This window comes from Streptomyces sp. G5(2025), from assembly GCF_049542075.1.
GTDB lineage: Bacteria > Actinomycetota > Actinomycetes > Streptomycetales > Streptomycetaceae > Streptomyces.
The window spans coordinates 2965416-3080364 of sequence record NZ_JBMUZT010000006.1 but is presented as its reverse complement, the minus strand read 5'-3'; the positions used below and the strand labels follow the sequence as shown (position 1 = coordinate 3080364).

The 114949-nt window shown below is 70.1% G+C and carries 93 protein-coding genes, 3 rRNA genes and 5 pseudogenes (2 of these 101 only partly in view); 59 read left to right on the top strand and 42 right to left on the bottom strand.

What is annotated here, in order from left to right:
• The 6 genes in view from ACOBQB_RS24710 to ACOBQB_RS24685 are tightly spaced (at most 55 nt apart) and all read right to left on the bottom strand, a layout consistent with a single transcriptional unit that may run on beyond the window.
• Positions 1 to 549: the 5' portion of a helix-turn-helix domain-containing protein gene (locus tag ACOBQB_RS24710; protein ID WP_423594333.1), read on the bottom strand. 309 nt of this gene lie to the left of the window's left edge; 549 of the gene's 858 nt are visible here — the first part of the coding sequence; it begins with the start codon at positions 547 to 549; its stop codon lies beyond the left edge, outside the window.
• Positions 533 to 1069 carry a DUF6879 family protein gene (locus ACOBQB_RS24705; RefSeq protein WP_423594331.1) on the bottom strand — a complete coding sequence of 179 codons (537 nt, stop codon included), beginning with the start codon at positions 1067 to 1069 and terminating at the stop codon, positions 533 to 535. The genes ACOBQB_RS24710 and ACOBQB_RS24705 overlap by 17 nt, the downstream gene beginning before the upstream one ends.
• Positions 1050 to 1310 (bottom strand): hypothetical protein, encoded by a 261-nt coding sequence (locus tag ACOBQB_RS24700; RefSeq protein ID WP_423594329.1) that lies wholly within the window; start codon positions 1308 to 1310, stop codon positions 1050 to 1052. Before ACOBQB_RS24700 ends, ACOBQB_RS24705 begins: the two co-directional genes overlap by 20 nt.
• Positions 1311 to 1365: 55 nt before the next feature.
• Positions 1366 to 1899 (bottom strand): DUF6879 family protein, encoded by a 534-nt coding sequence (locus tag ACOBQB_RS24695; protein WP_423594327.1) that lies wholly within the window; start codon positions 1897 to 1899, stop codon positions 1366 to 1368.
• Positions 1900 to 1906: 7 nt separating this feature from the next.
• A complete protein-coding gene (locus ACOBQB_RS24690) occupies positions 1907 to 2200 on the bottom strand; it encodes a DUF397 domain-containing protein (RefSeq protein WP_423594325.1) in 294 nt (97 codons plus the stop codon).
• A complete protein-coding gene (locus ACOBQB_RS24685; protein ID WP_423594323.1) occupies positions 2181 to 3032 on the bottom strand; it encodes a helix-turn-helix domain-containing protein in 852 nt (283 codons plus the stop codon). The genes ACOBQB_RS24690 and ACOBQB_RS24685 overlap by 20 nt, the downstream gene beginning before the upstream one ends.
• Before the next feature lie 116 nt (positions 3033 to 3148).
• Here ACOBQB_RS24685 and ACOBQB_RS24680 point away from each other — a divergent pair, with 116 nt between their 5' ends.
• Both ACOBQB_RS24680 and ACOBQB_RS24675 read left to right on the top strand, forming a co-directional pair.
• The gene (locus ACOBQB_RS24680; RefSeq protein WP_423594321.1) at positions 3149 to 3553 is read left to right on the top strand and encodes an ATP-binding protein; all 405 of its coding nucleotides are present in this window, start codon (positions 3149 to 3151) and stop codon (positions 3551 to 3553) included.
• A 54-nt stretch (positions 3554 to 3607) separates the two neighbouring features.
• Positions 3608 to 4306: an aspartate/glutamate racemase family protein gene (locus tag ACOBQB_RS24675; protein WP_423594319.1), complete on the top strand. Its 699-nt coding sequence runs from the start codon at positions 3608 to 3610 to the stop codon at positions 4304 to 4306.
• Positions 4307 to 4398: 92 nt separating this feature from the next.
• Here ACOBQB_RS24675 and ACOBQB_RS24670 read toward each other — a convergent pair whose 3' ends face one another.
• Entirely contained in the window at positions 4399 to 5340 is a 942-nt protein-coding gene (locus ACOBQB_RS24670; protein ID WP_423594317.1) for an RNA polymerase sigma factor SigF, read from the bottom strand.
• Positions 5341 to 5589: 249 nt separating this feature from the next.
• Between ACOBQB_RS24670 and ACOBQB_RS24665 the strand changes: the two genes are divergently transcribed.
• The 6 genes from ACOBQB_RS24665 to ACOBQB_RS24640 all read left to right on the top strand — a co-directional run bounded on the left by ACOBQB_RS24665 (position 5590) and on the right by ACOBQB_RS24640 (position 11225).
• Entirely contained in the window at positions 5590 to 5958 is a 369-nt protein-coding gene (locus ACOBQB_RS24665) for an STAS domain-containing protein (protein ID WP_423594315.1), read from the top strand.
• 257 nt (positions 5959 to 6215) lie between these two features.
• On the top strand, positions 6216 to 6725 hold the full coding sequence (locus ACOBQB_RS24660) for an ATP-binding protein (protein ID WP_423594313.1): 510 nt from the start codon (positions 6216 to 6218) through the stop codon (positions 6723 to 6725).
• Positions 6726 to 6965: 240 nt separating this feature from the next.
• The gene (locus tag ACOBQB_RS24655) at positions 6966 to 7727 is read left to right on the top strand and encodes an LPXTG cell wall anchor domain-containing protein (RefSeq protein ID WP_423594311.1); all 762 of its coding nucleotides are present in this window, start codon (positions 6966 to 6968) and stop codon (positions 7725 to 7727) included.
• Positions 7728 to 7774: 47 nt separating this feature from the next.
• The gene (locus ACOBQB_RS24650; RefSeq protein ID WP_423594309.1) at positions 7775 to 8737 is read left to right on the top strand and encodes a hypothetical protein; all 963 of its coding nucleotides are present in this window, start codon (positions 7775 to 7777) and stop codon (positions 8735 to 8737) included.
• On the top strand, positions 8734 to 9921 hold the full coding sequence (locus tag ACOBQB_RS24645) for a hypothetical protein (RefSeq protein WP_423594307.1): 1188 nt from the start codon (positions 8734 to 8736) through the stop codon (positions 9919 to 9921). Before ACOBQB_RS24650 ends, ACOBQB_RS24645 begins: the two co-directional genes overlap by 4 nt.
• Positions 9921 to 11225, top strand: coding sequence for a hypothetical protein (locus ACOBQB_RS24640; RefSeq protein ID WP_423598728.1), 1305 nt, complete (start codon positions 9921 to 9923; stop codon positions 11223 to 11225). Before ACOBQB_RS24645 ends, ACOBQB_RS24640 begins: the two co-directional genes overlap by 1 nt.
• A 542-nt stretch (positions 11226 to 11767) precedes the next feature.
• Here the strand turns inward: ACOBQB_RS24640 and ACOBQB_RS24635 are convergent.
• From ACOBQB_RS24635 to ACOBQB_RS24625, 3 genes and pseudogenes are all read right to left on the bottom strand, one after another.
• Positions 11768 to 12277 (bottom strand): alpha/beta hydrolase family protein, encoded by a 510-nt coding sequence (locus ACOBQB_RS24635; protein ID WP_423599015.1) that lies wholly within the window; start codon positions 12275 to 12277, stop codon positions 11768 to 11770.
• Positions 12278 to 12327: 50 nt separating this feature from the next.
• Positions 12328 to 12603 (bottom strand): annotated as a pseudogene (locus tag ACOBQB_RS24630) (alpha/beta hydrolase family protein); the annotation flags it as partial.
• A gap of 148 nt (positions 12604 to 12751) precedes the next feature.
• Positions 12752 to 14248 carry a peptide MFS transporter gene (locus ACOBQB_RS24625; RefSeq protein ID WP_423594305.1) on the bottom strand — a complete coding sequence of 499 codons (1497 nt, stop codon included), beginning with the start codon at positions 14246 to 14248 and terminating at the stop codon, positions 12752 to 12754.
• Between the two features lie 471 nt (positions 14249 to 14719).
• Between ACOBQB_RS24625 and ACOBQB_RS24620 the strand changes: the two genes are divergently transcribed.
• Together ACOBQB_RS24620 and ACOBQB_RS24615 are read left to right on the top strand one after the other, a co-directional pair.
• The gene (locus ACOBQB_RS24620; protein WP_127911041.1) at positions 14720 to 15397 is read left to right on the top strand and encodes a response regulator transcription factor; all 678 of its coding nucleotides are present in this window, start codon (positions 14720 to 14722) and stop codon (positions 15395 to 15397) included.
• A gap of 446 nt (positions 15398 to 15843) precedes the next feature.
• Positions 15844 to 17111 (top strand): annotated as a pseudogene (locus tag ACOBQB_RS24615) (ATP-binding protein).
• A gap of 3 nt (positions 17112 to 17114) precedes the next feature.
• Here the strand turns inward: ACOBQB_RS24615 and ACOBQB_RS24610 are convergent.
• On the bottom strand, positions 17115 to 17684 hold the full coding sequence (locus tag ACOBQB_RS24610) for a GtrA family protein (protein WP_423594302.1): 570 nt from the start codon (positions 17682 to 17684) through the stop codon (positions 17115 to 17117).
• Between the two features lie 227 nt (positions 17685 to 17911).
• Here ACOBQB_RS24610 and ACOBQB_RS24605 point away from each other — a divergent pair, with 227 nt between their 5' ends.
• From ACOBQB_RS24605 to ACOBQB_RS24595, 3 genes are read left to right on the top strand one after another with little or no spacing between them, the layout of a single operon-like run.
• Entirely contained in the window at positions 17912 to 19066 is a 1155-nt protein-coding gene (locus tag ACOBQB_RS24605; RefSeq protein WP_423594300.1) for a 5-(carboxyamino)imidazole ribonucleotide synthase, read from the top strand.
• Positions 19063 to 19596, top strand: coding sequence for a 5-(carboxyamino)imidazole ribonucleotide mutase (gene purE / locus ACOBQB_RS24600; protein WP_423594298.1), 534 nt, complete (start codon positions 19063 to 19065; stop codon positions 19594 to 19596). Before ACOBQB_RS24605 ends, purE begins: the two co-directional genes overlap by 4 nt.
• A 4-nt stretch (positions 19597 to 19600) precedes the next feature.
• Positions 19601 to 20785 carry a dipeptidase gene (locus ACOBQB_RS24595; RefSeq protein ID WP_423594296.1) on the top strand — a complete coding sequence of 395 codons (1185 nt, stop codon included), beginning with the start codon at positions 19601 to 19603 and terminating at the stop codon, positions 20783 to 20785.
• 26 nt (positions 20786 to 20811) lie between these two features.
• On the opposite strand, the gene ACOBQB_RS24590 is transcribed toward ACOBQB_RS24595, so the two are convergent.
• The gene (locus tag ACOBQB_RS24590; RefSeq protein WP_423594294.1) at positions 20812 to 21477 is read right to left on the bottom strand and encodes a dihydrofolate reductase family protein; all 666 of its coding nucleotides are present in this window, start codon (positions 21475 to 21477) and stop codon (positions 20812 to 20814) included.
• Between the two features lie 453 nt (positions 21478 to 21930).
• On the opposite strand from ACOBQB_RS24590, the gene ACOBQB_RS24585 reads away from it, so the two are divergent.
• The 6 genes from ACOBQB_RS24585 to ACOBQB_RS24560 all read left to right on the top strand — a co-directional run bounded on the left by ACOBQB_RS24585 (position 21931) and on the right by ACOBQB_RS24560 (position 24667).
• Entirely contained in the window at positions 21931 to 22140 is a 210-nt protein-coding gene (locus ACOBQB_RS24585) for a hypothetical protein (RefSeq protein ID WP_423594292.1), read from the top strand.
• A complete protein-coding gene (locus ACOBQB_RS24580; RefSeq protein WP_423594290.1) occupies positions 22124 to 22648 on the top strand; it encodes a DUF6879 family protein in 525 nt (174 codons plus the stop codon). The genes ACOBQB_RS24585 and ACOBQB_RS24580 overlap by 17 nt, the downstream gene beginning before the upstream one ends.
• Complete coding sequence (locus tag ACOBQB_RS24575) at positions 22638 to 23480, top strand: helix-turn-helix domain-containing protein (protein ID WP_423594288.1); 843 nt, start codon at positions 22638 to 22640, stop codon at positions 23478 to 23480. Before ACOBQB_RS24580 ends, ACOBQB_RS24575 begins: the two co-directional genes overlap by 11 nt.
• 38 nt (positions 23481 to 23518) lie before the next feature.
• Entirely contained in the window at positions 23519 to 23833 is a 315-nt protein-coding gene (locus ACOBQB_RS24570; RefSeq protein WP_423594286.1) for a hypothetical protein, read from the top strand.
• A gap of 37 nt (positions 23834 to 23870) precedes the next feature.
• Complete coding sequence (locus tag ACOBQB_RS24565) at positions 23871 to 24101, top strand: DUF397 domain-containing protein (protein ID WP_423594285.1); 231 nt, start codon at positions 23871 to 23873, stop codon at positions 24099 to 24101.
• 92 nt (positions 24102 to 24193) lie between these two features.
• On the top strand, positions 24194 to 24667 hold the full coding sequence (locus tag ACOBQB_RS24560) for a hypothetical protein (protein ID WP_423594283.1): 474 nt from the start codon (positions 24194 to 24196) through the stop codon (positions 24665 to 24667).
• Between the two features lie 299 nt (positions 24668 to 24966).
• Here the strand turns inward: ACOBQB_RS24560 and ACOBQB_RS24555 are convergent, their stop codons facing one another.
• From ACOBQB_RS24555 to ACOBQB_RS24540, 4 genes are all read right to left on the bottom strand, one after another.
• Positions 24967 to 25752, bottom strand: coding sequence for a hypothetical protein (locus ACOBQB_RS24555; protein ID WP_423594281.1), 786 nt, complete (start codon positions 25750 to 25752; stop codon positions 24967 to 24969).
• A 179-nt stretch (positions 25753 to 25931) separates the two neighbouring features.
• Positions 25932 to 26459 carry a hypothetical protein gene (locus ACOBQB_RS24550; RefSeq protein ID WP_423594280.1) on the bottom strand — a complete coding sequence of 176 codons (528 nt, stop codon included), beginning with the start codon at positions 26457 to 26459 and terminating at the stop codon, positions 25932 to 25934.
• Complete coding sequence (locus ACOBQB_RS24545; protein WP_423598726.1) at positions 26456 to 26614, bottom strand: helix-turn-helix domain-containing protein; 159 nt, start codon at positions 26612 to 26614, stop codon at positions 26456 to 26458. Before ACOBQB_RS24545 ends, ACOBQB_RS24550 begins: the two co-directional genes overlap by 4 nt.
• 84 nt (positions 26615 to 26698) lie before the next feature.
• Positions 26699 to 27250 carry a hypothetical protein gene (locus tag ACOBQB_RS24540; RefSeq protein WP_423594279.1) on the bottom strand — a complete coding sequence of 184 codons (552 nt, stop codon included), beginning with the start codon at positions 27248 to 27250 and terminating at the stop codon, positions 26699 to 26701.
• Positions 27251 to 27379: 129 nt separating this feature from the next.
• Here ACOBQB_RS24540 and ACOBQB_RS24535 point away from each other — a divergent pair, with 129 nt between their 5' ends.
• The gene (locus ACOBQB_RS24535) at positions 27380 to 28468 is read left to right on the top strand and encodes a tyrosine-type recombinase/integrase (protein WP_423594278.1); all 1089 of its coding nucleotides are present in this window, start codon (positions 27380 to 27382) and stop codon (positions 28466 to 28468) included.
• Positions 28469 to 28759: 291 nt separating this feature from the next.
• Here ACOBQB_RS24535 and ACOBQB_RS24530 read toward each other — a convergent pair whose 3' ends face one another.
• Positions 28760 to 29932 carry an acyl-CoA dehydrogenase family protein gene (locus ACOBQB_RS24530; protein ID WP_423594277.1) on the bottom strand — a complete coding sequence of 391 codons (1173 nt, stop codon included), beginning with the start codon at positions 29930 to 29932 and terminating at the stop codon, positions 28760 to 28762.
• A 187-nt stretch (positions 29933 to 30119) separates the two neighbouring features.
• Here ACOBQB_RS24530 and ACOBQB_RS24525 point away from each other — a divergent pair, with 187 nt between their 5' ends.
• Positions 30120 to 31463 (top strand): UDP-glucose dehydrogenase family protein, encoded by a 1344-nt coding sequence (locus ACOBQB_RS24525; RefSeq protein ID WP_423594276.1) that lies wholly within the window; start codon positions 30120 to 30122, stop codon positions 31461 to 31463.
• A 25-nt stretch (positions 31464 to 31488) separates the two neighbouring features.
• On the opposite strand, the gene ACOBQB_RS24520 is transcribed toward ACOBQB_RS24525, so the two are convergent.
• Positions 31489 to 32013, bottom strand: coding sequence for a CGNR zinc finger domain-containing protein (locus ACOBQB_RS24520; RefSeq protein WP_423594275.1), 525 nt, complete (start codon positions 32011 to 32013; stop codon positions 31489 to 31491).
• 90 nt (positions 32014 to 32103) lie between these two features.
• Here ACOBQB_RS24520 and ACOBQB_RS24515 point away from each other — a divergent pair, with 90 nt between their 5' ends.
• Both ACOBQB_RS24515 and ACOBQB_RS24510 read left to right on the top strand, forming a co-directional pair.
• Positions 32104 to 32466 (top strand): VOC family protein, encoded by a 363-nt coding sequence (locus tag ACOBQB_RS24515; protein WP_423594274.1) that lies wholly within the window; start codon positions 32104 to 32106, stop codon positions 32464 to 32466.
• Between the two features lie 43 nt (positions 32467 to 32509).
• On the top strand, positions 32510 to 32920 hold the full coding sequence (locus ACOBQB_RS24510; protein ID WP_423594273.1) for a VOC family protein: 411 nt from the start codon (positions 32510 to 32512) through the stop codon (positions 32918 to 32920).
• Positions 32921 to 32965: 45 nt separating this feature from the next.
• Here ACOBQB_RS24510 and ACOBQB_RS24505 read toward each other — a convergent pair whose 3' ends face one another.
• Both ACOBQB_RS24505 and ACOBQB_RS24500 read right to left on the bottom strand, forming a co-directional pair.
• Positions 32966 to 34108, bottom strand: a complete 1143-nt coding sequence (locus tag ACOBQB_RS24505; protein ID WP_423594272.1) for a dipeptidase — start codon at positions 34106 to 34108, stop codon at positions 32966 to 32968.
• 151 nt (positions 34109 to 34259) lie between these two features.
• The gene (locus ACOBQB_RS24500; protein ID WP_423594271.1) at positions 34260 to 35603 is read right to left on the bottom strand and encodes an LCP family protein; all 1344 of its coding nucleotides are present in this window, start codon (positions 35601 to 35603) and stop codon (positions 34260 to 34262) included.
• Positions 35604 to 35732: 129 nt separating this feature from the next.
• Here ACOBQB_RS24500 and ACOBQB_RS24495 point away from each other — a divergent pair, with 129 nt between their 5' ends.
• Positions 35733 to 36281 (top strand): acyl-CoA thioesterase, encoded by a 549-nt coding sequence (locus ACOBQB_RS24495; protein ID WP_423594270.1) that lies wholly within the window; start codon positions 35733 to 35735, stop codon positions 36279 to 36281.
• Between the two features lie 24 nt (positions 36282 to 36305).
• Here ACOBQB_RS24495 and ACOBQB_RS24490 read toward each other — a convergent pair whose 3' ends face one another.
• Positions 36306 to 37790 carry an LCP family protein gene (locus ACOBQB_RS24490; RefSeq protein ID WP_423594269.1) on the bottom strand — a complete coding sequence of 495 codons (1485 nt, stop codon included), beginning with the start codon at positions 37788 to 37790 and terminating at the stop codon, positions 36306 to 36308.
• Positions 37791 to 38005: 215 nt separating this feature from the next.
• On the opposite strand from ACOBQB_RS24490, the gene ACOBQB_RS24485 reads away from it, so the two are divergent.
• Positions 38006 to 39043, top strand: coding sequence for a glycosyltransferase family 2 protein (locus ACOBQB_RS24485; RefSeq protein ID WP_423594268.1), 1038 nt, complete (start codon positions 38006 to 38008; stop codon positions 39041 to 39043).
• Positions 39044 to 39105: 62 nt separating this feature from the next.
• Here ACOBQB_RS24485 and ACOBQB_RS24480 read toward each other — a convergent pair whose 3' ends face one another.
• The 4 genes from ACOBQB_RS24480 to ACOBQB_RS24465 form a co-directional block, all read right to left on the bottom strand.
• Positions 39106 to 40767, bottom strand: a complete 1662-nt coding sequence (locus ACOBQB_RS24480) for an LCP family protein (protein WP_423594267.1) — start codon at positions 40765 to 40767, stop codon at positions 39106 to 39108.
• A gap of 86 nt (positions 40768 to 40853) precedes the next feature.
• Entirely contained in the window at positions 40854 to 42602 is a 1749-nt protein-coding gene (locus tag ACOBQB_RS24475; protein ID WP_423594266.1) for an LCP family protein, read from the bottom strand.
• A gap of 226 nt (positions 42603 to 42828) precedes the next feature.
• A complete protein-coding gene (locus ACOBQB_RS24470; protein WP_423594265.1) occupies positions 42829 to 44067 on the bottom strand; it encodes an LCP family protein in 1239 nt (412 codons plus the stop codon).
• A gap of 692 nt (positions 44068 to 44759) precedes the next feature.
• On the bottom strand, positions 44760 to 45512 hold the full coding sequence (locus ACOBQB_RS24465) for a TIGR03089 family protein (RefSeq protein ID WP_423594264.1): 753 nt from the start codon (positions 45510 to 45512) through the stop codon (positions 44760 to 44762).
• Positions 45513 to 45650: 138 nt separating this feature from the next.
• On the opposite strand from ACOBQB_RS24465, the gene ACOBQB_RS24460 reads away from it, so the two are divergent.
• The 3 genes and pseudogenes from ACOBQB_RS24460 (at position 45651) to ACOBQB_RS24450 (ending at position 49252) form a co-directional block, all read left to right on the top strand.
• Positions 45651 to 47030, top strand: coding sequence for a peptidoglycan recognition protein family protein (locus tag ACOBQB_RS24460; protein WP_423594263.1), 1380 nt, complete (start codon positions 45651 to 45653; stop codon positions 47028 to 47030).
• 105 nt (positions 47031 to 47135) lie between these two features.
• Positions 47136 to 48218, top strand: coding sequence for a sugar phosphate nucleotidyltransferase (locus tag ACOBQB_RS24455; protein ID WP_423594262.1), 1083 nt, complete (start codon positions 47136 to 47138; stop codon positions 48216 to 48218).
• A 39-nt stretch (positions 48219 to 48257) separates the two neighbouring features.
• Positions 48258 to 49252: pseudogene (locus ACOBQB_RS24450) on the top strand (DNA-3-methyladenine glycosylase family protein).
• Between the two features lie 449 nt (positions 49253 to 49701).
• Here ACOBQB_RS24450 and ACOBQB_RS24445 read toward each other — a convergent pair.
• Genes ACOBQB_RS24445 through ACOBQB_RS24435 form a run of 3 tightly spaced genes read right to left on the bottom strand, consistent with a single transcriptional unit; the run spans position 49702 to position 52574 of the window.
• Positions 49702 to 51072, bottom strand: a complete 1371-nt coding sequence (locus tag ACOBQB_RS24445; protein WP_423594261.1) for a coenzyme F420-0:L-glutamate ligase — start codon at positions 51070 to 51072, stop codon at positions 49702 to 49704.
• On the bottom strand, positions 51069 to 52025 hold the full coding sequence (gene cofD / locus ACOBQB_RS24440; protein WP_423594260.1) for a 2-phospho-L-lactate transferase: 957 nt from the start codon (positions 52023 to 52025) through the stop codon (positions 51069 to 51071). The genes ACOBQB_RS24445 and cofD overlap by 4 nt, the downstream gene beginning before the upstream one ends.
• 33 nt (positions 52026 to 52058) lie before the next feature.
• Positions 52059 to 52574 carry a cysteine dioxygenase gene (locus tag ACOBQB_RS24435; RefSeq protein ID WP_423594259.1) on the bottom strand — a complete coding sequence of 172 codons (516 nt, stop codon included), beginning with the start codon at positions 52572 to 52574 and terminating at the stop codon, positions 52059 to 52061.
• 561 nt (positions 52575 to 53135) lie between these two features.
• Here ACOBQB_RS24435 and ACOBQB_RS24430 point away from each other — a divergent pair.
• The 3 genes from ACOBQB_RS24430 to ACOBQB_RS24420 all read left to right on the top strand — a co-directional run bounded on the left by ACOBQB_RS24430 (position 53136) and on the right by ACOBQB_RS24420 (position 58835).
• Positions 53136 to 53399 (top strand): WhiB family transcriptional regulator, encoded by a 264-nt coding sequence (locus ACOBQB_RS24430; RefSeq protein WP_016642094.1) that lies wholly within the window; start codon positions 53136 to 53138, stop codon positions 53397 to 53399.
• A 232-nt stretch (positions 53400 to 53631) separates the two neighbouring features.
• Entirely contained in the window at positions 53632 to 57339 is a 3708-nt protein-coding gene (locus ACOBQB_RS24425) for a glycosyltransferase (RefSeq protein WP_423594258.1), read from the top strand.
• Entirely contained in the window at positions 57336 to 58835 is a 1500-nt protein-coding gene (locus ACOBQB_RS24420; protein WP_423594257.1) for a DUF5719 family protein, read from the top strand. Before ACOBQB_RS24425 ends, ACOBQB_RS24420 begins: the two co-directional genes overlap by 4 nt.
• Before the next feature lie 30 nt (positions 58836 to 58865).
• Here ACOBQB_RS24420 and ACOBQB_RS24415 read toward each other — a convergent pair whose 3' ends face one another.
• The gene (locus tag ACOBQB_RS24415) at positions 58866 to 59330 is read right to left on the bottom strand and encodes a metallopeptidase family protein (RefSeq protein ID WP_423598724.1); all 465 of its coding nucleotides are present in this window, start codon (positions 59328 to 59330) and stop codon (positions 58866 to 58868) included.
• Positions 59331 to 59592: 262 nt separating this feature from the next.
• Between ACOBQB_RS24415 and ACOBQB_RS24410 the strand changes: the two genes are divergently transcribed.
• From ACOBQB_RS24410 to ACOBQB_RS24380, 7 genes are all read left to right on the top strand, one after another.
• Complete coding sequence (locus ACOBQB_RS24410) at positions 59593 to 60012, top strand: DUF3499 domain-containing protein (RefSeq protein WP_423594256.1); 420 nt, start codon at positions 59593 to 59595, stop codon at positions 60010 to 60012.
• Between the two features lie 143 nt (positions 60013 to 60155).
• Complete coding sequence (locus tag ACOBQB_RS24405) at positions 60156 to 61772, top strand: L-lactate permease (protein WP_423594255.1); 1617 nt, start codon at positions 60156 to 60158, stop codon at positions 61770 to 61772.
• 128 nt (positions 61773 to 61900) lie between these two features.
• Complete coding sequence (locus tag ACOBQB_RS24400) at positions 61901 to 63265, top strand: phosphomannomutase/phosphoglucomutase (RefSeq protein ID WP_423594254.1); 1365 nt, start codon at positions 61901 to 61903, stop codon at positions 63263 to 63265.
• Positions 63266 to 63478: 213 nt separating this feature from the next.
• On the top strand, positions 63479 to 63655 hold the full coding sequence (locus ACOBQB_RS24395) for a Trm112 family protein (RefSeq protein WP_127912062.1): 177 nt from the start codon (positions 63479 to 63481) through the stop codon (positions 63653 to 63655).
• A gap of 68 nt (positions 63656 to 63723) precedes the next feature.
• Positions 63724 to 64923, top strand: a complete 1200-nt coding sequence (locus tag ACOBQB_RS24390) for an SIS domain-containing protein (RefSeq protein WP_423594253.1) — start codon at positions 63724 to 63726, stop codon at positions 64921 to 64923.
• A 109-nt stretch (positions 64924 to 65032) separates the two neighbouring features.
• A complete protein-coding gene (gene manA, locus ACOBQB_RS24385; protein ID WP_423594252.1) occupies positions 65033 to 66184 on the top strand; it encodes a mannose-6-phosphate isomerase, class I in 1152 nt (383 codons plus the stop codon).
• Between the two features lie 132 nt (positions 66185 to 66316).
• Positions 66317 to 67285 carry a cation diffusion facilitator family transporter gene (locus tag ACOBQB_RS24380; RefSeq protein WP_423594251.1) on the top strand — a complete coding sequence of 323 codons (969 nt, stop codon included), beginning with the start codon at positions 66317 to 66319 and terminating at the stop codon, positions 67283 to 67285.
• Positions 67286 to 67711: 426 nt separating this feature from the next.
• Here the strand turns inward: ACOBQB_RS24380 and ACOBQB_RS24375 are convergent, their stop codons facing one another.
• The gene (locus ACOBQB_RS24375) at positions 67712 to 69838 is read right to left on the bottom strand and encodes a fructose-specific PTS transporter subunit EIIC (protein ID WP_423594250.1); all 2127 of its coding nucleotides are present in this window, start codon (positions 69836 to 69838) and stop codon (positions 67712 to 67714) included.
• 453 nt (positions 69839 to 70291) lie between these two features.
• Here ACOBQB_RS24375 and ahcY point away from each other — a divergent pair, with 453 nt between their 5' ends.
• A complete protein-coding gene (gene ahcY, locus ACOBQB_RS24370) occupies positions 70292 to 71749 on the top strand; it encodes an adenosylhomocysteinase (RefSeq protein ID WP_423594249.1) in 1458 nt (485 codons plus the stop codon).
• 87 nt (positions 71750 to 71836) lie between these two features.
• A complete protein-coding gene (locus tag ACOBQB_RS24365; RefSeq protein ID WP_423594248.1) occupies positions 71837 to 72451 on the top strand; it encodes a hypothetical protein in 615 nt (204 codons plus the stop codon).
• 34 nt (positions 72452 to 72485) lie between these two features.
• Here the strand turns inward: ACOBQB_RS24365 and ACOBQB_RS24360 are convergent.
• A pseudogene (locus tag ACOBQB_RS24360) lies at positions 72486 to 73483 on the bottom strand (RDD family protein).
• An 88-nt stretch (positions 73484 to 73571) separates the two neighbouring features.
• On the opposite strand from ACOBQB_RS24360, the gene ACOBQB_RS24355 reads away from it, so the two are divergent.
• The 4 genes from ACOBQB_RS24355 to rrf all read left to right on the top strand — a co-directional run bounded on the left by ACOBQB_RS24355 (position 73572) and on the right by rrf (position 80337).
• Positions 73572 to 74579, top strand: a complete 1008-nt coding sequence (locus ACOBQB_RS24355; protein WP_423594247.1) for a stage II sporulation protein M — start codon at positions 73572 to 73574, stop codon at positions 74577 to 74579.
• Positions 74580 to 75171: 592 nt separating this feature from the next.
• Positions 75172 to 76697, top strand: a 16S ribosomal RNA gene (locus tag ACOBQB_RS24350).
• 315 nt (positions 76698 to 77012) lie between these two features.
• Positions 77013 to 80133, top strand: a 23S ribosomal RNA gene (locus ACOBQB_RS24345).
• A gap of 87 nt (positions 80134 to 80220) precedes the next feature.
• Positions 80221 to 80337, top strand: a 5S ribosomal RNA gene (gene rrf / locus ACOBQB_RS24340).
• The 16S, 23S and 5S rRNA genes sit together here, the layout of an rRNA operon.
• Before the next feature lie 90 nt (positions 80338 to 80427).
• Here rrf and ACOBQB_RS24335 read toward each other — a convergent pair.
• The 5 genes and pseudogenes from ACOBQB_RS24335 to ACOBQB_RS24315 form a co-directional block, all read right to left on the bottom strand.
• Entirely contained in the window at positions 80428 to 81738 is a 1311-nt protein-coding gene (locus ACOBQB_RS24335) for a DUF58 domain-containing protein (protein ID WP_423594246.1), read from the bottom strand.
• Positions 81738 to 82759, bottom strand: a pseudogene (locus ACOBQB_RS24330) (AAA family ATPase). The gene ACOBQB_RS24335 and the pseudogene ACOBQB_RS24330 overlap by 1 nt, the downstream one beginning before the upstream one ends.
• Complete coding sequence (locus ACOBQB_RS24325) at positions 82759 to 83901, bottom strand: DUF4350 domain-containing protein (protein WP_423598722.1); 1143 nt, start codon at positions 83899 to 83901, stop codon at positions 82759 to 82761. The pseudogene ACOBQB_RS24330 and the gene ACOBQB_RS24325 overlap by 1 nt, the downstream one beginning before the upstream one ends.
• A gap of 110 nt (positions 83902 to 84011) precedes the next feature.
• Positions 84012 to 84722 (bottom strand): DUF4129 domain-containing protein, encoded by a 711-nt coding sequence (locus ACOBQB_RS24320; RefSeq protein WP_423598720.1) that lies wholly within the window; start codon positions 84720 to 84722, stop codon positions 84012 to 84014.
• 28 nt (positions 84723 to 84750) lie between these two features.
• On the bottom strand, positions 84751 to 86064 hold the full coding sequence (locus tag ACOBQB_RS24315) for a glycerophosphoryl diester phosphodiesterase membrane domain-containing protein (protein WP_423594245.1): 1314 nt from the start codon (positions 86062 to 86064) through the stop codon (positions 84751 to 84753).
• A gap of 140 nt (positions 86065 to 86204) precedes the next feature.
• Between ACOBQB_RS24315 and mtnA the strand changes: the two genes are divergently transcribed.
• From mtnA to ACOBQB_RS24280, 7 genes are all read left to right on the top strand, one after another.
• Positions 86205 to 87368: an S-methyl-5-thioribose-1-phosphate isomerase gene (gene mtnA / locus ACOBQB_RS24310; RefSeq protein WP_423594244.1), complete on the top strand. Its 1164-nt coding sequence runs from the start codon at positions 86205 to 86207 to the stop codon at positions 87366 to 87368.
• A 219-nt stretch (positions 87369 to 87587) separates the two neighbouring features.
• On the top strand, positions 87588 to 88277 hold the full coding sequence (gene mtrA, locus ACOBQB_RS24305) for a two-component system response regulator MtrA (RefSeq protein ID WP_189176211.1): 690 nt from the start codon (positions 87588 to 87590) through the stop codon (positions 88275 to 88277).
• A 1-nt stretch (position 88278) separates the two neighbouring features.
• A complete protein-coding gene (mtrB, locus tag ACOBQB_RS24300) occupies positions 88279 to 90456 on the top strand; it encodes an MtrAB system histidine kinase MtrB (RefSeq protein ID WP_423594243.1) in 2178 nt (725 codons plus the stop codon).
• A complete protein-coding gene (locus ACOBQB_RS24295) occupies positions 90446 to 92341 on the top strand; it encodes an LpqB family beta-propeller domain-containing protein (RefSeq protein ID WP_423594242.1) in 1896 nt (631 codons plus the stop codon). The genes mtrB and ACOBQB_RS24295 overlap by 11 nt, the downstream gene beginning before the upstream one ends.
• 85 nt (positions 92342 to 92426) lie before the next feature.
• Positions 92427 to 93338 (top strand): ComF family protein, encoded by a 912-nt coding sequence (locus ACOBQB_RS24290; protein ID WP_423594241.1) that lies wholly within the window; start codon positions 92427 to 92429, stop codon positions 93336 to 93338.
• Positions 93339 to 93645: 307 nt separating this feature from the next.
• Positions 93646 to 94338: a ribosome hibernation-promoting factor, HPF/YfiA family gene (gene hpf, locus ACOBQB_RS24285; RefSeq protein WP_423594240.1), complete on the top strand. Its 693-nt coding sequence runs from the start codon at positions 93646 to 93648 to the stop codon at positions 94336 to 94338.
• Positions 94339 to 94535: 197 nt separating this feature from the next.
• Positions 94536 to 95279 (top strand): response regulator, encoded by a 744-nt coding sequence (locus ACOBQB_RS24280; protein WP_223774957.1) that lies wholly within the window; start codon positions 94536 to 94538, stop codon positions 95277 to 95279.
• Here the strand turns inward: ACOBQB_RS24280 and ACOBQB_RS24275 are convergent.
• Positions 95272 to 96453, bottom strand: a complete 1182-nt coding sequence (locus ACOBQB_RS24275) for a winged helix-turn-helix domain-containing protein (protein ID WP_423594239.1) — start codon at positions 96451 to 96453, stop codon at positions 95272 to 95274. The two genes, ACOBQB_RS24280 and ACOBQB_RS24275, sit on opposite strands and share 8 nt — an antisense overlap.
• A 54-nt stretch (positions 96454 to 96507) precedes the next feature.
• A complete protein-coding gene (locus ACOBQB_RS24270; RefSeq protein WP_423594238.1) occupies positions 96508 to 97080 on the bottom strand; it encodes a GNAT family N-acetyltransferase in 573 nt (190 codons plus the stop codon).
• A gap of 237 nt (positions 97081 to 97317) precedes the next feature.
• Here ACOBQB_RS24270 and secA point away from each other — a divergent pair, with 237 nt between their 5' ends.
• On the top strand, positions 97318 to 100170 hold the full coding sequence (gene secA, locus ACOBQB_RS24265; protein WP_423594237.1) for a preprotein translocase subunit SecA: 2853 nt from the start codon (positions 97318 to 97320) through the stop codon (positions 100168 to 100170).
• Positions 100171 to 100360: 190 nt separating this feature from the next.
• Here the strand turns inward: secA and ACOBQB_RS24260 are convergent, their stop codons facing one another.
• Positions 100361 to 100828 carry an Rv3235 family protein gene (locus tag ACOBQB_RS24260; protein ID WP_423594236.1) on the bottom strand — a complete coding sequence of 156 codons (468 nt, stop codon included), beginning with the start codon at positions 100826 to 100828 and terminating at the stop codon, positions 100361 to 100363.
• 298 nt (positions 100829 to 101126) lie between these two features.
• On the opposite strand from ACOBQB_RS24260, the gene ACOBQB_RS24255 reads away from it, so the two are divergent.
• From ACOBQB_RS24255 to ACOBQB_RS24245, 3 genes are all read left to right on the top strand, one after another.
• Complete coding sequence (locus ACOBQB_RS24255) at positions 101127 to 101633, top strand: DUF6912 family protein (RefSeq protein WP_423594235.1); 507 nt, start codon at positions 101127 to 101129, stop codon at positions 101631 to 101633.
• A gap of 353 nt (positions 101634 to 101986) precedes the next feature.
• Positions 101987 to 102661 (top strand): HAD family hydrolase, encoded by a 675-nt coding sequence (locus tag ACOBQB_RS24250; RefSeq protein WP_423594234.1) that lies wholly within the window; start codon positions 101987 to 101989, stop codon positions 102659 to 102661.
• Between the two features lie 430 nt (positions 102662 to 103091).
• Positions 103092 to 108035: an NAD-glutamate dehydrogenase gene (locus tag ACOBQB_RS24245; protein WP_423594233.1), complete on the top strand. Its 4944-nt coding sequence runs from the start codon at positions 103092 to 103094 to the stop codon at positions 108033 to 108035.
• 79 nt (positions 108036 to 108114) lie between these two features.
• Here ACOBQB_RS24245 and ACOBQB_RS24240 read toward each other — a convergent pair whose 3' ends face one another.
• Positions 108115 to 109833, bottom strand: coding sequence for a serine/threonine-protein kinase (locus ACOBQB_RS24240; RefSeq protein ID WP_423594232.1), 1719 nt, complete (start codon positions 109831 to 109833; stop codon positions 108115 to 108117).
• 263 nt (positions 109834 to 110096) lie between these two features.
• Here ACOBQB_RS24240 and ACOBQB_RS24235 point away from each other — a divergent pair, with 263 nt between their 5' ends.
• Positions 110097 to 110576, top strand: coding sequence for a phospholipase (locus ACOBQB_RS24235; protein ID WP_423594231.1), 480 nt, complete (start codon positions 110097 to 110099; stop codon positions 110574 to 110576).
• Positions 110577 to 110600: 24 nt separating this feature from the next.
• On the opposite strand, the gene ACOBQB_RS24230 is transcribed toward ACOBQB_RS24235, so the two are convergent.
• Positions 110601 to 111659: a serine/threonine-protein kinase gene (locus tag ACOBQB_RS24230; protein ID WP_423594230.1), complete on the bottom strand. Its 1059-nt coding sequence runs from the start codon at positions 111657 to 111659 to the stop codon at positions 110601 to 110603.
• A 349-nt stretch (positions 111660 to 112008) separates the two neighbouring features.
• On the opposite strand from ACOBQB_RS24230, the gene ACOBQB_RS24225 reads away from it, so the two are divergent.
• The 3 genes from ACOBQB_RS24225 to ACOBQB_RS24215 are packed head-to-tail and all read left to right on the top strand — an operon-like array spanning position 112009 to position 114864.
• Entirely contained in the window at positions 112009 to 112827 is an 819-nt protein-coding gene (locus ACOBQB_RS24225) for a polyprenol monophosphomannose synthase (protein WP_423594229.1), read from the top strand.
• Entirely contained in the window at positions 112824 to 113324 is a 501-nt protein-coding gene (locus tag ACOBQB_RS24220) for a GtrA family protein (protein ID WP_423594228.1), read from the top strand. The genes ACOBQB_RS24225 and ACOBQB_RS24220 overlap by 4 nt, the downstream gene beginning before the upstream one ends.
• The gene (locus ACOBQB_RS24215) at positions 113308 to 114864 is read left to right on the top strand and encodes a hypothetical protein (protein WP_423594227.1); all 1557 of its coding nucleotides are present in this window, start codon (positions 113308 to 113310) and stop codon (positions 114862 to 114864) included. The genes ACOBQB_RS24220 and ACOBQB_RS24215 overlap by 17 nt, the downstream gene beginning before the upstream one ends.
• Here ACOBQB_RS24215 and tgmC read toward each other — a convergent pair.
• Positions 114853 to 114949, bottom strand: partial view of an ATP-grasp peptide maturase system methyltransferase gene (gene tgmC / locus ACOBQB_RS24210; protein ID WP_423594226.1) — the 3' end only. It continues 1091 nt past the right edge of the window; only the last 97 of its 1188 coding nucleotides appear in the window; its start codon lies off the right edge, out of view; the stop codon is at positions 114853 to 114855. The genes ACOBQB_RS24215 and tgmC overlap by 12 nt on opposite strands.

The window sequence follows — 114949 nt, the reverse complement described above, 5'->3', positions numbered from 1 at the left end:
TCGCTGCCACCGCACCGCCTGCTCAGTCATCAGAAACCAGAACGAGCGTGACGTGTCGTCCAAGATGGCTTGGCGGTCCATACGGGCCTGCACGGCCCTGTGGACATTTCTGGTCGGGTCGTCGGCCACAGTGGGTGACAGCGTCTCGACGGCGTACTCACGGACGTGCAAGAGACCGGTGGGGATGGCGGGAAGAAAGTGTCGCATCACGTGTGAGGAGGTCTCAAGTGCCTTCAGCTCTGCTTGCTTGTGGTAGAGGCCGACACGCGCGTATGTGCGCCAAGACGCATAATCGACATTGGCCCTGCGCGCCAGCTTCAACAGCTCGTCGGATACCTCGGTCGGCACATTCAATGCTTTGAGGATCCGCTCGACGTCAATCACCGTGGGCAGTGCGCGGCCCGTCTCGATGCGGCTGATCTTTGTCTGACTCATGTTGCAGCGGAGTGCCAGACGTTCGCCGCTCAGTCCCGAAGCGCGGCGGAGACCCCGAAGGGCCTCCGCCAGATCCTTCCGTTCTCGTGCTTGCGTCTCAGGTTCGATAGACACTGAACGGTACGGCGCTTTCCAGGGCTAGATCCCGCCACGTGAGATACTTGTTGACGTCTGGGTTCTGGATCAGTTCCCGGTTGATTTGCGTTCCATCGGAGCGGTAGTTGAGATGAACGACCGTCGATTCGTCGAACAGCCAGAAATCCTGTTCGGGGAGCCCGAGGTTCGGGCGCTCGGTCACATCAACTATCTGGTAGTCCTCCCCGGCCGCGACATTTCCGGGGATGCACCACTCGAAAAGGTACCGGCCGTACGGCGTGAGCGGGCGACGCACGATCTTGGCTCGTGTCATCGTCCGCCCGGCCCTCGCGTGCTCTCTGATCGTCCGGTGCCATGACGCGTTGAACCCCTCGGGCTTCTCGGCGCCGGCAAGGAAGTCGCGGACCGTCTCGGCCTCGGCGGGCATGGTGTATGTCTGGTGTACTTCGAGCCGGAAGGCGGAACGCTTGAAGTCGCGGAAGTACGCCTGCCACGCGTCGCCGTCCAGCAGTACGGGGTCAGAGCCACCCACGGGCACGGGCCACCTCCTTCAAGATGTCTTCCGGGATCAACACCACCGATTCGCCGTCGGGCGTCGGATGAGCCATGTCGTAACCCTGGATCGCCAGTACGCCGGGTTCCGGCGTCGTGTACACGGTCGGGCAGTCGCCGTTCCCGCACTTGTCGTCGTCGCTCCGGCACGGTCCGCCGGCAATGACCCGCAGTTCGTCCACTGAGACCCCTTCAGGTGGTGTGGTCAGCAAGCTACGGACGGTCATGCGGAGACCACAAGGGCGGCCCGCGGTCCAGTCACGTACTCGCATAGAAAGGGGTTCAGCGCCCTCGGTTGCTCAGCACGTACTCCTCGAAGGGCACGGCGTGCTCCAGGGCGATGCGCTTCCACTCCCTGTAGGGCGATGAGTCACCCTCGTAAGCCTCGCGATTGATCTGGGTGCCGTCCGGACGGAAGTTCAGGTGGGCGATGCGGGACTCGTCGAACATCCACCAGTCCCGCCCGGAGAGGGGCAGTCCGTGGTCCTCCCGCGTCACGTCCAGGACGCGGATGTCCTCACCGGCCACGATGTTGCCCGGGATGCCCCACGCGAATTGGTACCGCTGGTAGTCGGTGAGAGGCCGACGCACGATGCGGACGCGGCCGATGTGCTTGCCGGACTCCACGTAACCACGTACCCGCTCATGCCGGCGGGCGTTATGGCCAGGGGGTTTGGCCTCGCCCCGCAGGAAGCGGGCAATGTTCTCCTGCTCCTTGGGCATGGTGTACGTCGGCTGCGCCTCGAACCGCCATGCCTCCCGCTCGAAGGCGTCGAAGAATCGACGCCACCCTTCGTCGTCCAGGCGCACGGGCATCCCTCTCTCAGGCGGTCAGCTCACCTGCGGTGACGGCGGCGACGAACGGCGCCCACGCGGCTGCCGGGAGCACCAGGACGGGCCCGTCCGTGACCTTGGAGTCACGGACGGGGACGACACCGGGGAGGCCGTCGGCGACCTCGACGCAGTTGCCCCCGTCGCCGTTGCTGTAGCTGCTCTTGCGCCAGCGGGCGGCGCCGGGGAAGTGTTCGGCGACCTCGACGCATTCGCCGCCGGTGCCGTTGCTGTAACTGCTCTTGCGCCAGCGGGCGGCGCTCAAGTCAAAGTCTCTGCTTGCCATTTCGATAATCCTCAGCCGCATCCTTGATCATGGCCAGGGACGCCTCAGGCGGCATTGCGACGGCCCTGAGCAGATCGTACGACCGCCGGTACTCCTTCACGAGCGGCGGATAGTCGATGAGTTGGCCGCTGTGCAGACTCTCGGTGTACACCACGGGAGGCGAGTCCGGGAAGGTCATGGTCCTGGTCATGCCCATCATGAGCGGATGGGTGGCGGTGGTTTCCGGAACGATCTGCACAATGGACCGGGTGGCCTCGACCACTGTTGCGATGTGCTCCAGCAACTCGGCCATCTGCTGCCCTGCGAGGACCCGCCGACGGATCACCGACTCATCCAGGATCGCCCAGAACTCCGGTGGCCTCGCCTGCCCGAAGAGGCCGGCCCGTCTCATCCTGGCTTTCACCTTCTCCTCGACCACGGTGGTCGAGGCGCGGGGCATCGCGGCCCGCACGATCGCGCGCGTGTACGCAGCTGTCTGCAACAAGCCAGGGACGATCATCGGCGCCCAGTCCTCGATGGTCTCCGCGAACCGCTCCATCTCCGCTGCATCCGCGAAGTACTCCGCATGACCATCCTGCCGAGCCTTGCGCGCATCTTCACAGCGACGTTGGAAAAAGCCGTCCGTCCCGAGCCGTTCGTCGACGTGCTGGGCCAGGTCCAGCGGCATCCGACGCTCGCCGCGCTCGATCTGGCTGAGGAAGGAGATACCCCGGTAGCTTCCCTCGGCCAGTCCTTCGAGCGTGAGGCCCGCAGCCTCCCTCTTGAAGCGCAACTCCGCGCCGTAGAAAGCCGGAACGCTCACCGAGGCGTCGGGATCCTTACGAGGAGGCACAACTCACCACCGCCATTCGCCAGTTGCCCTGCGCAATCCAAACCCCTGTCACGCTACGCCGCCCCACGCCACTGTGTGACCGCAACGTCACACTCCGCACCGGAAGGCGTACCCCCATGCACGACCCAGAGCCCTCCACCACCCCCACCCCCCACTTCGAAGCCGCCCTGCTCGCCGTCCCCAAGGCGGTACCCGAACTGCGCCGGACGCTGACTGCGTACGGCCCGCACCCCGACCTCTCCCTCTGCGTCAGCGAACTCCTCAGCAACGTCATCCGGCACCTCGGCGAAGGCACCCCCGTGACGGTGAGAGTCACCGGAGGCGGCGCGGGACGCATCCGCGTGGCGGTCACCGACCCCGACCCCCGCGCGCTGCCCGTGCTACGCCACGCCACCGGGGACGAGGAGGCGGGACGGGGCCTGGCCCTGCTGGACGCCGTCTCGCTGCGCTGGGGCGTCGAGCAGGGGGCCGACAGCAAGACGGTCTGGTGCGAGCTGAGGGGCGGGCCAGGGGCCGCCTGAAGCGGCGTGTGCCCGAAAGCCGGGCGGTCTCCACCCGGGTGTGATCCTTGGGCCATGAAAACCATCGGCCTCATCGGCGGCATGAGCTGGGAGTCCAGCGCCGAGTACTACCGACTGCTCAACGAACTCGTACGCGAACGCCTCGGCGGCCTGCACTCCGCCCGCTGCGTCCTGCACTCCGTGGACTTCGCGGAGATCGAGCGGTTGCAGGTCGCGGGGGAGTGGGAGCGGGCCGGGGACGTGCTCGCCGCCGCCGGGAAGGGACTTGAGGCGGCAGGCGCCGAACTCGTACTCATCTGCACCAACACCATGCACAAGGTCGCCGGGCAGGTGCAGGACGCGCTGTCCGTGCCGCTGCTGCATCTCGGTGACGCCACCGCCGAGGCCGTACGCGCGGCGGGCGTGCGGCGGGTCGGGCTGCTCGGCACCGCGTTCACCATGGAGCAGGACTTCTACCGGGAGCGGCTGGCGGGGCACGGCCTGGAGGTGCTTGTGCCCGACGAGGCGGGGCGGGCCGTCGTCCATCGCGTGATCTATGAGGAGCTGTGCCTCGGGGTCGTGCGTGACGAGTCGCGCGTGGCTTATCAGGAGGTCATCGGGGGACTCGTACGCCGTGGTGCCGAAGGCGTGATACTCGGCTGTACGGAGATCGAGTCGCTGATCCGGCAGGAGCACAGCCCCGTGCCGGTCTTCCCGACGACCCGGCTGCACGCGCGGGCGGCGGTCGAGGCGGCGCTGACCCCAGAGAAGTGACCCCAGAGAAGTGATACGACGATTGTGGGGCCCGCCTCTTAAAGAGGCGGGCCCCACAAGGCCGTTGAGACGCCCGGCGGCGCCGCTCCGGCTCACTCCTCGACCGTCAGTCCCTTGCGGAGCTTGACGAGGGTGCGCGACAGCAGCCGCGACACGTGCATCTGGGAGATGCCGAGCTCCTCGCCGATCTCGGACTGCGTCATGTTGGCGACGAAGCGGAGGGAGAGGATCTTCCGGTCGCGCGGCGGCAGTTCGGCGATCAGCGGCTTCAGCGACTCGACGTACTCGATGCCTTCGAGGCCGTGGTCCTCGTAGCCGATCCGGTCCGCGAGCGCGCCCTCGGAGTCGTCCTCCTCCGGCTGCGCGTCCAGGGAGCTCGCCGTGTAGGCGTTGGACGCGGCCATGCCCTCGACGACTTCCTCGTTGGAGATGCCGAGGCGCTCGGCGAGCTCGCTCACCGTGGGGGCGCGGTCGAACTTCTGGGCGAGTTCGTCGCCCGCCTTGGCGAGGTCCAGCCTCAGTTCCTGGAGCCGACGCGGGACGCGCACCGACCAGCTGGTGTCGCGGAAGAAGCGCTTGATCTCGCCGACGATCGTCGGCATCGCGAACGTGGGGAATTCCACACCGCGACTGAGTTCGAAGCGGTCGATGGCCTTGATGAGGCCGATCGTGCCGACCTGGATGATGTCCTCCATCGGCTCGCTGCGGGAGCGGAACCGGGAGGCCGCGAACTTCACCAGGGCGAGATTGAGTTCGACCAGGGTGTTGCGGACGTATGCGTGTTCGTGCGTGCCTTCCTCAAGCGCTTCGAGGCGCTCGAAGAGGGTCTTGGACAGGGCCCTCGCGTCCAGTGCCCCCACCGAGTCGTACGGCGGGATCTCGGGGAGGTCGTGGAGCCCTTCCAGGGTTTCCGAAGCCGCGTCCGGGACAGACTGCGGCTCGTGGGCGGGGCCCGGGATCGTGGTGGCGGAGTGGGACGGCGGGAGTGTCGACGACGCCTGGTCAGTATGCGATTCGTCGAGCCGGGGTGACATGTGTCCTCCATCGTTCTCGGCATATGGCTGCCGATGCCTATACGTGCACTGCGGTGTGCGGCGCCTCCAAAGCCGTCCGTGTCGATTGCTGTCTCTTCTACCCCTACCCGCTTCCGCGCTCCGGTCGCAAGTGGCTTTGATGGTGAAATGTCCGTTTTCGGGGGGATGTTCGGGTACCCCGAACCGCAAGGAGGGCGTAATGTTCAGGGGCGTCATCAACAGCTACGACGGTCGGAAGAGAGTGACGGCATGGACCGCGGCACGGTCGGCAGTGCGCACAGGGGCCGGCTTCTGGTCGAAGTGCGAAAGGCGGACACGAGCGCCGTCGTAACCCCGGCGGGCGAGTTGGATCACCACACCGCCGATCTCCTGCGCGAACCGCTGGAAAGCTGTCTCGCGGACGGCTATTCGCGGCTCGTTGTCGATTGCTCGCGTCTTGAGTTCTGTGATTCCACGGGCCTCAACGTGCTGCTCGGGGCCCGGCTCAAGGCCGAGGCCGCGGGGGGTGGAGTCCATCTGGCCGGGATGCTGCCGGTGGTGGCCCGGGTCTTCGAGATCACCGGTGCGGAGGCCGTCTTCACGGTGCACGAGACGCTCGACGCCGCCCTGGGTGACTGAGCCCGTGACGGCCACACGCGAAAGTTACGCGTCAGTTGTCTCTGTGTGATCAAGACGTTATCAGCGTCACACGGACCGTCCCGAACAAGTGGGTGTTCTCACGGTTCGGCCGGGCAGGAGAGACCTGGACCCGTCCTCTGTCAGAACGGCAAGCGCCGATGTCCCTTACTCGTCCCCCGACCCCTACTTGTCTCCTTGTCCCGAGTCCTCTGCGTGTCCAGAGTGCTCAGCCATCTTGTCGGTGAGGTGAAGCGCTGATGAGCACCACCCGGCCTTATTCGCCGGGCGACCGCGGTCCGGACTCCGAGGCCGCCGTCGCGGACGCTCCCGCGGACCGGGCTTCCGGGGCGCCCACGGCTCGCCAGGTCCGCCGGCTGAGCCTGAACGGCGCGAGCGGCATCGTTCCGCTCGCCCGGGACTACACGCGCGAGGCGCTGCACGCCTGGGGCTGGCTGCCCGCGGAGAGCGCCGACCGCAGAGCCGCCGCCGAGGACGTCCTGCTCGTCGTCTCCGAGCTCGTCACCAACGCCTGCCTGCACGCCGAGGGCCCCGACGAGCTCTGGCTCTCCTGTGACGGCAAGGTGCTGCGCATCGAGGTCTCCGACCGCGGCGCGGGCCAGCCGGCGCCGCGGACCCCGCACCGCGCGGGGCGGCCCGGCGGGCACGGCATGTTCATCGTCCAGCGGCTCTGCCTCGACTGGGGTGTCGTACGCACCCCAGGGGACGTCGGCAAGACGGTCTGGGCGGAGCTGGGCGCGCCCGCCTAGCTCCCGTCCGCCCGCGGCCCGCCCGTCCGGCTCCCGCCCGCGGCCCGGTCGGGACCACGGCTGTTACCCGCGGTTCGTGCACGCGCCGGATCACCACGATCCGGCGCGTCCTTTGTCTTCCCTCGGCAAGGCCCCGGGCGTACCTTGAGCGCCCAATCTGATGTGCCGTCAGTAACGCGGCGTCACAGCGTTGCTTCGCACCGCGGCACGCCACGACGACCGGCATGAGGGGATCACGAGGTGTCGTACAAGAAACCGGCCGCACTCGCGCTTGCCGCCGCCTTGGCCGGCGGCTCGGCGGTGCTGATGGCCGCCCCTGCCGCGCAGGCCACCGTCCAGGACGTCAACTACCAGTGCAAGACGCCGATCGGGAACAAGGGCGCGGTCTCGCCGATCGACATCAAGAGCGTCAAGAGCGGCAGCGGCCACAAGCTCACGATGTCCTTCCAGAAGGGCGTCTCGTCCAGCCCGGTGGAGCTCGGCAAGGGCGCGATGAAGCCGAGTGCCGTGATCAAGGTCGGCGGCGCGGACAGCGGGACCGTGCCGGTCTCCGGCGCGCCGAACGCCGAGGCGATCCCCGCCAACACCCCCATCAAGATCAGCGACTTGTCGGGCACGTATACGCCGAAGAAGAGCGGCAAGGTCACCTTCACCGCCGGGGTCCTCACGATCAAGGCGCTCGGTACGACGACCACGTGTACGCCGTCCAACAACCCGAAGCCGTCCCTGGAACTGGACGTCAAGGCCGCGGGCGGGTCCGGTTCCGGCTCCGGATCTGATTCCGGTTCCGGTTCTGGTTCCGGTTCCGACACGGGCCTCGACTCCGGCTCTGGGGGCGCGACCGGCGGCTCCGGCGGCTCCGCCTCCGGGGACGAACTCCCGCAGACCGGTCCGGCGGACTCCGCGATCGCGCTCGGCACCCTCGGCGGCACCGTGCTGCTCGCGGGCGCCGCCGGCGCGCTCTGGCTGACCCGCAGGAACCAGGCGGCGCGCTCGCGGTAGCCCGCGCCCGACAGCCCGGACCGCCGAACCGAGGTCAGGAGCCGCCGATGCCTCCGACGCTGCCGAAGCCGCCGAAGCGGCCCAAGCCGTCCTCCGCACGCGCCGCCGCCGCGCTGTGCGCCGCCGTCCTCGTGCCGGCCGCCGCGACCTCCGCGTACGCGGACGGCGCGGGCTCCCCGGCCTGGTCCGTCGCGCCGTCCACCGGGGACGGCACACGCCCCGCGAAAGGCGGCCGGCCCGCCTTCTACGCCGAGGGCGCGCCCGGCACGGTGCTCAGGGACACCCTGGCCGTCACCAACCCGGGTTCGAAGCCCCGCACGGTGTCGCTGCGGGGCACGGGGGCGTGGGTGCGCTTCGCGCAGCGGCGGGTGACGGTGCCGCCGCGCACCCGCGCGGAGGTGCCGTTCACCGTGACGGTTCCCGAGGACGCGGTGCCCGGCGATCACCCCGGCGCGGTCGTCGCGAGCGGCGGCGGGCGCACGGTGGGCGTACGGCTGCACCTGCGGGTCGGCGGGCCCACGCTCCCGGCGCTCACCGTGGAGCGCGTCAAGGTCGACCAGGACGCCGGGCGCATCACGTACGACCTGGTCAACCGCGGCAACACCGTGCTGCGCCCGAAGCTCGCCGTCCACGCCGACGGTGTCCTCGGCACGCTCCTCGACCGCCCGGCGCGGCCGCTGCCGGTCGAACTGCTGCCCGGCCGCCGCGTCTCCCTCAGCGAGCCGTGGCCGGACGCCCCCGGCCTCGACGTGGCGGACGTACGGCTGACGGCGACGGCGACGGCCTCAGACGGTGCCCGTGCCCGTGACAGCGCCACGGCGTCGGCGCGCTTCGTGCCGTGGGGTGCGGTGGCGGGCGGGGCCGCCGTGCTGCTCGCCGTCGCGGGCGGCGCGGTCCATCTCGTACGTAGACGCAGACGTGACCCCGAGGTGCCGGAGCGGGGGCGGGCCCAACGGCCTTGCAACGAGCGGCAGTTGGCGAAATCGGGTATGACGGCGGAGGAACTGTGAACGGCAGGCGGAACGGGCGGAACGGGAAGTTCTGCCTGTGGGCCGTCGCCCTCCTGGCGCTGCTCGGTTCCGCCCTGCTGCCGTGGTCGACGGCGTCGGGCGCCCCCGAGGCGGACAAGCCCACCGTGACGCTCTCCGCCTCCCAGGCGGGCAAGGGCGGCTCCGTCACCGTCAAGGGCGAGGGATGGCGGCCCGACGCCCTGCTGATGATGCTGATCTGCGGGCAGTCCACGCCCGGCAAGGGCGTCGTCGGCGGCACCAACTCGTGCGCCAACGCCGAGGGCCGCGCCGTCACCACCGGCGAGGACGGCACCTTCCGCAAGAAGCTGCCTGTCGCCGAGCCGCCCGAGCCCTGCCCCTGCGTCGTCCACGTCGCCACGGTGACCGGGGAGAAGGCACGGGCCGACATCGCGTTCAAGGTCGCGGGCCACCCCGTGAAGCCGCTGCCCGCGCAGGCCGGGGGCGGACGGCTCTCCGTGCTGTCGGACACCCGTTTGGAGGGCTCCAGCGGGCTGCTGACCTGGTTCGGCGCGCCGCCGCGGCGCACGCTCGTCTTCACCGTGGGCAACGTCGGCTCGACGCCCCTCAAGGACCCCCTCTTCCAGGTCGGCACCTCCCACGGCGTGTTCGCGCCGCAGTGGGAGGAGCGCCAGTGGCGTGGCGCCGTCGCGCCGGGCAAGAAGGCGCGGATCGAGCTGCCGGTGGAGCTCTCGGCGGGCGCCCACGGCGACTACCTGGTCTCGCTGAAGTTCGGCGGGAAGGTCCTCGCCGAGCAGCCGTGGGGCGTGGGCCGCCCCTGGGGCGTGACCGTCTTCTGGCTCCTGCTCTGCCTCGTCGTGCCCGCCGCCGTCTTCCGCCTCGGCATGGCGGTCGTCGACCGGCTTCGCCCGCGCCGACGCCGTGCCAGTGGTCGGCACCGCACCGGGCGGCTCGCCGAACTCGGCGGCCGCGTACCGAAGTTGAGGCTGTTGAGGCTTTCGCGGGGCGCGGTCACGGCCGACGAGAAGGCCCGTGCGGCGCGCGACACGCGTACGCGGCCTCCGGGGGGAGCCGACGCGCACGGCCCCGGACCGGCGGAGCGGACGACCGCTCTGCCGTGGTTCACCCCCGACACAGACCCCGGCGCGCCTGCGGGCCGGCTCTCCGCACCGTCCGACAACAGTCCGACGAAGGGAAACACGTGATCACGCATCGACGGAGAGCGGGCGCGGCCTCGGTCGCGCTCCTGCTCGGCGGGGCGGGCATCCTGCTGACCGCGGGCGCCGCACAGGCCGCCGAAGTCGCCTACCAGACGGAGTGCATCCCTCCGCCGATCTCCGGGCTGCCGCCCGTGCAGGGCACGACCAAGGTGGAGATCACGGCGCCCGCCACGGCGAAGGTGGGCGACGAGGTCGAGGTCGTATGGAAGACGACGCAGGCGGCGTCCAAGAACCCGGACGTCCTGGACCTGGACCAGGACACGGTGAAGCCGAGCGGCACCATCAAGGTGGGCGGCGGGCAGAGGGGTGACCTGAAGGTCGAGGGGGAGCGGAAGAACCCGCCGATCAAAAAGAACAGCCCCATGATCCTGTCCGACATGAAGGGCAAGCTGAAGCTGACGGCGGCGGGCGAGGTGACGCTGACCCCGGACGCGTACGACATCAACGTCAGCAAGCCGATCTCGACGGACACGAAGTGCGCGCCGAAGGAGCGGGTGGGGACGGGTACGACGATCAAGGTGACGGACGGCGGCGGTACCGGTGGTACCGGCGGTACTGGTGGTACTGGCGGTACGGGTGGGGCCGCGAGCGGTGGTGGCAACACGAGCGGTGGTGGCAACGCCGGCGGTGCCTCCGGTGGTGGGGACGGCCAGACCGACTTCCCCGGCAAGGAGGTCCAGACCCCCTACAAGTGCAAGACGCCGATCGGTGACAAGGAAGCGACCTCGCCGGTCCAGATCAACGCCAAGAAGGACGGGGGCGGGGCGTATGGCCTGACCGTGCAGTTCAAGAAGTCCGTGATGGACAGCCCGGCGGACATCCCCGCCGACTCGGTGAAGCCGTCCATGGAGGTCACGCTGGGCGGCGCCGACAAGGGCACCGTGCATGTCGAGGGCCCGACCAACAAGGACCCCATCAAGTCCGGCGCGCCCATCGCCATCCCGGACCTCACCGGCACGTACAAGCCGGGGGCGGACGGCAAGGCGACGCTCTCGCCGGGCGTCCTGACCGTCAAGGCGCTGGGTACGACGACGACCTGCACGCCCGCCAAGAGCGAGGTCTCCCTGGAACTGGACACGAAGGCCCAGCCGGGCGGGGCGTCGGGCGGGTCGTCGGGAGGTTCGTCGAGTGGCTCCACCGGCGGCTCCGCCACGGGGGGCGGTCTCGCGGAGACCGGGGCGGAGAACAACGGCGCCCTGCGGGCCCTTGGCCTGGTCGCCGGCACGGTGATTCTGCTGGGCGGCGCGGTCTTCACGTTCTTGCCGAAGCGGAGGCGGGGTGTGAGGTGACGCCGCGGGGTTCTGTTCGCTGGCCACCGCGGGCCGTCCGTGGCTGGTCGCGCAGTTCCCCGCGCCCCTTGGGGGCGGCGTTGGCCGGGCGTCAGGTGTGGCGCCCCGTCGGGGGCGCGGGGAACTGCGCGAGCAACCCTGAGACGGCCCGCAGTCGCCGATGGAGCCGTCGGGGGCAGACGCGTCTGCGGGGTTCTGCCGTTCAGCCGTCGCAGACGGTGCGTGGCTGGTCGCGCAGTTGCCCGCGCCCCTTGGGGGCGCGGTTGGCCGGGCGTCAGGTGTGGCGCCCCGTCGGGGGCGCGGGGAACTGCGCGAGTAACCCTGAGACGGCCCGCAGTCGCCGATGGAGCCGTCGGGGGCAGACGCGTCTGCGGGGTTCTGCCGTTCAGCCGTCGCAGACGGTGCGTGGCTGGTCGCGCAGTTGCCCGCGCCCCTTGGGGGCGGCGTTGGCCGGGCGTCAGGTGTGGCGCCCCGGCGGGGGCGCGGGGAACTGCGCGAGTAACCCAGGCCGACCCGCACCCACCCGCGAACCGCCGGAGGCGCTACGCATGGCCCCGCAGCCAGCGAAGTGCCGCTCCGGCCATGCCCGGAGCCTTGAGCAGGGGCCCGCCGTGGGCGGCACCCCTTACCGTCCGTACCGTCACGTCCTTCAGCCCCGCCCGCCGCTGCGCGTCCGCGAGCTCCGTGGAGTGGGAGCGCGGCACGAAGTCCCCCGCCGAGTGCATCAGGAGCAGCGGGGCGTCAGCCGTACCGGACGCGTGGGTTCTGGCGGCCAGGTCGTCCCACCGCTCCCAGCACCGCAGCCCGCCGAGATCCGGCGCGCACCCCGCGAGCCGCTCGGCGGCCCTCCGCAGCGCCCGCCGCTCGGCCGGCGCCCCGGCAACGCCCCCGTCCGCCCACGCGCGGTAGGGCGAGGCCACCGGGGAGAGCGCCACGACCCCCCGCACCCGCGAACGGCCCTCCCCGTACGCCCCGGCCTGCAAGGCCAGATGCCCGCCCGCCGACGAGCCGAGCACCAGCGGCCGCTCCCCCGCTCCCGGTGTCCGACCCACCGCAGCGCCGCCAGCACGTCGTCACGCTGCGCGGGCCACGCCGCGTCCGACGTCAGCCGGTAGTCGGTGTCGTACACCGTGAAGCCCTGACCCGCGAACCACCGGGCCCGGCCGCTCCAGTCCGTGTCCCGCGCCCACGAGCCCCCGTGCACGATCACCAGGGCGGGACGGCGCGGGGACGGGTTTCCGTACACGGTGATGTTCTGGCGCGCGTGGGGACCGTACGAGAAGAGCTTCCCGGACGGCGGCCGGGGAGCCGCCTCGGCGGCGGCGTGGGGCGACAGCAGCGCCCCGCAGAGGGCGAGGGGCAGCAAGGTACGGCGCATGGGCCAGATGCTCCTCCGGCGGGTCCCCAAGAACGCGCAGAAACGCGAAGGGCCACCGCACCGGGTGGTGTGGCGGCCCTTCGTTCGGTTCAGGCGCGGCCTGGACGGGCGTACGTCAGTTGACGGAACCCCTCAGTGACGGAACCCATCAGTTGACGGAACCCATCAGCTGCTTGACCTTCTTGCGCGACGTCCAGATGCCGAAGCCCGCGATGACCGCGATGATCGCCTCGACGGCCACCGCCCCTGAATTGTTCAGGTCGACGCCGAGCTGCGGCGAGGTCAGCAGACCCGTCACGGAGTCGCCCGCGGTGACCGCGAGGAACCAGACACCCATCATCTGGGCGCTGTACTTCTCCGGCGCCATCTTCGTGGTGAGCGACAGGCCGACCGGGGAGAGGCACAGCTCACCGACGGTCTGGATGAAGTAGATCGCGACCAGCCACATCGGGCTGACCCGGCCGCCGTTGTTGGCGGTGTCGATCAGCGGGATGAGGAAGACGGCGAAGGAGATGCCTATCAGCGTGAGGCTGGAGGCGAACTTGACCGCCGTGCTCGGCTCCTTGCCCCGCTTGTTCAGCCACAGCCACGCCGAGGCGACCACGGGGGCCAGCGCCATGATGAAGATCGGGTTCAGCGACTGGTACCAGGAGGTCGGGAAGTCGAACCCGAGGAGGTTGTTCGTCGTCGCGGTCTTGCCGAAGATCGACAGGGTCGAGCCGTTCTGGTCGTAGATCATCCAGAAGACGGCGGCGACCACGAAGAACCAGATGTAACCGGAGAGCTTGGACTGCTCCAGCTGCGACAGCTCCTTGTCGCGCTTCATGCGGGCCAGGACGACGATCGGGATGAGCAGACCCGCGATGATCAGCGGCATCAGCGCCCAGTCGGCGAAGTTCCCGGTGACGCCCATCAGCGTGTAGAGCGCGGCGGCGACGATCAGCCAGATCAGGCCGGTGCGCAGGGCGGAGGAACGCTGCTCCGGCGTGGCGGGCTGCGAGATCACGCTGCTCTGCGCGCTCAGGTGGCGCGAGCCGAGCATGAACTGGGCGAGACCGAGGGCCATGCCGGCCGCGGCGAGCGCGAAGCCGAGGTGCCAGTTGACGCTCTCGCCGACCGTGCCGATGGACAGCGGGGCGAGGAAGGCGCCGAGGTTGATGCCGATGTAGAAGAGCGTGAAGCCACCGTCGCGACGCGGGTCCTTCGGACCGTCGTAGAGGTGGCCGACCATCACGGAGATGTTCGCCTTCAGCAGGCCGGAGCCGAGCGCGACGAGCGCGAGGCCGGCGAAGAAGGACGCCGAGTTCGGCAGCGCGAGGGTGATGTGGCCGAGGATGACGACGGAGGCACCGATGATGACCGTCTTGCGCGGACCCCAGAAGCGGTCGGCCATCCAGCCGCCGGGCAGGGCGAGCAGGTAGACCATCGACATGTAGACGGAGTAGATCGCCGTCGCCGTGGTGGCACTCATGTTCATGCCGCCGGGGGCGATCAAGTACAGCGGGAGAAGTGCCTTCATGCCGTAGAAGCTGTAGCGCTCCCACATCTCGGTCATGAACAGTGTGGCCAGTCCGCGGGGGTGGCCGAAGAAGGTCTTCTCGGAGCCAGGGGTACTGGCGGAGTCCTTCGTCAGGCTGGACGCCATGGGTCGATCCTCGTGGGTTCGGGACGCGCGGCAGGAGCGTGTGCGCGCCCGGTGGGGGGCGGTCGGCACCGGTGCCGCCTCGTCCCACCCCACGCCCGGGGAGAGTCACACCCTGATGGAGGGAGCGAGGAACGGCGACTCCGGGATCCACACCCTGGGCGCAACCTCGCGCGCAGGGCCCGACCACAGGTCATTCCTTTCAAGGCTGGCCGAAGCCGGCCCGCACATAAAAGAGACCTAAGGCGCGCACAGCGGGCCAAAGGTCCTTGAGTAGTGCATCAGGCGTTGGGTCACCATACGACACCACAGGGCGGCATATGGAAGGACTTGAGACATGGATCACAGGTTTTGCCGCAACCAGCAACGCACATTCAAAGGTGTTTCTTAATTTCGCGTCCCACAGCCGCAGGCCTTCGCCTCTACTGTGCGATCAACGCACAGCCCTTGTCCACCGCGGACTACCATCACCCCATGACCCGTGTACTGCTCGCCGAGGACGACGCGTCCATCTCGGAGCCGCTGGCCCGCGCCCTGCGCAGGGAGGGTTACGAGGTCGAAGTGCGCGAGGACGGGCCGACCGCCCTCGACGCCGGACTGCAGGGCGGTGTCGATCTCGTCGTGCTCGATCTGGGACTGCCCGGCATGGACGGCCTGGAGGTCGCCCGCCGGCTGCGCGCCGACGGGCTGACGGTGCCGATCCTCATCCTCACCGCGCGCGCCGACGAGGTGGACACCGTCGTCGGCCTGGACGCGGGCGCCGACGACTACGTGACCAAGCCGTTCCGCCTCGCCGAGCTGCTCGCCCGGGTCCGGGCGCTGCTGCGGCGCGGTGCCACGGAGCACAAGGAGGCGCCGTCCACGCACGGCGTGCGGATCGACGTCGAGTCGCACCGGGCCTGGATGGGCGAGGAGGAACTCCAGCTCACGGCAAAGGAGTTCGACCTCCTCCGGGTCCTCGTGCGCGACGCGGGGCGGGTCGTCACGCGCGACCAGCTGATGCGGGAGGTCTGGGACACGACGTGGTGGTCGTCCACCAAGACCCTGGACATGCACATCTCCTGGCTCCGCAAAAAACTGGGCGACGACGCGGCGAACCCGCGGTACATCGCGACGGTACGGGGCGTAGGTTTCCGCTTCGAGAAGAGCTGACCCTCACGTTGTCAGGGGCGCCAGGTGCAGCGCCCCGAAAGGGGCGCGGGGAACGGCGCGAGCGAGCCAAGACGGCCCGCACCCGCCCGTGATACCGCCGGAGGCAGACGGGTCGGCGGCTTTGACGGGCAGGGGCCCACGCCGTCCCGCCCCTGCAAGGGGCGCGGGGAACTGCGCGAGCAACCCCGAGTCGCCCCGCACCCGCCCGCGATACCGCCGGAGGCAGACGGGTCGGCGGCTTTGACGGGCAGGGGCCACGCCGTCCCGCCCCTGCAAGGGGCGCGGGGAACTGCGCGAGCAACCCCGAGCCGCCCCGCACCCGCCCGCGATACCGCCGGAGGCAGACGCGTCTGCGAGGTCCTGGGCCGTCGGCCCCCGCAGGGTCGCGGGCTGATCGCGCCGTTCCCCGCGCCCCTTACGGGGCTTGGATCCGCGACACTGAGTAAATGCGCCGCCGACTGATCAACTCCACCCTCGCCGTCGTCCTCGTCGTGATCGCCGTCTTCGGCGTCAGTCTCGTCATCGTCGAGACGAGGACGATCAGCAGCAGCGCCCAGGAGCGCGTGGACTCCGAGGCCATGCGGCTGGCCAGCATCGTGGACAGCCGGCTCATCAGCCAGGAACGGATCAGCGCCGCCATCCTGCGCGACCAGGTCGCCACCGCCCGCTACGCCCGCATCGACCTGCCCGGCCGCGCGCCCATCGAGATCGGCAAGCGGCCCACCGGCGACGTGATCAGCGCCACCCGCCCCGGCGAGCAGGGCGAACAGGTCACCGTGCAGGAACCGAAGGACGCCGTGACCCGCGAGGTCGGCCGCACGTTGCTGATCATCGCCGCCGTCGCGCTCCTCGCGATCATCGCCGCGGTGCTTCTCGCCGTCCGCCAGGCCAACCGCCTGGCCTCCCCGCTCACCGACCTCGCCGAGACCGCGGAGCGCCTCGGCTCCGGGGATCTCGCCCCCGCCACAAGCGGTACGGCGTACCGGAACTGGACCGCGTCGCCGACGTCCTGGACGCCTCCGCCGACCGCATCGGCCGCATGCTGACCGCCGAGCGGCGCCTGGCCGCCGACGCCTCCCACCAGCTGCGCACCCCGCTGACCGCCCTGTCGATGCGCCTGGAGGAGATCACCGTCACCGACGAGCTGGACACGGTGAAGGAGGAGGCGACCATCGCGCTGGCCCAGGTGGAGCGGCTCACCGACGTCGTGGAGCGGCTGCTCACCAACTCCCGCGACCCCCGCACCGGCTCCGCCGTCGCCTTCGACCTGGACGAGGTCATCAAGCAGCAGCTGGAGGAGTGGCGCCCCGCCTACCGCAGCGCGGGCCGCGCCATCGTCAGCTCGGGCAAGCGGCACCTGGAGGCGGTGGGCACGCCGGGCGCGGTGGCGCAGGTCCTGGCGGCGTTGATCGAGAACTCCCTGATGCACGGTGGCGGCACGGTCGCCCTGCGTACCCGCGTCACCGGCAACCAGGCCGTCATCGAGGTGACCGACGAGGGGCCCGGCGTGCCGCCCGACCTCGGGGCGCGGATCTTCGAGCGGACCATCAGCGGCCGCAACTCGACGGGCATCGGCCTCGCGGTGGCCCGGGACCTGGCCGAGGCGGACGGCGGCCGCCTGGAGATGCTCCAGACGAAGCCGCCGGTCTTCGGCCTGTTCCTGTCGCGTACGCCGCTGTCGAAGACGGAGGCGGCGGCGGAGACGGTCAGGTGAGCGTCAGCCGGTGCGCCGCGCCACGGGCCGCTCGCCCGGCTCGCCCCGCAGCGACTCCGGCTTCCCCCGCAGCGACTCCGGCTCGCCCCGCAGCGACTCCTTCTCCAGGAACGATTCCGCATGCGCGACGGCCTCGCGCGCGGGCAGCGCCTTGAACACCCACGTGCGGTACGACCAGAAGCGGAAGAGCGTGGCGATGCCCATGCCGAGGAACTTGAAGAAGTTGGCCTGGAGCCTGCCGTCCCAGCCGAACCAGTACGTCGCGGCGTAGAGCACGCCGTTCTCGATCACCAGGCCGACCGCGCTGAACAGCAGGAACAGCGAGAGCTCCTTGGTGCGGCCGCTCTTGTCTCGGTCCTTGTACGTGAAGTAACGGAACCCTACGTAGTTGAAGGCGATGGCGACGACCGTCGCGACGACGCTCGCGCGCACCACGTGCAGATCCGTGACGTGGCGTACGAGGTTGAAGACACCGAAGTTGACCAGTGTTCCGACCGCCCCCACGGCCCCGAACTTGGCCACTTCGCGCCAGACCTTGTCCAGACGTCCCCGAAGTGCGCCCCGTTCCGTCATGGTGGTCGCCCCAGCCCCCGTCGGTTCGTCCCGGGGCGATATGCCCCGGCTCGTGTACGTGCCGACGGATTGGTGATTCGGTCGTGTCGACCCAGCCATGCTAACCAGCGGGCCTGCCCGGCGCGCGCGGGCGTCCGGACACCGCCGCTCAGCTGTGACAGGAGGGGCCGGGGGCCCTGGGCCCCGGCGGTTCCGGGGTGGCCGGGAACGGCCGATACCCTGGGGGTGTGACGTTCCCGGTAGTCGGCATGGTCGGCGGCGGTCAGCTCGCCCGCATGACCCACGAGGCGGGTATCCCCCTCGGCCTGAAATTCAAGCTCCTCAGTGACACCCCGCTGGATTCCGCGGCGCAGGTCGTCGGCGATGTCGTCATCGGCGACTATCGCGACCTGGACACGCTGCGTGACTTCGCGCGGGGCTGCGACGTGATCACCTTCGATCACGAACACGTACCCACCGAGCACCTCAGGGCCCTGGAGGCGGACGGCATCCCCGTCCGTCCGGGGCCCGACGCGTTGGTGCACGCCCAGGACAAGGGCGTGATGCGCGCGAAGCTCACGGAGATCGGCGTGCCCTGCCCGCGCCACCGGATCGTGGAGGACCCGGCCGACGTGGCCGCCTTCGCGGCCGAGGGCGCCTCGGACGGCGGCGACGGCTTCCCGGTCATCCTCAAGACGGTGCGTGGCGGATACGACGGGAAGGGGGTGTGGTTCGTGCGTTCCGTCGAGGACGCCGCGGAGCCCTTCCGGGCCGGCGTCCCGGTGCTCGCCGAGGAGAAGGTCGACTTCGTACGCGAACTGGCGGCCAACGTCGTCCGCTCGCCGCACGGCCAGGCCGTCGCCTACCCCGTCGTCGAGTCCCAGCAGGTCGACGGCGTGTGCGACACGGTGATCGCCCCCGCACCCGGCCTTTCGAAGGAACTCGCGGGCCAGGCCCAGGAGTTGGCCCTCGGTGTCGCGAAGGAGCTGGGCGTGGTCGGTCACCTCGCCGTCGAACTCTTCGAGACGGCCGACGGACGCATCCTGGTCAACGAACTGGCGATGCGCCCGCACAACTCCGGTCACTGGACGCAGGACGGCGCGATCACCTCGCAGTTCGCCAACCACGTGCGCGCCGTGCTCGACCTGCCGCTCGGCGACCCGCGCCCGCGCGCCAAGTGGACCGTCATGGCCAACGTCCTGGGCGGCGACTACCCCGACATGTACGCCGCGTACCTGCACTGCATGGCCCGCGACCCGCAGCTGAAGATCCACATGTACGGCAAGGACGTGAAGCCCGGCCGCAAGGTCGGCCACGTCAATACCTACGGCGACGACCTGGACGAGGTCCTCGACCGCGCCCGCCACGCAGCCGGCTACCTCCGAGGGACGATCACCGAATGACCTCTCCCGCTATTGGCATCGTCATGGGCTCCGACTCCGACTGGCCCGTCATGGAGGCCGCCGCCAAGGCCCTCGACGAGTTCGAGATCCCCTACGAGGTCGACGTCGTCTCCGCGCACCGCATGCCGCGCGAGATGATCGCGTACGGCGAGCAGGCCGCCGACCGCGGCCTGAAGGCGATCATCGCGGGCGCGGGCGGCGCCGCCCACCTGCCCGGCATGCTGGCGTCGGTGACGCCGCTGCCGGTGATCGGCGTGCCGGTTCCGTTGAAGTACCTGGACGGCATGGACAGCCTCCTGTCCATCGTGCAGATGCCCGCCGGCGTCCCGGTGGCGACGGTCTCGGTCGGCGGCGCGCGCAACGCCGGTCTGCTCGCGGCCCGGATCCTCGCGGCGCACGACGCCGAACTCCTGTCCCGTATGCGGGAGTTCCAGCAGGACCTGAACGACCAGGCGACGGAGAAGGGCAAGCGACTGCGCACCAAGGTCGAGGGAGCGGGTTCCGGATTCGGCTTCGGTTCGGGAAAGTGAGCGCATGACATCCCTGGACGAAGCGCGCGCCCTCCTTGCCGACTTCCCCGTCGTCGACGGCCACAACGACCTGCCGTGGGCCCTCCGTGAGAAGGCGGGCTACGACCTCGACCGCCTCGACATCGCCACCGACCAGACCGGCCACCTGCACACCGACATCGCCCGGCTCCGGTCGGGCGGTGTCGGCGCGCAGTTCTGGTCGGTGTACGTCCGCACGGACCTGGCCGGTGACGCGGCGGTCAGCGCCACGCTCGAACAGATCGACTGCGTCGAGCGGTTGCTCGCCCGCCACCCGGCGGACCTCAGCCGCGCCCTGACGGCGGCGGACATGGAGAAGGCCCGCTCCGAGGGCCGTATCGCCTCCCTGATGGGTGCCGAGGGCGGCCACTCCATCAACAACTCCCTCGCCACGCTGCGGGCGCTGCACACGCTCGGCGTCCGCTATATGACGCTCACGCACAACGACAACATCGCGTGGGCGGACTCGGCGACGGACGAGCCGGGCGTCGGCGGCCTGTCGCCCTTCGGCCACGAAGTCGTACGCGAGATGAACCGCGTCGGCATGCTGGTCGACCTCTCCCATGTGGCGGCGACGACGATGCGGGCGGCCCTGGACACGTCCGTGGCGCCGGTGATCTTCTCGCACTCGTCGGCGCGGGCGGTGTGCGACCACCCGCGCAACATCCCGGACGATGTCCTGGAGCGGCTGCCCGCCAACGGCGGCGTCGCGATGGTGACGTTCGTACCGAAGTTCGTCCTTCAGGCGGCGGTCGACTGGACGGCGGCCGCCGACGAGAACATGCGCGCCCACGGCTTCCACCACCTCGACACGACGCCGGAGGCGATGAAGGTCCACGAGGCCTTCGAGGCGTCGACCCCGCGTCCGATCGCCACCGCCGCCACCGTCGCCGACCACCTCGACCACATGCGCGAGGTCGCGGGCATCGACCACATCGGCATCGGCGGCGACTTCGACGGCACGGCGTTCACGCCCGACGGCCTGGACGACGTCGCGGGCTACCCGAACCTGATCGCCGAGCTGCTCGGCCGCGGCTGGTCGCAGGCCGACCTCGCCAAGCTGACCTGGCAGAACGCGGTACGGGTGCTGGGGGCAGCCGAGGACGTGGCGAGGGACGAGAGCGCGCGCCGCGGCCCGTCCGTCGCCACACTGGAGCAGCTGGACGGCTGACAGCGCCCCCCCCGAGCGGCCTCGCGTCACCTCCGCCAGAACAGGTGGTGCGTCACGCCGCTCGGGCTGGGCACGACGTCCAGGTGGTACCGGTCGAGCAGCTCGTCCGGCGACTTCCACAGCCGTACGCCGGAGCCGAGCCGCACCGGCGAGACCGCCACGTGCAGGGTGTCGACGAGGCCGGCGTCGAGGAACTCCCGGATGGTGGTCGCCCCACCGCCGAGCCGGACGTCCTTGCCGCCCGCCGCCTCCCGCGCCCGCGCGAGGACCGTGGTCGGGTCGCCGTCGACGAAGTGGAACGTCGTGTCGGAGAGCGTGAACGACGGCCGCTCGTGGTGGGTCATGACGAACACCGGCGTGTGGAACGGCGGTTCGTCGCCCCACCAGCCGCGCCACTCGTGGTCGGTCCAGGGCCCGCGCTGGGGCCCGAACTTGTTGCGCCCCATGATCTCCGCGCCGATGTTCCGCGCGAAGTCACGCGTGAAGTAGTCGTCGAGACCGCGGCTGCCGCCCGGGTCGGTGCGGTTGGGCCAGTTCGCCGTGGCCCCCGCCCAGGCGAACATCTCCCCGGGATCGGCGTGCCCGAAGGGCCGCTCCAGGCTCTGACCCTCACCGGCACCGAACCCGTCGCTCGAAACCGTGAAATTCTGCACCCGCACCAGCTGTTCCGCCTGCGCCTGCGCCTGCTTCATGTGTCCCTCCTGTTTCATCGACAACAGGAAAGACCGCGGGGGCCACGGAAACTCATCGCTGCCGGCGGACGAGTTTCCGGGGCCCCCCGCGACTTACGGCAGGTTCCGCGCCATCACGATCCGCTGCACCTGATTCGTACCCTCATAAATCTGCGTGCTTTACAGCGAACACGGCTCTGACCTGGGAAGACACCCCTTCCGTGGGGTGCCCCCCCAGCATTTCCCCATGATCACCAAGCTGACCCCCTTGGGACCTCCCTCGGCCCCTCTGTTGGTCATGCGTTGCTCACGTGAGCCTGCCACGCCATACCCAAGGCCGCCTCCGGCGGTGGGCGAGCACCACAGTTTTATGCGACAACGCAAATATTGGCGTGATCGCATGGACGGCGACGGCACGCCCTCCGTACGGTCGTGGAGCCGCCCCACAAGGGGGCGGGGACAGGGGGTTTCACCATGGCTCGTGAGGAACTGACCCGACTCACCGGCAACGGCAACGGGGGGCCGTGCGGCAAGGACGACTGCCCGAACATCTACCGCACCGCGTCCGGCTCCATCGTCGTCCAGGGCGACGTGTCCAAGGCATTCCAGCCCCCGGAGGGGGAAGGGCTTGTCGAGATCCCCGAAGACGTTCTGAGGGAGGCTGTCCGTGCTCTTGGCTGGTGAAGAGTGGGCCGCGCGCTTTGAGGGTTTCCGGCGGGAAGCATGGCGTCTTGAGACCCTGCCGCAGTACCTCATGCCGCAGGAAGCCGAGGAGCTTCAGGCGTTCCGCGACGGCGCGCGTATCGACCCCGCAACGGTCCGCAACGAGTACACAGACCGGCTCCGCAGGCAGGTCACGGAGGGGCGCGTTCAAGGACGCGTCCACATCGTCACTCGACCTCTGTCTGAGTACCTGCGGTTCGAGTTCTCCCAGTACTACCGGCCGCACCTCTTGGCTGGGGAGCAGATCCGCATTCTCGACGTGACCGACAGAACCAACCCTCTTGAGGGGGTTCAAGACTTCTGGATGTTCGACCAGTCGGAAGTCGTGCTCATGAACTATGAGCCTGACGGGAAGCAGATCAACCGCGAGGTATTCGAGGGCGACGTGGCCCAGTTCATCGAATACCAGCGAATCGCGGTAGCTGAGTCCGTGCCCTTCGAGGAGTTCGTGAAGGGTCTTGAGCTTTGAGCCTGAACGGCTAGGTCAGTCCAGGTCGGACCTAGCGGAAGCATTGCGAAGCCTGCGTAAGCGAGCCGGGAAGACTCAGACCTGGCTCGCTCGCCGCTGCAACATGTCACAAACCAAGGTCAGCAACATGGAGAGCGGGAAACTCACTCCCGCCATTGTCGACGTAGAGCTGATCCTCGAAGCGCTTGGGACCGATGATCCGGCAGCCTCGCAGATCCTCGAACTGGTTCGCACCGCGAATACCGAGTGGCAGGACCATTGGTCTTCGCGGCGCCGGGGTCTTGATAAGAAGCAGAACGAGCTAGCCAGGATCGAAACGGTTACAACGGAGTTCCGATTCTTCCTGCTCTCGGCGATCACAGGGCTACTTGCTACGCCGGAGTATGTGCGTGCCAGCATCGCGGACACTCCCGGAGACCAGTCCAAGACCATTGCCAAGAAACTGGAACGCCAGAGCGTCCTCTACGACTCGTCAAAGTCGTTCACGTTCCTGCTGACGGAACAGGCCGTTCGCTGGCCCTTACTGCCACCTCTCGCCATGGCAATGCAGCTCGACCGACTGGCTTCGGTATCTCGAATTCCTAGTGTTCGGCTTGGGGTCATCCCCTTGGCAGGTCACATTTCAGAGATGCCGCTGAATACTTTCACGGTATACGACCGGCGACTAGCCACCGTGGAAACCGGCACCGGTGCATTGATCCTGCGGGACCATCGCGACGTGAACGCATACCGCGAGGACTTCGAGAGGTACGAGTCGTACGCAGTGTTCGGAGACGAGTGCCGAGAACTCCTGAACGAGTGGTCCGGGATCTTTACCCGACAACGCAAATAGCACTAGAGGTCCCTCGCCTGCGGCCCGAGGATGTACTCATGCCGACCGAACCGAAGAAGGACCGTCAGAAGGCCCCGCTGGGTTGGCGGATGGACCCGATCCCAAGCCGTCCGGCACACCGGGATGAGGATGGGAACATTCGTGTCCCTATGTGGCTGACGAAGTACGGTCGGCATATGGCAGACACGGAAATGATTCTGCTTCCGTCCGAGGCGGCCTTACTGGCCGACAACCTGACCAACGCGATGCGCGAAAACTCCAGGTCGATACTGCACGAGATCTTTCGGGAGAGCGCAACGGCTCTTGGCCCGGGTGTCGTGTTTGTGTCGAAGTCGGATCAGTACCAGCTCTGAGTCTGTCTCGTCTTTGACCTCACAGGAAGGCACACCCATGCCCGGAACCGACCTGTACAGCCTGCCTATCGACGGCGCCACGTTCCACAAGGCGTGCGGAGGCAACACACACCCCGACGGCGAGTCCTGCGCCACGCTGGCGAAGATCGGCCCCCACGCGTGGGCGTTGGGCGACAGCAAGCGGCCCGGTGCGGAGCCGTTGCGCTTCACCACCGAGGAACTGAACGCGGCCGGTATCGACCCGGCCCGCTTCGGCCTGTCCGCCTGACGGCCATCCCTGGCGCCCCCGGTCCTGGCTCACCCCCGAGAGACAGGGCCGGTCGGGCGCCCCTCTTCTTCCTGCTCTGGACGGGACGACAGTTGCACCACCACGGCTACCTGTGGACCGGCTCCAAGCAACGGTTCGATGACGAGGCGCTGAGACGGCCCCCGCATCCTGACCCTCCTCCGGCCGATAAGCCGGAGCTGTTCGCGAGGTACAAGGAAGTGAAGGCGGAGTTCCCAACCGTGGACCTGCCACCGCTGGAAACGGCCCACTGGCTGATCAAGCCCGCGAAGCTCGTGCGCGGCACCTGGGAGGAGCCGAAGGAAGCAGCGGAATGGCTCGGGCAACAACTGACCGAGTACGCGCCCCGGTTCGCCTCCGAGTCCGATCGCGACAGCACACGGCTGGCACTACTGGTCTGCTCCGCCGCTGATCGGCTGAGCTGGGGTGGGGATGTGTCTCACGGCTTCTACCTGGAGAGGCCCGCATTTCTGTCCGTAGCTCTGGTGACGTGCTCCCCGAACCGTGCCGCACCGGACCTTGCCTGCCCGACTGCTGTCCACACCTGATGAGGGGAGCGCACCACGATGCCCCGTTCGATCCTGCGGTATGCGAAGCACCGGATCACTCAGCAACCGGACACAAGGGCGACGTTCGAGGCGAAGTGCCTGACGTGCGCCTGGGAGGCTAAGCCTGCGTCGGACGGCGCGACCGTCGATGTGGAGTGCATGAGCCATACCGGCCGAACGGGGCACGCCCGGTTCCGACGCCCGTGCACATCGGTCGCCCTGGTCGAACGAGCGGAGTAGGACCGAAGCAACGAAACAGCCCCGGCCCGAAATGGGCCGGGGCTCACTTTGTTGGTTGGTTAGAGGAGTGCTCGGAAGGGGTTGGCGTCGAGCGGTCCCGGGCGCTTCGGTTCGGGCGCGGGCTCCGGGGCCTGCCTGGGCGTCGGGCGGTAAGCATCCATCTGCACAACCGTGGCGCGGTTCTCATCACGCTTCGAGTCAGCCGGCCACGCCTCAGAGCGACGGGAATCGTCCTGGTTCTGCTCACGCTCCGCGCAGGCCGGCTGCGGCACAGCGTCACCGGAACTGTTACTGCGGATCGTGAAAACGGTGGCCGGTCGGCCTGTCTTACCCGAGCGGTCCACCGTCACGATGATTCCGGGCAGTTCCTTGACCTCAGCGGCTGACGCCCCCACGTACGGGAGCACCTGAGACGACGTGGCCCGACCGCCGTGCAGTTCGATCCGGGCGCGGACCTTGTCTGCGAGCGATGCCCTCGCCAATGAGGGGCGGCGTTGCCGGTCATTGGACTGGCCCGCGGCGATGCGTACGGCGTCCTGGACGGAGCGGCGTACCAGAGTGAAGGCGGCCGTCAGGATCTCGTCCGTGATGGTCTCGGAGCACTCGGAGGCCGCGAGGCAGGCGGCCACCCTGAGCGTCTGCTCTGCGGTCCGCTCGATGAAAACGGCCTGAGCCTCCGGAAGCGTCTCACCCAGGATGCGGGCGTACCGGCGAACGATGCGCCACAAGGGTCGTGCGTCCTCGGAGAGGGTGATCACGCGGGGGCGGGCGGTGGCCCATCCGTAAGCGTCGGACAGTTCGGAGCCGTCCACCTTCGGCAGGCTTACGCGGTCGTCGTCCAGCATCGGGACTGACCCGAGGAGGAAGGGCAGGATGCGGTTGTACGAGCCTCCAGCCGCTTCCGACTCGCCCACGTGCTTGGACCAGTCGGAGGGCGTGACGTGGCAGTGCAGCACCATGGCGGGGTCGCGTACTTCCTGTGCCTCTTCCTATTTAAGAAGGGGCGTAGGACTCGCCCTTGGTGTCAAGCGGCCGAGGCCACGGTTTCGTTAACGCCCCGCTCCGCCCGCATCCGCACGCCATGCGCCCAGGCCCCGGAGGGAAACGGGCTCCCGCCCTTGGCGATGTTGTCGCACTCCGCCTCCCAACGCTCAGCCTCGCCGGGCGCGCTGAACATCCAATCGCCGTGCTCGCCGTCCCACGGAATGTTGTGCCCGTGCGTAGCGCACTCCTCCCGCCGCTTCTTCGACGGCGCGTCCATCGCCGCCACAGTGGATGGAATCAGCAGGCATCGCGCTGACGCCGTAGGCGCCAGCATCCCCGCCTTGATCAGGTTGCAACGAGCCTGCCGGTAGCGGCCGGGACTGTACGACTCCCCCTTCTCATTGGCCAGGATCAGTTGCAGCTCACCGGAGCCCAAGGGGGCGTGCCCGCCGCGCTGCATACGGTCCAGGGCGAGCAGCCACATACGCATTTCCAGGTGCAGCACGGCGTTTCCGATGGCCGGGTGCGAATGCTCGGGCCGGTAGACCTTGGCGAATCGGTAGCTCACTCGGCCCCCTGCGCGTCCAGCCAGCGATCCAGGTCCGAAGGGCGACACCGAAGCGACTGCCCCACCTTCCGGAATGGAATCCCTCGCCGCTTCCAATTCGAGTAGACCCAGTGATCGGGAACGTTTAGGTACTCGGCAACGTCGTCAACGGTCATCAGCTTGGTCACATAAGCTCCATGGAAAAGAAAACCCCCGAGGGGCCTCGGGGGCTATGGTCATGCTTATTAATGGCAGTGTGGTTACGCGTCTGGCTTGGCCGTGAATCCGGAGTCGAACACAGCCTTGGCCTTGTCGGTCAGTTCCCCACCGGCTTTTCCTGCCACTGCGGTGAGGAAGCCATCGCGGCGTGCCTTCTTCAGGTGGTCGCGGACCGTCTCTGGCCGACGCTCAATCAGCCGTGCAAGCCAATCAACCGGGCGACGTGCCCCAATGGCGGCCATCTGCACGTAGACGGCTGACAGCGTCACGAGGTATGGGGCGGAGACCCCTCCCAGATCGAGTAGCCGTTTGGCCGTTACCCCTGCCTCCTCGATCGTCTGTGTGATCTCTCGCGCTCCCTCTTCGAGGCTTGGGGCTGCCTCTTCGGCTGCCTTGACCGCTGCCGCGAGGTCAAGCCTGCGGAGCACGGTGGTGGAAATACCGCGCGCCACATCGCGTGGCAGCGCTTCCTCCGCCTTCTCGATGGTGATGCGTTGCGGCCCGCCTGTCACCGGGCCGCTTGGCCACCACATGTGGATGTTCCACGCGCCCTGGTGCTGGGTGATCTCGAACCCGCTCTCATCTGTCATCACAGCTCAACTGTACCACACACGGTGGTCCACCCTGTGTAGACAACCCATGGTGGTCCGTGTGCATTCTGAGGATGGAGGGGCTAGCCACAGCGGGGGGCGGGCTCCAGAACGAGAAAGGCCAGCTCAGACGTGGCAAGGGCATGGGTAGCGCGCTCGAAAGACGACGCGAAGAAGTGGACGACCTTCTGGTATGACCCTGACGGCAAGCAGCGTCAGAAGTCGTTCGAGACCAAGAAGCGCGCCGACGACCACCGGAAGCGCAAGGAGCAGGAGCTAGACGCCGGGACCTACCTGGACGACCGGTTGGGGAAGCAGCCTGTGACGGCTGTCTGGGAGCAGTGGACCAATCAAAGGAAGCTGGAGAACAGCACCAAGAAGCAGTACCGCTCGATCCTGAACACGACCATTGAGCCGTTCTTCAAGGCGCGCTCGATCGTGTCCCTGAAGGTGGCGGACATTGAGCAGTGGCTCTTGTGGATGGAGACGGACCGCAAGCTGTCCGCACGGACGCGGCGTCAGCGGTTCTCGTTCTTCTCCGGGATGATGGACTGGGCCGTTGTCAACGAGATCATCGGCCGCAACCCGTGCAAGAAGATCAAGCATGCGGGCAGTCGTGCCAAGGAGATCCGCGAGCACAAGAGCAAGGCACGACGGCTCACAACGCGGGAAGTTCTGGCTGCGCTCGACGGCGCACCACCCCGGTACCGCGCAATGCTGTGGCTGATGGCCGGTTGCGGGCTTCGTATCGGTGAGGCCATGGCCGTCTCTCGGGATCAGATCGACTTCAAAGCCGAGGTTCTGCGCGTTGACTTCCAGATCGAGGAGGACGGCGAAACGGAGCCCGGCAAGAACAGCGCGCTACAGCGGCGGCACATCAAGGCCCGCGACGAGGAAGAGCCCGGCCGCGTGGTGCCACTCCCGCCCAACGTGGCCTTCGAGCTTCGGCGACACATCAAGAACCACGGTGTGTGGGGGCCGGAGCGCCTGTTGTTCCCCAACGTGTCGCGCACCGGGTACCTGTACGCGTCGTACTTCTACCGGCAGATCTGGATGGTGGCTCTGTCCAAGGGTGAGGTGACGTACTGCAAGCCACACTCCATGCGGCACTACTACGGATCGCGGCTCCTGTACGCGGGCGTCCCTGAGAACGTATGTGGCCGACTGGATGGGTCACAGCAGTACGGACGTGTTGCGCGAGCACTACCACTACATCTTTGAGGGAGCCGAGCAGCGCGGGCGGGCGGCCATCGCCACGATGCTGACGCCCGGGGCGGACGACCCCACAGAGGCACAGGCCGAAGTCGCCTGACAGAGCCCATACGAACGGCCCCCGGCAGAGTGCCGGGGGCCGTTGCGTTTATGCAGGTGAGAGGCGGTTTCCCGTCCAGCGTCAGCCCAGGATTTCCCCAGCATGACGCCCATGATCGGCCCGAAACGGACCCGAACGGACCGGAAGCCGATCACAGCCCGCGAGCCATCGAAAATGGCCGCTGACCTGCGAAAACCCAGTTACGGCAGGTTCCTTGCCATGACGATGCGCTGGACCTGATTCGTACCCTCATAAATCTGCGTGATCTTCGCGTCGCGCATCATCCGCTCGACGGGGTAGTCCCGGGTGTAGCCGTAGCCGCCGAGGAGCTGGACGGCGTCCGTGGTGACCTCCATCGCGACGTCCGAGGCGAAGCACTTGGCGGCCGCGCCCTGGAAGGTCAGACCCCTCTCTCCACCTCCGGCGGCAACGCGCTCCGACACGGCCGCCGCCGCGTACGTCAGCTGGCGCGCGGCCTCGATCTTCATCGCCATGTCGGCGAGCATGAACTGGATGCCCTGGAAGTCGGCGATCGGCTTGCCGAACTGCTTGCGCTCCTGGACGTAGCCCTTGGCGTAGTCGAGGGCGCCCTGCGCGATGCCGAGGGCCTGCGCCGCGATGGTGACGCGGGTGTGGTCCAGGGTCTTCATCGCGGTCGCGAAGCCCGTGCCCTCCTCGCCGATCATGCGGTCGGCGGGGATGCGTACGTTGTCGAGGTAGACCTCGCGGGTGGGGGAGCCCTTGATGCCGAGCTTCCTCTCCGGGGCGCCGAAGGAGACGCCCTCGTCCGACTTCTCGACGACGAAGGCGCTGATGCCCTTCGAGCGCTTGGTCGGGTCGGTGACGGCCATGACCGTGTAGTACTCGGAGACGCCCGCGTTGGTGATCCAGCGCTTCACGCCGTTGAGGACGTAGCTGTCGCCGTCGCGGACGGCCTTCGTCTTCATGCCGGCGGCGTCCGAACCCGCGTCCGGCTCGCTCAGGCAGTACGAGAACATGCCCTCGCCCTTGGCGAGCGGGGTCATGTACCTCTTCTTCAGGTCCTCGGAGCCGGAGAGGATGACGGGCAGCGAGCCGAGCTTGTTCACGGCCGGGATGAGGGAGGAGCTGGCGCAGACGCGGGCCACTTCCTCGATCACGATGACGGTCGCCAGGGCGTCGGCGCCCGCGCCGCCGTAGCTCTCGGGTACGTGCACGGCGTGCAGGTCGTTCGCGACGAGGGCGTCGAGGGCCTCCTGCGGGAAGCGGGCCTCCTCGTCCACGGCGGCGGCGAACGGCGCGATCTTCGCCTCGGCCATCGAGCGGATCGCGTCCCGGAGCATGTCGTGCTCCTCGGACGGGCGGTACAGGTCGAAATCAGCCGATCCGGCCAAGGTCTCTCACGCTCCAAGGATGCTAATTACCGTTAAGTAACCGAAATTTTAGTGGTGTCACCCGCACGACCGATACGTGAGCTTGGCGACAGCGGGAAACGTGCCCGGTGAGGGGCCTGGATACGCCCGACTATGCTCGGTCAACGCACGGCAGCAGCAAGCCCCCGCAGACCGTCTGGAGCACCGCATGGCCCTCAAGATCACCGTGATCGGCACCGGCTATCTCGGCGCCACGCACGCCGCGGCCATGGCCGAACTCGGCTTCGAGGTCCTCGGTCTCGACGTGGTGACCGAGAAGGTCGCCATGCTCCAGCGGGGCGAGGTCCCCATGTACGAGCCCGGCCTCGAAGAGCTGCTGCGCAAGCACGTCGCCGGCATCGAGGGCTCCAGCGGGCGGCTGCGCTTCACGACGGACCCGGCGGAGGCGGCGGACTTCGGCGACGTCCACTTCATCTGCGTGAACACCCCGCAGAAGCACGGCGAGTACGCCTGCGACATGTCGTACGTCGACACCGCGCTGGAGTCCCTCGCCAAGCACCTCACCAAGGCGTCGCTCGTCGTCGGCAAGTCCACCGTGCCGGTCGGCAGCGCGGACCGGCTCGCCGCCCGCCTCGCCGAGCTGGCCCCGGCGGGCGACGAGGTCGAGCTGGCGTGGAACCCCGAGTTCCTGCGGGAGGGCTTCGCCGTACAGGACACGCTGCACCCCGACCGCATCGTGGTCGGCGTACGCAGCGAGCGCGCCGAGAAGCTGCTGCGCGAGGTCTACGCGACGCCGATCGCCGACGGCTCGCCCTTCGTCGTCACCGACTTCCCGACGGCGGAGCTGGTCAAGACCTCGGCGAACTCCTTCCTCGCCACGAAGATCTCCTTCATCAACGCCATGGCGGAGGTGTGCGAGGCCGCGGGCGGCGACGTCGTGAAGCTCGCGGAGGCGCTCGGACACGACGACCGGATCGGCAAGAAGTTCCTGCGGGCCGGGATCGGCTTCGGCGGCGGCTGCCTGCCCAAGGACATCCGCGCGTTCATGGCGCGCGCCGGTGAGCTGGGCGCGGACCAGGCGCTGACGTTCCTCCGCGAGATCGACTCCATCAACATGCGCCGGCGCGGCCAGATGGTCGAGATGGCCCGCGAGGCGCTGGGCGGCGGCTCCTTCCTCGGCAAGCGGGTCGCGGTGCTCGGCGCCACGTTCAAGCCGGACTCCGACGACGTCCGCGACTCCCCGGCGCTCAACGTCGCCGGGCAGATCCACCTCCAGGGCGGCCAGGTCACGGTGTACGACCCGAAGGGCATGGCGAACGCCCGCCGCCTCTTTCCCACGCTCGGCTACGCGGACACGGCGACGGACGCGGTACGCGGCGCCGACGTCGTCCTGCACCTCACGGAGTGGCGCGAGTTCCGCGAGCTGGACCCGGCGGCGCTCGCCTCCGTGGCGACGACCCCGGTCGTCCTCGACGGCCGCAACGCCCTCGATCCGCAGACCTGGCGGGCGGCGGGCTGGACCTACCGCGCCATGGGCAGGCCCGCGGCCTGACGCCGACGCCGAGACCGAGCCACCACTAGGTGGATGCGCCGGGTGCCGCCTTGCGTGCCCGGTACGCCCGCATCTTCGCGCGCGCCCCGCACACCCCCATGTCACACCACCGGCTCCGGCCCGCCGGGCTGCGGTCGTAGTACGCCCAGTGGCAGGTGACCGCCTCGCACGCCTTGAGGCGCAGCCACGTCCCGGCGGTGAGCGCCTCGGCGATCGCCGAGGCCACCCGCGCGGTGAGCGCCGAGGCGTCCGCGGGGACGAGCGACGCGGCGCCCGTCGCGCCGTCCACCTCCACCAGCAGCGGCCCGTGGGCCAGCAGTTCGCTCAGCTCCCGTACCGGCCCGTGCGCCGGGTGTCCGGCGTGCGCGAGGCACGCCGCCCGCAGGGACTCCCGCAGTTCGCGCGCCGCGTCCACGTCCCGCGCGGCGAGTCCGAAAGCGGTACGCCCGGCCTCGGTGTCCAGGGCGTCCGCGCCGCTCGCCAGGTCCAGCGTGTTCACCAGCTCCTGGACCAGCGCGAGCCCTCCCGGTGCCGGCGCTCTGTCATTCATGGTTGCGACGTTACCCCTTCTGCGGGAGCATGAAGTAACCGTTACCGGTTACACCAACCTACCGGTAATCCATGAACGTCCGGAGGAATCATGGCTCTCGCCAAGCTCGGCGTCGTCGTCCTGGACTGCGCCGACCCGCTCGCCCTCGCCGAGTTCTACGCCGCGGTCATCGGCGGCACCCCGGCCCCCGCCGACGACACCTGGGTCGACCTCAAGGGGTACGACGGCACCCCCCTGGCCTTCCAGAAGGCCCCGGGGCACGTACCGCCGAAGTGGCCCGCGCCCGACGGGTCGCAGCAGTTCCACCTGGATCTCACAGTGGAAGACATGGACGCCGCCGAGAAGCAGGTCCTCGCCCTCGGCGCCACGGTCCTCGACGCGGCCGACCGGGACCGCAACTGGCGGGTTTACGCCGACCCGGCAGGGCACCCGTTCTGCCTCTGCGCCTGCTGAGACGCCCGTGCCCTGCCGGGCATCCTGTCGAGAAGGAGGGGTCATGACCGACCAGCACGACACCACCGCCCCCGTCGCCCGCCTGCGCAACATCGTCCTCGACTGCCCGCGGCCGCGTGAGCTGGCGGAGTTCTACGCCCAGATCATCGGCGGCACCATCGAGGAGGAGGACGGCGACTGGGTCGACCTCGTGGCCCCGGGCCGCGTCAAGGTGTCGTTCCAGCGGGTGAGCGACCTGCGCCCGCCCGAGTGGCCCCGCTCCGACGTCAATGCCCAGCAGCTCCACCTGGACCTCGACGCCGGCCGCACCACCGAGGAGCTCGACGCCGCCGAGGAGAAAGTGCTCGCCCTCGGCGCGCGCCCCCTCGACCTGGACGACGACGGCGGCAAGCGCGACTTCCGCGTCTACGCCGACCCGGTCGGGCACCCGTTCTGCCTCTGCAAGATCCCCTGACGTGACCGTGACGGACGACGGGGCCGGCCCCGGCCCCGTTCCGGATCAGCCGTCCAGACGCTCTATCCGCGCGGTCGAGGCCGTCCTGCGCTCCCGCGTGGCCCGGGCCGTGAAGTCCGCGCCGCGCAGGGCCCGTTGGAAGTTGCCCCAGGTGAGCAGCGCCACGTCGGACTCGGACCAGCCGCGTTCCAGGAGCTCCGCGATCAGCTCCGGATAGCCCGACGGGTCGGGGAGGCCCTCCGGGTGCGCCTCAGGGGTGTCGTACATCCCCGAGATGCCGACGCACTCCGGCCCCGCGACCCGCCGCACGTGATCGAGGTGGTCCGCCGCCTCGCGCAGCGAAGGACCCGTGCGGTCGGCGGCCAGCGGCACCATGCACAGCCCCTTGAGCTCGCCCACCTCCGCGAGCAGCTCGTCCGAGAGGTTGTCCGGGTGGTCGTGCAGGGCACGGGCCCCGGAGCGGGTGAAGATCACCGGCGCCTTGGAGATGGCGAGGACCCGCCGCACGGTCGCCTCGGACGCGCCGGAGAGGTCCGCGAGGATGCCGAGCCGGTTCATCTCGCGTACGACCTCCTCACCGAACGCGGTCAGTCCGTCGGCGCCCGCCCACGACGTACCGCAGAGGGTCACCGCGCACAGCCCCAGGTTGTGCAGCCCGCGCAGGGTGCCCAGCGAGTCGCCGAGCGCGGTGCCGCGGGCGGGGCCGATCAGCGTGGCGATGCGGCCGCAGTTGCGGGCGTCGGTGGCCTCCGAGGCGTCGCGGGCGAGCCGCAGCCACTCGGGGTGCGTACCGACGACGTGTTTCACCAGGTCGATCTGTTCGAGGGTGGACCGTACGACCTGGTCGGTGCCGAGCCGCTCGGGCACGTGCACGGACCACAACTGCGCCCCGACCCGGCCCGAGCGCAGCCGCGGCAGATCGCTCTCCAGGCCGCTGTCGCCCGTCTCGAAGTCGTACCAGGGCAGGTCGCGCAAGGTCCCCGGCAGACCGCTGTACCCGTCGGCTACGGGGTGTGCGGCGAGCACGGCCTGCGCCCGCTCCAGCGGGTCGGCGGCCTCGGCCGCCTCGGGGTCGTGGCCGGGCTCCCGCTCGGGAAGCGGCTCGGCGAGGGGGTCGGGCCGGGCGGGGGACTGGTCGAGCTCCCCCGCCTCGGCGGTGGCGTTGGTCTCGTCCTGCAGGTCTGCCATGGCAGGGCTCCGGACGTCGGCGGTGGCAGTTCGGGACCACCGTGGCATGCCGGGGGCGGGCTTTCCCGCCGGGCGGGCCGTTCGGGGGACGGGGCCGCGCCCGGCCTACGTCCCTTCCGCAGGGCCGGCCGGGTCAGCCGGGTCAGCCGGGTCAGCCGGAGACCGTGACCTTGTCGTCGTTGTTCAGCTGGTTGACGAGCTGCTTGACCTTCGCCTTGTCCCAGAGCAGGTTCCCGCCCGCGGTGCCCGCGATCGGCATGTTCATCGACTTGCCGTCGCCGCCGGTGACGCCCTTCATCGCCCAGAACATGGACGCCACGTCCATCAGGCCCATGTCCTTGTCGACGATCAAGGTGTCCAGGCCCGCGCCCATGGTGGGGTAGAGCTTGAAGGGGTTCATGACGGTCCCCGGCGTCGCCGCCTGGTCGGCGAGGGCCGCGAGGAACTTCTGCTGGTTCTTCGTGCGGTCCAGGTCGCTGCCCGGCAGCGCGTAGCGGGTGCGGACGAAGGCGAGGGCCTGCTCGCCGTTGAGCGTCTGCTTGCCCGCCTCGAAGTCGGCGCCGGACTTCTTGTCCTTGAAGCCCTTGGGAATGTCCATCTCGACGCCGCCGACCGCGTCCACGATCTTCGCGAAGCCGCCGAAGCCGATCTCGGCGTAGTGGTCGATGCGCAGGCCGGTGTTGTACTCGACGGTCCGCACGAGCAGCTCGGGGCCGTCCTCCGCGTACGCGGCGTTCAGCTTCACCTGGCGGCCCTGGTTGGGGTAGAGCTTCCCGGACTCCGCGCCCTTGAAGGAGGGGATCGTGACGTTCGAGTCGCGGGGCAGCGAGATCATCGTGTTCCCGCCGTCGTCCGCGACGTGCAGGATCATCATCGAGTCCGTGCGCTTGCCCTCGGCCGAGCCGGTGTGGAGCCGCTTCTTGTCCTCGTCGGACATGCCCTCGCGGCTGTCGGAGCCCACGATCAGGTAGTTCGTGCCCGCGCCGCCCTCGGGCCGCTCGATGACCTTGGAGAGGTCGACCTCGCGCTTGAGCTTGCCGTCCGCCCAGAAGTACGTCGCGACAGACGTCACCAGCAGCACGGATACGAGGGTGATCGAACCGATCTTGATGCGGCGCCGCCAGTTCGGCGCGGGGCGCGGGCCGCGCGGCGGGCGTCCGGCGCCGCCGCCCTGGCCCGCGCCCGCGGGCTGGCCGTAGACCTGCCCCGTGTTGTAGCCGCTGTCGTAGCTCTGGCCGTGGGCGCCCTGGCGCGGGGTGCGCGGCTCGAAGACCTCGTCGCGGGCGTCGCCGTACGGCTGTCCGTCCCCGCGCCGGTCGCCGTACCCGTCGTCGTACGCGGGCTGCTGCGGCACACCGCCCGGCGGCGGTCCTGCGGGGCGGCCGGGACCGCCGCGCTGGACGTGCCGCATCACGCGGGCGCCGTCGGGCTGGGGGTTCCCGCTGCCGCGGCCGTAGCCACGGCCGCCCGCCTGATCGTCTGGCCAATCGCTCATGTGGCCCAGTGTGCAGTGCGCGGGCGCGCGGCTTACAGGGCGGTCGGGATTTCGAGCCAGGGCTGTTGCAGAGCTGATGCAAAGCGGCCGGGGGCGGCTCGCTCATACGTCCGGCATAGGGTGGAGGGCATGACAGATCAGGCCCCCCGTTCGGAAGCCGACATAGCGGGCAAGCCGACCTCGGCGTCCCGCACCACGCTCAGCCACATCATGACCCACAACGACACCAACCTCCTCGGCACGGTGCACGGCGGCGTGATCATGAAACTCGTGGACGACGCGGCGGGGGCCGTCGCCGGACGCCACTCGGGCGGGCCCGCCGTCACCGCGTCCATGGACGAGATGGTCTTCCTGGAGCCGGTCAGAGTAGGAGACCTCGTTCATGTGAAGGCCCAGGTCAACTGGACCGGACGCAGTTCGATGGAGGTCGGCGTCCGGGTCCTGGCCGAGCGGTGGAACGAGTCGACGCCCGCCCAGCAGGTCGGCTCCGCCTACCTCGTGTTCGCCGCGGTCGACGCCGACGGCAAGCCCCGCACGGTCCCGCCGGTCCTCCCGGAGACCGACCGCGACCGCCGCCGTCACCAGGAGGCCCAGATCCGCCGCACGCACCGCCTCGCCCGGCGCCGCGCGATCAAGGAACTGCGGGAGGCGCGCGCGGCGGAGGGCTTCGACGACTGACGCCCCTCCGCGGCACGGTGCCGCTCAGGGGCAGACGACCTGGTCCCCGGTGACCGCCCCGAACTCACCCTCCAGTTCGTCCTCCGCCCGCACCGGCCGCACCGTCTTGAAGTCCGCCCCCGCGATCACCTTCAGCACCGCCCCCTGGCCGTCGACCGTGCGCATCTCGCAGCCCGGCAGGGCCGTCGCGAGGGACTTCGCGGAGCGGTCCCAGCGGGGGTCGTAGGCGACGACGGTCCGGGCGGCCGGCGCCGTCCGCGCGGTCGGCAGGTTGCCCGGCAGGCCCGTCGTGCGGAAGCCGGTGCCCCGCAGCGCGGTGTCGACGCGCTTGCCCAGCCCCGGAATCGCCGTGCCGTTGTCCACCTGCACCTGGATCTGCTGGGGCGAGACGTCCACCAGGGCGACCCTGGACCTGTTGCGGTGCGGGGCCAGCGGCCGGTCCTCGCGCAGCGCGTCGAACAGCTTCCGCGACTTCGTCGGGTGCCACTTCAGCGTCGCGCCGATGCCCGGCAGGGTCTGTCCCTGAGGGCTGAGCGGCACGGTCGTGAACTCCGAGGACGACGGCGAGAAGCCCCGCATCGCCCGGCCGAGGTCCAGCATGTCGCTCGTGCCGAAGCCCTTGTCCGCCCGGACCGAGCCGAGCAGCGTCTGCGTCACGTCGCGGAACTTGACCGGATTCAGTAGGACACCGCTGCTGGTCGCCTTCGCGATGAGCGCCGCGAGGAACCGCTGCTGTCGCTTCATCCGGCCGAGGTCGGAGGCCCCGTCGACGTACCGCGACCGCACGTACTGGAGCGCCTCGCCGCCGTTCATGGCGTGCGTGCCGACCGCGAGGTTCAGGCCCGTGTTCGCGTCCTGGAGCGGGCGCGACGTGCAGATCTCCACGCCGCCGAGGACGTCCACGGTCTTGATGAAGCTGGTGAAGTCGACCTCCAGATAGTGGTCGATCTTGACCTTCGTCATGTGCTCGACGGTCCGCACCGTGAGGTTCGGCCCGCCCTCCGCGTACGCCGCGTTGATCTTGCCCGGGTGCGCGCGGTGCTGCTTGCCGCTGATCTGGTCGGTGTGCGCGGGCAGCTCGGCGTAGGAGTCGCGCGGCAGGCTCACGACGCTGGCCCGGTCCCGGTCCTCCGAGATGTGCACGATCATGATCGTGTCCGTGCAGTGGCAGGGCGCGCCGCCGAGGCGGTATTTCGCCTTCTCCTCAGGGGTGATCTTGTCGCGGCCGTCGGTGCCGACGAGCAGCACGTTCATGCCGTTGCCCGAAGCGGGCCGGTTCTTCATGTCCCTGAAGGCGTCGACCCGCTTGATCCCGGTGTCGAGACCGGTGACCACGGAGTGCCCGATACCGGCCGCGACGAGCACCGCCACGGAGCACGCGGTCGCCATCCGCATGGCCCAGCGCGGCCGCCGCCCGGCCCGCCCGCCCGGCCTGCCTGCGGACGGTCTGCGGCCCTGCGGATCGGGGCGGCGCGGCGCGGAAGCGGGGGAGCGGGGCGGTGCGGGCACGTGGGGGAACACCTCCGCGGAGACGGACCTGGCTCGGAGCGGGCGACAGGCTACGGGCAACGGGCAACGAGCAACGGGCAACGGGCAACGAGCAACGGGCGACGGGCGACGGATCCGGGGGACCCGAGAAACGTAAGCCCATACGAAATGCGGCCCGGGGTAGCGACCCGGACGGCGCGCGTCCGTGTCCCCCATTCGCGGTAACGTGGCGCGTGATGAACGCGAAGTCTGAGGCACTGCCTCCCGCCGTGTCCGTGATCATGCCCGTCCTCAACGAGGAGCGGCATCTGCGCGAGGCCGTCCACGCGATCCTGCGTCAGGAGTACGCGGGCGAGATGGAGGTCGTGGTCGCGCTCGGCCCCTCCACCGACCGCACGGACGAGATCGCCGCGGAGCTGGTCCGCGAGGACGCGCGGGTGCACACGGTGCCCAACCCCACGGGTCGCACGCCCGCGGCGCTGAACGCCGCGATCAAGGCCTCACGTCACCCGATAGTGGTGCGCGTGGACGGTCACGCCGCGCTCTCGCCGGGCTACATCACGACCGCCGTCCGCCTCCTGGAGGAGACCGGCGCGATGAACGTCGGCGGCATCATGCACGCCGAGGGCCAGAGCGACTGGGAGCACGCGGTCGCCGCCGCCATGACGTCGAGGATCGGCGTGGGCAACGCCGCCTTCCACACCGGCGGCGCGCCGCAGCAGGCCGAGACGGTCTACCTCGGCGTCTTCCGCCGCGAGGCCCTGGAGCAACAGGGCGGGTACAACGAGGAGTTCATCCGCGCCCAGGACTGGGAGCTGAACTTCCGCATCCGCGAGGCGGGCGGCCTGATCTGGTTCTCGCCCGAGCTGAAGGTGTCGTACCGCCCGCGGCCGAGCCTGAAGGCCCTCGCCAAGCAGTACAAGGACTACGGCCGCTGGCGCCACGTCGTCGCCCGCTACCACGAGGGCTCCATCAACCTCCGCTACCTCGCCCCGCCGACCGCGGTCTGCGCGATCGCGGCGGGCATCGTGGCCGGCGCGGTGCTCACGCCGTGGGGCTTCGTGATCCCCGGCGGCTACCTCGCGGCGATCGTCGCGGGCTCCGTCCCCGCGGGCAAGGGCCTGCCGCTGAAGGCCCGCCTCCAGATACCGTTGGCGCTCGCGACCATGCACATGTCGTGGGGCTGGGGCTTCCTCACCAGTCCCCGCTCGCTGGCCAAGAGGGTCATCGCCTCGCGCCGTCCGGCCGTCCTGGGGGAGACCCAGGAGGCCTGAGCAGAGCCGTACGCGCGAAGGGGCCCGGCAGTGCGCCGGGCCTCTTCGCGCGTACGGGGCGGCTACCAGGTGAACTCGGGGTTCACCTTCATGCACGCCTTCTTGTCGGAGCCGCTGAGCGCGTCCGCGGAGTCCGGCGTCTTGTCGTCCTTCTTCTTGTGCTTGGGCGGTGCGTCGCCCTCGCGCCAGTCGGCGCCGACGACCAGCGTCACCCCGGAGACGTCCGTCGACTTCTTCGCCGAACTGAGCGGCAGCCCCAGCGACTTGGCGACCCGCTGGGCATCGCCCTCCAGGTCGACGCTCGGATAGCGGACGACCGTCTTGCCCTCGGTGAGCGCCGTCGTCATGTCCGGCGTCGCCTTCTTGAAGCCCTTCGCGGCCAGGATCTGCGCCACCGCGCTCGCCCGGCCGGTGGCCGCCGGCTCGGTGACGGTGCGCGTGCCGTTCTGCACCTGGACCGCGATCTCGTCGTCCGCGGCGGCCGGGTCGTCGGACGCCTTCTCCTTGGCCGGCTTCTTCCCGCCCTTGCCGTCCAGCGGGATGTCGTCGCGGACCAGGCGGAAGAGCTGCTCCGCGTCGCCGGGCTTGGGGACGACGCGCGCGCCCACGTAGTCGAACGGCATGGTCGTCATCGTCGTACGCGAGGGCGAGACCTTCTTGAGCTCGTTGCCGAGGTCGTACAGCTTCTTCAGGGTGCCCAGGCCCGTGTCGACGTTCAGCGCCCTCGTCGCCTTGTCGGCGAGCTTGCGCAACTGGTTCGGGCTGGTCAGGCCGGTGTTCTCGCGGAGCTTGCGGACCAGCGCGTTCATATACATGTGCTGGGCCTTGGCACGGCCTATGTCCGTGCCGTCCTCGAAGCCGTAGCGGGTGCGCAGCCACTGCAGGGCCTGCTCGCCCTGGATCTCCGTGGTGCCCTTCTTCAACTTCAGGCCCGAGCCCTTGCCCCGGCTGTCGCGCGAGTGGATGTTCTTGTCGACGCAGACCGGTACGCCGCCGACGGCGTCCGCCATGGAGACCACACCCGCGAAGTCGACCATGATGTAGTGGTCGATGTGGATGTTGGTGAGCTTCTCCCAGGTGGCGACGGTGCAGCCGGGGCCGCCACGGCCCAGGGACTCGTTCGTCATGGTGCGCGGGCCGGACTCGGGGTAGACCTTGCCGTCATCGGGGTTCGTGCACTTGGGGATCTGGAGCAGTGTGTCCCGCGGCATGCTGATCACCGACATGTTGCTGCGGTCGGCCGAGAGGTGGAGCAGCATCTGCACGTCGGCGAGCGGCGGTGCGCCGAAGGTGTCCTTGGCGCCGCCGAGCTTCTGGTTCTCCTTGGAGTCCCGCGCGTCGGAGCCGATCAGCAGGATGTTCAGCGGCGTCTGTCCGGCGGCGTTGGGCGTGGGCTCGGGGGCCCGGTGCTCGCCGAGGTTCAGGTCGTCCGTCTCCAGGTTGGCGTTGAGGTGCTGGTAGTAGAGGTAGCCGGCGCCGGCCGTGCCCAGTATCAGGACCGACAGGACCGTCGCCGACCAGCGCAGGACGCGGCGCTTGCGGCGCGGCGGGGCGCCCCTGCCGCCCGAGCCGCGCCGGCGCCGGTGGCCGGGGGGCCGTCCGCTGTCCCTGGCGGGCACGGCGGCGTCCGGCGACGGCTCCTTCGAGCTGTCGTCCCCGCCGTGATCACTCGCGTGCGGGGCGCGTGACCGCGCCCCCTCCTTACGCACGCTGTTCTGCCTCATCCCCAGCCCCTCCCCGCCCCGTTCCCGAACTGCGGCCGCACCGCGGCGCCTTGGCGCGTTGTTAGACGCGAAACGACCGCTTCAGGTCACTTGGCACACACAGTCTTGTCGGCTTCGACCTTCTGGATCCCTTCCGGAGCCTTCTTCGGCGGGGCGATGGGCACCCCCGCGCCCGCGAAGTCGCCGCCGAGCGTCAGCTTCATGGCAGGGAGTCCCTGTGCGTTCTTCTCGCTCTTGCCCGGCTTCAGGGCTGCGGCGGGCAGCCCCATGATGTCGGCGAGCCGACGGGCCTGGTCCGCCTGGTCCGGACCGTACTCCAGGGTCGTCTTCTTGATGACCGAGGGCGCGTTCCCCTGCTGGCTGGACTTGAGTACGCCCTCGGTGTTCTGCAACCACGTGAGAGTGGTCTGAGCGGCGCCGGTCTTGCCGCTGCCGTTGAAGATGTCGACCCGTACGTCGGAGGCGTCGGCCTTGCGGCCCTTGAGGCGGGCGGCCACCGCGGCCTTCTCCCTCTTCTCCCTCTTCTTCACCTCGGTCAGCGACTGGTCGGCCCGCATCATCGCGAAGAGCGGGTCGGCCTTGGCCGGGTTGAGCACGACCGTGGTGTGGACCTTCTCGTTCGGGTTGTCGACGACCGGCACCGTGGCGAAGGTCAGGTTCTTCATGTCGAGCTTGCCGAGCTCCATGCCGAGGTCACGCAGCTTCATGATGTTCGCGATCCTGGAGTCGACGGTGAGGGCCTTGGTGCCGGCCTCGGCCAGGTCGAACATCTTCGTCGGGCTGGTGAGGGTGTCGCTCGACTTCAGCTTGCGCATCAGCGAGCTGAGGAACTGCTGCTGCAACTCGATCCGGCTCAGGTCGCCGCCGTTGCCCACCGCGTGCCGGGTGCGCACGAACGCGAGCGCCTTCTCGCCTTCGATCGTGTGCTCGCCCTTGGGCAGCTTCAGATGCGACTTGGGGTCGTCGATGTCCTTGGCGAGACAGACGTCCACACCGCCCACGGCGCTGGAGAGCGTCTTGACCGCGTTGAAGTCGGCCACCATGAAGTGGTCGAGCTTTATCCCCGTGATCTTCGTGACCGTGCGCATCGTGCAGCTCGGTGTGCGGTCGCTCTGGCCGAGGCTCTCGTTGAAGCGGGCGTTCTTCGTGCCCTGGATCGTCTTCTTGCTGCCGTCCTCCATCGTGGTGGGGCAGTCCGGGATGTCCGTGATCATGTCGCGCGGGATGCTCAGCGCGGTCGCGTTCGTACGGTCCTTGGAGACGTGCAGCAGGATCGTGGTGTCCGCGTGGCCTGCGCTGCCCTCGTCGCCGTAGCCCTTGTTGCCGTCACCGCTGCGCTTGTCGGTGCCGACGACCAGGATGTTGATGGCCCGGTCCTTGCTGAAGCCGCCGGTGCCCGCGCCGTCGTCGTTGATCGACGTGATGTTGTCGTTGAGGTGCTGGTAGTACAGGTAACCGCCGACGCAGCCCGTGACGAGCAGGAACGCCAGCGTGCCGCCGGTCCACACCAGGGCCTTCTTGCCCGCGGACTTCTTCGGCTTCTGCTTGCGCCTGCCGCCGGTCGGCTCCGGCTCCTTGACCCGGCGCCTGCGCTGGCCCGGCACCTCGCGGCGCTCCTCGCGCTCGCCCGGCCGCGGGCGCTGGCGGTCGCGCCCCGGCGCGGAGCGGCCTCGGCCTGCCTGGCGGGACGCAGCCCTGCGTGGTCCGGGGACCGTCGAGGGTCCTTGCCCTGTGGAAGGGCTCAGTCGCAGCTCGTAATCACCGGTGTCCGGGTTGAGCACCCACTGGTCTGCGGGGTCGATGTTCTCCGCCCGCCCACGGCCTTGCGCGTCCACGGTTGTTTGCGTCCTCCGTCGGGGCCACGCGGCGCCTCATCCCCCTCAAGAAGGCGCTCGGTCAGTCGTTCCAGCGGTGCGTGGCCTTCAGGGCCCGGCGCACCGGATCGCTCACACTATCCGCCCAGTTCAGCGCCGGACGACGCCGGTGACAAATTCCACTCCCCTACAACTGGGCAATCCACCCAATTTCTCAGCGGAAGGCCGGCTTCCTTTGCGCATCGTTTTACTCGCAGGCCGCTCCCGCCGCCGTGTTGCCCCGGAATGTCGGCGCGGGAGAGGGCGTATGAGAAGGATCGTCGGGCTTCCCGTCGCCGTCCCCGGAACCGGAATACGCCTGCTCCTGACTCGGCCCCGTCTCCCGGGGCTTCTCGGGCCGCTCGGGGACCACCGCGACCGGGCTGTCGGTGCGCAGGCGCGTGAAGAGCTGCTCCGCCGCCGGTTCGACGAGCTCGTCGCGGTTCGCGTCGTAGGTGTACGACCGCCGTGGGACGGTGAGGAACTGAACCCGTTCCGTGGGGATGTTGCGCATGCCGCGCACCAGTTCGTACAGACCGCGCAGGCTGGCGAGCGCCGGGTCGGTGGTCAGCGACGAGGTCGCCGCGTCGAGGACGGGATAGAGCTTCGCCGGGTTCAGCAGGACGTCGTTGCTCTGCACCTTGTTGACGAGCGCGCCGAGGAATTCCTGCTGGCGGTCCATCCGCTCGGTGTCGCTGCCGTTGCCGAGGCTCTTGCGGGCGCGCACGTAACCCAGCGCCTGTTCGCCGTCGAGGGTCTGCGGGCCGGGGACGAGCCGCACATGCGCGTCGGCGTCGTCGATCGGGGCCTTGATGCACACCTCCACCCCGTCGACCGCGTCGACCATGTCCTTGAACCCCGCGAAGTCCACGACCATGTGGTGGTCGACGCGGATCCTCGTGAGCTTCTCGACGGTACGGATCGTGCAGGCCGTCCCGCCCACCTCGAAAGCCGAGTTGAACTGGGCGAACTGGGCCCGGGTCCGCGAGCCGTCCGGGCGGCGGCAGCCGGGGACGTCCACCATCAGGTCACGGGGGATCGACACGGCGGTCGCGCTCTGCCGGTCGGCGGCCAGGTGCAGCAGGATCGTGGTGTCCGAACGCTGCGTGCCGCGGTCCCTGCCGTACTTGCGGTTGTCTCCGGCCCGCGTGTCGGAGCCGATCAGCAGGATGTTCTGCGCGTCGTGCACCAGCGGCGCCGGCCGCTCCCTGTCGTAGCGGGCGAGCTCGGCGGCGGCGTCGGTGTCCTTCGTGATGTTGCCGTTGAGCTTCTGATACGCCGCCCACCCCGCGCCGCCCGCCCCGAGCACCAGCACGGCGGTCCCGAGCGCCGCACCGCGCAGCCACCGGTGCCGTCGGCGCACCGCGCCCTCCCCGGTGGGGCTCGCCCCCGTCCCGGGTCCGTACGTGGCCTTGGGCTCCAAAGGCGCGCCCGCGGTGTCGGTCACGTGTACGTCCACCCCTCACGGCTGCGTCGGTGCGTGCTACGTCCCTTACGACCATGGCCCGCCACGCCGCCGGGGGCCTCTGGGTCCGTACCCCACGTAGGCCGAACGAGTGATCACCCACGCCCCGGGACCGCTACCCCACCGGGCACGGGCAGCCGCCGGTCAGGGGCGCGGGGAACTGCGCGCTCAGCCCTCACGGACGGGCGGCCGGAAACGGGGTCGGACCGCCCGGCGGCGCACCACCCCACCGGGCACGGGCAGCCGCCGGTCAGGGGCGCGGGGAACTGCGCGCTCAGCCCCCACGGACGGGCGGCCGGGGGAACGGGGTCGGACCGCCCGGCGGCGCACCACCCCACCGGGCACGGGCAGCCGCCGGTCAGGGGCGCGGGGAACTGCGCGCTCAGCCCCCACGGACGGGCGGCCGGGGGAACGGGGTCGGACCGCCCGGCGGCGCACCACCCCACCGGGCACGGGCAGCCGCCGGTCAGGGGCGCGGGGAACTGCGCGCTCAGCCCCCACAGACCGGCACGCACGCGCAAACCCCCCGCGGGAAACTGCGCGCTCAGCCCCCACAGACCGGCACGCACGCGCAAACCCCCCGCGGGGAACTGCGCGCTTAGCCCCCACAGACCGGCACGCACGCGCAAACCCCCGCAGGCCCCCGTCCCACAACCCCACCCCACAGCCCCACCTCACCGCACAGTCACAGTCACCCGCTCATCCGAGACCCGCTTCTCCAGACCACCCTCCGCAAGCTGATCAAGGTGCCGGCACAACACCACCGACCCGCCCGCCACAAGCGCCGCGTACAACCCGGCGCTGAGCCCCTCCCACGTCCCGTACGACAACCCGGACAGCACCCGGGAGCCACCCGTGACGCCGAGCCGCTCGGCGTCACCCCGCGCCCGCTCCACCACCCCCGCCCCGCTCAGCTCCGCCCCGCCGACGGCAAGAGCGGGCTCGTCCGGGTCGACGGGAGCGAAGGGCGCGAACCGGTCGCCCTGGCTCGGCACCTCCACCGCATAGTCGGCGAAACCCACCGGCGGCTGCGGGAAGCGCCCCCCGAGCGGCCGCAACGCCAGCGCGACCCGCTCCCCGGAGCAGGCGCGCGCGGCGTCCAGCGTGTCCGGGCCGCTGACGACGAGATCCGCCGCGGCGGGGTCACCGCCCACGTCCGCGATCACACCCACCGACGAACAGGCGAGCAGCCACACGGCCGTCTGCCAGTGCGCGGGCAGCAACAGCACGGCCCGGTCACCGGGTTCGGCGGCGAGATCGCCCTGGAGCAGATTGGCGGTCTTGGCCACCCAATTGGCGAAGGTGGCGACGGACAATTCCACGCGCTCGCCCGTGGCGTCGTCGTAGAAGGTGACCAGAGGACGGCCGGGATCCGAGGCGAGCGCGGATCGCAGCAGGTCGGCAGGGGTGCGGTCGTTGGCGTTCACGGGCGCAAGGGTACGCGGGCACCCGCACGGCCCCCGGCGTGGCGGGGGAGAGGACACCACCGGTTCGGCGGCTCAGGGCCGACAGTCCGTCAATTCCCCGATGGACAGATATGTTCCGCTATGCCAACGATCAGACGTATGCGTGGATTTCTTGCTTCCTCGATCGGTGTCACGTGCGCGGCCGCCCTGGCCCTGCCCCTCGCCCTGCCGGCATCCGGCGCCCGGGCCGCGACCCCCGCCGCCTCGCCCGCCGCGCCACCCGCCGCCCCGCCCACAGCCGAGGGCATCCCCGGCAGCACCCAGTCGCTGCCGCTCGCCCCGCTCGCCTCCGACCGCTCGTCCGGCCCGAACGAGCGCGAACAGGGCCTGACCCGGCGCGACGTCCGCCCGTTCGCCCTGGTGGGCGTCGTCTGGGACGACCCGTCCGACGAACTGCACGGCACGGTCCAGGTCCGTACCCGTGCCAGTGGCACCGCCACGTGGTCCGACTGGCAGAGCGTGGAGACACACAACCACGAACACGCGGCCGACCCGGAGACCCTGGAGCGCGGCACCGGCAAGGTCCGCGGCGCCACCGCCCCCCTGTGGGTCGGCAACTCCGACGGCGTGGAGGTGCGCGTACGGGCGGAGTACGAGCGGCGTGGCGACCAGGCCCGAGCCGGTGGCCTGCTCCCCGAGGGCCTGCGCCTCGAACTGGTCGACCCCGGCGACGAGCCGCCGCCCCGCGGCGGCCAGACCGAAGTGCCGCGCCTGACCCCCGGCATGACCGTCGAGTCGGAGGCCGCCGCGGCCGTCAACGCGGACCTCGCCCCGATGGACGCATTCGCGATCCCGGAACTGACCAAGCAGCAGACGGAGGACGAACTGCTCGCGGCCCGCGGCGGCCCCGAAGTGGCCGGTCAGGCGCGGCCCTACATCGGCCCGCGCCCGAGCATCATCACGCGCAAGGGCTGGGGCGCGGACGAGCGGATCCGCGAGAAGAACTTCGCGTACACGCAGACGGTGAAGGCCGCCTTCGTGCACCACAGCGCGTCCGGCAACAATTACCGCTGCTCACAGGCCGGTTCCGTACTCCGCAGCATCTACCGCTACCACGTCAAGAGCAGCGGCTGGCGCGACTTCGGCTACAACTTCGCGATCGACAAGTGCGGAAACATCTACGAAGGACGTGCCGGAGGTGTGGCCAAGCCGGTCCTTGGGGCCCACACTCTCGGTTTCAACGCGAACAGCACGGGCATCGCCGTCCTCGGCACGTACAGCAGCGCCAAACCGCCGAAGGCGGCCGTGACCGCGATCGCCAAGCTGGCCGCGTGGAAGCTCGGCCTGCACGGCGCCGACCCCAGCGGCACCACCCACTTGAAGTCCGGCGGCGGCAACCTGTACAAGAAAGGCACGAACGTCAGACTTCAGGTCATCTCAGGGCACCGCGACGGATACGCCACAGAATGTCCCGGTAGGCAACTGTACGCAAAGCTCGGCACGGCCCGGTCCTCCGCGGCCCGCTACCAGGGGCGCTGAAGCCCGCTCGCACTGTACGAACTGCACGATCTGCACATCCGTCTGCATACACTGGCCGGCCGAAACCCACGTTCGGCCGGCCCCAGCAGGAAGCAGAGACGACAGGTGACAGAAGCGATCCTCCTGGTCGGCGGCAAGGGAACCCGGCTGCGGCCGCTCACGGTCCACACCCCCAAGCCGATGGTCCCGGCGGCGGGCGTCCCGTTCCTCACCCACCAGCTGGCACGGGCCCGCGCGGCGGGCGTGGAACACATCGTCCTCGCCACCTCCTACCTCGCCGAGGTCTTCGAGCCGTACTTCGGCGACGGCTCCGCGCTCGGCCTCCACATCGAGTACGTCACCGAGACCGAGCCCCTGGGCACGGGTGGCGCGATCCGTAACGTGGCGTCCCGTCTGCGCTCGGCTCCCGACGACCCGGTCCTGATCTTCAACGGCGACATCCTCACCGGCCTCGACATCCGGGCCCTGGTCGACACGCACGAGACCTCCGGCGCCGACGTCTCCCTGCATCTGACCCGGGTCACGGACCCGAGGGCGTACGGCCTGGTCCCGACCGACCCGACCGGCCGGGTCACGGCCTTCCTGGAGAAGCCGCAGACCCCGGAGGAGATCGTCACCGACCAGATCAACGCGGGCGCGTACGTCTTCCGCCGCTCGGTCATCGACACGATCCCGGCGGGCCGCCCCGTCTCGGTCGAACGGGAGACCTTCCCCGACCTCCTCTCCTCGGGCGCCCACCTCCAGGGCATGGTCGACTCGACGTACTGGCTGGACCTCGGCACGCCCCAGGCCTTCGTACGCGGCTCGGCGGACCTCGTCCTCGGCCGCGCGCCCTCCCCGGCGGTGCCCGGGCGCCGCGGCGAGAGCCTCGTCCTGCCGACCGCCCGCGTCGCCCCGGACGCCAAGCTCACCGGCGGCACGGTCGTCGGCGAGAACGCCAGGGTCGGCGAGGGCGCGCGCATCTCCGGCAGCACGATCCTGTCCGGCGCGGTCGTCGAACCCGGCGCGGTGATCACCGACTCCCTCGTCGGCGCGGACGCCCGCGTCGGCGCGCGCACGGCGCTCCGCGGTGCGGTGGTCGGCGACGGAGCGAGCGTGGGCGCCGACAACGAACTGCGCGACGGCGTACGCGTCTGGTGCGGCGCCACGCTCCCGGCCGGCGCGGTCCGCTTCTCCTCCGACCAGTAAGCGCCCCGGCGGGGGCGGGAGTCGCCTACCCTCATACAGGTGTCGTCCCGTTTCGCACCGCGCCCCACCCGCACCACCGTGCGCGGCGGCGAGACGGCCGTGCCGTCAGGCGTCCCCCGCCAGGGCGCGGCGCCGCTGACCCGCTCCTGGAAGCCGCCGTTCCCCCTGGACCTGGGCGTGACCCTCGGGCCCCTGCGACGAGGCCCCGGCGACCCCACGTTCCGTATGACCCCCGACGGCTCGATCTGGCGCGCCAGCCGCACGCCCGAGGGCCCCGGCACCCTGCGCGTGGCGCTCCGCACGGGCACGGTCGAGGCGGAGGCCTGGGGCCCGGGCGCCACGTGGTTCCTGGACCGCCTCCCCACCCTCCTGGGCGAGTGTGACGACCCCTCCGCCTTCGAACCGCGCCACCGCCTGGTCGCCGCGACGGCCCGCCGCCGCCCCGGCCTGCGGCTGGTGCGCACGGGACTGATCCTCGAATCCCTGATCCCCTCCATCCTGGAACAGAAGATCACCGCGGACGAGGCCTACCGCGCCTGGCGCCTCCTGGTCCGCGGCCACGGCGAGCCGGCCCCGGCCCCACCCCTCGCATGTACGTGATGCCGGACCCCCGCACCTGGTCCCTGATCCCCTCGTGGGAGTGGCACAGGGCGGGCGTCGACAACAAGCGGGCGTCGACGATCCTGCGCGCGGTGAAGGTGGCCCGCCGTATGGAGGAGGCGGCCACGATGGAGCCGCTCCATGCCCAGGCCCGCCTGGAGCTGATCCCCGGCATCGGCCCCTGGACCTCCGCCGAAACCGTCCAGCGCACCAACGGCGCCCCCGACGCGGTCACGGTCGGCGACCTCCACCTCCCGGGCATCGTCGGCCACGCCCTGGCGAACGACCGCGACGCGGACGACGAAACGATGCTGCGCCTCCTGACCCCCTACGAGGGCCAACGCCACCGAGCAACCCGCCTCATCCTCCTAAGCGGCCACACCCCACCCCGCAGGGCCCCACGCATGCGCAAAACAGACATCGCCCTACTCTGACCACACCAATGAACGCCCCGTTCAGGGGCGTGGGGAATGGCGCGATCAGCGCCCACGAACCCGCACGGTCCCGTGGGGGCGTGGGGCCCGTTCAGGGGCGTGGGGAATGGCGCGATCAGCGCCCACGAACCCGCACGGTCCCGTGGGGGCGTGGGGCCCGTTCAGGGGCGTGGGGAATGGCGCGATCAGCGCCCACGAACCCGCACGGTCCCGTGGGGGCGTGGGCCCCGTTCAGGGGCGTGGGGAATGGCGCGATCAGCGCCCACGAACCCGCACGGTCCCGTGGGGGCGTGGGCCCCGTTCAGGGGCGTGGGGAACGGCGTGATCAACTCCCACCCACCCGCACGATCCCCCGAGACACAAGGCCCCCTCAGGGGCGCGGGGAACTGCGCGACAAGCCACAACGCACCCGCAGCGAAAAACCACCCCAAGGCCCCCGGCCGGCCTTCTCACCGAACAGCGACAAAGCCCCCCGCATCCCGCGCACCCCGAGCGGGAGGCGACCCCGCCGGGCGCCCGACAGCCACCGCCCCCATCGGCTCCCACGCCCCCGGCAAATCAAGAACCTCCCGCACGACATCCCGGCAGAACATCGTCGAGGAAACCCAGGCCGACCCCAGCCGCTCCCCGGCCAGCGCCACAAGGAAGTTCTGCACACCGGCCCCCGCCGCGACCACGAACATGTCCCGCTCGGCCCCATCCCGCCGCGCGTCCCCATACGTATGGGCGCCGTCCATCACCATGCACGGCACGACCAGAAGCGGCGCCTTGCGCAACACATCCCCGCGCCGCACCCGCTTGGCGATGGACTCCTCCGACTTCCCGTCCCGCCGCAGATCCGCGATCCACGCGTCCCGCATCGCGTCCAGCAACGCGACCCGCGCCGCCGCGGACTCCAGCAGCACGAACCGCCACGGCGTCGTGTGATGCGGAGCCGGCGCGGTGACCGCCGCGGCGACGGCACGCCGCACGGCCCCGGGGTCGACCTCATCGTCCGTGAACTCCCGCACGGTCCGCCGCAGCGTCACCGCTTCCCGCACCGCTTCGGACGTCCCCAGCCGGAACATGTCGTCCTGAGCCCCACGTACCAGCACCCGAGCCCCGAAGTCGGAGTCGGAGTCGGAGCCGGAGCCCGAGCCCGAGTCGCACCCAGAGCCGGCGTCACCGACCACCACCACACGCCCCAGCCCCCGCACGACGGCCACCGGCAACCCCGCGGCCTTCCCCTTGACGAGATCCCCCGCGGCGGCCAGCTCATCGCCCGTGGCCACAACGGTCGCGCTCAGCGGATTGCCGTACGCGTCGACCCCACCCCGCAGATCATCGAGCACCCGCACCCCCGCCGCCCCGATGGCGACATCGGTGAGCCCGGCCCGCCAGGGCCGCCCGAACGTATCCGTGACGATGACGCCGACCTCGACCCCCAGCGCGTCCCGCACCCCGTCCCGCACGGCGCGAGCCGACGCGTCGGGATCCTCGGGCAGCAACAACACCGTCCCCGAAGGTGTGTTCGACGCGTCGACCCCGGCCGCGGCCATCACGAGCCCCTGCCGGTTCTCCACGATCCGCAGGGTCCCGCGCCGCGCCACGACCCGTACGGTCTCCGCGTCGATGGCCGCCTCGCGGTCGCTCGCCTCGACGATCCGCCCCTCGGCCTTGCTGACGATCTTGGACGTGACGATCAGGACGTCACCGTCGGCGAGCCCCGGCTCGGCGGCGGCGATCATCTTGGCGAGGTCATCACCTTCCCGTACCTCGGGCAACCCGGGGACGGCCCACACCCGAAAGGACGGCGAAGGCTGCGACGACGGCGAAGTCACGCCCGCACCTCCGAGGCGAGCGCGAGAGCCTGCCGCGCCATCTCCGCCGCCGCGTCGACGTCGGTCATCATCAGCGGAATGGCCCGGCACCGGATGCCGGCGCTCTCCACCCGCTCCACCACACCCGCGTCGACGCTGTCGACCAGCCACCCGTCGAGCAGCCCGCTGCCGTAGTGCTCGGCGACGGCGGCGGCATTGGTCTCCACGCCGACGGCGGCCAGCACCTTGTCGGCCATGCCCCGCACGGGCGAGTCACCGACGATGGGGGAGAGCCCGACGACCGGCACGCCCGCGTCGGCGATGGCCTCGCGGATACCGGGCACGGCGAGGATGGTCCCGACACTCACCACGGGGTTGGACGGCGGGAAGAGCACGACATCGGCGTCCGCGATGGCCTCCAGCACACCCGGCGCGGGCTTCGCCTGCTCGGCGCCGACCGGCACGATCGCGTGCGCGTCCACGGAGGCACGCAGCCGCACCCAGTACTCCTGGAAGTGCACGGCTTTCTGCTCGCCGTCGAGCGTGACGGCGACATGGGTCTCGACGCGGTCGTCGGACATGGGGATGAGCCGCACCCCGGGCCGCCACCGCTCGCAGAGCGCCTGCGTGACGGCGCTGAGCGGATATCCGGCGCCCAGCATCTGCGTCCGCACGATGTGCGTCGCGAAGTCCCGGTCGCCGAGCCCGAACCACTCGGGCCCGACGCCGTAGGCCGCGAGCTCTTCCTTGACCTTGAACGTCTCGTCCGAACGTCCCCAGCCCTGCTCTTCGTTGATGCCGCCGCCGAGCGTGTACATCACGGTGTCCAGGTCGGGGCAGACCTTCAGCCCGAACAGGTGGATGTCGTCACCGGTGTTGCCGATGACCGTGATGTCCGCGTCGGGCGCGGCCTTCTTGAGCCCGCGGAGAAAACGGGCGCCGCCGATGCCGCCGGCCAGAACCACAATGCGCATGGACCCAGCATGTCAGGCGGGTACGACAGTGCGTCAGGCGGTCACGGCATCTTCCGCGACACCGTCGGTGACGCCGGCGGCGCACTGGGCCGAGTGCATCGGCATCTCGGTCAGGCCGGGGTAGTAGATGTGCAGGCTGACGGCGGGTTCGAGGGAGTCGTTGACGACTTCGTGGACGTAACCCGGCGCGAAGACACGCTGCGCGCCCGTTGCGAGCGCCCGCGTGCCCCCCTCGGTGCGCTCCGTCAACTCACCTTCGAGGAGCGTGAGTACGCCGGAGGAGGGGCCGTGGTCGTGCAGGCCGCTGCCCTGTCCGGGCACCCAGGAGAGCAGCCAGACCTCGTAGCCGGGCCCCACGCGCAGGCGGTGGTACCAGCGGCTGGTGGCGTCGTATTCGACGAGGTGCTCCCACTGGGAGCGGTCGGCGGCGATGGCGCGGGCGAGGCCGACGAACTCGGCCACCGTGACGGGGTGCTCGCGGGCGGGCTGTAGGAGGTGCGGGACTTCGAGGATGTCGCCGGCGATCTGGAGGTCGCTGTCGCTGTTCATCGTGCGGTGGTTCCTCAACGTAAGAGAGCTGGGGTGTCGCGTGGGATGGGTGGAGGGCCCTGGAGGACCGGGAAAAGCGGCTCGACAGCTGGATGAACTCAACAGCTGGAGCAGGAACAGCAACAGCGCGCGTGGGCAGCACCGACGGACCCGCTGGTGCGGGTCATCGAAAGAGCCAGGTTCGCGAGCATGCCCACTAGGACACCCGCTTACACCTGCGCTGTCAACTCTATGTCCGGAATGTGGGATATGTTTCACCTCATCCGGTTGTTCGGTTAGGCGAAAGGTTTGTGCACCGGGAGCACGGGACACATGGCGCAGCAACCGGCACTCAAACCTCGCCGTCCTCATCAGTGAGATCGGGGCTGCCGACGGGGTAGTGGTTTATCCCGATTTGAACACTTTCCGCATAGCCTTGGTTCCGCAGAGTGAATAAGGGGCCCAATAGCAGATCTCGGCTTGACTGGCCCGGATCGGCACACTTGTAATTTCACTCGTGTCGTTCAGCCGAAATCGGTAACGGCAGCACCACGGGGACGCACAGACAGACGAGGGGCGCAGATGACCGAGCTGGTTCAGGAACTGCTGGTCGAGGACGCGGACGAGGAACTCGGCTGGCAGGAGCGCGCGCTGTGCGCCCAGACCGACCCCGAGTCCTTCTTCCCTGAGAAGGGCGGCTCCACCCGCGAGGCCAAGAAGGTCTGTCTCGCCTGTGAAGTCCGATCAGAATGCCTTGAATACGCACTCGCCAACGACGAACGCTTCGGTATTTGGGGCGGCCTGTCGGAGCGTGAGCGCCGACGACTGAAGAAGGCAGCGGTGTGACCGAAGAAGTCCGCGGTATGACCGGACGCGCTCGCGCGCCGGAGTCGTCCCGCCAATTCGGCACATCTCCCTCAACCAATGCGCAACGAACGGCCCGTCGCCCGTGGGTTATCCACAGGCGGCGGGCCGTCCTGGTGCCAGCCGTTAGTGTGGGGCCCCGTCCGATACGCCCCGGCGCCCCCGCAGGGCGCAGGCGTCCACCGCAGTCCATCGAACCGGGGCCCGTACCTCGATGTCCGTGCACAGCCATCCGGCAGCCCATCACGACGCTGCCGCCGGGTTCGACCCGACCCGCCCTCCTGAGTTCCCGCGGCACGTCGTGACTGCCGTCCTCGTCTCCCACGACGGTGCCCGCTGGCTGCCCGACGCCCTGGCCGGGCTGCTCGGCCAGGAGCGCCCCGTGCAGCAGGCGGTGGCCGCGGACACCGGCAGCGCGGACGACTCCGCCCGGTTGCTCACCGAGGCCCTCGGCCCCGACCGCGTGCTGCACCTCGCCCGGCGCTCCGGCTTCGGCACCGCCGTCGACGAGGCGGTCCGCGGCGCCAAGGTGCTGACCCCCGAGGAACTGCCGTACCTGAAACGCCCCAGCGGCTGGGACCCGGTGAGCCGGACCTGGCGCGACGAGGCGTACGACATGCCGGACCTGCCGCACGGCGAGCCCGTGCAGTGGCTCTGGCTGCTCCACGACGACTGCGCCCCCGAGCCCGAAGCCCTCGCCGAACTGCTGCGCGCCGTCGAGAACGAACACGAGCTCGGCAAGGACGTCGCCGTCGTCGGCCCCAAGCTCCGCGGCTGGTACGACCGCAGGCAGCTCCTCGAAGTCGGCGTCTCCATCGCCAACAGCGGCCGCCGCTGGACCGGCCTCGACCGCCGCGAACAGGACCAGGGGCAGCACGACCACGTGCGCCCCGTCCTCTCCGTCTCCACCGCCGGCATGCTGATCCGCCGCGACGTCTACGAACAGCTCGGCGGCTTCGACCGGTTCCTGCCGCTGATGCGCGACGATGTCGACCTGTGCTGGCGCGCCCACGCCGCGGGGCACCGCGTCCTCGTCGCCCCCGACGCCGTCGTCCGGCACGCCGAGGCGTCCTCCCGCGAGCGCCGCACCGTCGACTGCGTGGGCCGCACGGCGACGTCGCCGCACCGCGTGGACAAGGCGGGCGCCGCCTACACCCTCCTGGCCAACGCCCGCTCGGCCGTGCTCCCGTGGGTGCTCTTCCGGCTCGTCCTCGGCACGCTCCTGCGCACCGTCACGTATCTGCTCGGCAAGGCGCCCGGACAGGCGCTCGACGAGATCGCCGGCCTCCTGGTGACACTGCTGCGGCCCGGACGCATCCTCGCCGCCCGCAAGCGGCGCGGCAAACCGGTGCTCGACGCGGGGGAGATGCGGGCCCTGTTCCCGCCGCCCGGCGCCACCGTGCGGGCCACCGTCGAACAGGTCGCCGGCAGCCTCGTCGGCAGCTCCGACGCGGAAGCGCCCGCGGGCGCGGGACGCCACGGCGTCGTCGAGTCCGGACCCGGCGGCGACGACGCGGACTTCCTGGAGATCGAGCAGTTCGCCCGCCTCAAGCGCATCGCCCGCAAGCCGGGCCCGGTGCTCTTCGTCGTCCTTCTCTTCGTGTCGCTCATCGCCTGCCGCGCCCTGCTCGGCAGCGGTGCGCTCGCGGGCGGCGCGCTGCTGCCCGCGCCCGCCGACTCCTCCGGCCTGTGGGCGCGCTACCTGGACGGCTGGCACCCCGTCGGCACGGGCGGCACCCAGACCGCGCCGCCCTACCTCGCGCTCGTCGCCGGGCTGTCCACACTGCTGTTCGGCTCTACTGGGCTCGCGGTCACCGTGCTGCTCGTCGGCTCCGTGCCGCTGGCCGGCTTCGCCGCGTACTTCGCCTCGCGCCCGCTCGTCACCTCGCGCCTGCTGCGCGCCTGGGCCTCCGTCGCGTACGCCTTCCTGCCCGCCGCCACCGGCGCGCTCGCGGGCGGCCGCGTCGGCACCGCCGTCCTCGCCGTCCTGCTGCCGCTCATCGCGCGCGCGGGCGTCGCCGCCGCGGGGCTGACGGCCTCCGGAGGCGCACGCGGGACCTGGCGCGCCACGTGGGCGTACGCGCTGCTGCTGACCCTCGCCACGGCCTTCACGCCGATCGTCTGGCCGATCGCCCTGGTGCTCGGCCTCGCCCTCCTCGCGCTGCGCCTGCGCGACATCACCGCGTACGGACCGCGGTTCCTCGCCGCGCTCGGCACGCCGCTGCTCGTCCTCGCCCCGTGGTCGCTGACGCTGCTGCCCTTCGGCTTCTTCGAGGAAGCGGGCCTGGAGTTCGGTGACGGCTCCGCGACCGCGCTCGACCTGCTCGGCGCCAGCCCCGGCGGCCCCGGCACCGTGGACGGACTGCTGCTGATCGGCATCGTCCTCGCCGCGCTCGGCGCCCTGCTGCGCACCGAGCGGCAGCTCGCCATCCGTACCGCCTGGGCGGCCGCCCTGGTCTCGCTGGTCTTCGCCGTCCTGGCGAACGGCTCGGCGTGGGCCGGCCCCGCCACCCTCGGCTACGGCATCGCGCTCCTGGCCGCCGCCGCGCTCGGCGCCGACGGGGCACGCGCGCGTGTCGCCGAGCAGAGCTTCGGCTGGCGCCAGCCGGTGGCCGCGCTCATCGCGTTCGCCGCGGCCGCGGGACCGCTGCTCGTCGCCGCCGGATGGATGATCCGCGGCGCCGACGGCCCCCTGGAGCGGCGCGACCCGGTGCAGGTCCCCGCGTTCGTCGCGGAGGAGAGCGGTACGCAGGACCAGGCCCGCACCCTCGTCCTCGCCAGCGACTCGGTGGCTCAGGTCTCCTACACGCTCGTACGAGGATCAGGCGCCCGCCTCGGTGACGCCGAACTGACCGCGGCGGCCGCCACCGACGGCAGGCTCGACAAGATCGTCGCCCGGCTCGTCGCGGGCTCCGGCGCCGACCAGGCCGACCAGCTCGGCGGCTACGCCGTGCGCTACGTCCTCGTACGCGAGGGCGCGCCCCGCCAGCTGAGCCGCACCCTGGACGCCACCCCTGGCCTGACCCGGCTCAGCCAGGAGGACGGCAGCGCCCTGTGGCGCGTGGACCGTCAGGTCTCCCGCGCCGCCGTCGTCCCGAAGACGGGCGACCCGGAGCCCGTCGCCGCGGGCCCCGTCGAGCTGCACACGAAGATCCCCTCGGGCGCGGAGGGCCGCGTCCTGCGGCTCGCCGACTCCGCGGACCCGGGCTGGACGGCGACCCTCGACGGCCGCCCGCTGCCCCGCACCACGCTCGACGGCTGGGCGCAGGGCTTCGAACTGCCCACCACCGGCGGCCGCTTGGACGTCACCTTCGAAGCTCCCGTGAGCCACACCGCCTGGCTGTGGACGCAGGGCGCGCTCGCCGTCGTCCTCGTGGTGCTCGCCCTGCCCGGCCGGCGCCGCGTCGTCGACGACGACCTCCCCGAAGAGCCCCTCGTCCCCGCCCAGGCGGTCGAGGGCGAGGGCCGCAGGGCGCGCAGGCTGCGGGCCCAGAGCGAGCAGGCGGCGCAGGAGACGGGCCAGGACGCGCCGCCTCCCCCCGCCGAGCAGCCCCTCGCCGCGGTCCCGCCGCAGCAGTCACCGGCACCGTCACCGTCCCACGAGGACTGGGAGGCACCCGCCCGCGCGGGCGCCGAGTACGGCACGTACGGCGGCGACCAGCAGTACCAGAGCGGCCCGTACCAAACGGGCCCCTACGAACAGCCGCAGTACCAGTCGGAGGCCTACCAGGGAGGCCAGTACGACCCGTACGCCTCCTACGGAGGAGCAGCCGGGACAGCCGGGGCCTACGGAAGCGACCAGCAGCAGTACGGCCAGTCCTACGGAGAGGCGCCGTACGAGCAGCACCCCCCGATGCCGCCGGCGCCCCCACAGCCGCCCCACGGCACCGACAGTGAGCGCCCCGACGGGAGCCAGCAGTGAACCGCACCACCCAGTCCCTGATCGCTGTGGTCGTCGCGCTCGGCGCCGTGACCGGGTACGCCGCGTCCAGCGCCCCCGGCGGCACGGACGGCGACGGCGCCAAGGCCGCCACGCGGCTCCCCGTGGAGCGCACCAGCCTCCTCTGCCCGGCACCCAGCGCCTCCGACCTCGCCGAGACCTCGTACACCGCCTTCACCCCGAAGTCGAGCGGCTCCGAAGGCGGCGGCAAGGCGGAACTACTGCCCGTGACCAAGCAGCTGACGGACGTACCCCAGCACGGCGGCGCCAAGGGCAAGAAGGCCAAGCCCTTCCTGACCCAGCGCACGCCGGGCGAGGCGGTCGGCGGCGAGGAGTCGGGCGCCGAGGCCCCCGTACTCATCGGCACCGCCGACGGCGCGCTCGCCCCCGGCTGGACCGTGCAGCAGACCACGACGTACTCCGCGGGCAGCGGCCGCGGCGCGCAGGGCACCAACTGCACGGCGCCCGACACGGACTTCTGGTTCCCGGGCACCAGCACCGCCAAGGGCCGCAGCGACTACATCCACCTGACCAACCCCGACGACTCCGCGGCCGTCGTCGACGTGGAGCTCTTCGGCCCGGACGGCGAGGTCACCTCCCCGGTGGGCGAGGCGATCCAGGTCCAGCCGCACTCCAGCGTCCCGGTGCTGCTGTCCACGCTCGCCGACAAGCAGTACACGAACCTCACGATGCACGTGACGGCGCGCAGCGGCCGGGTCGCGGCCGCCGTGCAGTCCTCCGACGAGAAGACCGGCGGCGACTGGCTGGCGGCCGCCGCCGACCCGGCGCCCGCGGCGATCCTGCCCGGCATCCCCAAGGACGCCACCTCGGTGCGCCTGGTGGCCTTCGCGCCCGGCTCCGACGATGCCGACCTCAAGGTCCAGCTGGCCTCGCCGACCGGCACCCTCACCCCGGCCGGGCACGAGAACCTGCACGTCAAGGCGGGCATGACGGCCGCCGTTGATCTCGGTGACGTCACCAAGGGCGAGGCCGGTTCGCTGCTGCTCTCGCCGACCGACAAGGCGGTGCCCGTGGTCGCGGCGCTGCGCGTCACCCGCGGCAAGGGCAGCGACAAGGAGACGGCGTTCCTCCCGGCGACGGACGCGGTCGGCACGCGCGCGACGGTCGCCGACAACCGCGCCAAGGGCTCCACGCTCTCCCTGGTGGCCCCGGACAAGACGGCGAAGGTGAAGGTCACGGCCTCGCCGGGCACCGAGGGCGGCTCGCCGGCCACCAAGACGTACACGGTCAAGGGCGGCACGACCCTGGAGGTCGCTCGGCCGCCGGTGCCTGCCGGTCTCAAGGGGGCGTACGCCCTGACCGTGGAGCCGGTGTCCGGCGGCGCGGTCTACGGCTCGCGGATGCTGGCGCTGCCCGAGGACGGCGTCCCCATGTTCACGATCCAGACGCTGCCGGACGACCGCGGGTCGGTCGCGGTCCCGGAGGCGGAACGCGATCTGACGGCCCTGCAGAAGTAACCGGTGCGACGGAAGCGGAGGGGGCGGACGTCAGTCCTCGTCGCCGCCGTAGCGCGGATCGACCGACTCGGGGGAGAGGCCGAGCAGATCGGCGACCTGCTCGACGACCACCTCGTGCACCAGGGCGGCGCGCTCGTCGCGCCCCTTGGTGCGGATCTCGACCGGCCGCCGGTAGATGATCACGCGGGCCGGCTTCCCCTCGGCCGCGGAGAGGGAGCTGCCCAGCGGCACCGCCTCGTCGTGCCACTCCCCGTCGGGCCCGCCGGGGCCACCCAGCGGCGGCACCTCCAGGACCAGGAACTCCACCTCCGCGAGCTGGGGCCAGCGCCGCTCAAGCCGCTCCACGGAGTCCTGTACGAGGTCCGTGAAGGCCTCGGCGCGGCTCGCGGAGAGCGGTACCTGCGGCGGCGCCACGGGACCGCGCATGCCCCTGCCGTGGCGGTCGCGGCGGCGGGGCCTCGGTTCTGCGGAACGGGGCTGTACGGGGTCGTCCATCACTGATGAAGCGTAGTCCCCGGAATCGGCCTTTCCGGGTGGTGCGCGGCATGTCGCTTCCTGACCGTTCCGGACGAGCTTGGACTCAATTCCGTATCTCTCCTGGATCGGTGAGTACCTGCCACATGACGTGATTCGCGCCATGTGGTGACCGGATTCAACACCACCTGCCCCAGTGGTCACCGGCGTCTGCGCAGGTCAACACGGTGCCCTCGGGCCACGTCGACGCGGCGCCCACGGCACGACACGGTGGAGTGACCTCATGGAGAGTCGTCGCGGCCCGCTCAAGAGTGCGGTACCGTCCAACGTCGTGAGCCCTGTACGTCGCTGTTCGCGCACCGCTTGCGGCCGTCCCGCCGTCGCGACGCTGACGTACGTCTACGCCGACTCGACCGCGGTCCTCGGCCCCCTCGCCACCTACGCCGAACCCCACTGCTACGACCTGTGCGCCGAGCACTCCGAGCGCCTCACCGCGCCGCGTGGCTGGGAGGTCGTCCGGCTCGCCGACGCCTCCGGCCCGGCCCGGCCCTCGGGCGACGACCTCGAAGCGCTCGCCAACGCCGTGCGCGAGGCGGCCCGCCCCCAGGAGCGCGCGGCCGAGGCCGGCGGCGCCCGCAGGGCGGACCCCATGGAGGTCGCGCGACGCGGCCACCTCCGAGTGCTGCGTTCCCCTGAATCCTGAACGCGTGCTGCCCTTCCCCGCGCCCTGAACGCTTCCGAAGCGGAGCCTGACGCCCCTTCACCGGATCTTCTCCGTCCCGCACGTTGACGCCCATTCATCAAGGCCATGACGATTTCGCCACCCCATAGCCCGGGAGGCGTTCCGTGTACGTGCAGCAACTGGAGCCCGTGGCCGACTCACTCGGCCTGTCCGCACTCGTCGCGACCCTGCCCCTCCTGACCGTCCTCGTCCTCCTCGGCGCCGTCCGCATGAAGGCCCACCGGGCCGGCCTCATCGGCCTCGCGGTCGCCGTCCTCGTCGCCTGGCTCGCGTACGGCATGCCGCTCGGCCAGACCGCCTCCAGCGCCGCACAAGGAGCCCTCTTCGGGCTTTTCCCCATCCTGTGGATCGTCGTCAACGCCCTGTGGGTGTACCGCATGACCGTCCGCACCCGGCACTTCGACATCCTGCGCCGCTCCTTCGGGCGGCTCTCCGACGACCCGCGCATCCAGGCGCTCGTCGTGGCGTTCTGCTTCGGGGCGCTCCTGGAGGCCCTCGCCGGCTTCGGGGCGCCCGTCGCGATCAGCGCGGTCATGCTCGTCGCCCTCGGCTTCGACCCGGTGCGCGCCGCGGTCGTCGCCCTCGTCGCCAACACCGCGCCCGTGGCCTTCGGCGCCATGGGCACGCCCGTGGTGACGCTCGCCCAGGTGACGGGCCTGCCGCTGGACACCGTCGCCACGGTCGTCGGCCGCCAGACCCCGCTGCTCGCCCTGGTCGTGCCGCTGCTCCTGGTGTGGCTCGTGGACGGGCGGCGCGGGCTGCGCGAGACCTGGGTGCCGGCCCTGGCGTGCGGAGCCGCGTTCGCCGTAGCCCAGTTCGCGGCCTCCAACTACGTCTCCGCGCAACTCGCCGACATCGGGGCGGCCCTGGCGGGCGCGGGCGCGCTGATGGCCGTGCCGCACGCGCGCAAGCCCGCCGCCGAGCCCGTGCGCGCCGCGGTCCTCACCGGCGTACGCAGCGACGACCTCGACCAAGACGACCCGCGCCCCGAGGTGCTGCGGGCCTACGCCCCCTACGCCCTCATCGTCGCCGTCTTCTCGCTCGCCCAGATACCGGCCGTCAAGGACCTCCTCGTGAAGGCGACCCGGACCTTCGACTGGCCCTTCCTGAGCGTGGCCGACCCTTCGGGAGACCCGGTCGGCGGCAACGTCTTCTCGCTGCCGCTCGTGGCGACCGGCGGGACACTCGTCCTGCTCGCCGGGGTGGGCACGGCGGCGGTCATCGGGGTGCACGCGCGCGTGGCGGTACGGGAATGGGCGGCCACCGTCCACGAGTTGCGCTTCGCGATCCTCACCGTGACGTCCGTCCTTGCCCTCGCGTACGTCATGAACCTCTCCGGGCAGGCCGCCACGATCGGGCACTACGTAGCGGCGGCGGGCGCGGGCCTCGCCTTCCTGTCGCCGGTGCTCGGCTGGTTCGGCGTCGCGGTGACCGGCTCCGACACCTCCGCCAACGCCCTCTTCGGCGCCCTCCAGGTGACGGCGGCCCAGCAGTCCGGGCTCTCGCCGGAGCTGCTCGCGGCCGCCAACAGCTCGGGCGGCGTCCTCGGCAAGATGATCTCCCCGCAGAACCTGACGATCGCGTGCGCCGCCGTCGGCCTCGCCGGGAAGGAGGGCGATCTGCTGCGCAAGGTGCTGCCGTGGAGCCTCGGCCTGCTCCTCGTGATGTGCCTGATCGTGGTCGGGCAGAGCACGGCCGTGCTCGGCTGGATGCTTCCGTGACGGGGGCCGGGCCGCGGCTCACTCCCCGCTCACCGTTCGTTGTCGGTCGTTGCGGGTAGTTTGGGACGACCGACGTGGGGTGACCGACGTACCGACGTAACTCGCAGAGCTTGTAGAGAGGGTTGGCCGTGACTGCTGATCTGTCCCAGATCGTGAAGGCGTACGACGTTCGCGGGGTGGTCCCGGATCAGTGGGACGAGTCGCTGGCCGAGCTGTTCGGGGCGGCTTTCGCGCAGGTCACGGCGGCGGACGCGATCGTGGTGGGCCATGACATGCGCCCCTCGTCGCCGGGGCTCTCACGGGCCTTCGCGCGCGGGGCGGCGGCGCGTGGTGTGGACGTCACGGAGATCGGCCTCTGCTCGACGGACCAGCTGTACTACGCCTCGGGCGCGCTGAACCTGCCGGGCGCGATGTTCACCGCCTCGCACAACCCCGCCCAGTACAACGGCATCAAGATGTGCCGGGCGGGCGCTGCCCCGGTCGGCCAGGACACCGGCCTCGCGGAGATCCGCGCCCTGGTGGAGGGCTGGTCCGAGACCGGCGCCCCCGAGCCCGCGGCGACCCCCGGCACCCTCACGCAGCGCGACACCCTCACCGACTACGCCACGCACCTGCGCGGCCTTGTCGACCTGAGGGCCAACCGCAGCCTGAAGGTCGTCGTCGACGCGGGCAACGGCATGGGCGGGCACACCGTCCCCACCGTCTTCGAGGGCCTGCCCCTGGAGCTCGTGCCGATGTACTTCGAGCTGGACGGCACCTTCCCCCACCACGAGGCCAACCCCCTCGACCCGGCCAACATCGTGGACCTCCAGGAGCGCGTGCGCGCCGAGGGCGCCGACCTGGGCATCGCCTTCGACGGCGACGCGGACCGCTGCTTCGTCGTCGACGAGAACGGCGCCCCGGTCTCCCCGTCGGCCATCACCGCCCTGGTGGCCTCCCGCGAGCTGGCCAAGCACGGCGGCTCCGGCACGGTCATCCACAACCTGATCACCTCCTGGTCGGTCCCGGAGGTCGTCAAGGAGAACGGCGGCACGCCGGTGCGCACGCGCGTGGGCCACTCCTTCATCAAGGCGGAGATGGCCAGGACCGGCGCGATCTTCGGCGGCGAGCACTCCGCGCACTACTACTTCAAGGACTTCTGGAACGCGGACACGGGCATGCTCGCCGCCCTCCACGTCCTCGCGGCCCTCGCCGAGCAGGACGGCCCGCTCTCCGGCCTCGTCGCGCAGTACGACCGCTACGCCGGCTCCGGCGAGATCAACTCCACGGTCGACGACCAGACCGCCCGCCTGGCAGCCATCAAGACGGCGTACGAGGGACAGGACGGGGTCGCCCTGGACGAGCTGGACGGCCTGACGGTCACCGCCGCCGACTGGTGGTTCAACGTCCGCGCCTCCAACACCGAGCCGCTCCTGCGGCTGAACGTGGAGGCCAGGGACGAGGCCACCATGGCCAAGGTCCGCGACGAGGCGCTGGCCATCATCCGCGGCTGACGGGATCATCCGCGGCTGACGGCCACCCGGGCCGCCTGCCACGGAGGTAGGCTGACCGGGCCGCATCCTGTGAGGCGACACCGCTGAATCCCGCACCGCGGGACCGCGGTCCGCCGCCTCGCGGGACCCGGCGGAACCGCGGCGCGGCCGCGGAAGAACCTCACTACATCAGCTCTAAAAACCTCACCACATCAGCTCGAAGGGACCCACCCCATGGCGCTCGAAGCCGGCCTCCTGGAGATCCTCGCCTGCCCGGCCTGTCACGCCCCGCTCAAGGAGACGGACAGCGAGCTGATCTGCACGGCGGACGCCAAGGAGTGCGGCCTCGCCTACCCCGTCCGCGACGGCATCCCCGTACTGCTGGTCGACGAGGCCCGCCGCCCCGCGTAACGGCACCCGCCCCGGCACGACCCAGCAGCGCGCAGGAAGCCGCGCACGGCGATCGGAGGCCCCTCCCCATGCTCGACGAGTCCTTGCTCGACGACCCCGAGGCGCTGGCCCGCGCCGACCGCCGCGGACTGCTGCGCGGCGCGGCCGAGGCGGGCGCCCGGGTCCGCACAGCGGTCCGGCACGCCGCCGAGGCCGGGTTGACGGAACTGAAGCCCGACGGCCGCCCCCGCGCCATCCTGATCGCGGGCCCGGGCACCGCGGCCGTCTGCGTCGCCGATCTGCTCGACGGCCTCGCGGGCGCCACCTGCCCCGTCATCCGCCTGGCCCCGACCGGCGTCGCCCCCGCCGCGGGTGCCCTGCGCTGGGCCCTGCCCGGCTGGGTCGGACCGGTGGACCTGCTGCTCATCGCCACCCCGGACGGCTCCGAACCGGGTCTCTCCCTCCTCGCCGAGCAGGCGTACCGCCGCGGCTGCACGGTCGTCGCCGTCGCCCCCGCGCGCACCCCCCTCGCGGAGAGCGTGGCGGGCAGCCACGGCCTCACCGTGCCCCTGGCCACCTCGCCCTACGGCGCCTACGAGGGCGCGCACGACGAAGCCACCCGGGAGACCGCCTCGTACGAGGCACGCCGCGTCGAGGACGAAGCCGCGCCCGGCGCCCCCTGCACCCTGTGGGCCCTGATCGTCCCGCTCCTCGTCCTCCTGGACCGCACCGGCCTGATCGCCGCCCCGGTCGACACCCTGCAGAAGGTCGCCGACCGCCTCGACCGCGTCGCGGAACGCTGCGGCCCGGCCATCGCGACGTACAGCAACCCCGCCAAGACGCTCGCCGCCGAGCTCGCCGACGCGCTCCCGCTCATCTGGACCGAGGGCCAGTCCGCGGGCGCCGCGGGCCGCCGCTTCGCCGCCACCCTCGCCGAGCTGGCCGGGCACGCGGCCCTCGCCGCCGAGCTGCCCGAGGCCCTGCCCGCCCACGGCTGCCTGCTCGCGGGCAACCCCGCGGGCGGCGACGACACCGACGACTTCTTCCGCGACCGCGTCGACGACCCTGCGGCCCTGCGCGCCCGCGTGGTGCTGCTCCGCGACCGCCCGGTGGACCTCGGCGGCCTCACCGCGGCACCCGCCGCCCGCGAGCTGGCGCACGGCCACGACGTCGCGCTCAGCGAGCTGGAGCCGGAGGCCACCGACGAACTGGAGGCGCTCGCGGAGCTGATCGCCATCACGGATTTCGCCGCCGTTTACCTGGCGCTCGCCTCCGGGGGCCGATCATGACCGCTCCAGCCACATCCCCGCCGGCCGCCGCACTGTCGCCCACATCCCCGCCGGCCGCCGGACCGCCGGCAGTTCAGCATTCGCGTACGCAGTAAGGGAGAGCCCCTCCGTGGACCGCCTCAGCAACACCATCCGCCCCTACGCCTGGGGTTCCCCCACCGCCATCGCGGAGCTCCTCGGCGTCGAGCCGAGCGGTGAGCCGCAGGCCGAGATGTGGATGGGCGCCCACCCGGGGGCCCCCTCGGGCACCGGGCGCGGCGCGCTCAACGAGGTCATCGAGGCGGACCCGGAGCGTGAACTGGGCCCGCGGGCGGCCGCCAAGTTCGGCCCGCGCCTGCCCTTCCTCCTCAAGATCCTCGCCGCGGGCGCCCCGCTCTCGCTCCAGGTGCACCCCGATCTCGCCCAGGCCAAGGAGGGTTACGAGGACGAGGAGAGCCGCGGTGTCCCCCTGGACGCCCCGCACCGCAACTACAAGGACGCCAACCACAAGCCCGAACTGATCTGCGCCCTCACGCCGTTCGACGGCCTGTGCGGCTTCCGCGCCCCCGCCGAGACCGCCGACCTCCTGGAGGCCCTCGGCGTCGACTCCCTCAAGCCGTACGTCGACCTCCTGCGCGCCCACCCCGAAGACGCCGCCCTACGCGAGGTCCTGACGGCCGTACTGACCGCCGACCCCGAACAGATGGCCGAGACCGTCACCGAGGTCACAGCCGCGGCCCAGCGCCTCGGCGGCCCCTACGCTCCGTACGCCGGCATCGCCCACCACTACCCGGGCGACCCCGGCGTCATCGCCGCGATGCTCCTCAACCACGTACGACTCCAGCCCGGCGAGGCCCTGTTCCTCGGCGCCGGCGTCCCGCACGCCTACCTCGAAGGCCTCGGCGTCGAGATCATGGCCAACTCCGACAACGTCCTGCGCTGCGGCCTGACCCCCAAGCACGTCGACGTACCCGAGCTGTTGCGCATCGTCCGCTTCGAGCCGACCGACCCCGGCGTCCTGCGCCCCGAGGCGACCCCCGCCGGCGAAGAGATCTACGAAACCCCGACCGACGAATTCCGCCTCTCCCGCTTCGTGCTGCCGGAGGGCGCCGCCCCGCACGACCTCACCGCCGCCACCCCGCAGATCCTGCTCTGCACCGCGGGCGCCGTCCGCGCGGGCGAACTGCCCCTGACGCCCGGCCAGTCCGTGTTCGTCCCCGGGGGAGAAAAGGCCGAAGTGTCCGGAGTGGGCACGGTTTTCCGGGCCACTGTGGTGGCCTGACGCATCAACACTCTCCTGTGCTGCAACAATGACCCACCGCAAAGGACGGGCAAAGCAGCCGGGCAGAGCACCGGAGCCGCGCCCGTCGGCGATGGCAGAGCACACACGAAGGCGAAGGGATTCCCGGCACTTATGAGCGCGTCAGGCGGAACAAAGGCGATCGTCGCGGCACTCGCCGCGAACCTCGCGATCGCGGTGGCGAAATTCGTCGCGTTCATCTTCAGCGGCTCCTCGTCGATGCTCGCCGAGAGCGTCCACTCGCTCGCCGACTCCGGCAACCAGGGGCTGCTGCTCGTCGGCGGCAAGAAGGCCCAGCGCGAGGCGACCCCGCAACACCCGTTCGGCTACGGCCGCGAGCGCTACATCTACGCCTTCCTCGTCTCGATCGTCCTCTTCTCGGTCGGCGGCATGTTCGCGATCTACGAGGGCTACGAGAAGATCAAGGACCCGCACGAGATCGAGCACTGGTACTGGCCGGTCGGCGTCCTGGTCTTCGCGATCATCGCCGAGACGTTCTCCTTCCGGACCGCCATCAAGGAGTCCAACCAGCTGCGCGGCAACCTGTCGTGGACGCAGTTCGTCCGCCGCGCGAAGGCCCCCGAGCTGCCGGTCGTCCTCCTGGAGGACCTCGGCGCGCTGGTCGGCCTGGTCCTCGCCCTCTGCGGCGTCGGCCTGGCCCTCGCCACCGGCGACGGCGTCTGGGACGGCATCGGCACCCTCTGCATCGGCGTCCTGCTCATCGCCATCGCGATCATCCTCGCGGCGGAGACCAAGTCGCTGCTGCTCGGCGAGGCCGCGGGCACGGAGGAGGTCACCAAGATCGAGAAGGCCCTGGTCGACGGCGACACGGTCACCAAGGTCATCCACATGCGCACGCTCCACCTCGGCCCCGAGGAACTCCTCGTCGCCGCCAAGATCGCCGTCCAGCACGACGACACCGCCACCGAGGTGGCCGCCGCGATCAACGCCGCCGAGGACCGCATCCGCGCGGCGGTCCCGATCGCCCGCGTGATCTACCTGGAACCGGACATCTACAGCGAGCCGCCGGCAACCGCCGCCACCAACTCGGCGAAGCCGCCGAGCGCGCCTGACGGCGACTGAGTCTGCCTCAGTTCGTCCGTTCGTTCTGTTTGTACGTCCGCTCGTGCATACGACTGCATAGGACTGCATGCGACTCTACGTAAGCCGAGGGGCCCCGCACCGGGCATGGTGTGGGGCCCCGTTGGCGTATGAGGGCTGGGAGCGTGGGCAGGGCGGGCGGTTGTGGAGCGTGGGCGGGCGGGGGCGCCGGTGCGGGGCGGTCCGACCTGAACAGGGCTGTGGGCCCATGCACCTCACTGGACGCGTCGACGGGCCCATTTACGCCTGTAGACGTGTGGGCCTGAGGGCATATGCAGGCGCGGGTCCGCCCCGACACGAAGGCCGGCCGCCACAGCGCGGGCCCATCGACGCACCCCCGGCCCCGCATACGTCAGCCCATCGGACCTCGGCGGCGACACGGCGTCGCCCGCCGAACGAAGACCCTCGCTACCGCACCTCACGCAGCACGTCGAGAATCGCGGCGTCGTCCGGTGCCGCCTCCAACCGCTCACGGAAGCCCGTGTCCATCAGCTTCCGCGACAACAGCGCCAGAATCCGCAGGTGCTCGTCCCCGGCGGCCGCCTCCGGTACGGAGATCATGAAGATCAGCTTGGCCTTCGTACCGTCCAAGGAGCCCCACTCGATGCCCTCCGCCGAGCGCGCGAACCCGACGACCGGAGCGCTCACCGCGTCGGTCTTCGCGTGCGGGATGGCGATCTCCTCGCCGAGCCCCGTGGTGCCCTGCGCCTCGCGCCGCAGGGCGGTGCGCACCAGCTCCTCCACGTCGTCGACCGTGCCCGTGGCGGCGAGCAGCGAGGCCATCTCGCGGATCGCGGCCTCCTTGTCCCGGGCCTCCAACTGGACCTTCACGGTCCGCTCGGTGAGGTAACCGGAGAGAACCTCGTCGCCCGGTGCCTCCACCGCCGCCTCCGCCTCCGCAACCGCAGCGGCATCCGGTGCCTCCTCCTGGGCCGCCCCCGCCGAGGAAGCCACAACCGGCACGTCCGCACCTCCGGCAGTCGCCCTGGCCCCCGCGAGCACCGGCTCGGGCCCACTCGTCCCAACCGACCCACGGGCCACGGCCTCCCCACGCCCCTTCCGCTCACTGAGGTCGATGAGCGCCACCGTGGCCAGCGCGGTGACGACCGTCCCGATGGCCACCGCCACAAAGAACATCGGTACACCACCGATCGCACCCAGCACCGCCACGATCGGCCCGCCGTGCGGCACCGCGTCCTTCACGCCCGCCATCCCCGCGACGGCTCCGGCGACCGCGCCGCCGAGCATGTTGGCGGGGATCACCTGCGCGGGCCGCGCCGCGGCGAACGGAATCGCACCTTCCGAGATCCCGAACATCCCCATGAACAGCGAGGCCATCCCGGTCTCGCGCTCCTGCTCCGAGTAGAGCCGCCGCCGGATCAGCGTGGCGAGGCCCTGCCCGAGCGGCATCACGGGGATGGCGGCGGCGCACATACCCATCACGGTCTGGTTGCCGGTCGCGATGAGCCCCGTACCGAAGAGGAACGCGGTCTTGTTGACCGGCCCGCCCATGTCGAACGCGATCATGAGCCCGAGAATCGCGCCCAACAGGATCGCACTGGTCCCGGTCATGCCGCTGAGCCAGTCGGTCAGGTGCTCGAAGACCCACGAGATCGGCTTGCCGATGACGTAGATGAAGAACAGCCCGAGCGCCGTCGTCGCGACGATCGGGATCACGATGATCGGCATGATCGGCCGGACGAACTTCGGGACCTTGACCTTCTTGATCCACACCACCAGATAACCGGCCAGGAAACCGGTCACGATGGCCCCGATGAAACCGGCCCCCGCCTTGGAGTCGTACAGCTCACCGGTGTTGGCGATCCACCCGCCGATCATGCCCGGCACCAGCGCGGGCCGGTCCCCGATGGCGTACGCGATGTAACCGGACAGGATCGGCACCATCAGTGTGAACCCGATGACCCCGATGGCGTTCACGTGTGCCCAGAAGGTCCCCTCCGGGATCACATAGCCCTTGGACGTGGCATCGCCGCCCAGCGCCAACGAGATCGCGATCAGCAATCCGCCGACCACCACGAACGGAATCATGTACGAGACGCCGTTCATCAGCGCCTTGTACGCGGCGCTCCGCTCCCGACCGCTCCCGCCCCCGGCAGCGGAACCAGCAGGACCAGCAGTTCCAGAGGCTCCGGCGGCTCCGGCGGAGCCACCCTCGTACACAGGCGCGCTCCGCACCCGCTCGATCAGCCGCTCCGGGTGGCTGATGCCCTCGGACACCCCGACGGAGAGCACCCGCTTGCCCGCGAAACGACTACGGTCCACGTCCTTGTCCGCCGCGATGATGACGCCGTCCGCACCTCTGACATCGTTGTCAGACAGGACGTTCTCGGCACCGATGGAACCCTGAGTCTCCACCTTCATGTCGATCCCGAGGCTCTCCGCGGCCTGCGAGAGCTTCTCCGCCGCCATGTACGTGTGGGCGATGCCGGTCGGGCAAGCGGTCACCGCGAGCAGCTTCAGCCGCCGCTGCCCGCTGGTGCCCTCGCCCGAGGGAGGGTCGGCCGGACTGGTCACGTAGATCTCCTAACGCCTTTGCCGGACAAGACCGCGCGCACCCGTCCCCGCTCCCAAGCCATCCTGCGACCCCTTCGCCGAGGCGGCGTGCGACACGATCCCAAGGCATCCTGCAACACGTCGGCACAGGATCAAAAAGCGCAATCGTCCGCGCATACGTCCGCGCATACGTCCCCTTTCGTCCGGGTCTGACGGCTTTCCCTCGGTGAGCCGTGCCCAGAGAAGTGTCAAAGGGGTGTCCAGAGGCGGGCTGGGGCTCGCCGACCCACCCGTGTAGCTTTGTGGGTGAGCCAGACGTCGCTGCTGATGGCGGTCGGGCGGTCCCCGCACGGACCGGCCGAGGGAGAGAGGGCCTCCGACGGACTGCGCCGCGCGCGCCGGTACACCCTTGTACCCGACGCCGCAGGTCAGCCATGCCCACCCTCGACCAACCCCACGAGGAGCAGCTCACTCATGACGACTGCCACCAACGGCCAGGACTTCAAGGTCGCCGACCTCTCCCTCGCCGAGTTCGGCCGCAAGGAGATCACCCTCGCCGAGCACGAGATGCCCGGCCTGATGGCGATCCGCAAGGAGTACGCCGCCACCCAGCCGCTCGCCGGCGCCCGCGTCACCGGCTCCCTGCACATGACCGTGCAGACCGCCGTGCTCATCGAGACCCTCGTCGCCCTCGGCGCCGAGGTCCGCTGGGCCTCCTGCAACATCTTCTCCACCCAGGACCACGCCGCCGCGGCCATCGCCGTCGGACCGAACGGCACCCCGGACAACCCCCAGGGCGTCCCGGTCTTCGCCTGGAAGGGCGAGACCCTGGAGGAGTACTGGTGGTGCACGGAGCAGGCCCTGACCTGGCCGAACACCCCCACCGGCGGCCCGAACATGATCCTGGACGACGGCGGCGACGCCACGCTCCTGGTCCACAAGGGCGTCGAGTACGAGAAGGACGGCAAGGTCCCGTCCGTCGACACCGCCGAGAACGACGAGCACCGCGTCATCCTGGAGCTCCTCAACCGCACCATCACCGACGGCTCGCAGAAGTGGACCCAGCTCGCCTCGGAGATCCGCGGCGTGACCGAGGAGACCACGACCGGCGTCCACCGCCTGTACGAGATGCACCGTGACGGCACGCTGCTCTTCCCGGCGATCAACGTGAACGACGCCGTGACGAAGTCGAAGTTCGACAACAAGTACGGCTGCCGCCACTCGCTGATCGACGGCATCAACCGCGCCACGGACGTCCTGATCGGCGGCAAGACCGCCGTCGTCTGCGGCTACGGCGACGTGGGCAAGGGCTGCGCGGAGTCCCTGCGCGGCCAGGGCGCCCGCGTGATCGTCACCGAGATCGACCCGATCTGCGCGCTCCAGGCGGCGATGGACGGCTACCAGGTCACGACGCTCGACGAGGTCGTCGACAAGGCCGACATCTTCATCACCACGACCGGCAACAAGGACATCATCATGGCCTCCGACATGGCCAAGATGAAGCACCAGGCGATCGTGGGCAACATCGGCCACTTCGACAACGAGATCGACATGGCCGGCCTGGCCGCCATCCCCGGCATCGTCAAGGACGAGGTCAAGCCGCAGGTCCACACCTGGACGTTCCCCGACGGCAAGGTCCTCATCCTGCTGTCCGAGGGCCGCCTGCTCAACCTGGGCAACGCGACCGGCCACCCGTCCTTCGTGATGTCCAACTCGTTCGCGGACCAGACCCTGGCCCAGATCGAGCTGTTCACCAAGCAGGAGGAGTACCCGACCGACGTCTACGTGCTCCCCAAGCACCTGGACGAGAAGGTCGCCCGCCTCCACCTGGACTCGCTCGGCGTGAAGCTCACGACGCTCCGCCCCGAGCAGGCCGCGTACATCGGCGTCGAGGTAGAGGGCCCGTTCAAGCCCGACCACTACCGCTACTGACAGCCGACCGGCCGCCGGTCAGCACCACCTCAGCAGGCCCTCGCCCCCGCGGCGGGGGCCTGCCCCCTTTCCCGGAGGACCCCAGCCATGCCCCGCGGCCGTTATTCGCTCCACGATCCGCACGATCACACCCCTCTCGGCGAAGAACACTTCCACTGCGCACCCGGCCCCTCCGGCTGGCGCTACGTCTCCCAGCGAACCGCCCCCTCCGGCACCCCCGCGGGCTCCGTCGACCTCGCACTCGACGACCGGGGCCGCCCCATCCGTCTCGAACTGCACGCGGGCGACTGGCAGGTCCGCGCCGCCGCCCTCAACGGCGTCACCTGGGTCCGCACCGACCCCACCGGCGCCCACGCCACCGAGGACAACGCACCCGCCCACGCCTTCACCGGCACATCCCCCGCCTTCCTCGTCGCGACGGCCCGGCTGCTGCGGCTGACCTCCGCTTCCCCCGCGACCCGCGTCCGCCTGGTCGCCTTCACGGACCCGGTCCTCGCCCCCCGCACCCTCGACCAGTCCTGGGCCCTGCTGAAAAGCGAAGCACACGCCACTGACAACGGCCCGCTGATCGTGGACGAATACCAGGTCACGGCCCTGGACACCGGCGAACAGCACGCGGTCCACATCACCGGGGACGTCGTCCTCTCGGCCCCCGGCATCGAGCTGGAACACCTCGAAACCCCACCCTCGACCTTCGCCTGACGCCCTCCGCTGCCCCTCCGCACGCCCTGACCGGCTAAGCGGGCGGCACGAACCCCGTGGCCGGAGGCGCGGCCTCATCGCCCCCGCGCGGCTCCGGCGCCGACACGGCACCGGGAGCGGCGGAGCGCGGCGGAAGCGGGGCGGCGCCGCCACCGCCGTACGCGGAACTGTGGCCAGGCGCAGGGCTGTACCCGGCCCCGGCCCCAGGCCCGGAACCGAACAGGGGCGGGAAGCCGGCGCCGGCCCCGCTTCCGGCCCGGCAGCACCGCCGCCAGTGAGTGCCGCCCCGCCGAAGGCCCGCCGCGCGTCCCGCGCCTGCCGCTCATGCACCACGGCCGCCAGGTACGCGGCAGGCGGCACACCCTGCGGCGCCGGAGCCCCCGTACGCTCCGCGAGATCCCCGGCCAGCCGCTCCGCCATCGCCCAGCCCACCTGCGGGTCCAACTGCCCCATCCGCGTCAGGTACTGCCGGATCGCGAGCCACAGTCCCTCGGGGACCCCGGACAGATCGAGCCTGGAGAACCGCCCCACCAGCCAAGGCGGCGGCGGAGCCACAAAAGCGGTCCGCCCCGCGGGAACGCGCTCGCGCACCACCAAGGTTCCCGCGAACACGTCCCCGAGCCGCCGCCCCCGCGCCGACACGAGCGACGCGATACACGCCACGACCCCGAAGGTCAGCAGAATCTCAACGACCCCGATGGCCCCCCGCACCAACGCGTGCCGGAACCGGATGGGCCCCCCGTCGTCCCGCACCACCCGAAGCCCGCACGCCAGCTTCCCCAGCGACCGTCCATGACTGAGCGTCTCCACCGCGATGGGACCACCGACCAGAGTGAGTACGAAACTGGCGACAGCCACCGCGGCAGCAGCGGCGTCATCCAACGAGGACGTCGAAGCGATGACTCCGACGGTCACCGCGAGATAGACGGCCCACGCCACCGCCATGTCGATCAACACGGCCAGCGCCCGGCTCGGCAGCTTCGCGGGACGCAGCTCCAGCGCCACCGCCTCACCCGTCACAAGCTCGTTCACGCCCGCCGCCCTTCCCTGCCCTGCCCTAGGACTGGCCAGTCTGCCAAGCTGAGCAACCACGCGCCGCAGTACGAGGAGCAGCCGTCCGATGGACCTCGACGTCTTCGTGTCCGCCCACCGAGCCGAGTGGGACCGCCTGGAGGCCCTGCTACGCCGCCAACGCCGCCTCTCCGGAGCCGAAGCGGACGAACTCGTCACCCTCTACCAGCGTGCCGCCACCCACCTCTCCCTGATCCAGTCCAGCGCACCGGACCCACAGCTCACCGGACGACTGACCCACCTCGTCGCACGCGCGCGTAGCGCCGTGACCGGCACACGCCGTGCCTCCTGGCACGACGTGACCCGCTTCCTGACCCACGGCTTCCCCGCGGCGGTCTACCGCTCCCGCCACTGGTGGGTCCCGACCGCCCTGCTCTCAACGGCCCTCGCGGCAGTCATCGGCTGGTGGATCGCCACGCACCCGGAGGTCCAGTCCTCCATCGCTGCCCCCAGTGAACTGCGCGAGCTCACCCGCCCCGGCGGCCAGTACGAGACGTACTACTCCAGCCACCCGGCGGCGTCCTTCGCGGCCCAGGTCTGGACGAACAACGCCCAGGCCGCCGCTATGTGTCTCGTCCTGGGCGCCTTCCTGTGCTTCCCCGTCATCTGGATCCTCTTCCAGAACATGCTCAACCTGGGGGTGGGCATCGGCCTGATGTCATCGGCCGGCCGGCTCGACACCTTCCTCGGCCTGGTCCTGCCCCACGGCCTCCTGGAGCTGACCGCCGTCTTCGTAGCCGCGGGCACAGGCCTGCGCCTCGGCTGGACCGTCATCGACCCGGGCCCGCGCACCCGCCGCACCGCCCTGGCCGAGGAAGGCCGCGCAGCCCTCGGCATGGCGATCGGCCTGGCACTGGTCCTGTTCGTATCGGGCGCCATCGAAGGCTTCGTCACGCCCTCGGGCCTGCCGACCTGGGCCCGCATCGCCATCGGCGTCGCCGCCGAACTGGCCTTCCTCGCCTACGTCTACGTCCTGGGCGGCAGGGCGGCCCGTGCGGGTGACACGGGAGACCTGGACCGCACCGACCGCAGCGCCTCGGCCCCCACGGCAGCGTGATGTGCGTACGACCCTGCTGAGCTGCTAGTCTCCTCTTCGCCCCGGGAAAACCGTTGACACGGAAGGACTGGGGAGGTAGATTCGAACAGTTGCCTAGAACTGGACAAGCGCCAGAGGCAACAGTTAAAGTCGGCCTGCTTCTCGAATTACATCAATTGAGGAGCCGCCCCCGATTCAATCGGAACTTCGACCCGGTAAGACCGGCCGAAAACTTCTGATAAAGTCGGAACCGCCGGAAAGGGAAACGCGAAAGCCGAAAGGCCGGAGCGGGAACCGGAAAGGCACCGAGGAAATCGGACACGAAAGAGTCTGATAGAGTCGGAAACGCAAGAACAAAAGAAACACCGAAGGGAAGCGCCCGGAGGAAAGCCCGAGAGGGTGAGTACGAAGGAAGCGTCCGTTCCTTGAGAACTCAACAGCGTGCCAAAAGTCAACGCCAGATATGTTGATACCCCGGCTCACTTCGGTGAGTTGAGGTTCCTTTGAAAAAGTCCTTCCACGGAAGGCACACAGCGAGGACGCTGTGAACGGACGGGATTATTCCTCCCGACCGTTCCGCTCTCGTGGTGTTCATCCCGATTACGGGAAAACATTCACGGAGAGTTTGATCCTGGCTCAGGACGAACGCTGGCGGCGTGCTTAACACATGCAAGTCGAACGATGAACCACTTCGGTGGGGATTAGTGGCGAACGGGTGAGTAACACGTGGGCAATCTGCCCTTCACTCTGGGACAAGCCCTGGAAACGGGGTCTAATACCGGATAACACCTCCACTCTCCTGAGTGGAGGTTAAAAGCTCCGGCGGTGAAGGATGAGCCCGCGGCCTATCAGCTTGTTGGTGAGGTAATGGCTCACCAAGGCGACGACGGGTAGCCGGCCTGAGAGGGCGACCGGCCACACTGGGACTGAGACACGGCCCAGACTCCTACGGGAGGCAGCAGTGGGGAATATTGCACAATGGGCGAAAGCCTGATGCAGCGACGCCGCGTGAGGGATGACGGCCTTCGGGTTGTAAACCTCTTTCAGCAGGGAAGAAGCGAAAGTGACGGTACCTGCAGAAGAAGCGCCGGCTAACTACGTGCCAGCAGCCGCGGTAATACGTAGGGCGCAAGCGTTGTCCGGAATTATTGGGCGTAAAGAGCTCGTAGGCGGCTTGTCACGTCGGGTGTGAAAGCCCGGGGCTTAACCCCGGGTCTGCATTCGATACGGGCTAGCTAGAGTGTGGTAGGGGAGATCGGAATTCCTGGTGTAGCGGTGAAATGCGCAGATATCAGGAGGAACACCGGTGGCGAAGGCGGATCTCTGGGCCATTACTGACGCTGAGGAGCGAAAGCGTGGGGAGCGAACAGGATTAGATACCCTGGTAGTCCACGCCGTAAACGGTGGGAACTAGGTGTTGGCGACATTCCACGTCGTCGGTGCCGCAGCTAACGCATTAAGTTCCCCGCCTGGGGAGTACGGCCGCAAGGCTAAAACTCAAAGGAATTGACGGGGGCCCGCACAAGCAGCGGAGCATGTGGCTTAATTCGACGCAACGCGAAGAACCTTACCAAGGCTTGACATACACCGGAAAGCATCAGAGATGGTGCCCCCCTTGTGGTCGGTGTACAGGTGGTGCATGGCTGTCGTCAGCTCGTGTCGTGAGATGTTGGGTTAAGTCCCGCAACGAGCGCAACCCTTGTTCTGTGTTGCCAGCATGCCCTTCGGGGTGATGGGGACTCACAGAAGACCGCCGGGGTCAACTCGGAGGAAGGTGGGGACGACGTCAAGTCATCATGCCCCTTATGTCTTGGGCTGCACACGTGCTACAATGGCAGGTACAATGAGCTGCGATACCGTGAGGTGGAGCGAATCTCAAAAAGCCTGTCTCAGTTCGGATTGGGGTCTGCAACTCGACCCCATGAAGTCGGAGTTGCTAGTAATCGCAGATCAGCATTGCTGCGGTGAATACGTTCCCGGGCCTTGTACACACCGCCCGTCACGTCACGAAAGTCGGTAACACCCGAAGCCGGTGGCCCAACCCCTTGTGGGAGGGAGCTGTCGAAGGTGGGACTGGCGATTGGGACGAAGTCGTAACAAGGTAGCCGTACCGGAAGGTGCGGCTGGATCACCTCCTTTCTAAGGAGCACTTCTTACCGATCCCTTCGGGGTGAGGTCAGAGGCCAGTACATCGGCGAATGTCTGATGCTGGTTGCTCATGGGTGGAACGTTGACTACTCGGCCTGTTTCTCGGGTCGGAGGCTGCAAGTACTGCTCGTAAGGGCGTGGAAAGCATGATCTTCGGACGGGGACTGGTCGGGCACGCTGTTGGGTATCTGAGGGTACGGGCTTGTTCCCGACCTCAATGCCGACCCCAGTGTAGGTTCGCTTTTGCGGGCTGTGATGGGTGGTTGGTCGTTGTTTGAGAACTGCACAGTGGACGCGAGCATCTGTGGCCAAGTTTTTAAGGGCGCACGGTGGATGCCTTGGCACCAGGAACCGATGAAGGACGTGGGAGGCCACGATAGTCCCCGGGGAGTCGTCAACCAGGCTTTGATCCGGGGGTTTCCGAATGGGGAAACCCGGCAGTCGTCATGGGCTGTCACCCGCTGCTGAACACATAGGCAGTGTGGAGGGAACGCGGGGAAGTGAAACATCTCAGTACCCGCAGGAAGAGAAAACAACCGTGATTCCGGGAGTAGTGGCGAGCGAAACCGGATGAGGCCAAACCTACGACGTGTGAGACCCGGCAGGGGTTGCGTCGTGGGGGTTGTGGGATCTCTCTTTCACAGTCTGCCGGCTGTGAGACGAGTCAGAAACCGTTGATGTAGGCGAAGGACATGCGAAAGGTCCGGCGTAGAGGGTAAGACCCCCGTAGTCGAAACATCAGCGGCTCGTTTGAGAGACACCCAAGTAGCACGGGGCCCGAGAAATCCCGTGTGAATCTGGCGGGACCACCCGTTAAGCCTAAATATTCCCTGGTGACCGATAGCGGATAGTACCGTGAGGGAATGGTGAAAAGTACCGCGGGAGCGGAGTGAAATAGTACCTGAAACCGTGTGCCTACAAGCCGTGGGAGCGTCGGGATGGAGCTTGCTCCATCCTCGTGACTGCGTGCCTTTTGAAGAATGAGCCTGCGAGTTTGCGGTGTGTTGCGAGGTTAACCCGTGTGGGGAAGCCGTAGCGAAAGCGAGTCCGAATAGGGCGATTCAGTAGCGCGCTCAAGACCCGAAGCGGAGTGATCTAGCCATGGGCAGGTTGAAGCGGCTGTAAGAGGTCGTGGAGGACCGAACCCACCAGGGTTGAAAACCTGGGGGATGACCTGTGGTTAGGGGTGAAAGGCCAATCAAACTCCGTGATAGCTGGTTCTCCCCGAAATGCATTTAGGTGCAGCGTCGTGTGTTTCTTGCCGGAGGTAGAGCACTGGATAGGCGATGGGCCCTACCGGGTTACTGACCTTAGCCAAACTCCGAATGCCGGTAAGTGAGAGCGCGGCAGTGAGACTGTGGGGGATAAGCTCCATGGTCGAGAGGGAAACAGCCCAGAGCATCGACTAAGGCCCCTAAGCGTACGCTAAGTGGGAAAGGATGTGGAGTCGCACAGACAACCAGGAGGTTGGCTTAGAAGCAGCCACCCTTGAAAGAGTGCGTAATAGCTCACTGGTCTAGTGATTCCGCGCCGACAATGTAGCGGGGCTCAAGCGTACCGCCGAAGTCGTGTCATTTCAGCATGAGGGCCAACGCCCGCTGGGATGGGTAGGGGAGCGTCGTGTGCCGGGTGAAGCTGCGCCGGAAGGCAGTGGTGGACGGTTCACGAGTGAGAATGCAGGCATGAGTAGCGATACATACGTGAGAAACGTGTGCGCCGATTGACTAAGGGTTCCTGGGTCAAGCTGATCTGCCCAGGGTAAGTCGGGACCTAAGGCGAGGCCGACAGGCGTAGTCGATGGATAACCGGTTGATATTCCGGTACCCGCTGTGAAGCGTCAAACATTGAATCAGGCGATGCTAAGTCCGTGAAGCCGTTCCGGACCCTTCGGGGAATGGAAAGTGGTGGAGCCGACGGACCAGACTTGTAGTAGGTGAGTGATGGGGTGACGCAGGAAGGTAGTCCAGCCCGGGCGGTGGTTGTCCCGGGGTAAGGGTGTAGGCCGTGCGGTAGGTAAATCCGTCGCACATAAGGCTGAGACCTGATGCCGAGCCGATTGTGGTGAAGTGGATGATCCTATGCTGTCGAGAAAAGCCTCTAGCGAGTTTCATGGCGGCCCGTACCCTAAACCGACTCAGGTGGTCAGGTAGAGAATACCGAGGCGTTCGGGTGAACTATGGTTAAGGAACTCGGCAAAATGCCCCCGTAACTTCGGGAGAAGGGGGGCCATCACCGGTGATGAGTCTTGCACTCTGAGCTGGGGGTGGCCGCAGAGACCAGCGAGAAGCGACTGTTTACTAAAAACACAGGTCCGTGCGAAGCCGTAAGGCGATGTATACGGACTGACGCCTGCCCGGTGCTGGAACGTTAAGGGGACCGGTTAGTGCACTTTCGGGTGTGCGAAGCTGAGAACTTAAGCGCCAGTAAACGGCGGTGGTAACTATAACCATCCTAAGGTAGCGAAATTCCTTGTCGGGTAAGTTCCGACCTGCACGAATGGCGTAACGACTTCTCGACTGTCTCAACCATAGGCCCGGTGAAATTGCACTACGAGTAAAGATGCTCGTTTCGCGCAGAAGGACGGAAAGACCCCGGGACCTTTACTACAGTTTGATATTGGTGTTCGGTTCGGCTTGTGTAGGATAGGTGGGAGACTGTGAAGCATGCACGCCAGTGTGTGTGGAGTCGCCGTTGAAATACCACTCTGGTCGTGCTGGATGTCTAACCTCGGTCCGTGATCCGGATCAGGGACAGTGTCTGATGGGTAGTTTAACTGGGGCGGTTGCCTCCCAAAGAGTAACGGAGGCGCCCAAAGGTTCCCTCAGCCTGGTTGGTAATCAGGTGTTGAGTGTAAGTGCACAAGGGAGCTTGACTGTGAGACCGACGGGTCGAGCAGGGACGAAAGTCGGGACTAGTGATCCGGCGGTGGCTTGTGGAAGCGCCGTCGCTCAACGGATAAAAGGTACCCCGGGGATAACAGGCTGATCTTCCCCAAGAGTCCATATCGACGGGATGGTTTGGCACCTCGATGTCGGCTCGTCGCATCCTGGGGCTGGAGTCGGTCCCAAGGGTTGGGCTGTTCGCCCATTAAAGCGGTACGCGAGCTGGGTTTAGAACGTCGTGAGACAGTTCGGTCCCTATCCTCTGTGCGCGTAGGAATATTGAGAAGGGCTGTCCCTAGTACGAGAGGACCGGGACGGACGAACCTCTGGTGTGCCAGTTGTCCTGCCAAGGGCATGGCTGGTTGGCTACGTTCGGAAAGGATAACCGCTGAAAGCATCTAAGCGGGAAGCCTGCTTCGAGATGAGTATTCCCACCCCCTTTGAGGGGTTAAGGCTCCCAGTAGACGACTGGGTTGATAGGCCAGATCTGGAAGCCCGGTAACGGGTGGAGGTGACTGGTACTAATAGGCCGAGGGCTTGTCCTCAGTTGCTCGCGTCCACTGTGTTGGTTCTGAAACCACGAACAACCCCATGTGTGGTCACGCATGGTGCGGTTGTCAGTTTCATAGTGTTTCGGTGGTCATAGCGTGAGGGAAACGCCCGGTTACATTCCGAACCCGGAAGCTAAGCCTCACAGCGCCGATGGTACTGCAGGGGGGACCCTGTGGGAGAGTAGGACGCCGCCGAACTAAATTTGATAAAGCCTCAGGCCCTGGACAATGTCCGGGGCCTGAGGCTTTTTTGCGTTTACCCCTGCCCGCCGAGCGTGGGGCTTTTTCTCAGAGGCGGCCGGTTGCTTTGAGGGAGAGATAGGTGTCGGCCAATGCGGGGGCCAGGTCGTTGGGGGGTGCGTCCACGACTGTGACGCCACGGCGGGTGAGCTGCTCGGCCGTGTGGTGGCGTTCCGACTGGGATTGCGCAGCGGCTGCCGCGTCGTATACCGCTTCCACTGTTCCGCGGCCCGTCGCCATTTCTTCGATGTGCGGGTCGGCCACCGATGCGACGAGGACCTTATGACGCTTGGTGAGCCGAGAAAGTACGGGAAGCAGGCCCTCTTCGACCGGGGCCTTGTCGAGGCTGGTGAGCAGCACGATCAGGGAACTGCGCGGCGCTGTGCGCAGGACCGTCGATGTGAGGCCCCGGGCGTCCGTCTCGATGAGTTCGGGCTCCAGCGTTGCCAGGGCGTTGACCAGGGAGGGCAGGACGTCGCCTGCTGAGCGGCCTTGGACCAGGGCTCGTACTCGACGGTCGTACGCGAGGAGGTCCACTCGGTCGCCGGCGCGGGAGGCCAGGGCGGCGAGGAGCAGGGCGGCGTCCATGGAGGCGTCGAGGCGCGGGGCGTCGCCGACGCGGCCGGCTGAGGTACGGCCGGTGTCGAGGACCAAGAGGATGCGCCGGTCGCGTTCCGGGCGCCAGGTGCGGATCGCGACCGTGGAGCGGCGGGCCGTGGCTCGCCAGTCGATGGAGCGGGTGTCGTCGCCGGGGACGTAGTCGCGGAGGCTGTCGAACTCGGTTCCCTGGCCGCGCGTCAGGACGCTGGTGCGGCCGTCGAGTTCGCGCAGGCGGGCCAGTTTGGAGGGGAGGTGCTTTCGGCTGGCGAAGGGCGGTAGGACTCGTAGGGTCCAGGGGACCTTGTGGGTGCCCTGGCGGGCGAAGAGGCGCAGCGGGCCGTACGAGCGGATGGTCACGCGGTCCGCGTGGTGGTCGCCGCGTCGAGTGGGGCGCAGGTGGGTCGTGAGGCGGCGGCGTTCGCCGGCCGGGATCATCAGGCGGTGGCGGGAGGCGGCCGTCTCGGTACCTGGCTGCCAGCTGCTGGGTGGCCAGGCGTCGCGGAGGTCGACGCGCAGGGGGCGGCCGGAGGGGTTGGTGACGGTGATCTCGACATCGGCGGCTTCTCCGAGGCGTACCGACGTGTCGCCGGAGCGGATCAGGCCGAGGCGGCGTACGGGCGCGGCCAGGGCGAAGTCGCAGGCGCAGGCCAGAGCCAGCGGGGTGTTGACGGCGAGGACGCCGGTCCAGCTGGGGTCCCAGAGGCCCACGGGGAGTGTGCCCAGGGCGGCCAGGAGGGCGGCGCGTCCGGTCAGAGCCATCAGCGGGGGACCGGGACGTGGGCGAGGATCGCGTTGATCACGGAGTCCGTGGTCACGCCTTCCATCTCGGCCTCAGGGCGGAGCTGGACGCGGTGGCGGAGTGTGGGGAGGGCCAGGGCCTTGACGTCGTCCGGAATGACGTAGTCGCGGCCGGTGAGCCAGGCCCAGGCGCGTGCGGTGGAGAGCAGGGCGGTGGCGCCCCGGGGGACACGCCCAGGTTGAGGGAGGGCGATTCGCGGGTCGCGCGGCATACGTCGACGACGTAGGCGGTGATCTCGGGGGAGATGGAGGTCTTGGCGACCGCGGCGCGGGCGGCTTCGAGGTCGGCGGGGCCCGCGATGGGGCGTACGCCAGCGGCGCGCAGGTCGCGGGGGTCGAAGCCCTCGGCGTGGCGGGTGAGGACGTCGATCTCGTCCTGGCGGGAGGGGAGAGGGACCGTCAGTTTGAGGAGGAAGCGGTCCAGTTGGGCTTCGGGGAGGGGGTAGGTGCCCTCGTACTCGACGGGGTTCTGGGTGGCGGCCACGAGGAAGGGCTCGGGGAGCGGTCGCGGGGTGCCGTCGACGGTGACCTGGCGTTCCTCCATCGCTTCGAGGAGGGAGGACTGGGTCTTGGGCGGGGTGCGGTTGATCTCGTCGGCGAGGAGGAGGTTCGTGAAGACCGGGCCGGGCTGGAAGGAGAACTCGGTGGTGCGGGCGTCGTAGACGAGAGAGCCCGTGATGTCGCTCGGCATGAGGTCGGGGGTGAACTGGACGCGCTTGGTGTCGAGTTCGAGGCTCGCGGCGAGGGCTCGGACGAGCAGTGTTTTGGCCACGCCGGGGACGCCTTCCAGCAGGACGTGGCTGCGGCAGAGGAGTGCGACGACGAGGCCGGTCACGGCGGGGTCCTGGCCGACCACGGCCTTGGAGATCTCGGCGCGCAGGGCTTCGAGGGAAGCGCGTGCGTCGCGGGAGTCCCGGTCGGGCCCCTTGTCTCCATTGGGCCCGGTGTCGCCGCTGGGCCCGTTGTCAGTGGTCGGGTCCATCATGGGTGGCGTACCTCACTTTCGAGGGCGTCGAGTTGGTCGGCCAGGGCGATGAGTGCTGCGTCGTTGCCCGGGGGTGGGCCGAAGAGAAGGGGGTGGAGATCTTGGCCGGGGGTGCGAAGGCGCATGGACAGGGCGGGGATCAGGGTCTCGGGTGCGTGGGCCTGGGCTGGGCCTACGCCGACGAGGGGGGCGAGGCGGGTACGGGCGGCGGTGCGCAGGGCGGATGCGGCGCGGTCGCGGGCGTTCGCCCCGCGATACAGGCGGGCACGGCCTTCGACCGTCTCTGAGGCGCGGATGACCACGGGGAGACGTTCGGCGACGAGGGGGCCGAGACGGCGGGCGCGCCACAGGGCGGCGAGCACGGCGGCGAGGGCGAGTTGGAGCGTGCCCCATCGCCAGCCGGAGGGGATCAGGTCGAAGAAGCCGCGTTGCTCGGAGCCGGTCGCCGCCTGGTCGTCGGAGAGTGAGGGGAGGTACCAGACCAGGTGGGGGCGGGAGCCGAGGAGTTGGAGGGCGAGCGAGGCGTTGCCCTGCTGGTCGAGGCGGTCGTTGTAAACGATGTCGGGGGCGCCGAGGACGACGGTGTCGCCCTTTCCACGGGGGGTGGGGAGATGCAGAAGGCTGGGCAGGCCGTCGCTGAGGTAACAGGCCTCCGCGTCCGGAGCGAGGGTGTCGTAGCGGATGCCGCCCACGTCGGCGGTGCCGGCTCGGCGGGCGGCGGGGAGGGAGCAGGACGGGGCGAGCGCCGAGTCCGCGCTGGGGGTGGCATCGGCGGTCACCCCTGGGGCGAGGTCGCCGACCGACGGGGTGCCGGGGGCGACGAGGACGGTGCGCCCCCCGGCGTTCTTGGTGGCCGTGCGGAGGCGGGAGCGCTGGCCGTCGGTGAGCAGGTCGGGGTTGGTCACCAGGAGCGTGGTGTCGGCGCCGGCCGCGGAGCCGGCCTGGGCGGTGGTGGTGACCACGCGGGTGGACACCCCTCGCTCGGCGAGGAGTTCGGCTACGGCTCGGCTGCCCTGAGGGTCGGCGGAGCGGGGGTCCAGGCGGCCGTGTTGGGCGCCGGTGCGGAGTGCGGCGATGGCGACGGCCGCCGCGAGCAGGACGACCACGGCGAGGACAATGCCTCGGGAGCGGGTCCACAGGTGGCGGGGCGTCGGCGAGACCGAGGTCGACGGGGGCGACGGCGTATCGGGGTGGTCCGCGGTGGCGCGCGGGGTGGGCTGGGGGACCTTGTCGGAGCGGGTGGAGCCGGTCACTCGGCGGCTCCCTGGTGGCTGCTGCTGGGTGTGGTGTGGGCGGTGCTGGTCAGAGGCGCCAGTACGGGCTTGGCGCGTTCCAGGTCGCGGTCGAGTTCGGCCAGGCGGAGGTACGCGGCTTCGTCTGCGGTACGGCCGCCGTATGTGACGTCATCGAACGCGTGGGCGGCGGCGCGGAGTCGGCCGGTGTGGGCGGGGAGGGGCCGGGCCGCGTCCGCTGCGGCCTCGTCGGCGGTGCGGCCGGGGCGCGGGTCAAGGAGCGCGCGTTCCTCCAGGGCGCGGACGATGGCACGCATGCGTTCCTGGACGGCTTGGTTCCAGTGGCTCTGGGCGGCGTGGGCCGCTGCGGCAGCGCGATGTTCGGCGGCGCTGCGGGGACGGGCGTCGAAGAGGGCCGGGGCGGATGCGGGGACGCGCTGCGGGGCGCCCAGGCGCCACCACAGGGCGACGCCGAGGAGCACCACGGCCAGGATGATGGCGAGGAGCCCGAACCGGCCGCCGGGGGTGGCTCCCGCGGCGGCGGAGAACAGGTCGTCGACCCAGTCCCAGAAGGTGTTCAGGGCGCGCTGGAGGAGGCTGGGGTCGTGCTCGTGGTACATCGGCCTGGACAGCTCGCGCTCGGCCGCCTCACGTGCGGGGTCGCGCGAGATCGTCACCGGTGGGTCGTCGCCGGTGCGCGGCAGGAGCGGTGCCGCTCCGAACCCCATGAGCACTGCCCCCGCCGCGGTCACCGCATCAGCTCCCCGGGGTGCCGGACGGGTTGGGTCCCTGAGCGGGGATGCCAGCGGCGCGGGTGAGTTCGAGGTCGAGGGCCTCGCGTCGGATCCGCTGGTCGATGTAGAGGAGCACGGTGACCCCGGCCGTGATCGGGAACGTCAGCATGGAGCCGATCACGGACCCGACACCGCTGACGATCAGGAACGTCCAGCCCAGTTCGCCGGTGCCGTTGAGGAAGCCGCTCACCCCCTCGCCGCTGAGCGCGCCGGCGAGGAAGGTGAACGGGATGACGATGATCGACGCCACGACGTTCGCGATGATCGCGGCGAGCAGCTGGATGCCGAAGACTCGCCACCAGGAGCCGCGGACCAGCTTCGCGGAGCGGGCCAGAGACTTCTTGACGCCCTGCTTCTCCAGCATGAGCGCGGGAGAGGCGAGCGAGAAGCGGACCACGATCCAGATGGCGGCGACACCGGCGGCGAGGCCGCCGAGCACGGCGAGGCTCGCGCCGACGTCGGAGGCGCCCGCCACCGCGATCAGGACGCCGGGCAGGATGCCCACGGCGATGACCGCGGTGCCGATGAGCGGGATGAGCAGGGTCAGGCCGAACAGTTTCGCCAGCCGGGGCCGGGAGTCCCGCCAGGCCTCGGCGATCGTCACCGGCTTGCCGAGCACCGCACGGCTGGTGACCATCGTGAGCAGGGCCGTGGCGACAATCGTGCCGAGCAGGGTGATCACGAGGACCACTCCGGAGTTCAGCAGGGTGTCGCCCATGGCGCGGGTCAGCTCACCGACGGTGGCGCTGGGGTCGTTGAGGGCATCGGTGTCCACGGACTCGTGCAGGACGAGTCCTTGCAGGAGGACGACGACGATTTCGGTGAGCACGGCCACGGTCAGGGAGATGCCGAGCACCGTGCGCCAGTGGGCGCGCATCGTCGACACCGCGCCGTCGAGGATCTCGCCGACGCCGAGCGGGCGCAGCGGGATGACGCCGGGCTTGGCGGCGGGCGGCGGGCCCTGCCAGGCGCCCCAGCCGCGGTAGCCGCCGGGGCCGGCGGGGCCGGGGACTCCGGGGCCGCCAGGGCCGGGAGGTGGGCCGCCCCAGCCCCAGCCGCCGCCCTGGCCGGGCGGAGGCGGTGGGGGAGGCGGGGTCTGGCCCGGGCCGGGGGTGCCGGGCGGGGACCACTGGGCGGGCGGCGGCTGCTCCTTGGACCACTTGGACGGGCCGCCCTGGTGGCCGGCGTCCGCGGGCTCGGGGGCGTCCGGCTTGCCGGAGTCCTGTCCGTCGGAGGGGGCAGATCCGGGCGAAGCCCAGCCCGGAGTGTCGTTCATCGTCGCTCCTTCACGGTGCCCGTCCGCGGGTGCGGCGGCAGGTTGCCAGCCATCGTGCCACGGGGCACCGGCCGGGTGACCGGGTGCCGTAGAGGCAGAACACCTTCAATTGTCCGCCCGGTACGGGGCAGACTGGGCGGATGGCTGATCAGTACGCGCAATCCAGCGAGGACATACGGCCGACCGGGATCCCGGCGATCCCCGCCATCCGATGGGACGAGCCGCCTGAAGGCCCCGTACTGGTCCTCCTCGACCAGACCAGGCTGCCGGGCGAGGAGATCGAGCTCGTGTGCACCGACGCACAGGCTCTGGTGGAGGCGATCCGCACGCTCGCGGTGCGCGGGGCGCCCCTTCTGGGCATCGCGGGGGCGTACGGGGTCGCGCTCGCCGCGGCCCGTGGGTTCGACGTGGACGAGGCGGCGGACGCACTGGCGGGGGCGCGGCCCACCGCGGTCAACCTCGCGTACGGCGCGCGTCGGGCCCAGGCGGCGTACCGCACCGCAGTGGTGGGGGGTGCGGGCGACGAGCGGGCGGCCGGCGCCGCGCTTGAGGCGGCGCGGGCGCTGCACGCGGAGGACGCCAGGGCCAGCGCCCAAATGGCGGCGCACGGTCTGGCCCTGCTCGACGAGCTGCTGCCGGGCGGCGGGCATCGGATCCTGACGCACTGCAACACGGGGGCGTTGGTCTCGGGAGGGGAGGGCACGGCGTTCGCGGTGGCGCTCAAGGCGCACCGGGCGGGCAGTCTGCGCAGGCTCTGGGTGGACGAGACACGTCCGCTGTTGCAGGGCGCGAGGCTCACAGCGTACGAGGCGGCGCGGAACGGCATGGCGTACACGCTGCTCACGGACAACGCGGCGGGTTCGCTGTTCGCGGCCGGGGAGGTGGACGCCGTGCTGATCGGCGCCGACCGCATCGCGGCCGACGGTTCGGTGGCGAACAAGGTGGGGAGCTATCCGCTCGCGGTGCTCGCGCGGTACCACCATGTGCCGTTCATCGTGGTGGCGCCGGTGACGACCGTGGACCCGGACACTGCGGACGGGGCGTCCATCGAGGTGGAGCAGCGGGCCGGTCATGAGGTGACGGAGCTCACCGCGCCGCAGGGGACGGTGTTCGGGATGGAGCCGGGAGGCGGTGTTCCGGTGGCGCCCCTGGGGACGCAGGCGTACAACCCCGCGTTCGATGTGACGCCGCCGGAGCTGGTGACGGCGATCGTCACGGAGGAGGGGGTTCTGTCGCCGGTGACGGCTGAGGGGGTTGCCGGGTTGTGCGCCCGGGCCGCGGGCGGTCGAGCGCCCATGGACTGAGGCGCCCATGGACTGAGGCTGCTGGTGCGGGTGGGCCGTCGGGTTCGGGTGTCGCCGGGTGGGCTGATGTGTCACGGGTGGTACCACCCGGCGGTCGTTACCACGGACGGCCGGTGGCGGCAGCCGGGGATCGCCGCAGACAGTGAGGGCCCGATACGACTATCGTCACAGGTCAGTGACCTGCCTCACCAGCGGCCCAGTCACTGTTACGAGAATGGGATGATGTCAGGCATGAAGGGACGAGTCCTTGTCGTCGACGACGACACCGCACTGGCCGAGATGCTCGGGATTGTGCTGCGTGGTGAAGGTTTTGAGCCGTCGTTCGTAGCTGATGGCGACAAGGCGCTGGCTGCTTTCCGGGAGGCCAAGCCGGATCTTGTGCTGCTCGACTTGATGCTGCCGGGTCGCGACGGCATCGAGGTGTGCCGCCTGATCAGGGCGGAGTCCGGGGTGCCGATCGTCATGCTCACCGCCAAGAGCGACACCGTGGATGTGGTGGTCGGTCTGGAGTCGGGAGCCGACGACTACATCGTCAAGCCGTTCAAGCCGAAGGAGCTCGTGGCCCGGATCAGGGCGCGGCTTCGGAGGTCGGAGGAGCCCGCGCCGGAGCAGCTGGCCATAGGTGACCTGGTCATCGATGTGGCGGGGCACTCCGTGAAGCGGGACGGGCAGTCGATCGCGCTGACGCCGCTGGAATTCGATCTGCTGGTGGCGCTGGCGCGCAAGCCGTGGCAGGTGTTCACGCGTGAGGTACTCCTTGAGCAGGTCTGGGGCTACCGGCACGCGGCGGACACCCGTCTGGTGAACGTGCACGTCCAGCGGCTTCGGTCCAAGGTCGAGCGGGACCCGGAGCGGCCGGAGATCGTGGTGACCGTCCGAGGTGTCGGTTACAAGGCCGGACCGAGCTGACGTGTCCCGGGACAGTTCCTCCACGGCGTCCGGGGATCCGGGGGCTCGCTCGGGGCGGACTGGACCGGCGCGGCGCGCGTCCCGGTTCGGGCGGCTGGTCGACGGTGGGCTGCTGTTGCAGGGCGGGGTGCAGGGCAGTCCTGTGCTGCGTCTCTTCGTGCGCTGGGTGCGCCGGCCGTTGCTGCCCGCCGTGCGGCTGTGGCGGCGCAATATTCAGCTCAAGGTCGTCGTCACAACCTTGTTGATGTCGCTCGGCGTGGTCCTCATGCTGGGTTTCGCCGTCATGAGTTCCGTGAACAACGGCCTGCTCAAGGCCAAGGTCAAGGCGTCGCAGAGCCAGGCCGACGGAGGTTTCCGGGCGGCTCAGGACAGTGTCAACGCCGCGCGGCAGAGCACGGAGCAGGGCCAGGGGCAGGGACCCGACGGCAGTACAGTCGACGGGCGGAACGCCGCCGTGTGGATGTCGGACCTCGTCGAGCAGCTTTCCAGCGGCGGTCAGAACGCGTTCGCCGTGGTGACGCTGACGTCCACGAGCGACGCGGGGAGTGTGCGCGGTTCGCGGGCCTCGGGTGGCGTGGAGCCCATCTTGAGCGTGCCGGAGGAGCTGCGCGGCCGGGTCGACAAGGGCACGGAGGTCCTCCAGGCCAATACGCGCATCGTCTACGACGACGGACGTGAACCGCAGCCGGGCCTGGTCATCGGTAAGCGGCTCAACGACCTCAACGGCGATCCGTACCAGCTCTACTACCTCTTCCCGCTGACGCAGGAGGAGGAGTCGCTCAACCTCGTCAGAACCACCCTCGCGACCGCCGGGCTCTTCGTCGTGGTGCTCCTCGGCGCCATCGCCTGGCTGGTGGTGCGCCAGGTCGTCACGCCCGTGCGCATGGCGGCCGGCATCGCCGAGCGGCTGTCCGCCGGGCGCCTTCAGGAACGTATGAAGGTGACCGGGGAGGACGACATCGCGCGGCTCGGTGAAGCCTTCAACAAGATGGCGCAGAACCTCCAGCTGAAGATCCAGCAGCTGGAGGAGCTGTCGCGGATGCAGCGGCGGTTCGTCTCCGACGTATCGCATGAGCTGCGGACGCCGCTCACGACGGTGCGGATGGCCGCCGATGTCATCCATGAGGCGCGGGTGGACTTCGATCCCGTGACCGCGCGGTCGGCTGAGCTGCTCGCCGATCAGCTGGACCGGTTCGAGTCGCTGCTCGCGGACCTGCTGGAGATCAGCCGGTTCGACGCGGGGGCGGCCGCGCTGGAGGCGGAGGCGATAGACCTCCGCGAGGTCGTCCGCAGGGTCGTCGGCGGCGCGGAGATGCTCGCCGAGCGCAAGGGAACGCACATACGAGTCGTCGGGGACCAGCAGCCCGTGGTCGCCGAGGCCGACGCCCGGCGCGTGGAGCGGGTGCTGCGCAACCTCGTGGTCAACGCCGTGGAGCACGGCGAGGGCAAGGACGTCGTGGTGCGGCTCGCCGCCGCCGGTGGCGCGGTGGCCGTGGCGGTGCGGGACTACGGGGTGGGGCTCAAGCCCGGCGAGGCGACCCGGGTGTTCAGCCGCTTCTGGCGGGCGGACCCGGCACGCGCGCGTACCACCGGGGGTACGGGGCTCGGACTGTCCATCGCCCTGGAGGACGCGCGCCTGCACGGCGGCTGGCTCCAGGCGTGGGGTGAGCCGGGGGGTGGATCGCAGTTCAGGCTTACGTTGCCGAGGACGGCGGACGAGCCGCTTCGGGGGTCGCCGATACCGCTGGAGCCCGAGGACTCCCGGCGCCACCGCGGGCTGAACGACGCGGGGCTGCCGGTCGGCGGTGGGAACAAGCTTGCGACGGTGCCCGCGCAGATGCCCGCCGGGTCCGAGAGGGTGCCGCCGCCCGTGCCGGCGAAGGGGCCGATAGCGCCGCGGCCGGCGCAGGCCGGGGCGGTGGATCCGACGGCGTTGCCGGGCAGCGGGGCGCGGGTCGTGTCGCGCCGGGCGGCGGACGACGAGCCGGAGAGTGACGTGGCGGGTGGCGACGGCGTGCGTGGCGATGGTTCACAGCCGCGGTCACAGCAACAGCCACAGCCGCGGTCCCAGCCGTGGTCCCAGCCACCGGAGGACGGCCTCGTACAGGCGCAGGCGGAGTCAGGAGCTGAGTCGGAGGTCGGTTCGGCGAGGGAAGGGGGGAGCACTCGTGGGCGCTGACCGGGAGGGGCGGCGCGGCCGTCGTGCGCGCCGGGGGCGTCCGCTGCGTACCGGACTGCTGCTGGGCGGGTGCGGGGCGCTCCTGGCCGGCTGCGCCTCGATGCCCGACAGCGGGAACCTGAAGTCCGTCGACGCCTCGCAGCGGCCGGACTCGCAGTCGCAGGTCCGCGTCTACGCGATGCCGCCGCGCGAGGGCGCGCGGCCCGTGGAGATCGTGCAGGGCTTCCTGGAGGCGCTGACCAGTGATGACCCGCAGTTCGCGATGGCCCGCAAGTATCTGACGAAGAGCGCGTCGAAGGCGTGGGACCCGGAGGCGTCCACGACGGTCCTGGCGGACGGCCCGAACACGGACGCGGGCAACGTCGGCAACGAGACCGACGGCAGCAGCCGCTTCTCCCTGACGGGCCGACAGGTCGCCGAGGTGGACAAGCAGCACGCGTACCGGCCCGAAGAGGCGACCTACAGCCAGTCCGTGCATCTGAGCCAGGTGGGCGGCCCGGGCCGCAAGGAGTGGCGCATCGACAGGCCGCCGCCCGGAGTGGTGCTCGGCGAATCGGACTTCCAGCGCATCTATCGTTCCGTCAACAAGTACTACTACGCCGGTCCTTCGGGGGCGGGCGCGAATGGCTCGACGGGACTCGTCGCCGACCCCATCTACATACGTCAGCGGATCGATCCGCTGACAGAGACGGTGAAGGCGCTGCTTGAGGGGCCGACCAACTGGCTCGATCAGGTGGTCGATTCGAGGTTCGACAGCGGTACGCGGCTCAAGGACCCCGAAAAGTCGCTGACGCCGGACGACCAGAACCGGCTGACCGTGCAGCTCAACAGCCAGGCCGACGGCGCCAGCCAGACGCGGTGCCGGGAGATGGCGGCGCAGCTGCTCTTCACGTTGCAGGATCTGACCCCTTCGGGGGTCGAGCAGGTGACGTTGCAGCGCTCCAACGGTTCGATGCTCTGTGTCCTGAGCCAGAACCACGTCGAGAGCGTCGCGGTGCATCGCGACGCGGAGCGGCCCGGCTACCAGTACTTCATCGACGAGAAGCACCGGCTGGTGCGGATGCCGGCCAACGCCGGGAGCACCGCCGCCCCGGAGCCGGTGAACGGCATCCTCGGCACCGGGGACCAGCCGCTGCGCTCGGCGGCGGTCTCCCGTGACGAGAAGCGTGCGGCCGGGGTGTCGCTCGACGGGAAGTCGCTGTACACGGGGTCGCTGTTCGGGGAGGACACGCTCGGCAAGGCGCAGGTGCGCAGCAAGGCGAAGGCGGAGGACGACCGTCTCTCCACGCCCAGTTGGGACGGCCGGGGCGACCTCTGGGTGGCCGACCGTGATCCCAGGCACGCGCGGCTGCTCTGGCTCGACCGGGGCGAGGGCGAACCGGTCGAGGTCGAGGTGCCCGGCCTCGACGGGCGCATCGAGGCGGTGCGGGTGTCGGCCGACGGTGTCCGTATCGCGCTGCTGGTGAAGAAGGACGACAAGACGTCTCTGTGGATCGGCCGGGTCGAACGGGGTGAGCAGGGCGAGCGGGGCGAGCAGGACAAGCAGGGTGAGAAGGCGCAGCCTCGTATCTCGGTGCTCGACCCGACCCCGGCGGCTCCCCGGATGGAGGAGGTCACCGCCATGTCGTGGGCGGGCGGCAGCCGCCTCGTGGTGGTCGGCCGGGAGTCCGGCGGAGTCCAGCAGATGCGGTACGTCCAGTGCGACGGCTCGGTGCTCTCGGGCACCACGTTGCCGGGGCTGACGGGTGTCAAGGAGATCGCGGCGTCCGAGACCGACCAGCAGCCGCTGGTGGCCCACTCGGACGACGGGATCGTGCGGCTGCCGACGGGGTCGCAGTGGCAGACGGTGGTGAAGCAGGGGTCCTCCCCGGTCTACCCGGGGTGAGGTGAGACGGGGGCTGGGGGCCGTCATCCACAGGGGGTTTTCCACAGGGGTGGTCGCGCTGCCGGTGCCTTGGCACAGTGGGGGCATGCGGGGGTGGTGGCAGGACCTCACCGACCTGGTGCTGCCGGCCGAGTGTGGGGGCTGCGGGCGGCCCCGGGCTCTGCTCTGCGCCGCGTGCAGGGCCGCCCTGTGCGGGAGCGCGCCGTGCCGGGTGCGGCCGGTGCCCGAGCCGCCGGGACTGCCAGTGGTGCACGCGGCCGCGCCGTACGCGGACGCGGTGCGGGCCGTGCTGCTCGCGCACAAGGAGCGGGGCGCTCTGGGGCTCGCCAGGCCTCTGGGGGCGGCGCTGGCCGAAACCGTGCGTGCCGGTCTGCGGGGCGGAACGCCCACATCACCGGAAAGCCCGCATCGAGGTGATACGGCCGCTCGATCGTGGGTAGACGGCATTCACGGCGGATCACAGGGGCGCATGGTGCCGACGCCGACGCCGACGGCGGTGCCGTTGTCACTCGTGCCCGTGCCGTCGTCGCGTGCCTCGGTGCGGGCGCGTGGTCAGGACCCGGCGCGGCGGATCGCGCTCGCCGCCGCGGGTGAGCTGCGGCGAGCGGGGACCCCGGCGCGGGTGCTCGCGGTGCTGCGTCAACGGCGCGCGGTGACCGATCAGTCGGGGCTCGACTCCCGGCAGCGGCAGGCCAACCTGGCAGGCGCCCTGGAGGTGACCGCCGGGGGCGGCCGGCTGCTCATGGGAGCCGGCGTCGGGCGGATCGTGGTCGTGGACGACCTCATGACCACCGGTGCCTCGTTGACGGAGGCCGTGCGCGCGCTCCGTGCCGTGCTCGCGATACGTGCCGTGCCCATGAAAGAGAACACGCGAGCGGAAGCCGTACGGGGCCGGGGAACCGTTGCTGTAGGAAGGCATGCGATGGGCTGCGAGAACGAGATCATCGCGGCCGTTGTCGCCGCTACACCGGGTTCTTTTCAAATAAACCGGAACTGATGGGGAACTTGCTTCGTTGCAGGTGATGAGAGGGTGGATACACCTGAATGGAGGTACGTCGCAGTAGAGGGTGACGACTTCCGCCCGGGCGAGATATGTTCGGTTGTGAGGAATGGCGAACGCCGCGCCTCGCATATCGGAATGCCGGACCGTGGTTTGCAATCACCCGGGCCGGTGGGGTGGAGATCTTGCCCACGGGGGAGGAGGTGGAAGTCACCGAGTCCGAGGCTCCGGGAGTCACCGGGGCCTGGTGCAAAAGGGAGATGCTCCGCCACCGAAGCGGAGCGATCCGGGAACGGAGTTCTGCGTGGACATCGTCGTCAAGGGCCGCAAGACCGAGGTGCCCGAGCGGTTCCGCAAGCACGTGGCCGAGAAGCTGAAGCTGGACAAGATCCAGAGGCTCGACGGCAAGGTGATCAGCCTCGACGTCGAGGTGTCCAAGGAAACCAATCCGCGTCAGGCCGACCGTTCCGACCGCGTGGAGATCACCCTCCGCGGCCGCGGGCCCGTCATTCGCGCCGAGGCCGCGGCAGCCGATCCGTACGCGGCGCTCGACCTGGCCGCGGCCAAGCTCGACGCCCGGCTGCGCAAGCAGCACGAGAAGCGCCACAACCGGCGCGGCACCGGCAGGCTCTCCGCCGCCGAAGTCGCCGAGCGGGTCCCCGACGCGGCGTACCTCAACGGAGACGGCACCCTCGCGCGTGACGAAGAGCCCGACGGCGTACCGGTCAAGAAGATCGGCTCGCTGGAGATCCAGGGCGAAGGCCCCCTCGTGGTCCGCGAGAAGACGCACGTCGCGGCGCCCATGTCGCTCGACCAGGCCCTCTACGAGATGGAACTGGTCGGACACGACTTCTACTTGTTCGTCGACTCCGAATCCAAGGAACCGAGCGTCGTCTACCGGCGGCACGCCTACGACTACGGCGTCATCCGCCTCAACACCGACCCCATGGTCGCCAACGTCGAGACGGGTGGCGGAGGCGGGGCCCTCGGCGGCTGACCGCAGCCGGTCCCTGACCGCCGTGCCGGTGCCCCTGGAGCGCGTATGCGCCCCCAGGGGCACCATCGTGCGACCAGTGCGCGCACCGGAGCGGCGCCGGACATGAAATCATGGGCGGGCCGGCCAACCGGCGTGCTGCCGCCTCCGGTTGGCGCAGCAGAGGCACAACAGGCCACGGCCTTCATGGGGGAGGAACGATGGCGGACAGCTTCGGACCGATGCGTCACCAGGGTGCCGACGACGGCATCGGCATCGGCACGGACGCGGGCGCCCCACGCAAGGAGCCCATCCGGGTGCTTGTGGTGGATGACCACGCCCTTTTCCGCCGCGGCCTGGAGATCGTCCTCGCCGCCGAAGAGGACATCCAGGTGGTGGGCGAGGCGGGCGACGGCGCCGAGGCGGTGGACAAGGCCGCCGACCTGCTGCCCGACATCGTGCTCATGGACGTACGCATGCCCAAGCGCGGCGGCATCGAGGCGTGCACCTCCATCAAGGAGGTGGCGCCCAGCGCGAAGATCATCATGCTGACGATCAGCGACGAGGAGGCCGACCTCTACGACGCGATCAAGGCGGGCGCCACCGGTTATCTCCTCAAGGAGATCTCCACGGACGAGGTGGCCACCGCGATTCGCGCGGTGGCCGACGGCCAGTCGCAGATCAGCCCGTCGATGGCTTCCAAGCTGCTCACGGAGTTCAAGTCGATGATCCAGCGCACCGACGAGCGCAGACTCGTGCCCGCGCCCCGGCTGACGGATCGCGAGCTGGAAGTGCTGAAGCTGGTCGCCACCGGGATGAACAACCGCGATATCGCCAAGGAGTTGTTCATCTCCGAGAACACTGTGAAGAACCACGTGCGCAACATCCTGGAGAAGCTGCAACTGCATTCCAGGATGGAGGCCGTGGTGTACGCCATGCGGGAGAAGATCCTGGAGATCAGGTAAGGGCGCGCACCAGATCGGCCGTCAGCTCCGGACGGTTCACCCGCTCCACCCGTACGGAATCACAGCCGACCCAGGATGCCGCCTCCCTCAGCGCCTGGGCCATCGGCCCTACCGCCCTCGGGGTGTCGAGCGTGACCTGCTTGGCCACCAGCGTGGTCCCCTCGCGCGCGGGGTCGACCCGGCCTAGGAGCTTGCCGCCGGCGAGCAGCGGCATCGCGAAATAGCCGTGTATCCGCTTGGGCTTGGGCACGTACGCCTCAAGGCGGTGGGTGAAGCCGAAGATCCGCTCCGTGCGCGCCCGCTCCCAGATCAGGGAGTCGAACGGCGACAACAGCGTCGTACGGTGTCGGCCGCGCGGTGTCGTCTCCAGGGCCTTCGGGTCCGCCCAAGCCGGCTTGGACCAGCCCTGGACCGTCACCGGCACCAGGCCCGAGTCGGCGACCACCGCGTCGAACTGCTCGCCCTTGAGACGGTGATAGTCGGCGATGTCCGCGCGCGTGCCGACACCCAGCGCCTCACCGGCCAGACGCACCAGGCGGCGCAGGCACTCGGCGTCGCTCAGCTCGTCGTGGAGCAGCGCGTCCGGGATCGCGCGCTCCGCCAGGTCGTACACCCGCTTCCAGGAGCGGCGCTCGGTGCACACCACCTCGCCGTACATCAGCGCGCGCTCGACGGCGATCTTCGACTCGGACCAGTCCCACCACTCGCCTTTGTTCTTCGCGCCGCCCAACTCCGTGGCGGTGAGCGGGCCTTCGGCGCGCAGCTGCTTGATGACCTGGTCATACGCGGCGTCGGGCAGGTCGTGGTGCCAGTGCGGACGGGAGCGGTAGGCGCGGCGGCGGAAGGCGAAGTGCGGCCACTCCTCGACGGGCAGGATGCACGCGGCGTGCGACCAGTACTCAAAGGCGTGGGTCTCGGTCCAGTACGCCGCCTCGACGGTGTCGCGGCCCACCGCGCCCAGGCGGGCGTACGGAATGAGTTCGTGCGAGCGGGCCAGCACGGAGATGGTGTCGAGCTGGACCGCGCCGAGATGCCGCAGGACACCCCGCACGCCCGACCTGCGGTCCGGGGCGCCGAGAAAACCCTGGGCACGCAGCGCGATGCGGCGGGCTTCGCCGGCGGTGAGTTCGATGGCGGGGCGCGGTTCGATGGCAGGGCGCGGCAGGCTCGTCATGGTCGAAACGATAGGCGGCGGCACTGACAGACGGGGGCGGAATCCCGCCCCGCCTCAAGGCCGCGCGGGCAGGTACGGGAGCGGGGACTCCCTGCCTAGGTCAGAGGGCAACAGGGCGCCCACCCAGCAGTCACGGAGCGTGCCCTTGTTCAGCAGGCCCGCGCGCTGTACGCCCTCCACCGTGACGCCGGCCTTCTCCGCGACCGCCCGGGAGCCCGTGTTGCCGACTTCCGCGCGCCACTCCAGGCGGGTGCAGCGCAGGTCCGTGAACGCCCAGCGGGCGAGGCCGAGCACGGTCTCCGTCGTGTAACCGCGCCCCCGTTGCTCCTTGGCCGTCCAGTAGCCGACCTCCCAGGTGCCCGAGCGCGGGTGGTGCAGGCTGGCCGCGGCGATCAGGGGGCCGCCGCCGCGGAGGCGTACGGCGAAGGTGTACTCGGAGTCGGTCTGCCACTGGCTCGGCACGACGCGCAGGATGAAGTTCTCGGCGTCCACGCGCGCGTACGGCGAGGGAATCGAGGTCCAGCGCTGGATGTCGGGGTCCTGGCAGGCCTCGTGGACCTCGTCGATGTCCTCGGGGGCGAAGACGCGCAGGCAGAGGCGTTCGGTGGTGAGTGTGACGGGCTCCATCAAGTGATGATGCGGGGGCCCTGTGCAGGGGGCCAGTGTTTTTACCGGCCTGTCGTCACCACCTCGTTACCGGCCTGTCGTCACCACCTCATGGGGACGACCCGGCACCTTCGGCGCCCCTCGCCCGTTGACCTCATGGCAGACCTCCCGGGGCGGCCGGGTCCTCGCATACGATGGCCGTTGCCCGACGAGTAAAACCGACCATGCCAGGCCCGACCGGCAAGGAGACCAACCCCCGTGTCCGTCCTCTCGAAGATCATGCGTGCAGGCGAAGGCAAGATCCTGCGCAAGCTGCACCGCATCGCGGACCAGGTCAACTCCATCGAAGAGGACTTCGTCAGCCTCTCCGACGCCGAGCTGCGCGCACTGACCCAGGAATACAAGGAGCGTTTCGCCGACGGCGAGACGCTCGACGACCTCCTCCCCGAGGCCTTCGCGACGGTCCGTGAGGCCGCCAAGCGCGTCCTGGGCCAGCGCCACTACGACGTCCAGATGATGGGCGGCGCCGCGCTGCACATGGGCTATGTCGCCGAGATGAAGACCGGTGAGGGCAAGACCCTCGTCGGCACCCTGCCCGCGTATCTGAACGCCCTCTCCGGCAAGGGCGTCCACCTGATCACGGTCAACGACTACCTGGCCGAGCGCGACTCGGAGATGATGGGCCGCGTCCACAAGTTCCTGGGCCTGAGCGTCGGCTGCATCCTGGCCAACATGACGCCGGCCCAGCGCCGCGAGCAGTACAACTGCGACATCACGTACGGCACGAACAACGAGTTCGGCTTCGACTACCTCCGCGACAACATGGCGTGGTCGCAGGACGAGCTGGTGCAGCGCGGCCACAACTTCGCGATCGTGGACGAGGTCGACTCGATCCTCGTCGACGAGGCCCGTACGCCGCTGATCATCTCCGGCCCCGCCGACCAGGCCACCAAGTGGTACGGCGACTTCGCCAAGCTGGTCACCCGCCTCACCAAGGGCGAGCCCGGCAACCCCCTCAAGGGCATCGAGGAGACCGGCGACTACGAGGTCGACGAGAAGAAGCGCACCGTCGCCATCCACGAGTCCGGCGTGAGCAAGGTCGAGGACTGGCTGGGCATCGACAACCTCTACGAGTCGGTGAACACGCCCCTGGTGGGCTACCTCAACAACGCCATCAAGGCCAAGGAACTCTTCAAGAAGGACAAGGACTACGTCGTCATCGACGGCGAAGTCATGATCGTCGACGAGCACACCGGCCGTATCCTCGCCGGCCGCCGCTACAACGAGGGCATGCACCAGGCGATCGAGGCGAAGGAAGGGGTGGACATCAAGGACGAGAACCAGACCCTCGCCACGATCACCCTCCAGAACTTCTTCCGCCTCTACAAGCGCGACGGTTACGACAGCGGCCTCTCCGGCATGACCGGTACGGCGATGACCGAGGCCGCCGAGTTCCACCAGATCTACAAGCTGGGCGTCGTGCCGATCCCGACGAACCGGCCGATGGTCCGCGTCGACCAGTCCGACCTGATCTACCGCACCGAGGTCGCGAAGTTCGCCGCCGTCGTCGACGACATCGCGGAGAAGCACGAGAAGGGCCAGCCGATCCTGGTCGGCACGACGTCCGTGGAGAAGTCGGAGTACCTCTCGCAGCAGCTCTCCAAGCGCGGCATCCAGCACGAGGTGCTGAACGCCAAGCAGCACGACCGTGAGGCGACCATCGTCGCCCAGGCCGGCCGCAAGGGCGCCGTGACGGTGGCCACGAACATGGCCGGTCGTGGTACGGACATCAAGCTCGGCGGCAACCCCGACGACCTCGCCGAGGCGGAGCTGCGTCAGCGCGGCCTCGACCCCGTCGAGCACGTCGAGGAGTGGGCCGCCGCGTTGCCGGCCGCTCTGGAGAAGGCCGAGCGTGCCGTCAAGGAGGAGTTCGAGGAGGTCAAGGCCCTGGGTGGTCTTTATGTCCTCGGCACCGAGCGGCACGAGTCGCGCCGTATCGACAACCAGCTGCGTGGTCGCAGCGGCCGTCAGGGCGACCCGGGCGAGTCCCGCTTCTACCTGTCGCTCGGCGACGACCTGATGCGGCTCTTCAAGGCGCAGATGGTCGAGCGCGTCATGTCGATGGCCAACGTCCCCGACGACGTGCCGATCGAGAACAAGATGGTGACGCGCGCCATCGCCTCCGCCCAGTCGCAGGTCGAGCAGCAGAACTTCGAGACCCGTAAGAACGTCCTGAAGTACGACGAGGTCCTCAACCGCCAGCGCGAGGTCATCTACGGAGAGCGTCGCCGCGTTCTGGAGGGCGAGGACCTGCACGAGCAGATCGCGCACTTCATGGACGACACCATCGACGCGTACATCGCCGCCGAGACCGCCGAGGGCTTCGCCGAGGAGTGGGACCTGGACCGGCTGTGGGGCGCCTTCAAGCAGCTCTACCCCGTCAAGGTCACCGTCGAGGAGCTGGAGGACGCGGCGGGCGACCGCGCGGGGCTGACCGCCGAGTTCATCTCCGAGTCCATCAAGGACGACATCCACGAGCAGTACGCCGCGCGTGAGGAGCAGCTCGGCTCCGAGATCATGCGGGAGCTGGAGCGGCGGGTCGTCCTGTCGGTGCTCGACCGCAAGTGGCGTGAGCACCTCTACGAGATGGACTACCTCCAGGAGGGCATCGGCCTCCGTGCCATGGCGCAGAAGGACCCGCTGGTCGAGTACCAGCGTGAGGGCTTCGACATGTTCAACGCCATGATGGACGGCATCAAGGAGGAGTCCGTCGGCTACCTGTTCAACCTGGAGGTCCAGGTCGAGCAGCAGGTCGAGGAGGTCCCGGTCGAGGACGCGGCGGCGGCCACCTCGCTCACCAAGGGCGGCGTGCAGGACGCGGTTCCGGCGGGTGCGGGTGCGGGTGCCGGGTCGCGGCCCGAGATCCGCGCCAAGGGTCTTGAGGCCCCGCAGCGGCCCGACCGGCTGCACTTCCAGGCGCCGAACGCCGAGGGCGGCGTCGACGAGGGCGACTTCACCACGGATGGTTCGGGTGTGCGGTCCGAGGCGGACGGGATGACTCGGGCGGAGCGGCGCAAGGCTCAGAAGGGCGGGCGGCGTCGCAAGAAGTAGCGGGGCGTCGGCGTTTCGTATGACGTGACGTGGTCGGAGGGGCCGGGGTTTTGTTTCCGGCCCCTTTTCGCTGTCTGCACCGCCGTTGCTTCTTACTGCCTCCGCTTCTCGCTGTCCGCACCGCCGTTGCTTCTTACTGCCTCCGCTTCTCGCTGTCCGCACCGCCGTTGCTTCTCGCTGCCTCCGCTTCTCACTGCCTTCCCGTTTCCAGTTCCACCGCCGTGCAGCGCCACCTCCTGTCCGGTCCCAGGGCCAGGCGGAACGCCAGTGCGCGCAGCCTCGGGCCCGTCGCCACACGGGCGAAGACCTCGTACGCGTCGGGGTGCGGCTGATAGTGGCCGACGCGCTGGAGCGTGGGGCGGTGGCCGTCCGTGCGGAGCGGGTTGAGCTCTGCCAGGCGGGCCAGCTCGTCGTACGCCGTGTTGGCGATGTGGCGGGCCGCCCAGTGCAGGGGGCGTTGGCCGCTGAGGACGAGGAGGAGGCGTTCGGCGAAGACCTCCGTGGGGTGCGGGGGCGGTTGGGCCGGGACCGTCCTCGGTCGGCGGTCGGAGGGGCGGTGGTCCGAGGGGCGGCGTGCGTCACCGCGGGTCGGTGGGCGGCCCGTGGGCGGGCGGGACGCGGAGGGGCGGGGGCGGGGCCTGGTCATCACCTTGCGCATGGGATGCCTCCTTCGTACCGGTGGGTAACTTTCTGTTGGGGATCTTGTACGGGGGGCAGGTGGTGGTGTGCAAGGTGTGCGGGGCCGGGTGGGGAGGCGGTCGGGGTTCCCCTATCAGGGGGCGGGGGAGGCGGGGAGGCGGTGTTCTCGGGGTGGTGCCGGGTGAAACCGTGGACGGGGGTGGACGGCTTCGCGGGCGGTGAGGGGGCCTCGATCGGGGACCCCCGCACGTATCCTGGAGCTCTTCTACGGCCACGAAGGTCCGTCTCGGCGGACGCGAGCGAAAGCGGTCCCGTACATGCGCGTCTACGTTCCTCTGACCCTGCCCCGGCTCGCTGAGGCGTACAAGGCGGGGGAGGTGGGGCCCGGGCCGCTGGTCGCTTACGCCGTGACCCCCGCTCTGCGGGAGTGGTACGTCTCGGACGACATCGAGGAGCTGGAGTACGCGGCGTTGAACCGGGCGGCCGCGGCGTCGCTGCGGTTGGTGGCGGGGGATCCCGCGGCGGCGCGGCGGCGGGTCGTGCTCGCGGTGGATGTGCCGGACGGGGCGGCCGTGGCGGATCCCGACCGGGGGCTCGATCAGGGAGCGCTCGGGGAGGTGCGGGTCGCGGGGGCGCTGTCCTTGGGGAAGGTGGCGGCGGTGCATGTGGACGCGGGGGACGCGGAGGGGGATGTGGCCGCGGCCGCGGCGGCGCTGGGGGCGGCGGACATGGGGGACGAGGACGCGCGGTTCGTGGTGGACGGGGCGGAGGATCATGAGCTGCTGTGGTTCGCGACGCAGGAGATTCCTGGGTTGATCGGCTGAGGCGGGTGCGCGGGTGCGCGCCCGCGCGGGTGTGCGGGTGCGCGGCTGGGGTGGTGTCCGCGCCCTCGGTTCGCTTTCGGGGCGGGGCCGCGGGGGTATGTACGTGCTCGCCATCTCGGTCTTGGGCCCCGGGTGCTCATCGGCCCGGGGAGCACCACCACTGTGCTCCGCGCGCACATACCCCCGCGTCCCCTTCGGTGCGTACGCGGGTGCGGGGCGTCCCTGTTCGGGTTCTCTCCCCGTGGCCTCGCGGTGCGGGTTCCCGCCGGCGCCTTCCGGCGTACGCGGGTGCGGCTCTCTCTGGTGCCGTGTGTGGTGCTTCCGGTGTCGGTGGGCGAGGGTACGTTTTGGGGATGGGAACAACGGGGCGCGGGGCGCACATCGTGTGGGACTGGAATGGGACGCTCCTGCATGACATGCATGCGGTGATCGAGGCCACGAACGCCTCCTTCGCCGAGATCGGGATCGAACCGATCACGCTGGAGCGGTACCGCGAGCTGTACTGCGTGCCGATTCCGCGGTTCTACGAGCGGCTCATGGGGCGGCTGCCGAGTGACGCCGAGTGGCGGCTCATGGACGCCGTCTTCCACAAGCACTACTGGGCGCGGGCGGAGACCTGCGGGCTCGCCGAAGGGGCCGCGCGGCTGCTCGCCGAGCGGCGGGCCGACGGGCGTACGCAGTCGTTGTTGTCGCTGGCTCCGCACGAGCACCTCGTGCCGATCGTGCGGCGGCACGGGATCCAGGAGCAATTCGTGCGGATCGACGGGCGGACCGACGACTCGCACGCCGGCAAGGCCGAGCGGATGGTGCGGCACCTCGCCGCCCTGGAGGGCGTCGTCGCCGCCGCCGAGCGGGTCGTCGTGATCGGGGACGCCGTCGACGACGCGGTCGCCGCCGCGCATGTGGGCGCGCGGGCCGTGCTCTACACCGGCGGTTCGCACAGCCGGGCGAGTCTGGAGACGGTGGGGGTGCCTGTGGTCGACAGTCTGGAGGAGGCCGTGGTCGTGGCGGAGCGGTTCGTCGCCTGAGCAGGGGGCTCGAGGTCTTCGTGCGCTCCGTACACCTGGCGGAGGCTTAGCTTCCGCTTGCGCACTGTGCAGAGTGTCCATGTTCCGACCCTGCTTTTGTACACATACGGCTCATGACTCCGACCGGGTGCGGAGCGATAGCCTTGACCCGTGATCAGCGCGATATCCCGCGGAGGCATAGGTGCCTCCGCCCTGCGCCCGGGGTACACGGAGGACGTCCGTGCCCGGGGCCTCGCTGACGCTTCTTCGCGGTGCGGCCCGGGCCGGGCAGGCCGATTGTCAGTCCAAGTGCTGAAAATGGCGGAAAGCCGACCGCTCTTCCCGCACCGCGGCATAACGTCGATTCCGGCCGGAGACCCCGTGCCGCGGCGTTACGTCACATCACTTCCTTCTACGTCACGCAACGGCGCGCGACAGGAGTCAGAGGACAATGCAGACCAAGCTGGACGAAGCCAAGACCGAGCTGCTCGCGCGGGCCGCCCGGGTAGCTGAGAACAGCCCGGTCGGGGGGCGCCTACCGAGTGGTGCACCGACCGGGACGACGAGCGGGGCCACGCCAGACCAGGACATGGCCCTCGCGTTCCTCCAGCGCTACTACCTGCACACCGCCCCCGAGGACCTGGCCGACCGCGACCCGGTCGACGTCTTCGGAGCCGCCTTCTCCCACTACCGGCTCGCCGAGAACCGCCCCCAGGGGACGGCGAACGTGCGCGTCCACACCCCGACGGTCGAGGAGAACGGCTGGACGTGCAGCCACTCCGTCGTCGAGGTGGTCACCGACGACATGCCCTTCCTCGTCGACTCCGTCACCAACGAGCTCTCCCGCCAGGGCCGCGGCATCCACGTGGTGATCCACCCCCAGATGGTCGTACGCCGTGACGTGACCGGCAAGCTCCTGGAGGTCCTGCCCGCCGAGGCGGGCGCCGAGCGGCCGCACGACGCGCTCGTCGAGTCGTGGATCCACGTCGAGATGGACCGCGAGACCGACCGCGCCGACCTGAAGCAGATCACCGCCGATCTGCTCCGGATCCTCTCCGACGTACGCGAGACGGTCGAGGACTGGGAGAAGATGCGCGACGCCGCGCTGCGCATCGCCGACGAGCTGCCCTCCGAGCCCACCGCGGACGACCTGCGCGACCAGGAGGTGGAGGAGGCCCGCGAGCTGCTGCGGTGGCTCGCCGACAACCACTTCACCTTCCTGGGCTTCCGCGAGTACCGCCTCACGGAGGACGACTCCCTCGCCGCCGTCCCCGGCACCGGCCTCGGCATCCTGCGCGCCGACCCGCACCACGGCGACGACCACCACCCGGTCAGTCCCTCCTTCAACCGGCTGCCCGCCGACGCGCGCGCCAAGGCCCGTGAGCACAAGCTGCTCGTCCTGACCAAGGCCAACAGCCGGGCGACCGTGCACCGCCCCAGCTACCTCGACTACGTCGGTGTGAAGAAGTTCGACGCCGAGGGCAATGTGGTCGGGGAGCGGCGTTTCCTCGGGCTCTTCTCGTCCGCCGCGTACACCGAGTCCGTGCGGCGTGTGCCCGTCATCCGCCGCAAGGTCGCCGAGGTGCTGAAGGGCGCCGGTTTCTCGGCCAACAGTCACGACGGGCGCGACCTGCTCCAGATCCTGGAGACCTACCCGCGCGACGAGCTCTTCCAGACGCCCGCCGATGAGCTGCGGTCCATCGTCACGAGTGTGCTCTACCTCCAGGAGCGCCGTCGGCTGCGGCTCTACCTGCGCAAGGACGAGTACGGGCGCTACTACTCCGCGCTCGTCTACCTGCCGCGCGACCGCTACACCACCGGCGTCCGGCTGCGGATCATCGACATCCTCAAGGAAGAGCTGAACGGCGCCAGCGTCGACTTCACCGCCTGGAACACCGAGTCGATTCTCTCCCGTATCCACTTCGTGGTCAGGGTGCCCAAGGGCGCCGAGGTCCCCGACCTCTCCGACGCCGACATCGAGCGCATCGAGGGACGGCTCGTCGACGCCGCCCGCTCCTGGGCCGACGGCTTCGCCGAGGCGCTGACCGCCGAGTGCGGCGAGGAGCGCGCCGCCGAGCTGCTGCGCCGGTACGGCACCGCCTTCCCCGAGGGGTACAAGGCCGACCACACGCCGCGCGCCGCCGTCGCCGACCTCCAGCACCTGGAGCAGCTCGGCCACGGCGACAAGGACTTCGCGCTCTCCCTGTACGAGCCGGTGGGCGCCGGCCCCGGTGAGCGCCGCTTCAAGATCTACCGCTCCGGCGAGCAGGTCTCCCTCTCCGCGGTGCTGCCCGTCCTCCAGCGGCTCGGCGTCGAGGTCACCGACGAGCGCCCGTACGAGCTGCGCTGCGCCGACCGTGCGCACGCGTGGATCTACGACTTCGGGCTGCGCATGCCCAAGTCCCCGAACGGCAGCGGCGACTACCTCGCCGACGACGGCCGCGAGCGCTTCCAGGAGGCCTTCGCCGCCGCCTGGACCGGCGCGGCCGAGGTCGACGGCTTCAACTCGCTGGTGCTGCGCGCGGGCCTCAACTGGCGCCAGGCGATGGTCCTGCGGGCCTACGCCAAGTACCTGCGCCAGGCCGGCGCCATGTTCAGCCAGGACTACATGGAGGACACCCTCCGCAACAACGTCCACACCACCCGGCTGCTCGTCTCGCTCTTCGAGGCGCGCATGTCGCCCGACCGCCAGCGCGCCGGGACCGAGCTGACCGACGGCCTCCTGGAGGAGCTGGACGGCGCGCTCGACCAGGTCGCCTCGCTGGACGAGGACCGCATCCTGCGGTCCTTCCTCACCGTCATCAAGGCGACCCTGCGCACGAACTTCTTCCAGAAGACGGAGAGCGGCGAGCCGCACACCTACGTCTCCATGAAGTTCGACCCGCAGGCCATCCCCGACCTGCCCGCGCCCCGTCCCGCGTACGAGATCTGGGTGTACTCGCCCCGCGTCGAGGGCGTGCACCTGCGCTTCGGCAAGGTCGCGCGCGGCGGTCTGCGCTGGTCCGACCGGCGCGAGGACTTCCGTACCGAGATCCTCGGCCTGGTCAAGGCACAGATGGTGAAGAACACCGTCATCGTGCCCGTCGGCGCCAAGGGCGGCTTCGTCGCCAAGCAGCTGCCCGACCCGTCGGTGGACCGGGACGCGTGGCTGGCGGAGGGGATCGCCTGCTACAAGACGTTCATCTCCGCCCTCCTCGACATCACCGACAACCTCGTCGCCGGTGAGGTCGTGCCGCCCTCGGACGTGGTGCGCCACGACGAGGACGACACCTACCTCGTCGTCGCCGCCGACAAGGGCACGGCGACGTTCTCGGACATCGCGAACCAGGTCGCTCAGTCGTACGACTTCTGGCTCGGTGACGCGTTCGCCTCCGGCGGCTCCGCCGGTTACGACCACAAGGGCATGGGCATCACCGCCCGCGGCGCCTGGGAGTCCGTCAAGCGGCACTTCCGGGAGCTGGGCTGCGACACGCAGTCCGAGGACTTCACGGTCGTCGGCGTGGGTGACATGAGTGGTGACGTGTTCGGCAACGGCATGCTGCTCAGTGAGCACATCCGGCTGGTCGCCGCCTTTGATCACCGGCACATCTTCATCGACCCGAAGCCGGAAGCCGCGACGTCCTACGCCGAGAGGCGCCGCCTCTTCGAGCTGCCGCGCTCCTCGTGGGCCGACTACGACAAGAAGCTGCTCTCCAACGGCGGCGGGATCTTCCCCCGCTCCGCCAAGGCGATCCAGCTCAACGCCCACATCCGCGAGGCCCTCGGCATCGAGACCGGCGTCGCCAAGATGACCCCGGCCGACCTGATGCGTGCCATCCTCCAGGCCCCCGTCGACCTGCTGTGGAACGGCGGCATCGGTACGTACGTGAAGTCGTCCGTCGAGTCGAACGCCGACGTCGGCGACAAGGCGAACGACGCGATCCGCGTCAACGGCTCCGACCTGCGCGTGAAGGTCGTCGGCGAGGGCGGCAACCTCGGCCTGACACAGCTGGGCCGCATCGAGTTCGCGCGCGCCGGTGGCCGCATCAACACCGACGCCATCGACAACAGCGCGGGCGTGGACACCTCCGACCACGAGGTGAACATCAAGATCCTGCTCAACGCGGTCGTCACCGACGGCGACATGACCGTCAAGCAGCGCAACAAGCTGCTCGCCGCGATGACCGACGAGGTCGGGCAGCTCGTGCTGCGCAACAACTACGCGCAGAACACCGCCCTGGCCAACGCCGTCGCCCAGTCGCCGTCCCTGCTCCACGCCCACCAGCGGTTCATGCGGCGCCTCGGCAAGCAGGGCCACCTCGACCGGAGCCTGGAGTTCCTGCCCAACGACCGGCAGATCCGCGAGCTGCTCAACTCCGGGCGTGGCCTGACCCAGCCCGAGCTGGCCGTCCTCCTCGCCTACACGAAGATCACGGCCGCCGACGAGCTGATCCAGACGACGCTGCCCGACGACCCGTACCTGCGGCGTCTGCTGCACGCGTACTTCCCGAAGGCGCTGCGCGAGAAGTTCCCCGAGCAGGTCGACGGGCACGCGCTGCGCCGCGAGATCATCACGACCGTCCTGGTCAACGACACGGTCAACACCGGTGGTTCGACCTTCCTGCACCGGCTGCGCGAGGAGACGGGCGCCTCGCTGGAGGAGATCGTGCGGGCCCAGCTGGCCGCCCGCGAGATCTTCGGCCTCAGCGAGGTCTGGGACGCCGTCGAAGCGCTCGACAACGTCGTCGCCGCCGACGTCCAGACCCGCGTACGGCTGCACTCGCGCCGTCTCGTCGAGCGCGGCGCGCGCTGGCTGCTCAACAACCGGCCGCAGCCGCTCCAGCTCGCCGAGACCATCGCCTTCTTCAGCGAGGGCGTCGCCCAGGTCTGGGACGAGCTGCCGAACCTGCTGCGCGGCTCGGACCTGGAGTGGTACCAGGGCATCCGCGACGAACTGACGGCCGCGGGCGTCCCCGACGAACTCGCCCAGCGCGTCGCCGGGTTCTCGTCCGCCTTCCCGACGCTCGACATCGTCGCGGTCGCCGACCGGGTGGGCAAGGAGCCGATGGCCGTCTCCGAGGTCTACTACGACCTCGCCGACCGGCTGCGCATCACCCAGCTCATGGACCGCATCATCGAGCTGCCGCGGGCCGACCGCTGGCAGTCCATGGCGCGCGCCTCCATCCGCGAGGACCTGTACGCGGCGCACGCGGCGCTGACGGCGGACGTCCTCGACGCCGGAAACGGCGCGTCCACGCCGGAGGAGCGCTTCAAGGCGTGGGAGGAGAAGAACGCGCCGATCCTGAGCCGGGCGCGGGCGACGCTGGAGGAGATCCAGAGCTCGGACGCGTTCGACCTGGCGAACCTTTCGGTGGCGATGCGGACGATGCGGACGCTGCTGCGCACGCATTCGTAGCCGTCATCGGCGGTAGGCGTTACGTGAAAGGGGGCGCCCCGGCCTTGCGGCTCGGGGCGCCCCCTCGTCGTACGGCGGTTCAGCTGCCCGGCTTCCAGAGGGTGACGCTGCCCTTGAGGTCGGGGAGGTAGTCCGGGTCGCCCGGGGCCTCCACGCCTGTGATCGTCCACATGGCGAGGTTGCCCTCACCGGTGACCATGCAGAGACGGTCGCCCTTGACGATCTGCCCGTTCCTGTTGATCGCGTCGCCCGACAGCGTCTCCCGGAACGGGTTCTGCTCCGCGCCCTCCCGGCACTGCTTGGGGGTGGCGCCCGACGCCTTGCCCATCGGGTGCTCGAACGTCAGCTCCTGGTAGGCCGCGCGGAAGTCGGTCTCCTCGCTGTCCATGGAGGCCGTCGGGTCGACCTTCGGGGCATCGAGGTCGATGTACGTGTAGGCCAGGGAGCTGGACGGTGTGCGCAGCGTCATCGGCTTGTTCTCAAAGACGAGCGTGTACGTCGTGTCGGCGGGCGGGGCGGTCGGGTCCGCCGTGGGGTCGGCCACCGGGTCGCCGCCGTCGGGCTTCTTGTCCGTGTTGGACGGCGCCGACGTCTGTCGCTCGGGCTTCTTCGCGGCGTCGTCGCCCTTGTCGTTCTTGTTCACCACCCACACCGCGGCGGCCGCGCCCGCGCCGACCGCGATGACCAGGGCGACGGCGATCAGGGCGAAGCGGCCGCGGCCGCGGGGCTTCGGGGCGGGGGCCGCGGGCTGCGGGGCCAGGTCGAAGGTGTGGGGGCCGGGCTGCGGGGGCCGGGTGCCGGGGGCCTGCGGGTAGCCGTAGCCGGTGGCCGGCGGGGGCGGGGCCGTGGGGGGTGCGGCCGGGGCCTGCGAGGGTGTCGGCGGCGGGTTCTGGGCCGACTGCTCGCGGCGGGCGATCTCGGCGGTGAGGGGCTGCGGGAGCCAGCCGTCGAACTGGGCCAGGGGCCGCCCGGCCGCCCGCTCGCACCACTCGGCCAGCTCGCCCGCCCCGATCCGGTCCGCCGGGTCAGCGGCGAGGCAGCGCTCCAGGAGGGGCCGCAACTCGTCGTCGTACGAGGAGAGTTGCGGTGGCCGGTGGGCCGTGTTCGCGATCTGCGCGGCGATGGTGATGGCACCACCGTCGCCGTAGGGGTGGCGTCCGGTGGCGGCGACGGCCGCGATCAGGCCGAGCGAGAAGACGTCGGTGGCGGGGCCGACCTGCTCGCCGAGGGCGTGCTCGGGCGACATGTACTGCGGGGTGCCGATCAGGCCGCCGGACTGGGTGAGCTGGGTGGCGTCGGCGGCGCGGGCGATGCCGAAGTCGATGACGTACGGGCCCGTGGAGCCCAGCAGGATGTTGCTGGGCTTGAGGTCGCGGTGGATGACGCCCGCGGCGTGGATCGCCGTCAGGGCGCGGGCCGCGCAGCCGACCAGCTGGAAGACGGCGGGCAGGGGCAGCGGGCCGTGCGCGGCGAGCGCGTCGTGCAGGGAGATGGCGGGGATGAACGCGGAGGCGAGCCACGGCAGTTCGCCGTTCGTGTCGTGGTCAACGACCGGGACCAGGTGGTAGCCCTGCACGCGGCGGGCCGCCTGGACCTCCTGCTCGAAGCGGCGCCGGAAGTCGGGGTCCTGGCCGTACTCGCGGCGGATCACCTTGAGCGCGACGGGCTGGCCGCCGCGGGTGTGGGAGAGGTAGACGGTGCCCATGCCGCCCTCGCCGATCCTGGCGAGGAGGCTGTAGCCCGCGGCCTCTCTCGGGTCCTGGGGCCCCAGGGGGCTGAGGATTTCTGTGCTGCTCATGGTGGTTGGGAGCCTCCCCCGGTGGATGCGCGACGCCTGCGGCGCGTGAAGCGTTCAGAGCTTACGACACGCTTATGCCGGGGGAAGTTCCCGTGGGGTGAGGGGAATTCGGTTCCGGCCGCCGGGGCTCGCGACCACTTCCGGGTGGTAGTTGCCGCTTTCATGTGTTGCGACGTCAACTACTGGACAGTGAAGGCGTGTTGGGCGCAGCGCGTTCCGGACACGTCCGTCAGCGTCATTTCCCCCCGCAGGAGGAAACTCCCATGCGTCGTCGACTCCACGCCCTCCCCGCCCTCCCCGGCCTCCCCGCCCTCGCCGTGGGCGCAGCTTCCCTCACTCTCGGGCTGGGGGTCGCCGCCGCCCCGGCGGCCGCCGTGCCGGCCGACAAGGCGCAGGTGCTCAGCCGCTGGACCCGGACCGACGCGGGCAGTTACAACGCCTGGGTCTCGGCGAACGCGAACCGGGACGCCTGGAGCGCGTACAAGTTCAACTGGACCACCGACTACTGCTCCACCTCGCCCGACAACCCCCTCGGCTTTCCCTTCAAGACGTCCTGCGCCCGGCACGACTTCGGCTACCGCAACTACAAGGAAGCGGGCACCTTCGACGCGAACAAGGCCCGCGTCGACAGTGCCTTCTACGCGGATCTGAAGAGGGTGTGCGCTCGGTACAGCGGCGCCACGAAGGCCACGTGTGACGGGACGGCGTGGACGTACTACCAGGCCGTCGACAAGCTCGGCTGAGCCGCCGGTGCGCGGGCGGGCGCCTCACGTCTCACGGCGTACGCGGCGTGACCACTCCTCGTCGCGCACCGTCAGTGGCGCCGTGGGCGGCAGGGCGCGGACCGTCTCCGCCTCCGCCAACGGCACGCCCGCGCCCGGCGGCCGGGACGCCGCCGCCTCGATGCGCCGCACGTCCTCGGCCACGGGCGCCGGCAGCCACCCGGCGAAGTCGCGCAGGGGGCGCGGGGTCGCCGCCTCGGCCTCGCAGAGGCGGGCCGTCTCGGCGGCCGTCGGGCGGTCCTCGGGGCGCGGGGCCAGGCAGTGGGCGGCGAGGGTGCGCAGCGGTTCGGGTACGCCGTCCAGGGCCGGGGGCTCGCGGTCCGTGCCGGCGATGCGCGCGGCGATGGCCAGGCCGTTGCCCTGCCCGTAGGGGTGGTGGCCGCAGGCGGCCTCGGCGATGACCAGGCCGAGGGTGAAGACGTCGGAGGCGGGTGTGACCTCGCGGCCCAGCGCGTGCTCGGGCGACATGTGGCGGGGGGTGCCGACGAGGCGGCCGACGGTGGTGAGCGTGGCGGCGCCCGCGGCCCGGGCGATGCCGAAGTCGAGCAGCCAGGGCCCGTCGGCGGCCAGCAGGATGTTGCCCGGCTTCACGTCGCGGTGGATGACGCCCGCGGTGTGCACGGCGGCCAGGGCGTGCGCCGCGCAGGCGGCGAGCCGCAGGGCGGTGGGGACGGGCAGCGGGCCGTGGTCCCTGAGGGCGTCGTCGAGCGGGAGGCCGGGGACGTAGCGGGTGGCGAGCCAGGGGAGCTCCGCCTCGGCGTCGTGGTCGACGACGGGGATGAGGTGGTAGCCGAAGACGCGGCGGGCCGTGGCCACCTCGCGGGCGAAACGCTCGCGGAAGGCGGGCCCCTGCGGGCCGCGGGTGTACTCGGCGCGGATCAGCTTCAGCGCGACGGGCTGGCCGCCGCGGGTGCGGGAGAGGTAGACGGTGCCCATGCCGCCCTGGCCGATCCGCGCGAGCAGCGGATAGCCGGACACCTCCCGCGGGTCGTCGCTCCGCAGCGGCTGCGGAACCGCCGACGGCCTCGGAACCGCGCCCCGCATGTGTCGCCCTCCCTGTCGCCCGGCCGGTGTGATGGGCGAGCGTATCGCGCGGGGGCGAGGGGGCGCCGCCGGGCAACGTGGGCGGGCTTTCCGGCGTCTTCGATGGCGGTGCTCGTGTCGCAGATCGGTTCCGGTGGAGGTATGGGCCACCCCGGGCCGAGTTCTTCCTGGCCTGATTGGTTGCCTCCGTGGCGCGGAATGGGTGATGAGATTCGCCATACCCGTCCAATTCGGGCATTTGGTCTAAGGTGGGTGAGATTGTCTGACGGAGGTACGAGATCCCCAGCGAAGTCCACAGCGCAGGTAACCGGACCACCCATCGACCGCGGACCACCGAAGGGCTCCAGCCATGACCGTGAACACCCCCGAGAACCTCTCCCAGGACCTCGCCGCACGGCTGCCCGAAGCCTGGGCCGCCACTCCGTTGACCGTCGTCATGCCGACGTACAACGAGGCGGGGAACCTGCCCGGCATGGCCGAGGCCCTGATGGCGCTCCCGCTGGCCGGCCTGCGCCTCCTCGTCGTCGACGACTCCAGCCCGGACGGCACCGGTGAGATCGCCGAGCGCTTCGCCGAGCGGTACGGCAGCGCCCGTATGACCGTCCTGCACCGCACCGAGAAGGACGGCCTCGGCCGGGCCTACGCGGCCGGCATGGCGCGGGCGGTCGCCGAGGGCGCGCACTACGTCCTCCAGATGGACGCGGACGGCAGCCACCCCGTGGCCAAGGTCGCCGAGCTGCTCGGCGTCGCCCTCGCCACCGACGCGGGCGTCGTCATGGGCAGCCGATACGTCCAGGGCGGCACGCTCTCCGACGCCTGGGGCGCCCACCGCAAGCTGCTCTCCCGCTGGGCCAACGCCTACGCGGGCACCATCCTCGGCACCCGCGTCCGCGACATCACCGGCGGCTTCAACCTCTGGCGCGCGGACGCCCTGCGCGCCATCGACCTGGCCTCCGTGGACAGCGCGGGCTACAGCTTCCAGGTCGAGATGAAGTACCGCGCGCTGCGCCGCGGCTTCGGTGTCATGGAGGTGCCGATCCACTTCGAGGACCGCACGGTCGGCGAGTCCAAGATGAACCTGATGGTGCAGCTGGAGTCGATCGTCATGCCGTGGAAGCTGCGGCTCGACGCGAGAGCGTCCGCGCGCGGCTCCGGGGCGCGCGGATGACGGCGCCCACGCTGCACGAGGCGCCGCCCGCCGCCCCGCCCGTCCCGCAGGCGCCGCCCGCCGCGCCCGCCTCGCCCCTCACGCGGCTGCGCAGGCTGGCCCTGGAGCTCGTGAAGTTCGGCCTGGTCGGCGGCAGCGGGGTCGCCGTCAACCTCCTCGTCTTCAACCTCCTTCTGCACGGCTTCGGTTCGCCCCCGATGACCGCGACGGTTCTGGCCAGCTGCGTGGCCATGGGCACCAACTACCTGGGCTTCCGCTTCTTCGCGTACCGCGACCGCGCCTCGCGCACCAAGCGGCAGATCGCCCTCTTCTTCGTCTTCAGCGGGATCGGCGTCGCGATGGAGAGCGTCCTGTTCTACGCGGCGTACCACGGCGCGGACATGAGCGGACCGATCGGCTCGAACATCGCCAAGGCGCTGTCGATCGTTCTGGCCTCGGCGTTCCGCTTCCTGGTCTACCGGACGTGGGTCTTCCAGCACGATGCGCGTCGCCACTAAGGGGGGCATACGGGCCCCGCGCGCTCTGGTACCGCACGCCGCCGTTCCGCTCCTGCTCGTCCTGCTCGTCCTGCTCCTCCTCGTGATCGTCCGCCTGCCGTGGGCGGGTGACCTCGGCATCCACGCGGCGACGATCGAACGCCTGCGCAACGACCCACTGCACCCCGGCAACCCCCTGGTCGACGCCGACACCCCGAGCCCCTACTACTCGCCCTGGACCCTGCTGCTCGGCTGCCTGGCGAAGGCGACCGGGCTCGGCACGTTCCTGGTGCTGCGGGTGGCCGCGCTGGCGGGGCTGGCGCTGCTGGTGACGGGCGTCGGCTACTTCGTACGTTCGTTCAGTGCGCGCCGCGGGGTGACGCCGCTGGCGCTGCTGTGCCTGCTGCTGCTCTGGGGCCCGGCGCTGTTCAACTGGAGCGGTTTCCTGGGGCTGAACTCCCTGGCGCTGACGGTTTCGTACCCGAGTACGTTCGCGCTCGGGGTCTCCTTCCACTTCTGGGCGCTGCTGCGGAAGGCGTTGCGGTCGGCCGCGGGGTGGCGGGTGTTCGCGGGGCTGGGTGTGTTGTGGGCGGTGACGCTGCTGAGTCACCAGTTCACTGGGGTGGTCGCGTCGGTCGGGGCGCTGGCGATGGTGCTCGGGGCGCGGCCGTGGCCGGGGCGGGCGGTGCTGCTGCGGGTGGCCGGTGGCCTGGCCCTCGGGCTCGCGGTGTTGGTGGCCTGGCCGTACTACTCCTTCTTCGACCTGCTCGGGGTGGGCGGCCTGGAGGAGATCCACCGCTCCCTGTACCGGAACCTGCTGCCGCACTTCGGCCTTGCGCTGCTGGGGGTGGCGGCGCTGGCGGTGCGGTGGCGCAGGGACCGCCGCGACCCCCTGGTGATCTTCTTCGCGCTCGGCGCGGCCATGTTCGCGGCGGGCGGCCTGACCGGCCACTACTCGTGGGGCAGGGTGCTGCCCGCCGCCCTGATCCCGGCGCAGGTGGCGGCGGCCCTGGAGGTCTTCGAGACGGGCGCCGTACGCAGGGCCTTCGCCGCTCTGCTGGCCGCGGCGCTGCTGCTGGGCGCGTGGACGCAGGCGGGAACGCTGGGGTATGTGGTGCCGCGCGGGGTTCTGCCGGGGCCGGTGGCCGCGAAGTACCGGCCACCGTGGGCGGGTTACGACTGGCTGGCGTCGTCGCGGGTGCGGTACGGAGACGTGGTCATGGCGAAGACGTTCCCGTCCCGCCAGATCCCGGCGTACGGGCCGTACACGGTCGCCCCCGGCTATCCGGACTTCTTCTTGCCGGATGAGGGGGAGCGGGGGGAGGCGGTGCGGGAGTACTTCGCGCCCGGCACGGCGCGGGCGGAGCGGGTGGCTGTCCTGCGTCGGTATGGGGTGCGGTGGGTCGTGGCGTATCCGGGGGACGGGGGGTTGCGCGGCGGTGATCCCGCGTTGCGGGAGGTGGGGGTGGGGCCGAAGGGGCAGGTGCTGTACGAGGTGCGGAGTCAGAACGGCGGTTCGCCGGCCTCGGCCGGATCGGTGGGAGCGATGTCAGGAGGGTAGCGGCCAGCGCGGGCCGTTCGGGTTCCCGAGCCAGACGACCTGTTCGGATCGGGTGACCGACAGGCCGAATGCGGCGGTGTTCGGT

What these genes read in the sequence shown, in the direction of transcription:
- ACOBQB_RS24700 (WP_423594329.1), bottom strand. Translation starts at nt 1,310, where the DNA reads ATGACCGTCCGTAGCTTGCTGACCACACCACCTGAAGGGGTCTCAGTG.
- ACOBQB_RS24695 (WP_423594327.1), bottom strand. Translation starts at nt 1,899, where the DNA reads ATGCCCGTGCGCCTGGACGACGAAGGGTGGCGTCGATTCTTCGACGCC.
- ACOBQB_RS24690 (WP_423594325.1), bottom strand. Translation starts at nt 2,200, where the DNA reads ATGGCAAGCAGAGACTTTGACTTGAGCGCCGCCCGCTGGCGCAAGAGC.
- ACOBQB_RS24680 (WP_423594321.1), top strand. Translation starts at nt 3,149, where the DNA reads ATGCACGACCCAGAGCCCTCCACCACCCCCACCCCCCACTTCGAAGCC.
- ACOBQB_RS24675 (WP_423594319.1), top strand. Translation starts at nt 3,608, where the DNA reads ATGAAAACCATCGGCCTCATCGGCGGCATGAGCTGGGAGTCCAGCGCC.
- ACOBQB_RS24670 (WP_423594317.1), bottom strand. Translation starts at nt 5,340, where the DNA reads ATGTCACCCCGGCTCGACGAATCGCATACTGACCAGGCGTCGTCGACA.
- ACOBQB_RS24665 (WP_423594315.1), top strand. Translation starts at nt 5,590, where the DNA reads ATGGACCGCGGCACGGTCGGCAGTGCGCACAGGGGCCGGCTTCTGGTC.
- ACOBQB_RS24660 (WP_423594313.1), top strand. Translation starts at nt 6,216, where the DNA reads ATGAGCACCACCCGGCCTTATTCGCCGGGCGACCGCGGTCCGGACTCC.
- ACOBQB_RS24650 (WP_423594309.1), top strand. Translation starts at nt 7,775, where the DNA reads ATGCCTCCGACGCTGCCGAAGCCGCCGAAGCGGCCCAAGCCGTCCTCC.
- ACOBQB_RS24625 (WP_423594305.1), bottom strand. Translation starts at nt 14,248, where the DNA reads ATGGCGTCCAGCCTGACGAAGGACTCCGCCAGTACCCCTGGCTCCGAG.
- ACOBQB_RS24620 (WP_127911041.1), top strand. Translation starts at nt 14,720, where the DNA reads ATGACCCGTGTACTGCTCGCCGAGGACGACGCGTCCATCTCGGAGCCG.
- ACOBQB_RS24610 (WP_423594302.1), bottom strand. Translation starts at nt 17,684, where the DNA reads ATGACGGAACGGGGCGCACTTCGGGGACGTCTGGACAAGGTCTGGCGC.
- purE (WP_423594298.1), top strand. Translation starts at nt 19,063, where the DNA reads ATGACCTCTCCCGCTATTGGCATCGTCATGGGCTCCGACTCCGACTGG.
- ACOBQB_RS24595 (WP_423594296.1), top strand. Translation starts at nt 19,601, where the DNA reads ATGACATCCCTGGACGAAGCGCGCGCCCTCCTTGCCGACTTCCCCGTC.
- ACOBQB_RS24590 (WP_423594294.1), bottom strand. Translation starts at nt 21,477, where the DNA reads ATGAAGCAGGCGCAGGCGCAGGCGGAACAGCTGGTGCGGGTGCAGAAT.
- ACOBQB_RS24585 (WP_423594292.1), top strand. Translation starts at nt 21,931, where the DNA reads ATGGCTCGTGAGGAACTGACCCGACTCACCGGCAACGGCAACGGGGGG.
- ACOBQB_RS24570 (WP_423594286.1), top strand. Translation starts at nt 23,519, where the DNA reads ATGCCGACCGAACCGAAGAAGGACCGTCAGAAGGCCCCGCTGGGTTGG.
- ACOBQB_RS24565 (WP_423594285.1), top strand. Translation starts at nt 23,871, where the DNA reads ATGCCCGGAACCGACCTGTACAGCCTGCCTATCGACGGCGCCACGTTC.
- ACOBQB_RS24555 (WP_423594281.1), bottom strand. Translation starts at nt 25,752, where the DNA reads ATGCTGGACGACGACCGCGTAAGCCTGCCGAAGGTGGACGGCTCCGAA.
- ACOBQB_RS24545 (WP_423598726.1), bottom strand. Translation starts at nt 26,614, where the DNA reads ATGACCGTTGACGACGTTGCCGAGTACCTAAACGTTCCCGATCACTGG.
- ACOBQB_RS24525 (WP_423594276.1), top strand. Translation starts at nt 30,120, where the DNA reads ATGGCCCTCAAGATCACCGTGATCGGCACCGGCTATCTCGGCGCCACG.
- ACOBQB_RS24520 (WP_423594275.1), bottom strand. Translation starts at nt 32,013, where the DNA reads ATGAATGACAGAGCGCCGGCACCGGGAGGGCTCGCGCTGGTCCAGGAG.
- ACOBQB_RS24515 (WP_423594274.1), top strand. Translation starts at nt 32,104, where the DNA reads ATGGCTCTCGCCAAGCTCGGCGTCGTCGTCCTGGACTGCGCCGACCCG.
- ACOBQB_RS24510 (WP_423594273.1), top strand. Translation starts at nt 32,510, where the DNA reads ATGACCGACCAGCACGACACCACCGCCCCCGTCGCCCGCCTGCGCAAC.
- ACOBQB_RS24505 (WP_423594272.1), bottom strand. Translation starts at nt 34,108, where the DNA reads ATGGCAGACCTGCAGGACGAGACCAACGCCACCGCCGAGGCGGGGGAG.
- ACOBQB_RS24500 (WP_423594271.1), bottom strand. Translation starts at nt 35,603, where the DNA reads ATGAGCGATTGGCCAGACGATCAGGCGGGCGGCCGTGGCTACGGCCGC.
- ACOBQB_RS24495 (WP_423594270.1), top strand. Translation starts at nt 35,733, where the DNA reads ATGACAGATCAGGCCCCCCGTTCGGAAGCCGACATAGCGGGCAAGCCG.
- ACOBQB_RS24485 (WP_423594268.1), top strand. Translation starts at nt 38,006, where the DNA reads ATGAACGCGAAGTCTGAGGCACTGCCTCCCGCCGTGTCCGTGATCATG.
- ACOBQB_RS24480 (WP_423594267.1), bottom strand. Translation starts at nt 40,767, where the DNA reads ATGAGGCAGAACAGCGTGCGTAAGGAGGGGGCGCGGTCACGCGCCCCG.
- ACOBQB_RS24460 (WP_423594263.1), top strand. Translation starts at nt 45,651, where the DNA reads ATGCGTGGATTTCTTGCTTCCTCGATCGGTGTCACGTGCGCGGCCGCC.
- cofD (WP_423594260.1), bottom strand. Translation starts at nt 52,025, where the DNA reads ATGCGCATTGTGGTTCTGGCCGGCGGCATCGGCGGCGCCCGTTTTCTC.
- ACOBQB_RS24435 (WP_423594259.1), bottom strand. Translation starts at nt 52,574, where the DNA reads ATGAACAGCGACAGCGACCTCCAGATCGCCGGCGACATCCTCGAAGTC.
- ACOBQB_RS24430 (WP_016642094.1), top strand. Translation starts at nt 53,136, where the DNA reads ATGACCGAGCTGGTTCAGGAACTGCTGGTCGAGGACGCGGACGAGGAA.
- ACOBQB_RS24425 (WP_423594258.1), top strand. Translation starts at nt 53,632, where the DNA reads ATGTCCGTGCACAGCCATCCGGCAGCCCATCACGACGCTGCCGCCGGG.
- ACOBQB_RS24415 (WP_423598724.1), bottom strand. Translation starts at nt 59,330, where the DNA reads ATGGACGACCCCGTACAGCCCCGTTCCGCAGAACCGAGGCCCCGCCGC.
- ACOBQB_RS24410 (WP_423594256.1), top strand. Translation starts at nt 59,593, where the DNA reads ATGGAGAGTCGTCGCGGCCCGCTCAAGAGTGCGGTACCGTCCAACGTC.
- ACOBQB_RS24395 (WP_127912062.1), top strand. Translation starts at nt 63,479, where the DNA reads ATGGCGCTCGAAGCCGGCCTCCTGGAGATCCTCGCCTGCCCGGCCTGT.
- ACOBQB_RS24390 (WP_423594253.1), top strand. Translation starts at nt 63,724, where the DNA reads ATGCTCGACGAGTCCTTGCTCGACGACCCCGAGGCGCTGGCCCGCGCC.
- ACOBQB_RS24380 (WP_423594251.1), top strand. Translation starts at nt 66,317, where the DNA reads ATGAGCGCGTCAGGCGGAACAAAGGCGATCGTCGCGGCACTCGCCGCG.
- ahcY (WP_423594249.1), top strand. Translation starts at nt 70,292, where the DNA reads ATGACGACTGCCACCAACGGCCAGGACTTCAAGGTCGCCGACCTCTCC.
- ACOBQB_RS24365 (WP_423594248.1), top strand. Translation starts at nt 71,837, where the DNA reads ATGCCCCGCGGCCGTTATTCGCTCCACGATCCGCACGATCACACCCCT.
- ACOBQB_RS24355 (WP_423594247.1), top strand. Translation starts at nt 73,572, where the DNA reads ATGGACCTCGACGTCTTCGTGTCCGCCCACCGAGCCGAGTGGGACCGC.
- ACOBQB_RS24335 (WP_423594246.1), bottom strand. Translation starts at nt 81,738, where the DNA reads ATGGCTCTGACCGGACGCGCCGCCCTCCTGGCCGCCCTGGGCACACTC.
- ACOBQB_RS24320 (WP_423598720.1), bottom strand. Translation starts at nt 84,722, where the DNA reads ATGGGGTTCGGAGCGGCACCGCTCCTGCCGCGCACCGGCGACGACCCA.
- ACOBQB_RS24315 (WP_423594245.1), bottom strand. Translation starts at nt 86,064, where the DNA reads ATGAACGACACTCCGGGCTGGGCTTCGCCCGGATCTGCCCCCTCCGAC.
- mtnA (WP_423594244.1), top strand. Translation starts at nt 86,205, where the DNA reads ATGGCTGATCAGTACGCGCAATCCAGCGAGGACATACGGCCGACCGGG.
- mtrA (WP_189176211.1), top strand. Translation starts at nt 87,588, where the DNA reads ATGATGTCAGGCATGAAGGGACGAGTCCTTGTCGTCGACGACGACACC.
- ACOBQB_RS24290 (WP_423594241.1), top strand. Translation starts at nt 92,427, where the DNA reads ATGCGGGGGTGGTGGCAGGACCTCACCGACCTGGTGCTGCCGGCCGAG.
- ACOBQB_RS24280 (WP_223774957.1), top strand. Translation starts at nt 94,536, where the DNA reads ATGGCGGACAGCTTCGGACCGATGCGTCACCAGGGTGCCGACGACGGC.
- ACOBQB_RS24275 (WP_423594239.1), bottom strand. Translation starts at nt 96,453, where the DNA reads ATGACGAGCCTGCCGCGCCCTGCCATCGAACCGCGCCCCGCCATCGAA.
- ACOBQB_RS24270 (WP_423594238.1), bottom strand. Translation starts at nt 97,080, where the DNA reads ATGGAGCCCGTCACACTCACCACCGAACGCCTCTGCCTGCGCGTCTTC.
- ACOBQB_RS24260 (WP_423594236.1), bottom strand. Translation starts at nt 100,828, where the DNA reads ATGCGCAAGGTGATGACCAGGCCCCGCCCCCGCCCCTCCGCGTCCCGC.
- ACOBQB_RS24255 (WP_423594235.1), top strand. Translation starts at nt 101,127, where the DNA reads ATGCGCGTCTACGTTCCTCTGACCCTGCCCCGGCTCGCTGAGGCGTAC.
- ACOBQB_RS24250 (WP_423594234.1), top strand. Translation starts at nt 101,987, where the DNA reads ATGGGAACAACGGGGCGCGGGGCGCACATCGTGTGGGACTGGAATGGG.
- ACOBQB_RS24245 (WP_423594233.1), top strand. Translation starts at nt 103,092, where the DNA reads ATGCAGACCAAGCTGGACGAAGCCAAGACCGAGCTGCTCGCGCGGGCC.
- ACOBQB_RS24240 (WP_423594232.1), bottom strand. Translation starts at nt 109,833, where the DNA reads ATGAGCAGCACAGAAATCCTCAGCCCCCTGGGGCCCCAGGACCCGAGA.
- ACOBQB_RS24235 (WP_423594231.1), top strand. Translation starts at nt 110,097, where the DNA reads ATGCGTCGTCGACTCCACGCCCTCCCCGCCCTCCCCGGCCTCCCCGCC.
- ACOBQB_RS24230 (WP_423594230.1), bottom strand. Translation starts at nt 111,659, where the DNA reads ATGCGGGGCGCGGTTCCGAGGCCGTCGGCGGTTCCGCAGCCGCTGCGG.
- ACOBQB_RS24225 (WP_423594229.1), top strand. Translation starts at nt 112,009, where the DNA reads ATGACCGTGAACACCCCCGAGAACCTCTCCCAGGACCTCGCCGCACGG.
- ACOBQB_RS24220 (WP_423594228.1), top strand. Translation starts at nt 112,824, where the DNA reads ATGACGGCGCCCACGCTGCACGAGGCGCCGCCCGCCGCCCCGCCCGTC.
- ACOBQB_RS24215 (WP_423594227.1), top strand. Translation starts at nt 113,308, where the DNA reads ATGCGCGTCGCCACTAAGGGGGGCATACGGGCCCCGCGCGCTCTGGTA.